The organism is Pantoea sp. LS15 (genome assembly GCF_012241585.1).
Taxonomy (GTDB): Bacteria; Pseudomonadota; Gammaproteobacteria; order Enterobacterales; family Enterobacteriaceae; genus Enterobacter.
This window is the reverse complement of the sequence record NZ_JAAVXA010000012.1, coordinates 1-113,020: the sequence shown is the minus strand read 5'-3', so window position 1 is coordinate 113,020 and position 113,020 is coordinate 1. Positions and strand designations below refer to the sequence as shown.

General features: G+C 52.6%; 117 protein-coding genes, 2 tRNA genes, 1 other RNA gene and 1 other annotated feature (1 of these 121 cut by a window edge). Of the genes, 58 read left to right on the top strand and 62 right to left on the bottom strand.

The window, feature by feature from the left end; genetic code table 11:
- The 6 genes from rsxD to gstA form a co-directional block, all read left to right on the top strand.
- Positions 1-909, top strand: the 3' portion of a protein-coding gene (gene rsxD, locus HED65_RS17095) for an electron transport complex subunit RsxD (protein ID WP_114979469.1). Its footprint begins 144 nt before the window's first position; the window shows 909 of its 1,053 coding nt (coding positions 145-1,053); its start codon lies off the left edge, out of view; it ends in the stop codon at positions 907-909.
- A gap of 10 nt (positions 910-919) precedes the next feature.
- On the top strand, positions 920-1,540 hold the full coding sequence (rsxG, locus tag HED65_RS17090) for an electron transport complex subunit RsxG (protein WP_114979468.1): 621 nt from the start codon (positions 920-922) through the stop codon (positions 1,538-1,540).
- Between the two features lie 2 nt (positions 1,541-1,542).
- Complete coding sequence (locus tag HED65_RS17085) at positions 1,543-2,229, top strand: electron transport complex subunit E (RefSeq protein WP_114979467.1); 687 nt, start codon at positions 1,543-1,545, stop codon at positions 2,227-2,229.
- Positions 2,226-2,861, top strand: a complete 636-nt coding sequence (gene nth / locus HED65_RS17080; protein WP_114979466.1) for an endonuclease III — start codon at positions 2,226-2,228, stop codon at positions 2,859-2,861. Before HED65_RS17085 ends, nth begins: the two co-directional genes overlap by 4 nt.
- A gap of 591 nt (positions 2,862-3,452) precedes the next feature.
- Positions 3,453-4,961 carry a dipeptide/tripeptide permease DtpA gene (dtpA, locus tag HED65_RS17075; protein ID WP_114979465.1) on the top strand — a complete coding sequence of 503 codons (1,509 nt, stop codon included), beginning with the start codon at positions 3,453-3,455 and terminating at the stop codon, positions 4,959-4,961.
- Between the two features lie 105 nt (positions 4,962-5,066).
- The gene (gene gstA / locus HED65_RS17070; RefSeq protein WP_114979464.1) at positions 5,067-5,672 is read left to right on the top strand and encodes a glutathione transferase GstA; all 606 of its coding nucleotides are present in this window, start codon (positions 5,067-5,069) and stop codon (positions 5,670-5,672) included.
- 90 nt (positions 5,673-5,762) lie between these two features.
- Here gstA and pdxY read toward each other — a convergent pair whose 3' ends face one another.
- The 5 genes from pdxY to anmK form a co-directional block, all read right to left on the bottom strand.
- Complete coding sequence (pdxY, locus tag HED65_RS17065; protein WP_114979497.1) at positions 5,763-6,623, bottom strand: pyridoxal kinase PdxY; 861 nt, start codon at positions 6,621-6,623, stop codon at positions 5,763-5,765.
- Positions 6,624-6,690: 67 nt separating this feature from the next.
- Positions 6,691-7,965 (bottom strand): tyrosine--tRNA ligase, encoded by a 1,275-nt coding sequence (gene tyrS / locus HED65_RS17060; RefSeq protein WP_114979463.1) that lies wholly within the window; start codon positions 7,963-7,965, stop codon positions 6,691-6,693.
- Between the two features lie 125 nt (positions 7,966-8,090).
- Entirely contained in the window at positions 8,091-8,747 is a 657-nt protein-coding gene (gene pdxH, locus HED65_RS17055) for a pyridoxamine 5'-phosphate oxidase (protein ID WP_114979496.1), read from the bottom strand.
- A 57-nt stretch (positions 8,748-8,804) separates the two neighbouring features.
- The gene (mliC, locus tag HED65_RS17050) at positions 8,805-9,128 is read right to left on the bottom strand and encodes a C-type lysozyme inhibitor (protein WP_028017302.1); all 324 of its coding nucleotides are present in this window, start codon (positions 9,126-9,128) and stop codon (positions 8,805-8,807) included.
- Between the two features lie 94 nt (positions 9,129-9,222).
- Positions 9,223-10,347 carry an anhydro-N-acetylmuramic acid kinase gene (gene anmK, locus HED65_RS17045; RefSeq protein WP_114979462.1) on the bottom strand — a complete coding sequence of 375 codons (1,125 nt, stop codon included), beginning with the start codon at positions 10,345-10,347 and terminating at the stop codon, positions 9,223-9,225.
- Between the two features lie 255 nt (positions 10,348-10,602).
- Between anmK and slyB the strand changes: the two genes are divergently transcribed.
- Positions 10,603-11,070, top strand: coding sequence for an outer membrane lipoprotein SlyB (gene slyB / locus HED65_RS17040; protein ID WP_114979461.1), 468 nt, complete (start codon positions 10,603-10,605; stop codon positions 11,068-11,070).
- Positions 11,071-11,268: 198 nt separating this feature from the next.
- The gene (locus HED65_RS17035; RefSeq protein ID WP_114979460.1) at positions 11,269-12,630 is read left to right on the top strand and encodes a sensor domain-containing diguanylate cyclase; all 1,362 of its coding nucleotides are present in this window, start codon (positions 11,269-11,271) and stop codon (positions 12,628-12,630) included.
- A gap of 34 nt (positions 12,631-12,664) precedes the next feature.
- Here the strand turns inward: HED65_RS17035 and slyA are convergent, their stop codons facing one another.
- Positions 12,665-13,105: a transcriptional regulator SlyA gene (gene slyA, locus HED65_RS17030; protein ID WP_114979459.1), complete on the bottom strand. Its 441-nt coding sequence runs from the start codon at positions 13,103-13,105 to the stop codon at positions 12,665-12,667.
- A gap of 186 nt (positions 13,106-13,291) precedes the next feature.
- Here slyA and HED65_RS17025 point away from each other — a divergent pair, with 186 nt between their 5' ends.
- From HED65_RS17025 to HED65_RS17015, 3 genes are read left to right on the top strand one after another with little or no spacing between them, the layout of a single operon-like run.
- On the top strand, positions 13,292-13,528 hold the full coding sequence (locus HED65_RS17025; protein WP_114979458.1) for a DUF1656 domain-containing protein: 237 nt from the start codon (positions 13,292-13,294) through the stop codon (positions 13,526-13,528).
- 2 nt (positions 13,529-13,530) lie between these two features.
- Positions 13,531-14,391 (top strand): efflux RND transporter periplasmic adaptor subunit, encoded by an 861-nt coding sequence (locus HED65_RS17020; protein ID WP_114979457.1) that lies wholly within the window; start codon positions 13,531-13,533, stop codon positions 14,389-14,391.
- A complete protein-coding gene (locus HED65_RS17015) occupies positions 14,391-16,424 on the top strand; it encodes an FUSC family protein (protein ID WP_114979456.1) in 2,034 nt (677 codons plus the stop codon). The genes HED65_RS17020 and HED65_RS17015 overlap by 1 nt, the downstream gene beginning before the upstream one ends.
- Here HED65_RS17015 and sodC read toward each other — a convergent pair.
- The 3 genes from sodC to HED65_RS17000 form a co-directional block, all read right to left on the bottom strand.
- Positions 16,403-16,921: a superoxide dismutase [Cu-Zn] SodC gene (gene sodC / locus HED65_RS17010; protein ID WP_114979455.1), complete on the bottom strand. Its 519-nt coding sequence runs from the start codon at positions 16,919-16,921 to the stop codon at positions 16,403-16,405. The genes HED65_RS17015 and sodC overlap by 22 nt on opposite strands.
- An 80-nt stretch (positions 16,922-17,001) precedes the next feature.
- Positions 17,002-17,898, bottom strand: a complete 897-nt coding sequence (locus tag HED65_RS17005; protein WP_114979454.1) for an aldo/keto reductase — start codon at positions 17,896-17,898, stop codon at positions 17,002-17,004.
- A gap of 48 nt (positions 17,899-17,946) precedes the next feature.
- A complete protein-coding gene (locus tag HED65_RS17000; RefSeq protein WP_168112405.1) occupies positions 17,947-18,234 on the bottom strand; it encodes a DUF1289 domain-containing protein in 288 nt (95 codons plus the stop codon).
- Between the two features lie 101 nt (positions 18,235-18,335).
- Between HED65_RS17000 and eptA the strand changes: the two genes are divergently transcribed.
- From eptA to rnt, 5 genes are all read left to right on the top strand, one after another.
- Positions 18,336-19,961, top strand: a complete 1,626-nt coding sequence (gene eptA, locus HED65_RS16995) for a phosphoethanolamine transferase EptA (RefSeq protein WP_114979453.1) — start codon at positions 18,336-18,338, stop codon at positions 19,959-19,961.
- 41 nt (positions 19,962-20,002) lie between these two features.
- Positions 20,003-20,602, top strand: a complete 600-nt coding sequence (locus tag HED65_RS16990; protein ID WP_114979452.1) for a TetR/AcrR family transcriptional regulator — start codon at positions 20,003-20,005, stop codon at positions 20,600-20,602.
- 53 nt (positions 20,603-20,655) lie between these two features.
- Entirely contained in the window at positions 20,656-21,753 is a 1,098-nt protein-coding gene (locus tag HED65_RS16985) for an alkene reductase (protein WP_114979451.1), read from the top strand.
- Positions 21,754-21,853: 100 nt separating this feature from the next.
- Positions 21,854-22,261, top strand: coding sequence for a lactoylglutathione lyase (gene gloA / locus HED65_RS16980; protein WP_114979450.1), 408 nt, complete (start codon positions 21,854-21,856; stop codon positions 22,259-22,261).
- A 95-nt stretch (positions 22,262-22,356) separates the two neighbouring features.
- Positions 22,357-23,007, top strand: coding sequence for a ribonuclease T (gene rnt, locus HED65_RS16975; RefSeq protein ID WP_049006331.1), 651 nt, complete (start codon positions 22,357-22,359; stop codon positions 23,005-23,007).
- A 44-nt stretch (positions 23,008-23,051) separates the two neighbouring features.
- On the opposite strand, the gene grxD is transcribed toward rnt, so the two are convergent.
- Positions 23,052-23,399 carry a monothiol glutaredoxin 4 gene (gene grxD / locus HED65_RS16970; protein ID WP_003832760.1) on the bottom strand — a complete coding sequence of 116 codons (348 nt, stop codon included), beginning with the start codon at positions 23,397-23,399 and terminating at the stop codon, positions 23,052-23,054.
- Positions 23,400-23,737: 338 nt separating this feature from the next.
- Between grxD and HED65_RS16965 the strand changes: the two genes are divergently transcribed.
- Together HED65_RS16965 and sodB are read left to right on the top strand one after the other, a co-directional pair.
- Entirely contained in the window at positions 23,738-24,511 is a 774-nt protein-coding gene (locus HED65_RS16965; protein WP_114979449.1) for a C40 family peptidase, read from the top strand.
- 121 nt (positions 24,512-24,632) lie between these two features.
- Complete coding sequence (gene sodB, locus HED65_RS16960) at positions 24,633-25,214, top strand: superoxide dismutase [Fe] (protein WP_114979448.1); 582 nt, start codon at positions 24,633-24,635, stop codon at positions 25,212-25,214.
- Positions 25,215-25,252: 38 nt separating this feature from the next.
- Here sodB and HED65_RS16955 read toward each other — a convergent pair whose 3' ends face one another.
- Together HED65_RS16955 and cydH are read right to left on the bottom strand one after the other, a co-directional pair.
- Positions 25,253-26,419 carry an MFS transporter gene (locus HED65_RS16955; RefSeq protein WP_114979447.1) on the bottom strand — a complete coding sequence of 389 codons (1,167 nt, stop codon included), beginning with the start codon at positions 26,417-26,419 and terminating at the stop codon, positions 25,253-25,255.
- A gap of 163 nt (positions 26,420-26,582) precedes the next feature.
- Positions 26,583-26,672, bottom strand: coding sequence for a cytochrome bd-I oxidase subunit CydH (gene cydH, locus HED65_RS16950; protein ID WP_020688313.1), 90 nt, complete (start codon positions 26,670-26,672; stop codon positions 26,583-26,585).
- 297 nt (positions 26,673-26,969) lie between these two features.
- Here cydH and purR point away from each other — a divergent pair, with 297 nt between their 5' ends.
- Positions 26,970-27,995, top strand: a complete 1,026-nt coding sequence (purR, locus tag HED65_RS16945) for an HTH-type transcriptional repressor PurR (protein WP_114979446.1) — start codon at positions 26,970-26,972, stop codon at positions 27,993-27,995.
- A gap of 17 nt (positions 27,996-28,012) precedes the next feature.
- Here purR and punR read toward each other — a convergent pair whose 3' ends face one another.
- Positions 28,013-28,924 carry a DNA-binding transcriptional activator PunR gene (gene punR / locus HED65_RS16940; RefSeq protein WP_114979445.1) on the bottom strand — a complete coding sequence of 304 codons (912 nt, stop codon included), beginning with the start codon at positions 28,922-28,924 and terminating at the stop codon, positions 28,013-28,015.
- Between the two features lie 114 nt (positions 28,925-29,038).
- Between punR and punC the strand changes: the two genes are divergently transcribed.
- Entirely contained in the window at positions 29,039-30,238 is a 1,200-nt protein-coding gene (gene punC, locus HED65_RS16935) for a purine nucleoside transporter PunC (RefSeq protein ID WP_114979444.1), read from the top strand.
- Between the two features lie 298 nt (positions 30,239-30,536).
- Entirely contained in the window at positions 30,537-31,685 is a 1,149-nt protein-coding gene (gene cfa / locus HED65_RS16930) for a cyclopropane fatty acyl phospholipid synthase (RefSeq protein ID WP_114979443.1), read from the top strand.
- Positions 31,686-31,716: 31 nt separating this feature from the next.
- Here cfa and HED65_RS16925 read toward each other — a convergent pair whose 3' ends face one another.
- Positions 31,717-32,358 carry a riboflavin synthase subunit alpha gene (locus tag HED65_RS16925; protein ID WP_114979442.1) on the bottom strand — a complete coding sequence of 214 codons (642 nt, stop codon included), beginning with the start codon at positions 32,356-32,358 and terminating at the stop codon, positions 31,717-31,719.
- Positions 32,359-32,583: 225 nt separating this feature from the next.
- On the opposite strand from HED65_RS16925, the gene mdtK reads away from it, so the two are divergent.
- The 4 genes from mdtK (at position 32,584) to HED65_RS16905 (ending at position 35,981) form a co-directional block, all read left to right on the top strand.
- Positions 32,584-33,957 (top strand): MdtK family multidrug efflux MATE transporter, encoded by a 1,374-nt coding sequence (mdtK, locus tag HED65_RS16920; RefSeq protein WP_114979441.1) that lies wholly within the window; start codon positions 32,584-32,586, stop codon positions 33,955-33,957.
- Positions 33,958-34,110: 153 nt separating this feature from the next.
- Positions 34,111-34,187 (top strand) — tRNA-Val (locus HED65_RS16915).
- A 4-nt stretch (positions 34,188-34,191) separates the two neighbouring features.
- Positions 34,192-34,268: transfer RNA gene (locus tag HED65_RS16910), tRNA-Val, on the top strand.
- Between the two features lie 117 nt (positions 34,269-34,385).
- Complete coding sequence (locus HED65_RS16905) at positions 34,386-35,981, top strand: FAD-NAD(P)-binding protein (protein WP_114979440.1); 1,596 nt, start codon at positions 34,386-34,388, stop codon at positions 35,979-35,981.
- A gap of 28 nt (positions 35,982-36,009) precedes the next feature.
- Here HED65_RS16905 and HED65_RS16900 read toward each other — a convergent pair whose 3' ends face one another.
- Both HED65_RS16900 and HED65_RS16895 read right to left on the bottom strand, forming a co-directional pair.
- Positions 36,010-36,645: a carbonic anhydrase gene (locus HED65_RS16900; RefSeq protein ID WP_028017278.1), complete on the bottom strand. Its 636-nt coding sequence runs from the start codon at positions 36,643-36,645 to the stop codon at positions 36,010-36,012.
- Positions 36,646-36,717: 72 nt separating this feature from the next.
- Entirely contained in the window at positions 36,718-37,500 is a 783-nt protein-coding gene (locus HED65_RS16895) for an MBL fold metallo-hydrolase (RefSeq protein ID WP_114979439.1), read from the bottom strand.
- A gap of 126 nt (positions 37,501-37,626) precedes the next feature.
- Between HED65_RS16895 and HED65_RS16890 the strand changes: the two genes are divergently transcribed.
- Positions 37,627-37,767: a hypothetical protein gene (locus HED65_RS16890; RefSeq protein ID WP_003857665.1), complete on the top strand. Its 141-nt coding sequence runs from the start codon at positions 37,627-37,629 to the stop codon at positions 37,765-37,767.
- Between the two features lie 34 nt (positions 37,768-37,801).
- Here the strand turns inward: HED65_RS16890 and HED65_RS16885 are convergent, their stop codons facing one another.
- The 4 genes from HED65_RS16885 to HED65_RS16870 all read right to left on the bottom strand — a co-directional run bounded on the left by HED65_RS16885 (position 37,802) and on the right by HED65_RS16870 (position 40,576).
- Positions 37,802-38,281 carry a GlcG/HbpS family heme-binding protein gene (locus HED65_RS16885; protein ID WP_114979438.1) on the bottom strand — a complete coding sequence of 160 codons (480 nt, stop codon included), beginning with the start codon at positions 38,279-38,281 and terminating at the stop codon, positions 37,802-37,804.
- 78 nt (positions 38,282-38,359) lie between these two features.
- The gene (locus tag HED65_RS16880; RefSeq protein WP_114979437.1) at positions 38,360-38,983 is read right to left on the bottom strand and encodes a response regulator transcription factor; all 624 of its coding nucleotides are present in this window, start codon (positions 38,981-38,983) and stop codon (positions 38,360-38,362) included.
- Complete coding sequence (locus HED65_RS16875) at positions 38,976-40,301, bottom strand: sensor histidine kinase (protein WP_114979436.1); 1,326 nt, start codon at positions 40,299-40,301, stop codon at positions 38,976-38,978. Before HED65_RS16875 ends, HED65_RS16880 begins: the two co-directional genes overlap by 8 nt.
- A gap of 107 nt (positions 40,302-40,408) precedes the next feature.
- Positions 40,409-40,576, bottom strand: coding sequence for a hypothetical protein (locus HED65_RS16870; RefSeq protein ID WP_168112404.1), 168 nt, complete (start codon positions 40,574-40,576; stop codon positions 40,409-40,411).
- A gap of 244 nt (positions 40,577-40,820) precedes the next feature.
- Here HED65_RS16870 and HED65_RS16865 point away from each other — a divergent pair, with 244 nt between their 5' ends.
- Genes HED65_RS16865 through HED65_RS16850 form a run of 4 tightly spaced genes read left to right on the top strand, consistent with a single transcriptional unit; the run spans position 40,821 to position 43,914 of the window.
- Positions 40,821-41,651, top strand: a complete 831-nt coding sequence (locus tag HED65_RS16865; protein ID WP_114979435.1) for an ABC transporter substrate-binding protein — start codon at positions 40,821-40,823, stop codon at positions 41,649-41,651.
- A 1-nt stretch (position 41,652) separates the two neighbouring features.
- On the top strand, positions 41,653-42,468 hold the full coding sequence (locus tag HED65_RS16860) for an amino acid ABC transporter ATP-binding protein (protein WP_114979434.1): 816 nt from the start codon (positions 41,653-41,655) through the stop codon (positions 42,466-42,468).
- Entirely contained in the window at positions 42,468-43,244 is a 777-nt protein-coding gene (locus HED65_RS16855) for an amino acid ABC transporter permease (RefSeq protein ID WP_114979433.1), read from the top strand. The genes HED65_RS16860 and HED65_RS16855 overlap by 1 nt, the downstream gene beginning before the upstream one ends.
- Complete coding sequence (locus tag HED65_RS16850; protein ID WP_114979432.1) at positions 43,228-43,914, top strand: amino acid ABC transporter permease; 687 nt, start codon at positions 43,228-43,230, stop codon at positions 43,912-43,914. The genes HED65_RS16855 and HED65_RS16850 overlap by 17 nt, the downstream gene beginning before the upstream one ends.
- On the opposite strand, the gene fumD is transcribed toward HED65_RS16850, so the two are convergent.
- The 4 genes from fumD to HED65_RS16830 all read right to left on the bottom strand — a co-directional run bounded on the left by fumD (position 43,895) and on the right by HED65_RS16830 (position 46,734).
- Positions 43,895-44,104 carry a fumarate hydratase FumD gene (gene fumD, locus HED65_RS16845; protein ID WP_008500615.1) on the bottom strand — a complete coding sequence of 70 codons (210 nt, stop codon included), beginning with the start codon at positions 44,102-44,104 and terminating at the stop codon, positions 43,895-43,897. The two genes, HED65_RS16850 and fumD, sit on opposite strands and share 20 nt — an antisense overlap.
- A gap of 110 nt (positions 44,105-44,214) precedes the next feature.
- Positions 44,215-45,027, bottom strand: coding sequence for a MetQ/NlpA family ABC transporter substrate-binding protein (locus HED65_RS16840; protein ID WP_003857677.1), 813 nt, complete (start codon positions 45,025-45,027; stop codon positions 44,215-44,217).
- 23 nt (positions 45,028-45,050) lie between these two features.
- Positions 45,051-45,719, bottom strand: a complete 669-nt coding sequence (locus HED65_RS16835; protein ID WP_049006353.1) for a methionine ABC transporter permease — start codon at positions 45,717-45,719, stop codon at positions 45,051-45,053.
- Positions 45,712-46,734 (bottom strand): methionine ABC transporter ATP-binding protein, encoded by a 1,023-nt coding sequence (locus tag HED65_RS16830; protein WP_114979431.1) that lies wholly within the window; start codon positions 46,732-46,734, stop codon positions 45,712-45,714. The genes HED65_RS16835 and HED65_RS16830 overlap by 8 nt, the downstream gene beginning before the upstream one ends.
- Positions 46,735-47,134: 400 nt before the next feature.
- On the opposite strand from HED65_RS16830, the gene HED65_RS16825 reads away from it, so the two are divergent.
- From HED65_RS16825 to lpp, 5 genes are all read left to right on the top strand, one after another.
- Entirely contained in the window at positions 47,135-48,505 is a 1,371-nt protein-coding gene (locus HED65_RS16825; RefSeq protein ID WP_114979430.1) for a pyridoxal-phosphate dependent enzyme, read from the top strand.
- An 11-nt stretch (positions 48,506-48,516) separates the two neighbouring features.
- A complete protein-coding gene (locus HED65_RS16820; RefSeq protein WP_114979429.1) occupies positions 48,517-49,662 on the top strand; it encodes a trans-sulfuration enzyme family protein in 1,146 nt (381 codons plus the stop codon).
- A gap of 175 nt (positions 49,663-49,837) precedes the next feature.
- Positions 49,838-50,032, top strand: coding sequence for a protein YnhH (ynhH, locus tag HED65_RS23040; protein WP_418721936.1), 195 nt, complete (start codon positions 49,838-49,840; stop codon positions 50,030-50,032).
- Between the two features lie 7 nt (positions 50,033-50,039).
- Positions 50,040-51,461 (top strand): pyruvate kinase PykF, encoded by a 1,422-nt coding sequence (pykF, locus tag HED65_RS16815; RefSeq protein WP_114979428.1) that lies wholly within the window; start codon positions 50,040-50,042, stop codon positions 51,459-51,461.
- Between the two features lie 309 nt (positions 51,462-51,770).
- A complete protein-coding gene (lpp, locus tag HED65_RS16810) occupies positions 51,771-52,007 on the top strand; it encodes a murein lipoprotein Lpp (RefSeq protein WP_001082307.1) in 237 nt (78 codons plus the stop codon).
- A 60-nt stretch (positions 52,008-52,067) separates the two neighbouring features.
- Here lpp and ldtE read toward each other — a convergent pair whose 3' ends face one another.
- The 9 genes from ldtE to HED65_RS16765 all read right to left on the bottom strand — a co-directional run bounded on the left by ldtE (position 52,068) and on the right by HED65_RS16765 (position 61,146).
- Positions 52,068-53,081, bottom strand: a complete 1,014-nt coding sequence (gene ldtE, locus HED65_RS16805; RefSeq protein WP_114979427.1) for a L,D-transpeptidase LdtE — start codon at positions 53,079-53,081, stop codon at positions 52,068-52,070.
- 97 nt (positions 53,082-53,178) lie between these two features.
- Positions 53,179-53,595 carry a cysteine desulfuration protein SufE gene (sufE, locus tag HED65_RS16800; RefSeq protein ID WP_114979426.1) on the bottom strand — a complete coding sequence of 139 codons (417 nt, stop codon included), beginning with the start codon at positions 53,593-53,595 and terminating at the stop codon, positions 53,179-53,181.
- A gap of 14 nt (positions 53,596-53,609) precedes the next feature.
- Complete coding sequence (sufS, locus tag HED65_RS16795) at positions 53,610-54,830, bottom strand: cysteine desulfurase SufS (protein ID WP_114979425.1); 1,221 nt, start codon at positions 54,828-54,830, stop codon at positions 53,610-53,612.
- A complete protein-coding gene (gene sufD, locus HED65_RS16790) occupies positions 54,827-56,098 on the bottom strand; it encodes a Fe-S cluster assembly protein SufD (RefSeq protein ID WP_114979424.1) in 1,272 nt (423 codons plus the stop codon). Before sufD ends, sufS begins: the two co-directional genes overlap by 4 nt.
- Positions 56,073-56,819 carry a Fe-S cluster assembly ATPase SufC gene (sufC, locus tag HED65_RS16785; protein WP_063142936.1) on the bottom strand — a complete coding sequence of 249 codons (747 nt, stop codon included), beginning with the start codon at positions 56,817-56,819 and terminating at the stop codon, positions 56,073-56,075. The genes sufD and sufC overlap by 26 nt, the downstream gene beginning before the upstream one ends.
- 9 nt (positions 56,820-56,828) lie before the next feature.
- A complete protein-coding gene (gene sufB, locus HED65_RS16780; RefSeq protein ID WP_114979423.1) occupies positions 56,829-58,319 on the bottom strand; it encodes a Fe-S cluster assembly protein SufB in 1,491 nt (496 codons plus the stop codon).
- 8 nt (positions 58,320-58,327) lie between these two features.
- The gene (sufA, locus tag HED65_RS16775; RefSeq protein ID WP_028017260.1) at positions 58,328-58,696 is read right to left on the bottom strand and encodes a Fe-S cluster assembly scaffold SufA; all 369 of its coding nucleotides are present in this window, start codon (positions 58,694-58,696) and stop codon (positions 58,328-58,330) included.
- 310 nt (positions 58,697-59,006) lie between these two features.
- Positions 59,007-59,738: a MerR family transcriptional regulator gene (locus HED65_RS16770; RefSeq protein ID WP_114979422.1), complete on the bottom strand. Its 732-nt coding sequence runs from the start codon at positions 59,736-59,738 to the stop codon at positions 59,007-59,009.
- 187 nt (positions 59,739-59,925) lie between these two features.
- Positions 59,926-61,146, bottom strand: coding sequence for a diguanylate phosphodiesterase (locus tag HED65_RS16765; protein ID WP_108090126.1), 1,221 nt, complete (start codon positions 61,144-61,146; stop codon positions 59,926-59,928).
- 342 nt (positions 61,147-61,488) lie between these two features.
- Here HED65_RS16765 and ycgZ point away from each other — a divergent pair, with 342 nt between their 5' ends.
- From ycgZ to fdhF, 4 genes are all read left to right on the top strand, one after another.
- On the top strand, positions 61,489-61,728 hold the full coding sequence (gene ycgZ, locus HED65_RS16760; protein ID WP_028017257.1) for a regulatory protein YcgZ: 240 nt from the start codon (positions 61,489-61,491) through the stop codon (positions 61,726-61,728).
- 4 nt (positions 61,729-61,732) lie between these two features.
- Positions 61,733-62,053 carry a hypothetical protein gene (locus HED65_RS16755; protein ID WP_114979421.1) on the top strand — a complete coding sequence of 107 codons (321 nt, stop codon included), beginning with the start codon at positions 61,733-61,735 and terminating at the stop codon, positions 62,051-62,053.
- 29 nt (positions 62,054-62,082) lie between these two features.
- The gene (locus HED65_RS16750; RefSeq protein WP_114979420.1) at positions 62,083-62,361 is read left to right on the top strand and encodes a biofilm/acid-resistance regulator YmgB/AriR; all 279 of its coding nucleotides are present in this window, start codon (positions 62,083-62,085) and stop codon (positions 62,359-62,361) included.
- Between the two features lie 192 nt (positions 62,362-62,553).
- Positions 62,554-64,704 carry a formate dehydrogenase subunit alpha gene (gene fdhF, locus HED65_RS16745; RefSeq protein ID WP_114979419.1) on the top strand — a complete coding sequence of 717 codons (2,151 nt, stop codon included), beginning with the start codon at positions 62,554-62,556 and terminating at the stop codon, positions 64,702-64,704.
- A 39-nt stretch (positions 64,705-64,743) separates the two neighbouring features.
- Here the strand turns inward: fdhF and HED65_RS16740 are convergent, their stop codons facing one another.
- From HED65_RS16740 to HED65_RS16715, 6 genes are all read right to left on the bottom strand, one after another.
- Positions 64,744-65,346 carry a helix-turn-helix transcriptional regulator gene (locus HED65_RS16740; protein ID WP_114979418.1) on the bottom strand — a complete coding sequence of 201 codons (603 nt, stop codon included), beginning with the start codon at positions 65,344-65,346 and terminating at the stop codon, positions 64,744-64,746.
- Between the two features lie 73 nt (positions 65,347-65,419).
- Entirely contained in the window at positions 65,420-65,932 is a 513-nt protein-coding gene (locus HED65_RS16735) for a fimbrial protein (RefSeq protein WP_114979417.1), read from the bottom strand.
- Between the two features lie 11 nt (positions 65,933-65,943).
- Positions 65,944-66,891 carry a fimbrial protein gene (locus HED65_RS16730; protein ID WP_114979416.1) on the bottom strand — a complete coding sequence of 316 codons (948 nt, stop codon included), beginning with the start codon at positions 66,889-66,891 and terminating at the stop codon, positions 65,944-65,946.
- The gene (locus tag HED65_RS16725; RefSeq protein WP_411266782.1) at positions 66,892-69,381 is read right to left on the bottom strand and encodes a fimbria/pilus outer membrane usher protein; all 2,490 of its coding nucleotides are present in this window, start codon (positions 69,379-69,381) and stop codon (positions 66,892-66,894) included.
- A gap of 96 nt (positions 69,382-69,477) precedes the next feature.
- Complete coding sequence (locus HED65_RS16720; protein WP_114979414.1) at positions 69,478-70,155, bottom strand: fimbrial biogenesis chaperone; 678 nt, start codon at positions 70,153-70,155, stop codon at positions 69,478-69,480.
- A gap of 58 nt (positions 70,156-70,213) precedes the next feature.
- Positions 70,214-70,744 carry a fimbrial protein gene (locus HED65_RS16715; RefSeq protein ID WP_114979413.1) on the bottom strand — a complete coding sequence of 177 codons (531 nt, stop codon included), beginning with the start codon at positions 70,742-70,744 and terminating at the stop codon, positions 70,214-70,216.
- Between the two features lie 436 nt (positions 70,745-71,180).
- Here HED65_RS16715 and HED65_RS16710 point away from each other — a divergent pair, with 436 nt between their 5' ends.
- Both HED65_RS16710 and HED65_RS16705 read left to right on the top strand, forming a co-directional pair.
- Positions 71,181-71,840 (top strand): winged helix-turn-helix transcriptional regulator, encoded by a 660-nt coding sequence (locus tag HED65_RS16710; protein ID WP_114979412.1) that lies wholly within the window; start codon positions 71,181-71,183, stop codon positions 71,838-71,840.
- A 66-nt stretch (positions 71,841-71,906) separates the two neighbouring features.
- Entirely contained in the window at positions 71,907-72,536 is a 630-nt protein-coding gene (locus tag HED65_RS16705; protein WP_114979411.1) for a helix-turn-helix domain-containing protein, read from the top strand.
- Between the two features lie 50 nt (positions 72,537-72,586).
- On the opposite strand, the gene HED65_RS16700 is transcribed toward HED65_RS16705, so the two are convergent.
- From HED65_RS16700 to ydiJ, 3 genes are all read right to left on the bottom strand, one after another.
- Positions 72,587-72,781, bottom strand: coding sequence for a YdiH family protein (locus HED65_RS16700; protein WP_003857766.1), 195 nt, complete (start codon positions 72,779-72,781; stop codon positions 72,587-72,589).
- An 85-nt stretch (positions 72,782-72,866) separates the two neighbouring features.
- Entirely contained in the window at positions 72,867-73,277 is a 411-nt protein-coding gene (menI, locus tag HED65_RS16695; RefSeq protein WP_114979410.1) for a 1,4-dihydroxy-2-naphthoyl-CoA hydrolase, read from the bottom strand.
- Positions 73,274-76,330 (bottom strand): D-2-hydroxyglutarate dehydrogenase YdiJ, encoded by a 3,057-nt coding sequence (ydiJ, locus tag HED65_RS16690; protein WP_114979409.1) that lies wholly within the window; start codon positions 76,328-76,330, stop codon positions 73,274-73,276. The genes menI and ydiJ overlap by 4 nt, the downstream gene beginning before the upstream one ends.
- Positions 76,331-76,529: 199 nt before the next feature.
- Between ydiJ and ydiK the strand changes: the two genes are divergently transcribed.
- Both ydiK and rprA read left to right on the top strand, forming a co-directional pair.
- Positions 76,530-77,645 (top strand): AI-2E family transporter YdiK, encoded by a 1,116-nt coding sequence (ydiK, locus tag HED65_RS16685; RefSeq protein ID WP_114979408.1) that lies wholly within the window; start codon positions 76,530-76,532, stop codon positions 77,643-77,645.
- Between the two features lie 196 nt (positions 77,646-77,841).
- Positions 77,842-77,949: antisense sRNA RprA (gene rprA, locus HED65_RS16680), an RNA gene on the top strand.
- A gap of 5 nt (positions 77,950-77,954) precedes the next feature.
- Here the strand turns inward: rprA and HED65_RS16675 are convergent.
- The 3 genes from HED65_RS16675 to ppsA form a co-directional block, all read right to left on the bottom strand.
- On the bottom strand, positions 77,955-80,330 hold the full coding sequence (locus HED65_RS16675) for a glycoside hydrolase family 3 N-terminal domain-containing protein (protein WP_114979407.1): 2,376 nt from the start codon (positions 80,328-80,330) through the stop codon (positions 77,955-77,957).
- A 3-nt stretch (positions 80,331-80,333) separates the two neighbouring features.
- Complete coding sequence (locus HED65_RS16670) at positions 80,334-81,734, bottom strand: MFS transporter (protein WP_114979406.1); 1,401 nt, start codon at positions 81,732-81,734, stop codon at positions 80,334-80,336.
- Positions 81,735-81,967: 233 nt separating this feature from the next.
- Entirely contained in the window at positions 81,968-84,346 is a 2,379-nt protein-coding gene (ppsA, locus tag HED65_RS16665; RefSeq protein ID WP_114979405.1) for a phosphoenolpyruvate synthase, read from the bottom strand.
- Positions 84,347-84,681: 335 nt separating this feature from the next.
- On the opposite strand from ppsA, the gene ppsR reads away from it, so the two are divergent.
- Together ppsR and aroH are read left to right on the top strand one after the other, a co-directional pair.
- Positions 84,682-85,515 carry a posphoenolpyruvate synthetase regulatory kinase/phosphorylase PpsR gene (gene ppsR, locus HED65_RS16660; RefSeq protein ID WP_028017244.1) on the top strand — a complete coding sequence of 278 codons (834 nt, stop codon included), beginning with the start codon at positions 84,682-84,684 and terminating at the stop codon, positions 85,513-85,515.
- Positions 85,516-85,667: 152 nt separating this feature from the next.
- Positions 85,668-86,714 (top strand): 3-deoxy-7-phosphoheptulonate synthase AroH, encoded by a 1,047-nt coding sequence (aroH, locus tag HED65_RS16655; protein WP_114979404.1) that lies wholly within the window; start codon positions 85,668-85,670, stop codon positions 86,712-86,714.
- Positions 86,715-86,734: 20 nt separating this feature from the next.
- Here the strand turns inward: aroH and HED65_RS16650 are convergent, their stop codons facing one another.
- On the bottom strand, positions 86,735-87,637 hold the full coding sequence (locus tag HED65_RS16650; protein WP_168112403.1) for a LysR family transcriptional regulator: 903 nt from the start codon (positions 87,635-87,637) through the stop codon (positions 86,735-86,737).
- A gap of 140 nt (positions 87,638-87,777) precedes the next feature.
- On the opposite strand from HED65_RS16650, the gene HED65_RS16645 reads away from it, so the two are divergent.
- From HED65_RS16645 to HED65_RS16625, 5 genes are read left to right on the top strand one after another with little or no spacing between them, the layout of a single operon-like run.
- Positions 87,778-88,485 (top strand): CoA transferase subunit A, encoded by a 708-nt coding sequence (locus HED65_RS16645; protein ID WP_114979402.1) that lies wholly within the window; start codon positions 87,778-87,780, stop codon positions 88,483-88,485.
- A gap of 2 nt (positions 88,486-88,487) precedes the next feature.
- Complete coding sequence (locus tag HED65_RS16640; protein WP_114979401.1) at positions 88,488-89,144, top strand: CoA transferase subunit B; 657 nt, start codon at positions 88,488-88,490, stop codon at positions 89,142-89,144.
- A 9-nt stretch (positions 89,145-89,153) separates the two neighbouring features.
- Positions 89,154-90,335 carry an acetyl-CoA C-acetyltransferase gene (locus HED65_RS16635; RefSeq protein ID WP_114979400.1) on the top strand — a complete coding sequence of 394 codons (1,182 nt, stop codon included), beginning with the start codon at positions 89,154-89,156 and terminating at the stop codon, positions 90,333-90,335.
- Between the two features lie 46 nt (positions 90,336-90,381).
- Positions 90,382-91,773 (top strand): GntP family permease, encoded by a 1,392-nt coding sequence (locus HED65_RS16630; protein ID WP_114979399.1) that lies wholly within the window; start codon positions 90,382-90,384, stop codon positions 91,771-91,773.
- Positions 91,774-91,783: 10 nt separating this feature from the next.
- Positions 91,784-92,554, top strand: coding sequence for a 3-hydroxybutyrate dehydrogenase (locus HED65_RS16625; RefSeq protein WP_114979398.1), 771 nt, complete (start codon positions 91,784-91,786; stop codon positions 92,552-92,554).
- A gap of 40 nt (positions 92,555-92,594) precedes the next feature.
- Here the strand turns inward: HED65_RS16625 and selO are convergent, their stop codons facing one another.
- The 14 genes from selO to thrS form a co-directional block, all read right to left on the bottom strand.
- A complete protein-coding gene (gene selO, locus HED65_RS16620; protein WP_114979397.1) occupies positions 92,595-94,037 on the bottom strand; it encodes a protein adenylyltransferase SelO in 1,443 nt (480 codons plus the stop codon).
- Between the two features lie 61 nt (positions 94,038-94,098).
- A complete protein-coding gene (locus HED65_RS16615; RefSeq protein ID WP_114979396.1) occupies positions 94,099-94,812 on the bottom strand; it encodes an EAL domain-containing protein in 714 nt (237 codons plus the stop codon).
- A 292-nt stretch (positions 94,813-95,104) separates the two neighbouring features.
- Entirely contained in the window at positions 95,105-95,569 is a 465-nt protein-coding gene (locus tag HED65_RS16610; RefSeq protein ID WP_028017229.1) for an NlpC/P60 family protein, read from the bottom strand.
- A 74-nt stretch (positions 95,570-95,643) separates the two neighbouring features.
- On the bottom strand, positions 95,644-96,399 hold the full coding sequence (btuD, locus tag HED65_RS16605; protein WP_114979395.1) for a vitamin B12 ABC transporter ATP-binding protein BtuD: 756 nt from the start codon (positions 96,397-96,399) through the stop codon (positions 95,644-95,646).
- The gene (locus HED65_RS16600; protein ID WP_114979394.1) at positions 96,399-96,950 is read right to left on the bottom strand and encodes a glutathione peroxidase; all 552 of its coding nucleotides are present in this window, start codon (positions 96,948-96,950) and stop codon (positions 96,399-96,401) included. Before HED65_RS16600 ends, btuD begins: the two co-directional genes overlap by 1 nt.
- A 33-nt stretch (positions 96,951-96,983) precedes the next feature.
- Positions 96,984-97,964, bottom strand: coding sequence for a vitamin B12 ABC transporter permease BtuC (gene btuC / locus HED65_RS16595; protein WP_114979393.1), 981 nt, complete (start codon positions 97,962-97,964; stop codon positions 96,984-96,986).
- A 103-nt stretch (positions 97,965-98,067) separates the two neighbouring features.
- Positions 98,068-98,367 carry an integration host factor subunit alpha gene (gene ihfA / locus HED65_RS16590; protein WP_003857805.1) on the bottom strand — a complete coding sequence of 100 codons (300 nt, stop codon included), beginning with the start codon at positions 98,365-98,367 and terminating at the stop codon, positions 98,068-98,070.
- Positions 98,368-98,371: 4 nt separating this feature from the next.
- Entirely contained in the window at positions 98,372-100,759 is a 2,388-nt protein-coding gene (gene pheT / locus HED65_RS16585) for a phenylalanine--tRNA ligase subunit beta (RefSeq protein WP_114979392.1), read from the bottom strand.
- Positions 100,760-100,774: 15 nt separating this feature from the next.
- On the bottom strand, positions 100,775-101,758 hold the full coding sequence (gene pheS / locus HED65_RS16580; protein WP_010426091.1) for a phenylalanine--tRNA ligase subunit alpha: 984 nt from the start codon (positions 101,756-101,758) through the stop codon (positions 100,775-100,777).
- A gap of 62 nt (positions 101,759-101,820) precedes the next feature.
- Positions 101,821-101,945, bottom strand: a sequence feature (Phe leader region).
- On the bottom strand, positions 101,896-101,940 hold the full coding sequence (pheM, locus tag HED65_RS16575) for a pheST operon leader peptide PheM (RefSeq protein WP_001386830.1): 45 nt from the start codon (positions 101,938-101,940) through the stop codon (positions 101,896-101,898). (Overlaps the previous feature by 45 nt.)
- A gap of 117 nt (positions 101,946-102,062) precedes the next feature.
- A complete protein-coding gene (gene rplT / locus HED65_RS16570; protein ID WP_000124850.1) occupies positions 102,063-102,419 on the bottom strand; it encodes a 50S ribosomal protein L20 in 357 nt (118 codons plus the stop codon).
- 50 nt (positions 102,420-102,469) lie between these two features.
- Positions 102,470-102,667, bottom strand: coding sequence for a 50S ribosomal protein L35 (gene rpmI, locus HED65_RS16565; protein WP_001124225.1), 198 nt, complete (start codon positions 102,665-102,667; stop codon positions 102,470-102,472).
- A gap of 97 nt (positions 102,668-102,764) precedes the next feature.
- The gene (gene infC, locus HED65_RS16560) at positions 102,765-103,307 is read right to left on the bottom strand and encodes a translation initiation factor IF-3 (RefSeq protein WP_023616141.1); all 543 of its coding nucleotides are present in this window, start codon (positions 103,305-103,307) and stop codon (positions 102,765-102,767) included.
- Between the two features lie 3 nt (positions 103,308-103,310).
- Complete coding sequence (gene thrS, locus HED65_RS16555; RefSeq protein ID WP_114979391.1) at positions 103,311-105,239, bottom strand: threonine--tRNA ligase; 1,929 nt, start codon at positions 105,237-105,239, stop codon at positions 103,311-103,313.
- A 216-nt stretch (positions 105,240-105,455) separates the two neighbouring features.
- Between thrS and yncL the strand changes: the two genes are divergently transcribed.
- Positions 105,456-105,656, top strand: coding sequence for a stress response membrane protein YncL (gene yncL / locus HED65_RS22935; RefSeq protein ID WP_317615653.1), 201 nt, complete (start codon positions 105,456-105,458; stop codon positions 105,654-105,656).
- Between the two features lie 98 nt (positions 105,657-105,754).
- The gene (yniD, locus tag HED65_RS16545; RefSeq protein ID WP_008500658.1) at positions 105,755-105,862 is read left to right on the top strand and encodes a small membrane protein YniD; all 108 of its coding nucleotides are present in this window, start codon (positions 105,755-105,757) and stop codon (positions 105,860-105,862) included.
- Between the two features lie 51 nt (positions 105,863-105,913).
- Here yniD and HED65_RS16540 read toward each other — a convergent pair whose 3' ends face one another.
- Entirely contained in the window at positions 105,914-106,672 is a 759-nt protein-coding gene (locus HED65_RS16540) for a DUF481 domain-containing protein (RefSeq protein ID WP_114979390.1), read from the bottom strand.
- A 295-nt stretch (positions 106,673-106,967) separates the two neighbouring features.
- On the opposite strand from HED65_RS16540, the gene pfkB reads away from it, so the two are divergent.
- The 3 genes from pfkB to HED65_RS16525 all read left to right on the top strand — a co-directional run bounded on the left by pfkB (position 106,968) and on the right by HED65_RS16525 (position 109,260).
- A complete protein-coding gene (pfkB, locus tag HED65_RS16535; RefSeq protein WP_114979389.1) occupies positions 106,968-107,900 on the top strand; it encodes a 6-phosphofructokinase II in 933 nt (310 codons plus the stop codon).
- 103 nt (positions 107,901-108,003) lie between these two features.
- Positions 108,004-108,294 (top strand): type V toxin-antitoxin system endoribonuclease antitoxin GhoS, encoded by a 291-nt coding sequence (gene ghoS / locus HED65_RS16530; protein ID WP_114979388.1) that lies wholly within the window; start codon positions 108,004-108,006, stop codon positions 108,292-108,294.
- A gap of 105 nt (positions 108,295-108,399) precedes the next feature.
- Positions 108,400-109,260: a fructosamine kinase family protein gene (locus tag HED65_RS16525; RefSeq protein WP_114979387.1), complete on the top strand. Its 861-nt coding sequence runs from the start codon at positions 108,400-108,402 to the stop codon at positions 109,258-109,260.
- Positions 109,261-109,297: 37 nt separating this feature from the next.
- Here HED65_RS16525 and HED65_RS16520 read toward each other — a convergent pair whose 3' ends face one another.
- On the bottom strand, positions 109,298-109,834 hold the full coding sequence (locus HED65_RS16520; RefSeq protein ID WP_114979386.1) for a YniB family protein: 537 nt from the start codon (positions 109,832-109,834) through the stop codon (positions 109,298-109,300).
- Between the two features lie 148 nt (positions 109,835-109,982).
- Between HED65_RS16520 and hxpB the strand changes: the two genes are divergently transcribed.
- The 3 genes from hxpB to HED65_RS16505 all read left to right on the top strand — a co-directional run bounded on the left by hxpB (position 109,983) and on the right by HED65_RS16505 (position 112,865).
- Positions 109,983-110,654 carry a hexitol phosphatase HxpB gene (hxpB, locus tag HED65_RS16515; RefSeq protein ID WP_114979385.1) on the top strand — a complete coding sequence of 224 codons (672 nt, stop codon included), beginning with the start codon at positions 109,983-109,985 and terminating at the stop codon, positions 110,652-110,654.
- A gap of 101 nt (positions 110,655-110,755) precedes the next feature.
- Entirely contained in the window at positions 110,756-111,346 is a 591-nt protein-coding gene (locus tag HED65_RS16510; RefSeq protein WP_014883483.1) for a metal-dependent hydrolase, read from the top strand.
- Between the two features lie 127 nt (positions 111,347-111,473).
- Positions 111,474-112,865 carry an L-cystine transporter gene (locus tag HED65_RS16505; RefSeq protein WP_114979384.1) on the top strand — a complete coding sequence of 464 codons (1,392 nt, stop codon included), beginning with the start codon at positions 111,474-111,476 and terminating at the stop codon, positions 112,863-112,865.
- The last annotated feature ends 155 nt before the right edge of the window (positions 112,866-113,020 follow it).

Sequence of the window (113,020 nt, the reverse complement as noted above, 5' to 3'; positions counted from 1 at the left end):
CTGGGTTGTGCCAGCGCCTTAGCCGCTGAAGCCCTGGTACTTAAACTGCGCAAGATGGCAGTTTCCCGCATTCTTGCCGACAACTCCGCGCTACTGACCGGCCTGCTGCTGGCCATCAGTATTCCACCGTTTGCCCCATGGTGGATGGTGGTACTCGGTACTGTCTTCGCAGTGATAATTGCCAAACAACTGTATGGTGGGCTCGGTCATAACCCGTTTAACCCGGCAATGATCGGCTACGTAGTGCTGCTGATCTCCTTCCCGGTACAGATGACAAGCTGGTTGCCACCGCATGACATTGCAGCAACGGTTCCGGGCTTTATGGATGCCTTGCACGTGATCTTTACCGGCCATACCGCACTCGGCGCTGATATGAACTCACTGCGTATGGGCGTGGATGGAATCAGCCAGGCGACGCCTCTCGATACGTTTAAAACATCCCTGCACGCTGGTCATAGCGTTGAGCAGATTATGAAATCAGCCATCTACAGTGGCGTACTGGCAGGCGCAGGCTGGCAGTGGGTTAACCTGGCGTATCTGCTGGGCGGTCTGTTCCTGCTGCAACAAAAAGCCATTCGCTGGCATATCCCGGTGAGCTTCCTCGTGACGCTGGCGGTTTGTGCCACGCTTGGCTGGGCGTTCTCCCCTGAGTCAATGGCCAGCCCGCAGTTGCATTTGCTCTCCGGCGCGACCATGTTAGGTGCATTCTTTATCCTGACGGATCCGGTTACCGCGTCAACGACCAACCGTGGCCGCCTGATCTTCGGTGCGCTGGCTGGGTTGCTGGTATGGTTGATCCGCAGCTTTGGTGGCTACCCGGATGGTGTGGCATTTGCCGTCTTGCTCGCCAACATCACAGTTCCGCTCATCGACTATTACACGCGTCCGCGCGTGTACGGGCATCGTTAAGGGTTTCGCCATGTTAAAAACAATGCAAAAACACGGCGTTACGCTGGCTGTCTTCGCCGCGATCCTGACAGGTCTGACGGCACTGGTGAATTCATTGACCAAAACGACTATCGAAGAACAGGCTTCGAAGCAGCAAAAAGCGCTGTTCGATCAGGTGATCCCGTCTGATTTCTACGATAATGACCTGCAGCAAAGCTGTTTCATCGTCCAGGCACCGCAGTTAGGCAAAGGCGCACATCGTGTCTTTATCGCTCGTAAAGGGGATAAACCGGTGGGCGCGGTGATGGAAGCGACAGCGCCCGATGGCTATTCCGGCGCCATTCAACTGCTCGTTGGCAGCGATTTCTCTGGCACGATACTGGGCACCCGCGTGACGCAGCATCATGAAACGCCGGGTCTTGGCGATAAAATTGAAACCCGTCTGAGCGACTGGATTTTGCATTTTGCCGGTAAAGTAATTCATGGCGAAGGAGATACTGCCTTTGCGGTGAAGAAAGATGGCGGCGAGTTCGACCAGTTTACTGGGGCGACCATCACCCCACGCGCCGTGGTGAACGCCGTAAAACGAGCCGGGCTGTATGCTGAAACGCTGCCCGCACAAATCAACAATCTTCCGGCCTGTGAGGAGTAATCATGAGCCAGGTTAAAGAGGTTATTGTCCAGGGGTTGTGGAAGAACAACTCCGCGCTGGTACAGCTTCTGGGAATGTGTCCATTGCTGGCGGTCACCTCCACCGCCACCAACGCGCTTGGTCTGGGTCTGGCGACCACACTGGTACTGACCCTAACCAACCTCTCCATCTCAGCCCTGCGCCGCTGGACGCCGTCAGAAATCCGTATTCCGATTTACGTCATGATCATTGCCTCGGTCGTGAGTATCGTCCAGATGCTGATTAACGCTTACGCATTCGGTCTGTATCAGTCGCTGGGCATCTTTATTCCGCTTATCGTCACCAACTGTATCGTGGTTGGACGCGCGGAAGCCTTCGCGGTGAAAAACAGTCCGGCCATGTCGGCGCTGGATGGTTTTTCGATTGGTATGGGTGCCACGGGAGCCATGTTTGTATTGGGCTCAATGCGTGAGATCCTCGGCAACGGTACGCTGTTTGACGGTGCAGACGCGCTGCTGGGTGGTTGGGCTAAAGTGCTGCGTATTGAAGTCTTCCACACCGATACGCCGTTTCTGCTGGCCATGCTACCGCCAGGCGCATTTATTGGCCTCGGCATGATGCTGGCGATAAAATACCTGATTGATGAGAAACGTAAGCGCCGCGCGGCAGAGCGCAGCGTCCAGGAAGGGATACCCGAGAAGGCCTCATGAATAAAGAAAAGCGCATTGCGATCCTGACTCGTCTGCGGGACGAGAACCCACACCCGACGACAGAGTTGAACTTTAACTCCCCGTTTGAGCTGCTGATCGCCGTGCTGCTCTCTGCACAAGCTACCGATGTAAGCGTCAATAAAGCCACCGCCCTGCTCTATCCTGTTGCCAATACGCCGAAGGCTATGCTGGAACTGGGTGTGGAAGGCGTGAAGTCTTATATCAAAACCATCGGTCTGTTTAACAGCAAAGCTGAGAACGTGATTAAGACCTGCCGGATCCTGCTGGAACAGCACGGTGGCGAAGTGCCGGAAGATCGCGCGGCGCTCGAGGCGTTACCTGGTGTAGGCCGAAAAACCGCGAACGTTGTGCTAAATACGGCATTTGGCTGGCCGACTATCGCTGTCGACACGCATATCTTCCGCGTATCTAACCGCACCAATTTAGCACCCGGCAAAAATGTCGAGCAGGTTGAAGAGAAACTGCTCAAGGTGGTTCCTGCCGAATTTAAGGTTGATTGCCACCATTGGCTGATTCTGCACGGGCGTTATACCTGCATTGCCCGTAAGCCTCGCTGCGGCTCCTGCATTATTGAAGATCTCTGCGAATACAAAGAAAAAGTGTATCCCTGATCAGCCAACCCCCTTACCAGGAGAAGGGCTACTAAGCGCTCTTCTTTTGGCCGTTATTTGTCCGCCTTTTACTTACCCTGCCTTGTCACTTGTTCGGCTGTTTAACGCTCAAACAGGTTAATACTTTTTTTATAGTCAAAAATTTCTATACATCTGTGATCGCGATCACCCTGATAACTTCACGTTGATTTTTTGTTGTCAAAATCAGCCTAAACCCTTTATCTGACAAGACACACCCCTCCCTCTACCGTAGATAAGACCAGCTATTTTTCAGAATCTGGGCTATATCACTGCAATAAGCGGTAGATAGCAGAACATATCGCCAAAACCCCATCATGTCGGGTCATTGCCAGTCGAAAAAACTACCTTTATTCATCGTATGAAATTTAACTCTGAATAACATTTATATAAACCGATGATTATACCACTCAAGATATATGTAACAGATTATTACAAACGTATTGCCAGATGGAGCAGGATAGTGAACATTACCCGCCGTTTCTCCTCCCAAAATAACTATAAGGCGTATGGACTACGGCCATCACGCTATGAACACCCCCGTTAATATGGGATGTAAAAAAAGAGGTATATGTGTCTACTGCAAACAATAAACCAACAGATGAAAGCGTAAGTCTTAACGCTTTTAAACAACCAAAAGCGTTCTATCTCATATTCTCTATCGAGTTATGGGAGCGTTTTGGTTATTACGGCCTGCAAGGGATCATGGCGGTTTACCTGGTAAAACAGCTGGGTATGTCCGAAGCCGATTCCATCACGCTGTTCTCCTCCTTCAGTGCTCTGGTGTACGGTCTGGTCGCAATCGGCGGCTGGCTGGGTGATAAAGTTCTCGGTACTAAACGCGTCATCATGCTGGGCGCCATTGTGCTGGCAATCGGTTATGCGCTGGTTGCATGGTCAGGCCATGATGCTGCTGTCGTGTATATGGGCATGGCGACCATCGCCGTTGGTAACGGGCTGTTCAAAGCCAACCCGTCTTCCCTGCTCTCTACCTGTTACAGCAAAGATGACCCGCGTCTGGACGGTGCATTCACCATGTACTACATGTCCGTGAACATCGGTTCCTTCTTCTCCATGCTGGCAACACCGTGGCTGGCCGCTAAATTCGGCTGGAGCGTGGCGTTCTCACTGTCTGTGGTCGGTATGCTGATCACCGTTGTCAACTTTGCCTTCTGCAAACGCTGGGTTAAAAACTACGGTTCAAAACCTGACTTCGAACCCGTACATGTGGGCAAACTGCTGGCGACCATTGTAGGTGTTGTGATCCTCGCAGGAATCGCTACCTGGCTGTTGCACAACCAGGGTATCGCGCGTGCTGTTCTGGGTGTGGTTGCACTGGGTATCGTGATTATCTTCGCGAAAGAAGCCTTCGCCATGCAGGGTGCTGCGCGTCGTAAGATGATTGTGGCGTTCATTCTGATGCTGGAAGCGATTATCTTCTTCGTACTGTACAGCCAGATGCCAACCTCTCTGAACTTCTTCGCTATTCGTAACGTTGAGCACTCCATTCTGGGTATCGCATTCGAACCGGAGCAGTATCAGGCCCTGAACCCATTCTGGATTATGATTGGCAGCCCAATTCTTGCCGCAATCTATAACAAGATGGGTGACCGTCTGCCAATGCCGCACAAGTTTGCTATCGGCATGGTACTGTGTTCCGGCGCTTTCCTGGTGCTGCCACTGGGTACTAAGTTCGCGACTGATGCAGGTATCGTTTCCGTGAACTGGCTGATCCTGAGCTATGCTCTGCAGTCTATCGGTGAACTGATGATCTCCGGTCTGGGTCTGGCGATGGTTGCACAGCTGGTGCCACAGCGTCTGATGGGCTTCATTATGGGTAGCTGGTTCCTGACCACTGCCGGTGCAGCAATCATTGCAGGTAAGATTGCGAACCTGATGGCCGTTCCGGATAACGTCACGGACCCACTGGTCTCTCTGAACGTCTACGGCACTGTATTCATGCAGATTGGTGTCGCTACAGCAGTCATCGCTGCTCTGATGCTGCTGACGGCACCGAAACTGAATCGTATGACTCAGGACGACGACAAGACCGCTAAAGCGACTAAAACCGCTACCGCGTAATATCATTGAGAAACGACATAACAGAAGCCGCTAATGCATTAGCGGCTTTTTTTTTACCCGTTCGCGCACTAACATAGCTGAAACCTCAGCAAAAAGGAGTTACCGATGAAACTGTTCTACAAACCGGGCGCGTGCTCTCTTGCTTCCCATATCACCCTGCGCGAGAGCGGCAAAGATTTCACGCTGGATGGCGTTGACCTGATGAAAAAGCGCCTGGAAAATGGCGATGACTTTTTTGCCATTAACCCGAAGGGACAAGTTCCGGCACTGCTGCTGGATGACGGTACTCTGCTGACCGAGGGCGTGGCGATTATGCAGTTCCTGGCAGACGGTGTGCCCGATCGCCAGTTACTGGCACCGGTAAGCACGGTTTCTCGCTACAAAACGCTGGAATGGTTGAACTATATTGCGACCGAGCTGCACAAAGGCTTTACGCCGCTGTTCCGTCCCGATACACCAGAAGAGTACAAACCCACCCTGCGTGCTCTTCTTGAGAAAAAGCTTCAGTACGTTAACGAATCGCTGAAAGACGAACAGTGGATTTGTGGTTCGCGTTTCACCATTGCCGATGCGTACCTGTTTACCGTACTGCGCTGGGCGCGTGCGGTTAAACTGAACCTGGAAGGGTTAGACCATATCGCATCGTATATGACACGCATGGCAGAACGCCCTGCGGTAGCTGCAGCGCTGAAAGCGGAAGGGTTGAACTAACCGAGCGGCCTGTGTTGCCGGGTGGCGCTGACGCTTACCCGGCCTACAAATTCCGCAGGCCCGTGCAAGCGTAGCGCCGCCAGGCGGTGTTTAAAGCTGAGTGGCGCTAAAATAGTGCTCCGGTTTCGCGATACGATCCTGTGCCGCAACCACCTGTAATTCATACTCCTGCATTTCTTTCGTCGCAATCATGATTTCGTACACCGCCGCCGTGACATGCTCCAGGGCATCTCGCAACGTTGCACTCTGCAGCAATTTCACCAACAGCAGACCGCTGGTCACATCCCCAACCCCTACCGGCTGACGCGGGCCAAAATCCACCAGCGGACGGCTGATATGCCAGGCATTATCTTTCGTCACCAGCAGCATCTCAAAACGGTCCTTGCTAAGCCCTGCGCGCGCGAGATGTTTCACCAGCACAATTTCTGGCCCCTGGGCTATCAGCTCGCGAGACGCGCTTACCGCCTCTTCTACGCTGTTAACGGGATGCTCACAAAGGATCTCCAGTTCGACCAGATTTGGCGCAATGATATCGCTGGCGGGCAGCGCATGGCGGACATGAAACTCTGCGACACCTGGTGCCACGATGCAGCCTTTCTCCGGATGTCCCATAACAGGGTCACAGAAGAATTTTGCCGACGGATTTGATGCTTTCACCTGACGTACGATGCCAAGGATATGCTCCCCCTGCTCCGCTGAGCCGAGATAACCGCTCAGTACGGCGTCACAACGTTTGAGCTGACCGATATCGGCAATACCTTGCACAACTTCCGTGAGGTGTGAAGGCGGCATTACGCAGCCGGTCCATTGGCCGTATTGCGTGTGGTTGGAGAACTGTACGGTATTGAGGAGCCAGACGTTGGCACCGAGGCGGCGCATTGGAAATTCCGCGGCGCTATTGCCAGCATGTCCGAAAACAACGTGGGACTGAATGGCGAGGATGTTCTTCATTTTTTTCTTACCAAACCCTGTAAAAACAAAAGGGGCGTGGTTTCCCACGCCCCCTGGCTACTTTTAATTATTTCCAGCAGACCAGACAGTAATTTTTCTTGCCGCGACGCAGCAGCGTATAGCGACCATACAGACGATCACTGTCAGTGAAGGTGTATTCCGGGTCGGACTGCTTCTCGCCATTGATGGTGATAGCGTTGGACGCGATAGTTTTACGCGCCTGACCACGGGAAGGCTGCAGCTCAGAGTCCACCAGCGCCTGCATCAGGTCAGCCCCTTTTTCCATCTCTACCATTGGCACGCCGTCCTGCGCCAACTGTTCAAAGTCCGCTTCGCTCAGATCGCTCAGGGTACCGTTGAACAGGCTTGCCGTAATACGTTTTGCCGCGGCCAGACCTTCTTCACCGTGAACCAGTTTGGTCACTTCGTCTGCCAGTACGTACTGTGCACGTGGCGCCTTACCGCTGTTCTTGTCTTCTTCTTCCAGCGCATTGATTTCTTCAATGTCCATAAAGGTGAAGAACTTCAGGAAGCGGTAAACATCGGCATCCGCCGTGTTGATCCAGAACTGGTAGAATTTGTACGGGCTGGTTTTCTTCGGATCAAGCCATACCGCGCCACCTTCGGTTTTACCGAATTTGGTCCCGTCGGCTTTAGTGATCAACGGAACAGTCAGACCAAAGACCTGGTTCTGGTGCAGACGACGGGTCAGGTCAATACCGGAGGTGATGTTACCCCACTGGTCAGAACCGCCAATCTGCAGGGAAACGCCGTGCAGTTTGTTCAGGCAGGCGAAGTCATACCCCTGCAGCAGGTTGTAAGAGAACTCGGTAAAGGAGATACCCTGATCGTCACGGTTCAGACGCTGCTTCACGGCTTCTTTGTTAATCATCTGGTTAACAGAGAAGTGCTTGCCGATGTCACGCAGGAAGGTCAGCACGTTCATGCTACCAAACCAGTCGTAGTTGTTCGCGGCAATGGCGGAGTTATCACCACAGTTGAAGTCAAGGAACGGCGCAACCTGTTTGCGGATCTTATCCACCCACTCCTGCACGGTATCTTCGGTATTCAGTTTACGCTCAGCGGCTTTAAAGCTTGGGTCACCAATCAGACCTGTCGCACCGCCAACCAGGGCTACAGGTTTATGGCCCGCCATCTGGAAGCGTTTCAGGCATAACAATGGAACAAGATGCCCCAAATGCAAGCTGTCAGCGGTGGGATCGAAGCCGCAATAGAGCGCGATCGGGCCTTGCGCCAGTCGCTCTGCTAACGCTTCCTCGTCCGTCACCTGGGCCACAAGGCCCCGCTCTTGCAATTGTTTAATCAAGTTACTGCTTGCCATCAAATTCTCCATGTATAAACGACTGCACCTTTGCCGGTACACGACTTTTCGCCTGATGCGAAAGGACCATAGAATAAAGCGCAAGCGCGGTGTGCGCTAGCGCTTAAATCAACAAATTTCGGGGATTACGGTGCCAGTCTGTCGATTTTCCAGCCGCCATTGTCGCGCTGGTATAAAAAGCGATCGTGCAGGCGATGTTCGCCCCCCTGCCAGAACTCCATCTGCTCAATCGGGATACGGAAACCGCCCCAGAAACTTGGCAGGGGGATTTCCCCCTGCTGGAACTTCTGTTTCAGCTCCAGGAATTTACTTTCCAGCACACCGCGAGCGGAAATTCGGCTCGACTGTTTTGAGACCCAGGCGCCAATCTGGCTGTCGCGCGGGCGACTGTGGAAATACTTCACCACTTCCAGCGTCGAGAGTCGTTCCGCTTTGCCTGTCACCATGACCTGACGCTCCAGCATATGCCACGGGAACAACAGGCTGATACGCGGATTGTTTTCCAGATGGTGTGCTTTGCGACTGCCCAGGTTGGTGTAGAACACCAAACCTTTCTCGTCATAATGCTTGAGTAATACGATACGCTGATACGGCTGACCGCTTTCATCGACCGTCGCGACAACCATCGCCGTCGGATCGGCCAGTTTCGCTTCACAAGCCTGTTTCAGCCAGCGTTCAAAAAGCTCGAGGGGTTCAGCGGGAAGGTCCTGGCGACGCAGGCCACCTTTGGTGTATTCACGGCGCAGATGCGCGATTTGCTGCAGTTCGTCGTTATCTGACATGGCATTAGCTGACATTGAGATTGGGTGGCGCTATTGTGCGCCGCCCCTGTAAAAATCTCAACGCTTCGGATTTTCGAGCTGACAATTGTTCAGCACGATACGGTCACGTTTGTAGACTGTGGCGCTGTCCCCTTTTGACCAGAAGACATAGATACCATCGGTATAACGTGCACCGGAGGCCGAGATGCCTTGCTTCAGGGTCAGCAATTTATTGTCGTACACAAAACTGGCTTCCTGGCGCGGGTTATTCAACTTAACGGTCAGCGGCTTTTCATCGCAACGATACTCCAGTGTATCGGTCTGCATACGCTCAACGAGCTGGTTATAGACGCTGCATCCTGACAGCAACAAAGGCGCGACAATAAGAAGGAGTTTTTTCATGGGCGTATTCCGACGACTTTCCTGGTCCTGGAGGGCATGACTGCCCTCCTGTTTTTATTCCATTCTAACGGCAATACGCGACGCTGAATTTCAGTTAACTCTGATTATGACGAGGGTTGGCCGGGAAAATGGCACCAAGGACGCTCGCCTCGCGCGCACCGGTTACCGATGGTAAATTCCCAGGCAGCCCGGCAATCGTGCGCCAGGCAAGCCAGGCAAAGGCCAGCGCTTCCATATCATCCCCACTGATGCCAGCCTCATCTGTCGTCGTGACTTCTGTCCCCGGCAGTAGCCCGGCAAGACGTGCCATCACCAGCGGATTTCGGCTTCCACCCCCACACACCAGCAGACGTTCGCATCCGCCACTGAGAAGCACCTGTTCAGATATCGACACGGCCGTTAACTCGGCAAGTGTTGCCTGGACATCCTGCGGTGCGAGTGCCGGGAATTGCGCCAGCTGGCGCTCAAGCCAGCCATAGTTGAAATATTCGCGCCCCGTGCTTTTCGGTGCCGGAAGGGCAAAATAAGGGTCGCTTAGCATGGACTGCAACAGCGGAATAATCACTTTACCCGCACTCGCCCACTCCGCGTTTTTATCATACGGCTGACCGCACTGACGCCAGATCCAGGCATCCATTAACATATTTCCCGGGCCGGTATCGTAGCCACGTACGGGCTGTCCCGGGATGAGCATCGACAGATTGGCGATACCACCAATATTGAGCACCATACGGCGTTCAGAAGGGTGCGCCAGTAAAGCCTGATGGAAAGCGGGCACCAGCGGTGCGCCCTGTCCTCCAAGCGCAATATCGCGACGACGAAAATCGCCCACCACCGTTACACCGGTCTTTGCCACAATCTGGTTGTTATCACCAATTTGCAAAGTATGCGGTGCTTCGCCACCTGGCTCATGCCAGACAGTTTGTCCGTGACACCCGATGGCAACCACATCCTGTGGACGAAGATGTTCTTTGTGCATTAACGCCTGAACCGCATCAGCAAACAGCGCTCCCAGACGTACATCGAGCTGCCCTAGCTGGGAAAGGGTGAGTTGCTGCCCCTGACAGATACTCAGAATATCCTCTTTCAGTGAAATGGGGATTGGCCAGGTCAGGCTCGCCTGCTGCGCCACCATGTTTTCGTCAATAGCGGCCAGAACGACATCTACCCCATCCAGACTGGTGCCTGACATCACACCAATGTAGCGACCCGATTTCATGCGCTTTCCTTACGTTGCGTGGGCTAAGAGTATCCACTCAACCATAAACAGCCCTGCTTTGCTATCCGGCGATAATATTTTTTAACAATGTCAGACGGGTAACACGTGCGAAGACTGTTTATGTCTCGTTAAGTCAAATTCAAGTACAATTTTCCTATTGTTAGTGCAAAGATATGAACTATGGCCCCTTATGCCATATAATTTAGCCATAACGGATGCCCTCAATTGGGCGTTTTTGGTGAACAGGAGATTCAAATGATTTTACGTGTACTGGGCGTTTCGCTGATTGGTTTAACCCTGGCTGGCTGTGTGAATGACAGTTCACTTTCTGGCGACGTTTACAGCGCTTCTGAAGCGAAACAGGTTCAGAATGTGACTTACGGTACCGTTGTTAATGCCCGTCCTGTACAAATTCAGGGTGGTGATGAAAACAACGTGATGGGCGCAATCGGTGGTGCCGTGCTGGGTGGTTTCCTGGGTAATACCGTCGGCGGTGGTACAGGCCGTTCATTGGCGACCGCAGCAGGCGCCGTTGCTGGTGGTGTAGCAGGCCAGGGCGTTCAGGGTGCGATGAACAAAAGCCAGGGCGTAGAACTGGAAATTCGTAAAGATGATGGCAGCACCATTATGGTTGTTCAGAAACAAGGTAGCACCCATTTCTCAGCAGGCCAGCGCGTTGTTCTGGCGAGCAACGGAAGCCAGGTTACCGTGTCTCCTCGTTAATTCTTTTTTGGATGTGGTCATCCGACCACATCCATTTACAAAAACATAGATTTAATAAATACTTTCACACAAATATTCACTTAACTTATTATTAATGAGTCTTGATATTGTTCCTGCGCAAAGTATTTATCACACTCATTAGTTAAACTCATCACAATTATCTTTTGGTTGCTTATTATAAATTTGTTAAAAACTTATATGCTTGTGATGAATCATTATGTGAAGAATCGTTATTTCTTGTTCTGTGTCGGCTGCGTGGTCGTCATTGCGCTATTACAGGGCTTATTTTTAGAGCTCGTCGAACGGGTTCCCACGTTTTCGCCTCTCTTATTCCCTACACTCACCATATTTTTACTGGTATTCCATCTTTTTATTGCCTGTTTTATGACAATGAAATACTGGTGTGACCGAAAAAGGTTGTATCTGGTTGCGATTGCCTTAGCCTTCGCTGGCTCGGCTATGCTGATGGTCGGTACGCTATCCAGCTTCCCTGCATGGTTAGATCTCTATCAGTTCAACGCCGTTAATTATAATGATGCCATGATCTTCTTTATGTTCCGTCATCTTTTAATGGCGGTTCTGATAATCCTTTCAGCCCTACTTTATACCATCAGAGACTACCCCCTTTCACGTGCGGTACATATTTCCATCGTTACCAGTGCGTTTATCTTTACTGTCACTATGGTGGCCCTGGCCTGGTCCTGTTCCAGCCATTCATCACTGTTATTACTGGATCTTGTCGATAATGAAACCCGGCAGTTTATGGTTCTCTGGAGCCAGGCCATTAATATTCTTCTCATTGTTCTTTGGATAGTGACGTTAGCAACACTAATGTTTATTACCCGCGTACGAAATCTTTTCTGGGTTGGCGGTAATTTTTTATGCGTCTGTTATATTGTGACGCTGACAATGCTTCTGGCTGGCGGACACGCCGAAGATATCGCCTGGTATCGTGCCCGTTTATTTGAGACAGTTGCTACGCTGCTTATTATTTTTGTTCTGCTCTATGATGTTTTCAGGTTGTATCGCGACTCACACTTAAAATATCAGCAGTCCTATCAGAACTCGATCCGCGATCCACTCACTCGCCTTTATAACCGTAGTTATTTCTATGAATCATTAAATCAGGCCCTGAGTATCGCCAAAGCCAGTCGACCTGTTTCTGTTGTCGTCAGCGACCTCGACCGCTTTAAGCGCATCAACGACAACTATGGGCATCTCCAGGGAGACAAAGTGTTGCAGTTCGTCGCTCATCTGCTGATGGATTCCGTGCGCCCACAAGATATTGCGGCCCGTATCGGTGGCGAAGAGTTTGTTCTGATGTTGGCTAACACCTCTTCAGAGGAGGCTTACAAGGTGGCTGAACGCATACGACTCAATCTGAGCGGCTTTGATAAGGCCAGCAGCGAGGGGCAGTTACCGGAACCGATCACTATCAGCATGGGAGTATTTACGGCAACCTCATCAGGGATTACCGCAGAAGAGTGCGTGGAAAGTGCCGATAAGGCAATGTACGAAGCAAAAGAGACCGGCCGTAACCGCGTAGTTATCTTTAAATGAAAAAGGCCTTGCTGTCGCAAGGCCCTGTGTAGTGTCAGTCGCGTGCCTGCAACTCATGGATGTTTTGTTCCAGGCGTCCAATAAGACTGATGAGCATTTCAAGCTCCGCCGGAGAAACACCTGAGAGGATTTCACCCCGCGTTTTGGTAATCACTGCTTCCATTTCAGTGATGATGGGAGTCGCTTTCTCTGTGAGTTTAATCCGCTTTGCGCGACGATCGCTGGCGCAGGTTTGTCTGGAGATAAGTCCCTTCTCTTCCAGTTGGTCAAGCGTACGCACCAGTGACGGCTGCTCAATACCTATCGCTTTTGCCAGTTGAATTTGCGACTGTTCAGGCGGCAGCTGATGAATGTTATGCAGCGTAACCCAATGTGTCTGTGTCAATTCCAGAGGTTTCAGGCGATGGTCAATCAGAGCACGCCAGACGCGTACCAACCTTGCCAGATCAGAACCTAATGGCGATTCCAATTTCATCTCCTTATAATTAGCTTGCTAAGTTATTATACTGATTTTAGAATAGTGTGCAGCATTTATATTGCCAAAACAAATGCAATACTGCATTCATGGAACTTAAAAGTATGACTTACACTGAATTGTGATACCTCATCATACTAAGACAAGCCATTGTGACATTCTGTTCACTGCAAAGGATTTCTACCTGTGACGTTTTTTCATCACTCAGAGGGGTTGCCCCTTCAGGACTTGATCTTCGGTGCATCAGTCTACTTTCCGCCTCTGTTTAAAGCCGTACTGGTAGGTTTTATTCTCTGGCTCATCGCACATCGTCTGCTTCGCGACTGGATGTATTCCGGCGAAATCTGGCATCCCATGTTGATGGATCTCTCCCTGTTTGCCCTCTCCGTGTGTCTGGGCCTTGCTGTCCTGGTGGTGTGGTGAATATGCCTCTGAAAACATTGAAGTACTTTTCCACGTTGTTTGTCCTTGCTCTCGCGCTGGTTGCAGGCTGGTGGCTGTGGAATTTTTATATGCAGTCCCCCTGGACGCGTGATGGCAAAATTCGCGCTGAACAGGTCAGCATTACTCCCCAGGTTTCAGGGAGTATCACGGCGCTTCTCGTTAAAGATAACCAGTACGTTAAAAAGGGAGACGTTTTATTCCGAATCGACGATACGCCGTATCACATTGCAATTTTGAATGCCCAGGCTCAACTGGCGAAAGCGCAGTCTGACTTAGCCAAAGCCAACAATGAGGCAAACCGCCGCCGACACTTATCGCAAAACTACATCTCTGCGGAAGATCTAGATACCGCGAATATCAACGTTAAGGCCATGCAGGCAAGCGTCAACGTGGCTGAGGCTACGCTGAAACAAGCCCAGTGGGAGCTGACCCAAACCGTTATTACGTCGCCTGTCGATGGCTGGGTGACCAACCTTTCAGCCCGTGTCGGTAACTATGCCACTACCGGACAGCCGGTGTTTGCGCTGGTCGACAGCCACTCCTTCTATGTCGTGGGCTATTTTGAAGAGACCAAACTTCGCCATATCCGCGAGGGTTCGCCGGCAGCCATTACCCTTTACAGTGGCTCTCGAAAGTTACAGGGTCACGTATCCAGTATTGGTCGGGCGATATACGATCAAAGCGTTGAAACGGATTCCGGCCTGGTACCGGATATTAAGCCGAACGTTCCCTGGGTGCGTCTGGCTCAACGCGTTCCGGTTCGCGTAGAGTTTGACCGTTTACCGCAGGACATCACCCTGGTATCCGGCACGACCTGTACCGTCTCCATCGGAACCCGTTAATGAAACTGCAGGTGCTCTCCTGGCGTAACACGCCGTGGATGAAAGCAACGCGCCCCCAGTGGCGCTACGCGCTGCGTAATGGCATCGCGATGTGTCTTGCGCTGACCATCGCCTATTACCTGGATCTCGATGAACCCTACTGGGCCATGACCTCTGCGGCGGTGGTGAGTTTCCCCACGGTCGGAGGTGTTATCAGTAAAAGCCTTGGTCGTATTGCAGGCAGCCTGCTGGGTGCCACTGCAGCGTTAATTATCGCAGGTCATACGCTGAATGATCCATGGCTCTTCTTGCTGAGCATGGCAGCATGGCTGGGATGCTGTACCTGGGCCTGCGCCCATTTTACCAATAACGTCGCCTATGCTTTCCAGCTGGCGGGCTATACCGCTGCCATCATTGCCTTTCCGGTGGTTAACGTACTCGATACCACCGAACTGTGGGATATCGCGCAGGCGCGCGTCTGTGAAGTGATTGTCGGTATTCTCAGCGGCGGGTTCATGATGATGATCCTGCCCAGTACGTCCGACGGCACCGCGCTCATCACCGCGCTGAAAACCATGCATGCCCGATTGCTGGAGCACGCAAGCCTGCTGTGGCAACCCGATACCAACGATGAGATCCGTCTCGCCCATGAAAAGGTTATCGGTCAGATCCTGACCATGAATCTGTTACGCATTCAGGCCTTCTGGAGTCATTACCGCTTTCGCCGTCAGAATACCCTGCTTAACTATCTGCTGCACCAGCAGCTGCGCATGACCAGTGCTATCTCCAGCCTGCGCCGGATGCTACTCAACTGGCCGACGCCACCTGAAAACACCCGCGCGGTGATTGACGTGTTGCTCGCAACCCTTGCACGCCCGGATGCGGATATCTACACCGTCGCGAAGATCATCGCTCCGCTCGCACCAGTCGATGAGTACGATTATCGTCATCGTGCCTTCTGGCAGCGTCTTAATTATTTCTGCCGGCTGTATCTGCGCAGCAGCCGCTGGATTAACGCCGTCGAGAATGCCACCCCGGTGACTGAATTCAACGTCCCGGGTAGTCCAGCGCTCGCACGCCATACAGATTATCTCGAAGCACTGTGGAGCGGTTTTCGCACCTTCTGCGCACTGATGCTGGTGGGGGCGTGGAGCATCGCCACACAGTGGGACTCCGGTACGGCAGCCCTGACGCTCGCAGCCATCAGCTGTGTGCTTTATTCCGTTGCAGCCTCACCATTTAACTCTCTTACGCTGCTGATGCGCACGCTCGTGTTGCTGTCGCTGTTCAGTTTTGTGGTGAAGTTTGGCCTGATGGTGCAGGTAAGTGACCTGTGGCAGTTCCTGCTGTTTCTGTTTCCGTTGTTAACCACCATGCAGCTTCTGAAGCTGCAAATGCCCAAACTGGCGGGTTTATGGGGACAGTTGATTGTCTTTATGGGGTCGTTTATTTCCGTGACGAATCCGCCGGTTTACGATTACGCCAGTTTTCTCAATGACAACCTGGCGAAGATCCTCGGTGTCGGGCTGGCCTGGCTGGCCTTCGCGGTGTTACGCCCCGGTTCAGATGCACGCAAGAGCCGACGGCACATCCGAGAGTTACGCCGGGGGTTTGTCGACCAGCTCAGTCGTAAACCGCATTTGAGTGAAAATGAGTATGAATCGCTGGTTTATCACCATGTCAGCCAGTTGAATAACAGCCAGGACGCACTTTCCCGCCGCTGGTTGTTGCGCTGGGGCGTAGTGCTGTTGAACTGTTCGCACGTCGTCTGGCAACTTCGCGTGTGGGAAACACGCTCTGATCCACTCTCACAGGTTCGGGATGTTTGCATCTCCCTTCTACGCGATGTCATGAGTGAACGCGGTGTTCAGCAGCGCCCCCTGGAAGCTACACTGACTGAGCTGCAGCGGATCTGCGATACCCTCGCACGGCACCATTTGCCTGCAGCCCGTGATTTGGCCTCGATCATCTGGCGCCTGCACTGCTCGCTGTCACAGCTGGAGCAAGCGCCTCCTCCGGGAACCATTGGGGATCAAATTACCCCGCAGGCATAACGCACTCCACCGCCACCAAGTGGTTTAGGCTGATCGGACATATTGTCACCGCCAACATGGATCATCAGTGCTTTACCTTTAATCTCGGCCAGCTTTTTCAGCCGCGGGGCAACGACGGGTTCCGTGGCTTTACCGTCGTTATTCACCACCAGCACAGGAAGATCGCCGAGATGCCCCATCCCGTTCGGACCTTCATGTTTACCGGAGTGTTGGGGATCAAAGTGGCCGCCCGCTGATTCCGCCGCCGAGGCTTTCCCCTCTTTCAGCGCAGGCTGACAGCTACCGTTGGCATGAACATGGAAACCATGTTCACCAGGTGGGAGCGCTTTGAGGTTGGGTGCGAACTCCAGTCCCTTGTCGGTCTCGGTTATTTTCACCGTTCCGATGGACTGCCCCACACCCTGAGAGGTGACAAGATTCATTTCCACTTCATCACTGGCCGCCTGCGCGCCTGCGCAGACAACCAGCGTGACGAGAGCCAGAACAAAACGCTTCATAAGACCTCCACGGGTTATTTTTTGCCCCTTAAGTTTATACCAGGGGCAAAGATTTCACCGGAAAGTCACTTTTTGCTGGTTTACGGTACGTCGTAGCCGAGTGCGGCTTTACGGATGCGGAACCACTGCTGACGAGTCATCTGCAGCTCTTCTGCCGCAATCGCAGAGCGTACGCGTTCAATTTTACCGGAACCAATAATTGGCAGTGGTTTTGACGGCAGGCGCAGGATCCACGCGTACACCACTTGTTCGATACTCTCAGCATTGAGCTCGCAGGCGATGGTTTCCAGTTCATTGCGCAGCGGCTGGAATTCATCGTCGTTAAACAAGCGTCCCCCTCCCAGGCACGACCACGCCATCGGGCGAATACGCAGCTGTTGTAGCTGATCAAGCGTCCCATCCAGCAGCAGCGGCTGATGAACCGGGGAGATCTCAACCTGGTTAGTGGCCAGGGTAAATGGCAGGCGCGACTGAAGCAGCGCAAACTGTGCCGGGGTAAAGTTTGAGACGCCAAAATGACGGACTTTCCCGCTCTGATGCAGATTCAGGAATGCTTCAGCCACTTCATCGGCATCCATGAGCGGATCGGGACGGTGGATTAACAGCAGGTCGATATGATCCGTCGCCAGATTGACCAGCGACTGCTCAGCACTTTTGATGATATGCGCACTGTCGGTGATGTAATGACCGAGAGCGTGCTCAGGTTTTGCCGTGGTGGCAATACCACACTTCGTGACGATCTCCATACGATCGCGCAGTGCCGGAACCAGCTTAAGCGCCTCGCCAAAAGCGGCCTCACACTGATAGCCACCATAAATATCGGCATGATCGACCGTGGTGATCCCTAAATCGAGATGCTCTTCAATAAAGCTCGCCAGCTGGAGGGGGGACATATTCCAGTCCATCAGACGCCAGTAGCCCATTACAAAACGGGAGAATTCTGGCCCCTGGGGGGAAAGGGTAATTCGCTGAACCATAACATTTTCCTCAAGGATGTAATGTCATGAGTATACGCAATTACCCGTTTAAAACAGTGAAGGTTGCTGGGGTTCTTCTGCCTCACCCGCTTTGTTTGCGCGTATTTTGCGCAAAAGTCGCTGTCGGCAAAGTCGAAGCACCTCCTGTTTTTGCGTGTCGCTAAAGTTTTGCCAGTTAAAACGTTCATCACGGGTACGCATACACCCGCGGCAATATCCGCGTTCATCCACCTGACAAATACCCCGGCACGGGCTCTGGATGGGGAAAAACTCCAGTTGCTCTGCCACACTCACCTCCACATTACCGCTATCACTTACAGTGAAGACGTTAAACATCCCGCGTGCAAGGGCTTTACCACAGATTTGTGGCATTAAGGTTTCACTAATCTTCCCTCTCTATACTCGCCCCATCATTAAAATGACAGGTTTTACACTCAATGTGGTCAATTAAAAAGTTACAGTGTAACGATATTAAATTTACTCTGGGCTGTGCACTCTTCTTTACTCTGGTGAACGGGCTATTTATACAGCGCAGTTGGGCAATTATCGCCCCTGCCCATCTTCACGACATCCTCTTTGCCGCAACCGTACCGCTGGTGCTTTTTTGCGGTTGGGTGATTGTGTTTAGCCTGCTCAATATTCCCTTTATTCGCAAGCCGCTGCTGATTGTGCTGACTATCGGCTGCGCCGCAGCAACCTATTTTATGTATACCTACGGCGCGGTTATCGATCAGAACATGATCGTGAACGTGTTCGAAACGAACTCCCAGGAAGCCACCGCCCTGGTAACACCGCAGATGATTCTGTGGCTTGTGGTTGCCGGTCTCATTCCATCCGTCGTGCTGGCACTGACCCGCATTCGTACCGGGAAATGGTGGTATACCCTGTTGATGCGTGTTGCCGCGATGCTCGGTGCCCTGATGGTGATTATCCTCATCGCCGCCGTATTTTATAAAGATTACGCGTCGCTGTTTCGCAATAACAAAAGCATTGTCAAAATGGTCACTCCGGCGAACTATGTCAGTGCCGTGGTGAAGTACAGCAAAATGCGCTGGTTTGCAGGCGATCAAACGCTGGTGCGGATTGGTGAAGATGCACACAAGGGTCCATTGATTTCAGGCCAGAAAAAGAAAACCGTTCTGGTGCTTGTCGTCGGCGAAGCGTCCCGCGCGGCGAACTACTCCCTGAATGGTTACACGCGTGAAACGAACCCGGAACTGAAAAAGCAGGATGTGATTAACTTCCCGCAAGCCTCTTCATGTGGTACCGAAACTGCCGTTTCCGTCCCCTGCATGTTCTCCGGCATGACACGCAGCAAATACGATGCTGACCTGGCTCACCACCAGGAAGGGCTGCTTGACGTGCTCAACCATGCGGGTGTCAATCTTCTTTGGCGCGACAACGATGGCGGCTGTAAAGGCGCCTGCGATCGCATTCCGCATACCGACATGACGCAGTGGAAACTGGATCAGTTCTGCAAAGACAAATCCTGTATCGACGACGTGAATTTCTATGGTCTGGACAACGTGCTGGATGGCCTGAAGCAAGATACTGTTCTGGTTATTCACCTGATGGGCAGTCACGGTCCCGCGTACTATCGCCGATATCCGGATAATTTCCGTAAATTCACCCCAACCTGCGACACCAACGAAATCCAGGATTGCGATCATCAGGCGCTGATAAACACCTATGACAACACCATCCTGTATACCGACAGCGTAGTCAGTAAGACAATTGATACGCTGAAGGCGCGACAGGCAAGCATGAACACTGCGCTGATTTACCTCTCAGATCACGGTGAGTCGCTGGGTGAAAGCGGTATCTATCTGCACGGTACACCGTACATGCTGGCACCGGAACAGCAAACGCACATTCCGTTTATGTTCTGGTTATCTCCGGACTATGCGAAAAACTTTGGCATCAACGAACAGTGTTTACGTGATCATGCTGCAAAAAATGCGGTTTCTCAGGACAATTTGTTCTCGACTGTACTGGGTATGATGGATGTGAAATCAAAGGTTTATCAGCAGCAACTGGATATTCTGAACACGTGTCGTCAATAAACTCGCTTGCATTAGACCGAACGGTCTATTAGAGTGCGGCCATGAGCAGAAATACTGAACACGATACCCGCGAACATTTACTGGCGACCGGCGAGCAACTTTGCATGCATCGCGGGTTCACTGGTATGGGTCTGAGCGAGCTATTAAAAACCGCTGAGGTACCGAAAGGGTCGTTTTACCACTACTTCCGGTCCAAAGAGGCATTTGGCGTCGCAATGCTGGAGCGTCATTATGCTGGTTATCACCAGCGTCTGGCGTCTCACTTTGCATCGGGTAAAGGTAACTATCGCGATCGTGTTCTGAACTACTATCAGGAAACGCTGAACCAGTTCTGCCAGCAGGGCATTATCAGCGGTTGTCTGACGGTAAAACTTTCTGCTGAAGTGTGCGATCTCTCCGAAGACATGCGCACGGCAATGGATAAAGGTGCCAGCGGTGTTATCGCCCTGCTGGCTCAGGCACTGGAGAAAGGCCGCGATGAAAAAACGCTGGCGTTTCCCGGTGAACCTTTAACTCAGGCGCAGGTTTTATACGCCCTCTGGTTGGGCGCTAATCTGCAGGCCAAGATTTCGCGCAGTGCCGTGCCGCTGGAAAGCGCGCTGGCACATGTGAAAAACAGCATTACTACGCCTGGCGTTTAACAGGCGTTTTTATTTACCTTATTACTAGTCGACTGGTCTACTCAGGAGTCTTTATGTCAGCTGAAAAATTATTTACCCCATTGAAAGTGGGCGCTGTTACTGCCCCAAATCGTGTATTCATGGCTCCGCTGACTCGTCTGCGCAGCATTGAGCCAGGTGATATCCCAACCCCACTGATGGGTGAATATTATCGTCAGCGCGCCAGCTCTGGCCTGATCATCACTGAAGCCACGCAGATTTCTGCTCAGGCTAAGGGTTACGCAGGTGCACCAGGTCTGCATAGCCCGGAGCAGATCGCCGCATGGCAGAAAATTACCGCAGGTGTTCACGCTGAAGAGGGTCGTATTGCGGTCCAGCTTTGGCACACCGGTCGTATCTCTCACAACAGCATTCAGCCTGGCGGTCAGGCACCGGTTTCCGCTTCCGCCCTGAGCGCGAATACCCGTACCTCTCTGCGCGATGAAAATGGTCACGCAATCCGCGTTGATACCTCTATGCCACGCGCGCTTGAGCTGGACGAGATCCCGGGTATTGTTAACGACTTCCGCCAGGCCGTAGCCAATGCGCGCGAAGCCGGATTTGACCTGATTGAGCTGCACTCCGCTCATGGCTACCTGCTGCACCAGTTCCTGTCACCGTCATCTAACCATCGTACTGACCAGTATGGCGGCAGCGTCGAAAACCGTGCCCGTCTGGTACTGGAAGTGGTTGACGCTGTATGCCAGGAGTGGAGCCCGGAGCGTATCGGCATCCGCGTCTCTCCGATTGGCTCTTTCCAGAACGTCGACAACGGCCCGAACGAAGAAGCGGACGCGCTCTATCTGATTGAAGAGCTGGCGAAACGTGGTATTGCTTATCTGCACATGTCCGAGCCAGACTGGGCCGGTGGTCAACCTTACACCGACACTTTCCGTCAGAAAGTGCGCGAGCGTTTCCACGGCGTGATCATCGGTGCGGGAGCCTATACTCCTGAGAAAGCCGAAGACCTGATCAATAAAGGCCTGATCGACGCCGTCGCGTTTGGCCGCGACTACATCGCCAACCCGGATCTGGTTGCCCGTCTGCAGCAGAAAGCGGCGCTGAACCCACAGCGTCCGGAAAGCTTCTACGGCGGTGGTGCAGAAGGCTACACCGACTACCCTTCTCTGTAATCCCTCCATTGAGCATTGATAGCGGCGACAATTCGCCGCTATACTAAAACATCGTTTCTGTTCAAAAACATATTCTATTCCATAGGTTAATGAGGAAATTATGCGCCTACTTCACACCATGCTGCGCGTTGGCGATCTGCAACGTTCTATTGATTTCTACACTAACGTACTGGGTATGAAACTGCTGCGCACCAGTGAAAACCCGGAATATAAATACTCACTGGCATTTGTGGGTTATGGCCCGGAAACGGATGAAGCGGTCATTGAGCTGACTTACAACTGGGGCGTAGACAGCTATGAGCTGGGTACAGCATACGGCCATATCGCGCTGGAAGTAGATAACGCTGCCGAAGCATGTGAACGCATTCGCCGCAACGGTGGTAACGTGACGCGTGAAGCGGGCCCGGTCAAAGGTGGCACAACCGTGATTGCGTTTGTTGAAGATCCTGACGGCTATAAAATCGAGCTGATTGAAGCTAAAGATGCCGGTCGCGGTCTGGGTAACTGATCCCTCAGGGCGCAATATGCGCCCGTAGTTTTACTGCATACCCTTCCAAAATTTGCCATAATGCGCTCTGCTTTTTCCCCATGTAAGAGACCCTGATGTCCGATAACGCTCAATTTAGCGGTCTGTGCGACCGTTTTCGTGGTTTTTATCCCGTTGTCATTGATGTAGAAACAGCCGGATTTAACGCTAAAACCGATGCGCTGCTTGAAATCGCCGCCATCACGCTGAAAATGGATGAACAGGGCTGGCTTACACCGGACACTACGCTGCATTTCCACGTTGATCCTTTTGAAGGGGCAAACTTACAGCCGGAAGCACTGGCGTTTAACGGTATCGACCCGCATAACCCGCTACGTGGTGCAGTCAGTGAATATGATGCGCTGCACGCCATTTTTAAGATGGTGCGTAAAGGCATGAAAGAGAGCAACTGCAGCCGCGCGATCATGGTGGCCCATAACGCCACGTTCGATCACAGCTTTACCATGGCCGCCGCAGAGCGTGCCTCGCTCAAACGAAATCCTTTCCACCCTTTTGTCACCTTCGATACCGCCGCCCTGAGTGGCCTGGCGCTGGGACAAACAGTGTTATCAAAGGCCTGTATCACGGCAGGTATTGAGTTTGACGGTACGCAGGCACACTCTGCCCTGTATGACACGGAGCGCACCGCAGAACTGTTCTGTGAGATTGTTAACCGCTGGAAACGTCTGGGCGGCTGGCCGCTGCCGATGGGTGACAGCGAAGAGTAAAAAAAAGCGACCTGAAGAGGTCGCTTTTTTATTTCTGCAGAATGTTACTCTGCGTCCGGCTCTTCAGTTTTGTACTTAGCCGCCGTCTCTTTGATCAGCTGCTGCAATTCACCGCGCTGATACATCTCAATCAGGATATCGCAACCGCCAACCAGTTCGCCGTCTACCCACAGCTGTGGGAAAGTCGGCCAGTTAGCGTACTTAGGCAGCTCAGCGCGGATGTCCGGGTTTTGCAGGATATCAACGTAAGCAAAACGCTCACCACAGGCAGACAGTGCCTGAACTGCTTGCGCGGAGAAGCCGCAGCTTGGCAGCTTCGGAGAACCTTTCATATACAGCAGAATCGGGTTTTCAGCGATCTGGCGCTGGATTTTTTCAATAGTGGTGCTCATGTCTTGCTTCCTTTAACTTCTGTTACGGCATTAGTCTGACATTGTAGCGGTTCAGACTGGCATCGGAAAATAACATTTTTGTCACGTTTATTTATTTTACCGCGAGTCATGAAAAGTTGCATTGCAAATGGTGTTTAACCCTGCTGCGGTCAGGGTTTTGCTTAGGGAATGAACAAATATGCGACAGAACGATGAATTTTTTTGCACTTGCTAACGAAACACGATTGTAGATTGAAAAATGCTATTAACTTCTCGGGTTTTTATGGATTAGAATCGACGGGCTTTGTAAATCATACGCAGGTGCTATAGATGACCTGCATTTATCAGGGGACTGCCCAGTGGCGCGGATAAATAAAATCTCGATCACGCTCTGTGCTTTACTGTTTACATCACTCACTTTCACGCCAGTGGCAAACGCCTCTCAGCAGGCGCGGCATTCTGCTGTGCAAAAGAACCATCTGGTGAAAGCCACAGAACGTAAGAAAAAAACCACCAGTAAGAACGACAAGAAAAAAACAACTGCTCAGACTAAACAAACCACTTCCAGCAAGACCAAAACAAAATCTTCCCGCACTGCTCACACATCCAAAAGTAAAGCCTCGCAGACTGCCGCCAACCTCGTGACTGAAAAATGCATCACTCGTAAAGGACATAAAGCGAAATGTACGAAGGTCACCAAACTCGCAGAAGTGCATAAAGTTCGCGTCCAGAAAGCGCAAAAGACGGCGATGAACAAATTGATGGGGCAGATTGGTAAACCTTATCACTGGGGTGGAAGCTCCCCGCGTACCGGTTTTGACTGCAGCGGCCTCGTCTATTACGCGTATAAAGATCTGGTGAAGTTCCGCATTCCACGCACCGCCAATGAAATGTACCACCTGCGCGATGCTTCTCCGGTTGACCGTGGCGAGCTGGAAAACGGCGATCTGGTCTTCTTCCGCACACAAGGGCGCGGCACAGCTGACCACGTCGGTGTCTATGTTGGTAACGGGAAATTCATTCAGTCACCACGCAGCGGCCAGGATATTCAGATCACCTCGCTGAGTGAAGACTACTGGGTTCGTCACTATGTCGGCGCGCGTCGCGTCATGACACCTAAAACCATTCGCTAATCCCTGCCCTGCCGCATCGCGGCAGGGTAAGTTCCTCTTTTGCATACCCTTTCAATTTGCTATTCTCTCCTCGTTGTCTGTGTGGTTATTGGCAACACAAAATACAATAAGGAGAGAAGCAATGTCGTTCGAATTACCTGCACTACCGTATGCAAAAGACGCCCTGGCACCGCATATTTCTGCGGAAACCCTGGAATATCATTACGGCAAACATCATCAGACCTACGTCACCAACCTGAATAATCTGATCAAAGGCACCGATTTTGAAGGCAAAACGCTGGAAGAGATCGTCCGCAGTTCAGAGGGGGGTGTATTTAACAACGCTGCTCAGGTGTGGAACCACACTTTCTACTGGCACTGCCTGGCACCGAATGCTGGCGGCGAACCGACCGGTGAACTGGCTACCGCGATTAACGCCGCATTTGGCAGTTTCGCTGATTTCAAAGCGAAATTTACCGATGCAGCTATCAAGAACTTCGGTTCTGGCTGGACGTGGCTGGTAAAAGAAGCCGATGGCAAACTGGCTATCGTTTCCACCTCTAATGCGGGTACCCCACTGACCACCAGCGCTAAGCCGCTGATGACCGTGGACGTTTGGGAACACGCTTACTACATTGATTACCGTAACGCGCGTCCGAACTACCTGGAGCACTTCTGGGCACTGGTTAACTGGGAGTTTGTGGCGAAGAACTTCGCCGCATAAGAGACACGCAGAAGGGTTCGCCCTTCTGCGTTTTTTGCTTATTCAGCAGCGCAGGCTGTTTCTGGCTGCTTACGACCGGACATCATCACTAACAGCAGACCGAGCGCGGCAATAATCGCCCCCATAACCGGCACAAAACTGTATCCCAGCCCTCCAGAAATAACCGCGCCACCGGCGGCTGCACCGAGCGCATTACCGAGATTGAACGCGCCAATATTCACTGAAGACGAAAGACCCGGTGCCTCATGGGCGACACGCATCACGCGCATCTGTAGCGGTGGAACCACAGCAAAGGTGGCTGCTCCCCAGACGACCATCGCAATGGCTGCTCCGAACTCATTACGTGCCAGCCACGGAATAGCAATCATGATGACAATCAGCAGGGTTAAGAAGCCCTTCAACGTCCCGCTTACGGAACGGTCGGCAAATTTCCCACCCAGATAGTTACCAATCGAGAAGCCCACGCCAATCAGCACCAGCATCGCAGTGATAAAGATCGGTGTCGCGTGAGTGATGTCGTGAAGCACGGGAGAAATGTAGGTATAGAGGGTAAACATCGCCCCTGCCCCCAACACGGTAGTCAGCAGCGCCGAGAGCACCTGCGGGCGTACCAGCACAGATAACTCTTTACGCACGTCAGGACGTTCCCCCGCACTGCCTTTCGGCAGGGAGAAGAACAGTGCCACCATCGCGATCACACCCAGCCCGGCAGTCGCCAGGAAGGACATACGCCAGCCAATCACTTCCCCCAGCCACGTCGCGGCAGGTACGCCGCCAATGTTGGCAATGGTTAGCCCCATAAACATGGTGGCCACGGCACTCGCCTGCTTGTGTTTTGGCACCACGCTTGCTGCAACAACCGACCCCAATCCAAAGAACGCGCCGTGGTTAAGGCTGGTCAGAATGCGTGACAACATCAGGGTGGTGTAGTCCGGCGAAATGGCGGAAAGCACATTGCCCAGAGTGAAAATCGCCATCAGGAAAATCAGCGCATTGCGGCGCGCGCGGTGCGAAAGCAGAAGCGTCATCAGCGGTGCCCCAACCATCACGCCAATAGCGTAGGCGCTGATTAACATCCCTGCGGCAGGGATCGAGACATCCACGCCTCTGGCAATAACTGGCAGTAAACCCATTGGGGAGAATTCAGTGGTGCCAATCCCAAAAGCGCCAATCGCCAGGGCCAGCAGGGGAAAATTGATTTTCATACGTCAACTCCGGATGCCGTGTCATGTGGTGACACAGAACAAAGAAGCGGAAAGCATGACATCAATCACAAAAAATGAGAAGTTAACAAAATAGCAAAAGATTTTTGCCAGAGAAGTAACAATCCGGGGAATCGGGAGGGAGAAGACTCTCCCTCCGCGTAAATCAGTGCAGTGCGGCCGTCAGACCCGCTGCGACAATCAAAGCCAGCACAATAACGGTGGTGAACAGCGAAAACTTCAGATCGGAACTCATCAATTTTTCTCCTTTTAATCCCCCCACGAAAAGTGAGCTTGCTCATTTTTGCACAATTTACGTCAAAAATCTTCCTGGATTTAAACGGATAACCACTTTACCTCTTCCCCTTTTCATCAAGATAGGACAAAATTCCACGCTAAATTTATTAGCGTACCGGCCATTGACCCCCTCCTGACGTCCTGTGTCGTTTTCCCGGCGTGTCGCAATTCAAAATTGCGTGATAAGGGTGAGAGAAGGCAAACGTTTACCTTCAAGTTTTTCAGGAGTTTAGGATATGGTCTGGAGTGACATTTAATGGCAACAATTAAAGATGTAGCAAAACGCGCAAACGTTTCCACTACAACCGTATCACATGTAATTAACAAGACCCGTTTTGTGGCGGAAGAGACGCGCAATGCCGTCTGGGCAGCCATCAAAGAGCTGCACTATTCGCCAAGTGCGGTTGCGCGAAGCCTCAAGGTTAATCACACCAAGTCTATTGGTTTGCTGGCGACCAGCAGTGAAGCGGCCTATTTTGCCGAGATTATTGAGGCAGTAGAAAAAAACTGCTTCCAGAAAGGCTATACCCTGATTCTGGGCAACGCGTGGAACAGCATTGAAAAACAGCGAGCTTACCTGTCGATGATGGCTCAAAAGCGTGTTGATGGTCTGCTGGTGATGTGTTCCGAGTATCCGGAATCTGTGCTGTCGATGCTGGAAGAGTATCGCCATATCCCAATGGTGGTGATGGACTGGGGTGAAGCCCGCGCGGACTTCACCGATTCCGTGATCGATAACGCCTTTGAAGGCGGTTATATGGCGGGTCGTTACCTGATTGAACGCGGTCACCGCGAGATCGGCGTGATCCCGGGTCCACTGGAGCGCAACACCGGTGCAGGTCGTCTGGCTGGGTTTATGAAAGCGATGGAAGAAGCGTTGATCACCGTGCCGGAAAACTGGATCGTGCAGGGCGACTTTGAACCGGAGTCGGGCTACCGCGCTATGCAGCAGATCGTCTCCCAGCAGCACCGTCCGACCGCCGTTTTCTGCGGGGGCGACATCATGGCAATGGGTGCCCTCTGTGCGGCCGATGAGCTGGGTCTGCGTGTACCGCAGGATATTTCTGTGATCGGGTATGACAACGTGCGTAATGCGCGCTTCTTTACGCCGGCATTAACGACCATCCACCAGCCGAAAGATTCACTGGGTGAAACCGCCTTCAATATGCTGATGGACAGGATCGTCAACAAACGTGAAGAGTCGCAGTCCATTGAAGTTCACCCGCGTCTTATTGAACGCCGCTCTGTTGCCGATGGTCCGTTCCGCGACTATCGCCGGTAATCTCTTAACGGGGCCAGTTAACCTGGCTCCCGTAACCACTCCCGGTTTAGCGTTTCGCTGTCTCCCAGATAATCCAGTAACCAGGCCATCGCAGGTGAGACATCATTTTGCTGCCAGGTGAGGCAGCAGGCCGCATCCGGGAATGGGTTCTCCAGTGTCAGTTCAACCCATTCTCCGGCATCAATTCGCGGCCGCGCAAAATGAACGGGTACCATCGCGACACACAAACCAGCACTGAGACACGTCGCCGACGATTCCCAGTCGGGGGCAACCACCCGCCGCTGGTTGTCCAGAAGCCAGGTGATACGCTTGGGTAATGAACGGGACGTATCCTCCAGTACCAGCGACGGCCAGTTGCGTAGCGTATCGTCGCTCAATGGTCCTTCCAGAGTCGCCAGCGGATGATCACTTGCCACCACGCATTTCCAGCTCAGCATTCCCATATCACGAAAAGCGTACCGACCCCCGACAGGGATCGCCTGCGTGGCACCAATGGCCATCTCCGCCCTTCCGTCCGCCAGAGCATCCCAGACACCGTTGAACACCTCCTGTGACACCCGCAATTCGACGTCAGAAAAATGACGATAGAAATCGACAATCATTTGCCGGGTACGCTCGGGTTTGACGATATTATCCACCGCGATGGAAAGATGCCCCCGCCAGCCGTTAGCGATCTGTTGACACTGTTCGCGGGTGATCTGCATTTTTTTGATAACAGAACGCCCTTCTTTCAAAAACCACGCGCCAGCGGGCGTTAATTCCACATCCCTATGTCGCCGTTCAAACAGCGGAACCGCCAGCCACTCCTCCAGCTGACGCACCGTGTAGCTGATAGCTGAAGGGACGCGGTGTAACTCCTGCGCCGCTCCACTGAAGCTGCCGTTACGCGCGACAGCATCGACTACTTCAAGAGAATAATCTGACCACATTTTCTGCCTGCAAAAAATTTGAATGCAACCACCAAATATTAGCGTTTCACAAGCCGCTTTGCACTCCCTACACTCAGCGCCAATGTATACCTGCCTCCTCAGGAGAATAAAACAATGCAACCCAGGAATGGTTTTTTAGTCTGGCTCGGCGGCTTAAGCGTGCTGGGCTTTTTGGCCACTGATATGTACCTGCCGGCTTTCGCCGCTATGCAGGAAGATTTGCAAACCCCAGCCGCGGCCATCAGCGCCAGCCTGAGTTTGTTCCTCGCCGGTTTCGCCTTCGCGCAGCTACTTTGGGGGCCGCTATCAGATCGTTTTGGCCGTAAACCGGTTCTGTTACTGGGCCTGGGCATTTTTGCCGCCAGCTGCCTGGGTATGTTATGGGTACGCGATGCGACCTGGTTGCTGGTGCTGCGCTTTGTGCAGGCCGTCGGCGTCTGTGCGGCAGCGGTGACCTGGCAGGCCCTTGTTACTGACTACTACCCAGCCAACCGCACCAACCGGATTTTCGCCACCATTATGCCGCTGGTAGGGCTTTCACCTGCCCTCGCCCCGCTCCTGGGCAGCTGGATCCTGGTGCATTTCGAGTGGCAGGCTATCTTTGCCACGTTGTTTGCCATCACACTGGTACTCATGCTGCCGGCATTCGCGCTCAAACCTGCGCATAAAAAAGAAGCGCATGCGGATGCAAAGCCCATTACCTTTACCTCGTTGCTGAGTGCCAAAGCGTATCGCGGTAATGTCCTGATTTATGCCGCCTGCTCGGCGAGCTTCTTCGCATGGCTGACCGGTTCGCCATTTATTCTGCACGATATGGGGTACAGCCCGGCGGCGATTGGCCTGAGCTACGTTCCGCAAACCATCGCATTCCTGGTGGGCGGGTACGGCTGTCGTGCGGCACTGCAGAAATGGGAAGGTCAGCAGATGCTGCCGTGGCTGCTGGTGCTGTATGCATTGAGCGTTATCGGGACATGGGCTGTTGGTTTTATCCCGGGCACCGGTCTGGTAGAAATTTTAATGCCATTCTGCGTGATGGCCGTCGTTAACGGGGCAATCTACCCTATCGTTGTGGCGCAAGCATTACGTCCGTTCCCACAGGCGACGGGTCGCGCGGCTGCGCTGCAGAACACCCTGCAGTTGGGTCTGTGCTTCCTGGCAAGTCTGGTGGTCTCTGCGCTGATTGCCACACCGCTCCTGACCACCACCACCGTGATGCTGGTGACTGTTGTGCTGGCCTTTGTGGGCTACCGTATGCAGGCTGCCGCACAGCGTGAGCTGAGTGACAGCACCCCGGTTGAAACGTCGCATGCGTAATCGCGCCGGAAATTATGTTAACTTCCAGTGATTAGGTTGCTAAGAATTTTTTATTGAATCACCAAATTTTGAGGCCTATACTAAATTTGGTTCGATTAAATACGATAAATATTAAGTGTTAACGGGAGCCGGAGTGCTCCCGTTTTACCATGGAAGGCATTTCGGCAAGGGTTATCTCCCTTCCTCTGTTCTACGTCGGATATTAGCCTCGCGGTATTTACCGTGAGATTTCTCACAAACCAAAAAAAGCGTCTACGCTGTTTGAAGGTTCTGATCACATCAGGGTGATGGAGAAGCTATGAGTTCATCGTGTATAGAAGAAGTCAGCGTTCCGGACGATAACTGGTCCCGGATCGTCAGTGAACTGTTGGGTCGAGCAGGCATCACTATCAATGGATCGTCACCAGCTGATCCCCAGGTTAAACATCCCGACTTTTTTAAACGCGTGTTGCGGGAGGGATCGTTAGGTCTGGGAGAAAGCTATATGGATGGCTGGTGGGAGTGCGAACGGCTGGATATCTTCTTCTCCAGCGTGTTGCGCGCCGGTCTGGAAAATCAACTCCCCCGCAATCTGAAGGACACACTGCGCGTCGCCTCAGCCCGGCTGTTTAATCTGCAAAGTAAAAAACGCGCATGGATCGTCGGCAAAGAGCATTACGATCTCGGCAACGACCTGTTCAACCGTATGCTTGACCCCTTCATGCAATATTCCTGCGCTTACTGGAAAGAGGCTTCGACACTGGAAGAGGCTCAACAGGCTAAGCTGCATCTGATTAGCGAGAAACTGAAGTTAGAACCCGGAATGCGCGTTCTGGATATCGGCTGCGGCTGGGGTGGGCTGGCCTGGTTTATGGCGAAGCACTACGGCGTCAGCGTGGTGGGTGTCACTATTTCCGCTGAGCAGCAAAAGATGGCGCGGGAACGCTGCCAGGATCTTGATGTGGATATCCGGCTACAGGATTACCGTGATCTGAACGAACAGTTTGACCGTATCGTTTCCGTGGGCATGTTCGAGCACGTGGGGCCGAAAAACTACGACACCTACTTTGACGTGGTGGATCGTAATTTGAAACCTGACGGCATCTTCCTGCTGCACACCATCGGCTCTAAGCGGACCGATAACAACGTTGACCCGTGGATCAACAAATACATCTTTCCGAATGGCTGTTTACCGTCCGTTCGCCAGATTGCCAACGCCAGTGAACCCCATTTCGTGATGGAAGACTGGCATAACTTCGGTGCGGATTACGACACCACGTTGATGGCATGGCATGCTCGTTTTCAGGAAGCCTGGCCTGAGATTGCGGACAACTATTCTGAACGATTCAAGCGGATGTTTAGCTATTATCTGAATGCCTGCGCGGGGGCGTTTCGCGCGCGGGATATTCAGCTCTGGCAGGTGGTATTCAGCCGGGGCATTGAACACGGTTTGCGTGTCGCCCGCTAAAAAAATAACCCCGGTTACCCGGGGTTATTTTTTATTCTTCTTCTGCTGTTTTAATTATTGCGGCTTCTTTTGCCGCAAGCACACGCTCAACGGTATCCACCACCGCCTGAGTTTGCGGATCGATTTCGATATTTACGCGATGCCCCAGTTTTTTCGCCCCCAGCGTGGTGCGCTGCAACGTTTCAGGAATTAAATGCACACAAAAACGCGTAGGTGTCACTTCCCCGACAGTCAGACTAATCCCATCAATACCAATAAACCCTTTGTACAGGATGTATTTCATTAATGAAGGATCCTGCATTTTAAACCAGATTTGACGGTTATTTTCCGAGGTCACAATTTTCGCCACTTCGGCAGTGGTCATGATGTGCCCCGACATCAGATGCCCGCCAATCTCATCGCTGAACTTCGCTGCCCGTTCTACGTTGACGGTATCCCCAACCGCCAACTCACCCAGATTGGTGATACGCAGCGTCTCTTTCATTAAATCAAAGCTGATCTGGTTGCCGTTAATTTCGGTAACTGTCAGGCAGCAGCCGTTGTGGGCAATCGAGGCACCGGTTTCGATGCCATCAAGCATATATTCCGGCAGCTCAACAACATGAGTTCGGAAATTAGGTTTTTCATCAATGGACACCACTTTGGCGGTACCCTGCACAATACCAGTAAACATGCTTACAACTCCTGTTTTTTCCGGACGGTGGTGACACCGTTTAATCCCATCACAATAACAGTTGGAAAAACAGGTTGCCAGCGGAGCGCATTTTCTGGCGATTTTTTCACTAGATAAATAGCTAAAGCCCGCTACAATAGCTGGCACCCCCCTGCATTTTCTTCTTGCTGCCAGTTACGGCGGCTTTTTTAGTCTCTCAAATAACAACAAAATAAAGGTGTTCACGTGCAGAAGTACATGAATGAAGCGCGCCAGTTATTGGCACTGGCTATACCAGTGATCATCGCGCAAGTGGCCCAGACCGCAATGGGATTTGTGGATACGGTAATGGCGGGCGGCTACAGCGCCACCGATATGGCGGCTGTTGCTATCGGCACGTCAATCTGGCTACCGGCTATCCTGTTCGGCCACGGTCTGCTGCTCGCGCTCACGCCTGTTATCGCTCAACTCAATGGTTCCGGGCGACGTGATCGCATTGCCCACCAGGTCCGCCAGGGTTTCTGGCTGGCTGGGTTTGTCTCTGTGCTGATCATGCTGGTGCTCTGGAACGCGGGTCATATCATTCGCGCCATGCATAACATTGACCCGGCACTGGCTGACAAGGCAGTGGGTTATCTGCGCGCCCTTCTCTGGGGCACCCCAGGCTACCTCTTTTTCCAGGTGGCGCGTAACCAGTGTGAAGGTCTGGCGAAAACCAAGCCCGGGATGGTGATGGGCTTTATTGGTTTGCTGGTCAATATTCCGGTTAACTATGTCTTTATTTACGGTCATTTCGGAATGCCAGAACTGGGTGGCGTCGGCTGTGGTGTCGCGACGGCAGCCGTTTACTGGGTGATGTTCTTCTCAATGATCGCCTTTGTAAAACGCGCCCGTTCCATGCGCGATATTCGCAACGAGAACAGATTTAGTACACCTGACTGGAGCATTATGACGCGTCTGGTACAGCTAGGTTTGCCGATTGCCCTCGCGCTGTTCTTTGAGGTGACGCTTTTCGCCGTGGTCGCCCTGCTGGTCTCCCCGCTGGGCATTGTGAACGTGGCCGGGCACCAGATTGCGCTGAACTTTAGCTCGCTAATGTTCGTCCTGCCTTTGTCGCTGGCGGCGTCAGTGACTATCCGTGTCGGCTTCCGTCTGGGGCAAGGTTCGACGCTAGACGCACAAACAGCCGCGCGAACCGGGCTGGGTGTCGGTGTTTGCATGGCCGTCTGTACAGCGCTCTTTACCATCACGCTACGCGAGCAAATTGCCCTGCTCTACAATGACAACCCCGAAGTCGTGGCCCTGGCGTCGCATCTGATGCTGCTGGCTGCGGTATACCAGATATCTGATTCCATTCAGGTCATTGGCAGCGGTGTGTTGCGTGGATATAAAGACACGCGTTCCATCTTCTTTATCACCTTCATCGCCTACTGGGTGTTGGGTCTGCCGTGTGGTTACATTCTGGCCCTGACCGATCTGGTGGTTGACCGCATGGGGCCGGCCGGATTCTGGATGGGCTTTATCATCGGTCTGACCTCTGCGGCAATTATGATGATGATGCGCATGCGCTTCCTGCAACGTCAGCCATCAACGGTCATTTTGCAACGCGCTGCGCGTTAAATACGCAGTAGCCGCCAGCTGGCGGCTACTTTCTCTTCACTTTGCGCGGTAATACAGCAATCGCGTGAAATCAGAGAGAAAAATGCATTTTCCCTCTTGCCTCATTGGTGCTGTGCCGCTAATATTCGTCCCCGTTGTCACCGACAACACGTTGCGTTCATAGCTCAGTTGGTTAGAGCACCACCTTGACATGGTGGGGGTCGTTGGTTCGAGTCCAATTGAACGCACCATTCTGCGTCCGTAGCTCAGTTGGTTAGAGCACCACCTTGACATGGTGGGGGTCGGTGGTTCGAGTCCACTCGGACGCACCATTTCAGTCCTGAAATGGTGCAAATCCTCTTCTGCTTTCCTGAACTTTCCTAATTCCGCATTTTCATCACTGTTCTCCTGCTACGCTTTTCTCATGGAAAAAAAGAGGAAAACCGTCGATGAAGAAAATCGCCATTATCGGTTCCGGCCCAACAGGGATTTATACCTTTTACGCGCTTCTTAAAAACCCTCACCCGCTTTCGGTTTCGGTCTTTGAACAAGCTGATGAAGCGGGTGTTGGCATGCCCTACAACGACGACGATAACACTCGTCTGATGCTGGCGAACATCGCAAGCATTGAAATTCCTCCGCTATTTATGACCTATCACGACTGGCTTAAGGGCCAGAGCGAAGCCTATCTGGCACGCTTTAAGGTGGATAAATCCCGTTTGCATGACCGGCAATTTCTGCCCCGGATCCTGCTGGGCGAGTATTTCCGTGACAGCTTTCTTTCAATCGTAAAAGAGGCTAAAGATCGCGGATTTCAGGTTGATATCCATGAATCCGCCCAGGTCACCGACATCGTACCCACAAATGACGGTGTCACACTTTCAGTCAACGACAACACTTTCTCTGAACGCTTCGACCTTGCGGTTATCGCCACCGGTCACGTCTGGCCAGAGGACGACGAAGCCTCTCGCACGTACTTCCCAAGCCCGTGGTCCGGTTTGATAGGCGCCAAAATTCCGCCCTGCCACGTCGGTATCATGGGAACATCATTAAGCGGTCTGGACGCGGTCATGGCGGTGGTAATGCAGCACGGCACGTTTCGCGACGACAAATTCATCCTGGATACAAGCAGCGACGCGTTAAAGATTGTCCTGATGTCCCGAACAGGCATTCTGCCTGAAGCCGATTTTTACTGCCCTATCCCATACGAACCATTGTCAGTTTTGACTGAGCCCGCGGTTGAGCGCGAAATTGCCAAAGGTCCGGATGCCCTGCTTGATCGCATTTTTACCCTGATGGTGAAAGAGCTTGAACTTGCTGACCCGGCGTGGTGTGAGAAAGTTGCTCTGCATAAGCAGACGGCAGACAGCATGCGTGATGCCTGGTTTGAAGATCGTAAACGGCACGATCCATTCACCTGGGCAGAAGAAAATCTCGATGAGGTTGAACGCAACAAACGCGACAGGCGCACCATGGCCTGGCGCTACACCGTGCTCCGGCTGCATGAAGTGGTTCAGGCGATCGTGCCACATCTCGACGAACGTGACAGTAAACGCTTCAGACAAGGTCTGGCTCGGGTCTTTATTGACAACTATGCGGCCATCCCTCCACAGTCGATCCGCAGGCTACTCGCACTTCGCGAAGCTGACGTTATTAGCGTGGCAGCCCTCGGTGACGATTACACGCTTGATGTTGGCAGCGATCAGACAATGATCACCACAAAAGAGACCGTTCACCGTTTCGACGTTTTTATTGATGCACGTGGACAAAAGCCGCTCAAAACGAAAGATCTGCCCTTCCCGACGCTGCGCAAACAGCTGGAGGCAACAGGCGAAGAGATCCCCGAGATTAGCGAGGATTACACCTTAAAAGCACCTGAAACCGTTCGCGGACGCATCGCCTTCGGCGCGATACCGTGGCTGATGCATGATCATCCCTTCGTTCAGGGGCTGGCGGAGTGTGCAGAGATTGCAGAGGCGATGGCGAAAGCGGCAGAAAAACCCGCGTCGGGGTTACGGCGGAAATTACCGTATAGTGAGGACTGACAGGGCGTCCATGCCCTGCTGTAATAGATTACTCGAAATACACTTCCGGGTTTTCAGACAGCGACACGAACGTTTTCGTCGCTTTATCCAGCGCACGAATTTCGCCACTTTCAATGTCATACACCCAGCCGTGCAGTCGGATAGAGTTGTTACGCAGGCCCACTGCCACGGAGGGATGGGTCTTAATGTTGCTCAGCTGCGCAAATACGTTTTCCTGTACCATCGCGTTGACTTTATCGATCGGCTTATCCCAGGTTTTCTTCTCAACCACCGCTTTTGCCGCATCGGAATAACGCAACCAGTGAGAAACAGCAGGCATCGGCTCCAGGTTTGCGTTATCAGCAATCGCCTTCATCGCCCCACAGTTGGAGTGACCGCAGATCACGATATCTGTCACACCCAACGCCACAACAGCGTATTCAATGGTCGCGGAAACACCGCCAGGCTCTGGCCCGAATGGCGGTACAATGTTGCCAGCATTACGAATGACAAAGAGTTGTCCCGGCTCTTGCTGGGTAACCAGTTCCGGGACCAGGCGGCTGTCGGAGCAGGAGATGAACAGCGCTTTGGGATTCTGGCTGGACGCTAAACTGCGAAAGAGTTCTTTACGTTGCGGGAAAATCTCTTTTTGAAAGCTGAGAAAACCTTCAATGATATGTTGCATAGCAATTTCTCTTTTATCTGTTTTAGTTTAGGTATGATCGAGATCACACTCGTAAAGTTTACCCATCGTGGTTTACTTCAGACAAGCAATATATTTCTGGCCCGACCGCTGAACAATCTCGTCCGCGAAGGCCTGGATGTTCTGCCCTTCGAACGCACCGTACAGACGTGCAAACGTTCTGCCTTCCAGATGACTCACGACCGACGCTACGGTCCGGGCTGGCAGCGGAAGATAATTCGGGTAACTCCACATAAACGAGACAGCGTCTTTACCCGGCGTGACCTGCAGAATATCGCCCACCAGTAATACTCCTTCACCTTCCTGCCAGTGCAGCACTGTCCCGCCAGCAAAATGGCCGCCAAGGCGCAGCAATGTGACTGATGGGAAAATCTCCAGCGCATCACCGTGCCAGAAGCGAATTGCCGGGCTGTCGCGCATGACCCATTCACTGTCGCTGGCGTGCAGATACAGCGGTGCATCAAACGCCGCAGCCCATTCCTGCATCGTGGTGTAATAGTGCGGGTGTGAAATCGCAATCGCGCTGATGCCGCCGAGTGCAGTGATGAGTGTTTTGGTTGCCGGGTCGAGATTAGCGATACAGTCCCAGAGAATATTGCCATGCGGGGTACGCAGGAGCAGGGCCCGCTGGTTGATAGCAAATGCGGGCACCGTCTTGATACTGAACAATTGCGGCTCCAGTTGCTGCCATTTGTTGCTATGCGTGGCGGTTACGGTGTCGAAATCTGTCCATACCTGGCCCGTGACGGGCACGTACTGGCGTTCATCCTCGCAAATCGGGCATCTGTCCGGCTGTGCATCATAGGCAGTTCCGCAGGTTTTACAGAGTGTAATCATGTGCTCTCCTCAGCGATAAAGCACTGAGTATGGCAGGGATTATCCTTATGTGCTGCGAGGTACATTGCTGGCTTTTTTTGCCCTATACTGTGCCAGTATCAAAAAACTGAACAGAGCAGGTGCCACATGGAAATTGATCTCGATAACTTAGTCTTTAACGGGCTGGATGAAGCCGAAGAGCGTAATGCGGAACGTCTGGACGATGCAGACAAAAAAGCGCAGGCGATTGTCGCCGATGACGACTGCGGCGATGCCTGCAAGATCTGATAAAAAAGCACCGGTTTTCCGGTGCTTTTTTATATTACTTTTTGAGCCCGTCAATAGCAGCCTGAGCGCAGGCTTCATCAAGATGACCGCCCGGTGCGCCACCGATACCAATCGCCCCAATAACCTCATCGCCCTCTTTCACCGGCAAGCCACCCGCCAGCAGCAGGAACCCCGGGATGTCTCTCATGTTCTGCGCGCCCGCATTGCTCTGCGCCGCTTCCATCACTTTGCCTGACGCATTCTTTGCGCTAAGCGCCGTATAGGCTTTCATTTCACTGGCTTTAACCGTGTGTGGACCGGCATTGTCCGTGCGCTGCACCGCTTTTACCACGCCCGCGCGGTCAACAACGGTGACCGTCACCTGGTAATTTTTTGCCGTACACGCCTGAATGGCGGATGTCGCCAGCGCATTCGCCTGCGCCAGTGAGAGATTTTTTTGATTCAATGTATCGGCCTGCGCCGCCAGACTCAGACTACCCGCGGCCAGTGCCGCAACCATCATTACTTTTTTCATCGCACTTCCTCGAGTGTTAGGGGACGTTGCAGAGATTACCCCGACGCGCGATGAAACATAATTCGGTTGAATACGCACTCAACCTGGTAGTTTTACGGATTGCAATTTGTCGTATTCCCGGATTGCCTGGACCAGGCTGCTGACGCCGAGCCTGGTAAACGCCGATGCGCGGTGCGCTTCTACCGTACGCGGCGAGAGGTTCAGCCGTGCAGCCACCTCTTTATTGCTGAGCCCTTTCATCAACTCACCCAGAACCTCATGCTCACGTGCAGTCAACTGCGCGAAACGCGCCGCGATCCTGGAGGTTTCCTGCCAGCCGGAATAACGACGCTGGCTTTCTTCGAAGGCTAACCCCACCGTCTCTATAAGCTTATCGGCATCCAGCGGCTTGGTGAAAAACTCAAACACACCGTTTCGAAAAGCCCGACGGCAGGCATCAACGGTACCGTGTCCGGTCATGATAATCACCGGCAGCAGAGGCCAGGGCCATTCGCCCTCCTCAAGCCAGGTGAGCCCGCCCTTGCCGGGCATCCGCATATCTAGCAACATACAGCCCACCAGCGCCGTACCCCGTGCATGGGCAGCAATAAAGGCATCGACACTGTCAAACGTCTTTACCGGCCACCCCATACCTGAAAGCAGAAAAGCCATTGACTCTCTGATGGATTCATCATCATCAATCAGCCAGATTGTCTTATCCATCCGTCGCCTCCTTTCCGTGCGCCAGTTGTAATCTGATCTGCGCCCCACCCTGCGGCGCATTACCCAGCGTAATCGATCCATTCATACGCGTCATTAATGACTCCGTTAAGGTCATCCCCAGACCGATACCCACTTCTCTGCCGCTGTAAAACGGCATAAAGGCATGCTGTAACGCCTCCTGGCTAAAGCCAGGGCCACCGTCTGTGATGGTGATCTGGACGCCACTCTCGGTTGTTTGACTCTCAATTTTTACCCAACCGGGAGTATCAAACTGCTGAGCCTGAATCGCATTGCTGAGCACGTTATGCAGCACCTGCTCCAGCCAGAGACGGTCTGCCAGTACCGTTGTGGCACCAGGGGCAAACGCATGACTGACCGTAATATGTTCGGCCTTGCGCTCGTGCTCAAGCAGGTTCACCACCTGCTGCCAGCAGTGCACAAGATCGGTTTCACGCAGGATCACCTTCTCCTGTACAACATGTTCACGAAAACGGGTCAGCAAGGCGCTAATACGCTGCATTTGCGTCAGTGCAGCCGCCAGCGCCTGCGACACCGCCTGCCCGTTATCCTGTTGTAGCTGGCGCTGAGCGCCCTGGATCCACGTCTGCGCGGCGGTGAGCGGCTGGTTGATCTCGTGCACAATCCCAGCAGTGATTTCCCCCAGGGTATTGAGCCTGGCGTGTTGATAATAGAGCGCTCTTTGCTCGGCATCTTTACGCGCTTTACGCTGCCAGAGCACCACGCTCGCCAGCGCAATCACGATCCCCCATCCAATAAAGAGTAAGGGGTAAATAAGCCCATTGACGCCGAACCAGTCTGGCTGTGAATCGGCCTCCAGCGTAAAGGGTTGAGTATGCTGCGGGAAGGTGCGTTGCCAGTGCCAGAAGGCACCAGATATTTGCTGGTCTCCGTTCGGCATAAAACGGATCCCGAGATGGGTAAAGGGATGATGTGCAGTCAGGATTGGACCAAGGTCTACCAGTACGCGGATTTGGCGCCAGGGATTGTACAGCCAGTACTGGACTTCATTGGCAGGCTCAACCCGGGGGGCATCAAGCGCTCTTCCCGTCGTTTTTTCCAGGGCAAGAAGCTGGGGGAATTTTTTGCGGAGAGTGACGATATCTTCATCGCCATTCAAAAGCGGCAGTACGGATTCATTTTGCGTCAGTACCGCGCTTAATTCAGAGAAGAGCGCCGCGAACTCACGATCGCGCTCCCAGAACTGACGGCGGATTTGTTCGGCATAGAGCAACACGCCGCTGATAAGGCAGACTATCGTCCAGATAATAATGCCGCGCTTGATAAAGGGGTTCTTCATTCCGTTAACTGAGCTGACTCAACCATCTGTCGACATTAACAGCTATCCGTCGTCAGAACAAAATCCAGCACAGCTCATTCCAGTATATTTCGCGTGTGCGGCGCAGTTCAGCGTGACGTTTTATCATGGAACCACTCCGGGTCGATGTTGGCAACGTCTACGCCATACAGGCTGGCGACAGGCAGTATTGACTCAAGAACACGTTGCGCGCTGTGCTCCGCATTCACTGGTCGGGTCGCAAAAAACCGCCGTAACGTGCTGATCCATTTTTTCATCGTCTGCCCCTCTCTCACCGTATTTTCCTTAAGTTAAACACCCAAACTCCATGCAGGTGAAATACCAATATCAGCTGTCGATGTGCAGGATCTGCAAATAGCACCCTGTATTTTTACCTGCCAGTAACACTCTGTTCACTAATGCTTTTTTGCTAAAAGCAAAGCACGATTTCTTATTTGGCGATAGCTTTCACTTATGGGAGCGTAACGGGGTAAAACAAAAACAACGGGATGATTTATTACTATGGCAGCAAACATGAACGGATTTAAAAAACGGACACTGGCACTGGGGTTACTGGCTGCTGGTAGTCTGCTCTCAGCACAGGCACAGGCCGATCAGCTGGCGGATATTAAAGCCGCAGGTGTAGTGAAAGTGGCCACATTTGATGCCAACCCACCGTTTGGCTCTATTGATGCAAAGACACATGAGATTGTGGGATACGACGTGGACTTCGCCAAAGCGCTGGCAAAAGCACTTGGCGTGAAGCTGGAGCTGGTCGCCACCAACCCGGCCAACCGTATTCCGCTGCTTCAGTCTGGTAAGGCGGATCTGATTGTGGCGGATATCACCATCACGCCAGAGCGCGCGCAGGTTGTTGATTTCTCCCTCCCCTATTTCGTGACCGGGCAGCAGTTCCTGGTACCGGCAAAGTCCGCCGATAAGCTGGATAACTATAGCCGGGCGCGCATTGGCGCGGTCAAAGGAACCACGGGCGAACAGGCGCTGCACCAGCGATTCCCGCAGTCCCGCGTGCTCTCTTATGACGATATTCCGCTGGCGTTGACGGCACTGCGCAATGGCAACGTGCAGGCAATCACCCAGGACAGCACCATTCTGGCCGGTCTGCTGGCGCAGGCACCGGATAAAGCCAACTTCAAAATCCTGCCCGATCTGCTGAGCAAAGAAGAGATTGGCGTTGGGGTGAAGAAAGGTGAAACAGCGCTGCTGAAAGCCGTCAACGACGAGCTGCTTAATCTTGAGAAGAACGGTCAGGCAGCAAAAATATATGATGTCTGGTTTGGCCCAAATACGCCTGCTCCACAGCCTCGTGCCTTTAAAATAGAAGCCCAGTAATATGCTCTCAGGTTTATTCTCACACTCCGCGGCCAGTGCCGCGGATTTTTCACATCTGGAACAGGCCAGCGTCGAGTTTCGTCATGTAGACAAACGCTACGGTGACCATCAGGTATTAAACGACATTAACCTCACCATCCCCCCCGGTGAAGTGGTTGCCATCCTCGGCCCTTCGGGTTCCGGTAAATCCACCCTGATTCGTCTCATCAACCAGCTTGAAACCCTGAGCGGCGGAGAGATCCTGGTCGACAACAAGCCGACCGGTAAGCTTTCTGGTACCGGGCTGCGTCAACTGCGAAGTCGCGTGGGGTTTGTGTTTCAGCAATTCAATCTTTACGCTCATCTCACCGCCAGCCAGAATATCACTCTGGCGCTGGAGCAGGTTCACGGCTGGAAGCCGCAGCCAGCCCAGGAGCGCGCGCTGTCCCTGCTGGAGAAAGTCGGGATGCTGGAAAAAGCTCACCATTTCCCGGCAGAGCTTTCCGGTGGTCAACAGCAGCGCGTGGCGATCGCGCGCGCTCTGGCCTCTTCGCCGCAAATTATTCTCTTCGACGAACCGACGTCGGCACTCGATCCTGAGATGATAGGCGAAGTGCTGTTTGTGATGAAAACCCTCGCCCACAGTGGGATCACCATGATTGTCGTGACCCACGAGATGCAGTTTGCCCGGGAAATTGCCGACCGGATTGTCTTTATCGACGGCGGGCAAATTCTCGAGATCGCGCCGCCGACGCAGTTTTTCAGTCACCCCTCGCATCCGCGCGCCCGACGGTTCCTGCAAAAGGTGCTCAACCCACTGCATCAGGAGCATCTGTAATGCCCGCGCTCGACTGGCAGGGGGTACTGACCGGACAGCCTCTGCAGTGGATACTCTCCGGATCCCTCACCACCCTGTGGGTCACGCTTGCCGGGGTGATGCTGGCCAGCCTGCTGGCGTTGCTTTTAATGCTCCTGCGCCTTTCCGGCGGACGCCTCGGAAACGTGGTCGTCAGTAGCTGGGTGTCGCTGTTTCGAAATACGCCGCTGCTGGTGCAACTGCTGTTCTGGTATTTTGCCGCCTGGAACGGGCTACCTCAGGTATTTCGCGACGCGGTGAATGCGGATCACAGCTGGTCTATTCTGCCCGGCGAAGTCTGGTGGTTTACCCCCGAGTTTTTATGTTCGGCCTGGGGATTGGGCGTCTTTACTTCGGCGTTTTTAATCGAAGAGGTGGAATCGGGGTTACGTTCTGTCCCTGCCGGACAGCGGGAGGCCGCGCTGGCACAGGGGTTCTCTTCGTGGCGTTTGTTTCGTCACATTCTTCTGCCGCAGGGACTGGCCAACGCCTGGCAACCCGTTGTGGGGCAGTACCTTAATTTGATGAAGCTCTCCTCGCTCGCCAGCGGGATTGGCTTTGCCGAACTCACCTATCAGGTCAGGCAGATTGAAAGCTACAACGCGCATGCGCTGGAAGCCTTTACCCTCGGAACCGCACTGTATCTGCTGACCGGTCTGGTTATGGGAATGGTGCTGGTTCGCATCGGACCTGAAGCAAAACGTAAACGCCCAAACGTCGCCACCTCAGGGAGTGAAAAACATGATTGCCGGATTTAATGTCATCACTGATAACGTCGTTTATCTGCTGTGGGGACGCGCGGCAAGCGGTGAACCGGGTGGCATATTGCTCTCGTTAATGATGGCGGCTGGAGCCGCCATCATCGCTCTGCCCGGCGGGGTTGCTCTCGCGTGTCTTGCCTGGCGCTTTACCGGGCTCGTACGCAAACTGCTTTTTTTGTGGGCAGAATTGATCCGCGGTATCCCACTCATCTTTGTGATTTTCTGGATGTGGTATCTGCTGCCGCTCATTACCGGGGGCGATCTGCCGGGGGCACTTACCGTCACGCTGGCGCTGGCCTGGTTTACGGCGGCAACCGTGATGCACTCAGTACTGGCCGGGCTTAATGCGTTACCCTCCGGGCAATATGAGGCCGCACTGTCTCAGGGATTCAGCACGCAGCAAACGTTGTTGCGTGTGCTGCTACCGCAGGCACTGAGGAATATTCTGCCGTCGCTGGTGGGAATTTTTATCAGTCTGCTGAAGGATACGTCGCTGGCGTTTATCGTGAACGTACCGGAACTGACCACTGTGGCGGGACAGGTCAACAACCGGGTGCAAATCTACCCGGCGGCCATTTTTATCTTCACGGGTGTGGTTTATTACCTGCTCTGCTGCTCGCTGGAGCAGCTTGCGAAACGCTGGCGTATTACCCGGCCAGCGCTTTAACCACCGTTTCCATCGCTTCGGTTGTCAATTCACTGCGTTTAACGCGCTGGTTCGCCAGCGCGGTACGCAGTACTCCGGCAATGACAATATGCTTTGGCTCCTGCCCTAAATCGCGCATCTCAAGTACCACCTTCCCGACCACCCGGCACATCTCCTGATACAGCGCTTCATCTTTAGTCACGTTACCCATCGTCATCACTCCATTGCCTTTTAAACGTTGAGCTTAAATGATTCTCCTGCCGGATACAAAAAAGAAGCCCGGCGAGGAACTCGTCGGGCTTCATCTGTAAAATCAGTAAATTAGTTATTTACTGGAATGACTGCGCCTTTGTACTTAGTACGGATCCAGTCCTGAATCTCTTTCGAGTGCAGCACGTTCACCAGCGCGACGATATCTTTCTTCTTCTCGTCACCACGATGGACGGTAATGATGTTGGCGTACGGGTTGTTTTCACCGCTCTCAACCGCAATCGGGTCGTGAACCGGATCCAGACCGGCATCAATCGCGTAGTTGGCGTTGATCACCACCGCGGCACCTTCATCGTTGTTGTACATCTGCGGCAGCAGAGAGGCTTCAACGTTAGGGGTGAACTGCAGCTTTTTCGGGTTTTCCACGATGTCGCTGATGCGCGCGGTCACTTTGTCGATGCCCGGTTTCAGCTTGATCACACCCTCTTTCTCGAAGATGGAGAGAATTCGGCCCTCTTCAGAAACAGCATCACGCATGATGATCTTGCCGCCTTCAGGCAGGTCTTTCAGCGACTTGTATTTCTTTGAGTAGATACCAATAGGCTCAATGTGGATTGCGCCTGCACTGACAAAATCATAATCCTTATCGCCCGCGTGATCTTTGAGCACGCTGTTCAGATAAGGGATGTGCTGAAAATAGTTCGCGTCGATATCATGACCCGCCAGCGCGGTGTTGGGCAGAATGTAGTCCTGGAACGGTTTAATCTCCAGATCGATCCCCTGCTTAGCCAGAATCGGTTTTGCCTGCTCCAGAATTTCAGCGTGTGGCGTGTTGGATGCGCCCACGGTCAGGGTATCTGCCCACGAGGCAAAGCTCAGGGCACTCAGGGTTGCTGCGGCGATCAGTGTCAGTGTCTTTTTCATGATGTGGTTCCTGTGTGTATTTATTAGCGTTTATCTAACAGTGAAGTAATGATGTCGCCGCAGAACTGGATGATGAAAACGATGATTAAAATGGTCACCGTTGCCACCAGCGTGACGTCACCATGGTTGCGCTGGAATCCTTCCAGATAAGCCAGATTTCCCAAACCACCGGCGCCAATCACCCCCGCCATCGCGCTGTAACTCACCAGTGCAATCAGCGTCACCGTAATACCTGATACCAGTGCAGGTGATGATTCCGGCAGTAAAACCCGAAACACTAACGTGCTCAGTCGTGCGCCCATCGAGCGGGTTGCTTCGATGACGCCTTTGTCCACTTCACGCAGGGCGATCTCCACCAGGCGCGCGTAGAAAGGTGCGGCACCCACGATCAACGCCGGCAATGCCGCGTTAGCGCCGAGAATGGTGCCAACAATGGTCTTGGTGAACGGGATCAGCAGCACAATCAAAATGATGAACGGAATAGAACGGAACACGTTCACCACAATCGAAATGACGCTATACACCGTGCGATTGTGGAACAACCCACCGCGTGCGGTTAAAAACAGCGCCAGCCCCAGCACGATGCCCAGCACAAACGTCGCCACGCCTGAAAGCGCCGTCATGTACAGCGTCTCCAGCGTCGCCGCCCAGAGCTGATCCCATTTGAGATGCGGAAAGAGATTCTCAGCCATGTTTAATCACCTCGCCTTCAATATCGCTGTGCTGCAGGTCGGCGAGGATATTGTTCAGTTGTTCGTCAGATGCCACCACGTGCACCCAGAGCTGGCCAAACACGCCGTGGGCGGTTTGCGTCATTTTCCCGTGCAGAATGTTAAACGGCAGGCCGTAGCGCAGAGTCAGTTCGCCCACGATCGGCTTATGCGTGCTATGGCCGGTAAACGTCAGTTTGATGACCGTGCCTTCAAGTTCATTGGCCAGCTCGCTATTAAAGGTTTCCTCCTCCGCGTACTGACTCACCTGACGGACAAACTGCTGCGTAATGGGCTGTTGCGGATGGGTAAAGACGCTCAGTACATCCCCTTCTTCCACCACTTTACCGTTCTCCATCACCGCCACACGGTCGCAGATTTTGCGCACCACATGCATCTCGTGGGTGATCAACACGATGGTCAGTTTGAAACGACGGTTAATATCTAACAGCAAATCGAGGATCTGATCGGTGGTCTGCGGGTCGAGCGCTGACGTGGCTTCATCACAGAGCAGCACGTCAGGGCTGTTCGCCAGTGCGCGCGCAATGCCGACACGTTGTTTCTGCCCGCCGCTTAACTGCGACGGGTAGGCATTCTCACGCCCTTTCAGCCCAACGAGTTCGACAAGCTCGGCCACGCGGGCTTTGATTTTCGCTTTTGGCACGCCAGCAATTTGCATTGAAAACGCGATGTTTTCTGAAACCGTGCGCGACCACAGCAGGTTGAAATGCTGGAACACCATACTGATTTTCAGGCGCGCCTGGCGCAGTGCTTCACCACTGGCGGCAGAAATGTTCTGCCCATTGATGGTGACACTTCCGGTGCTGGGTTTTTCCAGACCGTTCAGCAGACGTATCAGCGTGCTTTTCCCGGCTCCACTGTAACCAATAATTCCGTAAATCTGTCCCTGCTCTACCGTCAAATTGACATCATCAACGGCAGTCAGTGCCACCTTTCCGTTGTCAAAAATCTTCGAAATATTACTCAGTACAATCATTCTTATTCGTTATCCGTTCCGCGCATGGCAGTTTAGAAGTATGGATGTCCAAATGAGTGTAAACAGGCGTTATCAGCTTTTAAATGAACAAAAAGGCATGTGTTATAACTTCGGGGAATAAACAGCGAGTTTGCCGGGCGGGAAGCATTTAGACCAATTTCAGCAATGATTATCTGCCAGATGCATATCTGCTGGGAGTCCCCCTTAAAAATCGGTCATTTTTGCAGCATTTTTCACTGATATAGCCATCCTCACATCCAGAGCACTTTACGTCTTGCTGTCCTGACTTCCAAAAATGGCATTTATATTCTTTTCTGTTCTAAAGAGCAGTGAATGGTTCTTTATTGAGAAAATTTCACCGCCCTATCATCCCGTCATGACATCCAGAAAGGAAAACATCATGACGATTTATCACTCCGTTACCGAACTGATTGGTCGTACCCCGCTGATCCAGCTGCATAAGCTTGATACTGGTTCCTGCTCGCTGTTCCTGAAGCTGGAAAACCAGAATCCGGGCGGTTCTATTAAGGATCGCGTGGCGCTGTCGATGATTAACGAAGCGGAGCGTACCGGCCAGCTGCAGCCGGGCGGCACGATTATTGAGGCGACAGCAGGGAATACCGGTCTCGGGTTGGCCCTGATTGCCGCCCAGAAAGGCTACTCGCTGATCCTGGTGGTACCGGACAAAATGAGCCGCGAGAAGATTTTCCACCTGCGCGCGCTGGGTGCCCAGGTAGTACTGACCCGCTCCGACGTTAATAAGGGCCATCCCGCCTACTACCAGGATTACGCCCGACGTCTGGCTAACGAGATCCCCGGCGCGTTTTACATCGACCAGTTCAATAACGACGCCAACCCGCTGGCGCACCGCACCACCACGGCACCGGAACTGTATGAGCAGTTGGACGGCAAGATCGACGCTATCGTCGTGGGCGTGGGTTCAGGCGGGACGCTGGGCGGTCTGCAGGCCTGGTTCGCCGAGCACTCTCCGCAGACGGAGTTTGTGCTGGCAGACCCGGCAGGATCCGTTCTGGCAGACCAGGTAGAAACCGGGAAATATCACGATGCCGGCTCCTGGCTGGTTGAGGGGATTGGCGAAGACTTTATTCCGCCACTGGCCCACATTGAAGGCGTGAATCGCGCCTGGCGCATCACCGACCGGGAAGCCTTCACAACCGCGCGTAAACTGCTAAAAACGGAAGGCATTCTGGCGGGCTCCTCCAGCGGCACACTGCTGGCGGCGGCGCTGAAATATTGCCAGGCGCAGACCACGCCAAAACGCGTGGTGACCTTCGCCTGCGACAGCGGCAATAAATATCTCTCGAAGATGTTCAACGATGACTGGATGCGTCAGCAAGGCCTGATCACGCGCCCGCAGGCCGGCGATCTCTCCGACTACATCGCCCTGCGCCACGATGAAGGTGCTACCGTCACCGCCGCCCCGGACGACACGCTTGCCACCGTACTGGCACGCATGCGTCTGTATGACATCTCCCAGTTGCCGGTACTGGAGAACGGCAAGGTCGTCGGCATTATCGACGAATGGGATCTCCTGCGGAATATCGGCGGCGATGGCGATCGCTTTGCGCTTCCCGTAACTGAAGCCATGACCCGTCAGGTGGAGTTCCTCGATAAACACGCTCCAGAGAGCGACCTGAATGCCATTTTCGACCGCGGTCTGGTGGCCGTGATCAATGATAACGACCGTTTTCTCGGTCTGATTACGCGCAGCGACGTTCTGACCGCCTGGCGCAACCGCCTTCAGCAATAAAGGAATAAAAGATGAAAAACCTGGCAACCCTGAGCGTACACAGCGGCGAGTTTAACGATCAACATGGCGCAGTTATGCCACCGATTTACGCCACATCGACGTTTGCGCAACCGTCTCCCGGGGAACATACCGGCTATGAATATTCCCGGAGCGGTAACCCAACCCGCCATGCGCTGGAAACCACCATCGCCGATCTGGAAGGTGGTACGCGCGGCTACGCGTTTGCATCCGGTCTGGCGGCCATCTCCACGGTGCTCGAACTGCTGGATAAAGACAGCCATATTGTCGCCATTGATGACGTTTACGGTGGGACCTACCGCCTGATTGAAAATGTGCGCAAGCGCAGTACCGGGTTGCAGGTCAGTTGGGTTAAACCTGATGACTTAGCCGGGCTTGATGCCGCCATTCGCCCGGATACACGTATGATCTGGGTCGAAACGCCAACCAACCCACTGCTTAAGCTGGCGGACCTGGCGGCCATTGCAGCTATCGCCCGTCGTCATAACGTCATCAGCGTGGCGGATAACACCTTCGCGTCGCCGGTGATCCACCGTCCGCTGGAATCGGGTTTCGATATTGTGGTGCACTCCGCCACCAAATACCTTAACGGCCACTCTGATGTCGTCGCCGGACTGGCGGTGGTAGGAGATAACCAGGCGCTGGCGGACAAACTTGGCTACCTGCAAAACGCGGTCGGTGGCGTACTGGATCCGTTCAGCAGTTTCCTGACGCTGCGCGGTATTCGCACGCTAGCTTTGAGGGTAGAAAAGCACAGCACCAACGCGCTGGCGATTGCGCAATGGCTGGAGCAACATCCGCAGGTTGAAAAAGTGTTCTATCCTGGTCTGGAATCGCACCCACAATATTCGCTTGCCCGCACGCAGATGGCGCTGCCCGGCGGAATGATTTCTGTTGTGGTAAAAGGCGATGCGCAACGTGCAGCAGAAGTAATTCGCAACCTGAAGTTATTCACCCTTGCGGAAAGCCTTGGCGGCGTTGAGAGCCTTGTGAGCCAGCCTTACAGCATGACGCACGCCTCTATTCCGCTGGAGCAACGCCTGGCAAATGGCATTGTGCCACAGCTGATCCGTCTGTCAGTGGGAATTGAAGATCCAAAAGACCTGATTGCCGACCTCAGCCAGGCGCTGCAAAAATAAGCAAAATGCGGCAGGTTAATCCCCTGCCGCCATAAGTTGTCATTATGGCTTAACGCCTTGATAACAATATTATGTGAAACTGCACAGATTATTTCTGAAACACCGTTTCCATTTTCCTTTTAGCTAAAAATCAGCGTATAATGCGCGCCTAATCCCTGGTGAATGGTTTCAGCGCTTGGAATACAAAAAACAACGTACAACTTCTCCTCTCCTTCGTTGGGCTGTCACTCAGGCACACTTTCTTCTGCACGCTCATTTGATGTCTCCTATCCTTAGTGCGTGTCATATACTCTTTTGCAACACAGGTTTGACTCCGCGGCGGTGCGCCCCCGGAGCGAGATTTCCATATCCTTCCCAACTTAAAGACTAAGACTGTCATGAAAAAGACGAAAATTGTTTGTACTATCGGCCCGAAAACCGAATCTGAAGAGATGCTGAGCAAAATGCTGGATGCCGGCATGAACGTGATGCGTCTGAACTTCTCCCATGGTGACTACGCAGAACACGGACAGCGTATCCAGAACTTGCGCAACGTGATGAGCAAGACCGGTAAAAAAGCCGCGATCCTGCTGGATACCAAAGGTCCTGAAATCCGCACCATCAAACTGGAAGGCGGTAACGATGTCTCTCTGAAAGCGGGCCAGACTTTCACCTTCACTACTGATAAATCCGTTGTCGGCAACAGCGAAATCGTTGCTGTGACCTATGAAGGCTTCACCAGCGACCTGTCCGTCGGTAACACCGTACTGGTAGACGATGGTCTGATCGGTATGGAAGTCACTGCTATCGAAGGTAACAAAGTTATCTGTAAAGTGCTGAACAACGGCGACCTGGGTGAAAACAAAGGCGTTAACCTGCCAGGCGTTTCCATCGCGCTGCCAGCACTGGCTGAAAAAGACAAACAAGACCTGATCTTCGGTTGCGAACAAGGCGTTGACTTCGTTGCTGCCTCTTTCATCCGCAAACGTTCCGACGTGGTTGAAATCCGTGAGCACCTGAAAGCACACGGCGGCGAGAAGATCCAGATCATCTCCAAAATTGAAAACCAGGAAGGCCTGAACAACTTCGACGAAATCCTCGAAGCCTCTGACGGCATCATGGTTGCACGTGGCGACCTGGGCGTTGAAATCCCGGTTGAAGAAGTAATCTTCGCGCAGAAGATGATGATCGAGAAATGTGTTCGCGCGCGTAAAGTGGTTATCACTGCAACGCAGATGCTGGACTCCATGATCAAAAACCCACGCCCAACCCGCGCAGAAGCAGGCGACGTGGCAAACGCCATCCTCGACGGTACTGATGCGGTTATGCTGTCTGGCGAATCCGCGAAAGGTAAATATCCGCTGGAAGCAGTGTCCATCATGGCCACCATCTGCGAACGTACCGACCGTGTGATGAAAAGCCGTCTGGATTACAACAACGACAGCCGTAAACTGCGCATCACTGAAGCGGTGTGCCGTGGTGCAGTTGAAACTGCAGAGAAACTGGAAGCGCCACTGATCGTGGTTGCCACCCAGGGCGGTAAATCTGCTCGCGCTGTGCGTAAATACTTCCCGGATGCGACCATCCTGGCACTGACCACCAACGAAACCACTGCTCGTCAGCTGGTACTGAGCAAAGGTGTTGTGCCTCACCTGGTGAAAGAAATTGCCTCTACCGATGATTTCTATCGTCTGGGTAAAGAAGTGGCTCTGGAACTGGTTGATCGTGGTCTGGCGCAGAAAGGTGACGTTGTGGTCATGGTTTCTGGTGCACTGGTACCAAGCGGAACCACCAATACAGCATCTGTTCACGTGCTGTAATAATTCCCGAACGAATTAATTTTGATAAAAAGCGCCCGCCGGGCGCTTTTTTTATTCCTGGCATTAGCCAAAGTCATTCAAAATGCAAATCGGGTTTTTCTATTTAATTGCGAATTATCTAAGATGAATCCGATGATAAATGCCTTTTTTTACATAGATTTTTGCCCGAAAAGGGCTGATTCGATGCTTCTTTGAGCGAACGATCAAAAATAGGGGTATTCCCATCAAAAAAATATTCTCAACCCAAAAAACTTTGTGTAATACTTGTAACGCTACATGGAGATTAACTCAATCTAGAGGGTATTAATAATGAATCGTACTAAACTGGTACTGGGCGCGGTAATCCTGGGTTCTACTCTGCTGGCTGGTTGCTCCAGCAACGCTAAAATCGATCAGCTGTCTTCTGACGTTCAGACTCTGAACGCTAAAGTTGACCAGCTGAGCAACGACGTGAACGCAATGCGTTCCGACGTTCAGGCTGCTAAAGACGACGCAGCTCGCGCTAACCAGCGTCTGGACAACCAGGCTACTAAATACCGTAAGTAATAGTACCTGTTAATAAAATGGCGCACATTGTGCGCCATTTTTTTTGCCTGCATCAAACAGCTACTGCGTCACCTTCTCCCCTTCATCTTCCGCTACTGCAGCAGACGCCTGACTGTTCTGCACCGACAACACGTTATTACTGGCTGATGGCGCGCTACCCGACGATACAACAACCGGGATCCCGGCACGGCGTGATAGGGCCTTATTGATAAGCGCTTTATCACTTCCCGCCTGAGAAACAAACGTCGCAAAGTCTGCGGAATGCGTGATTGGCGATACCTGCGGATTTTCGCCCTCAACCTGCGCCAGCGGACGGTGGACTTCAATATAGCGTTTACCATCGGGCTCGACGGAAAACTTCACGGGCTCATTGATAATCTGTACCCGCGTGCCAACTCGCACCTGTTCGAACAGAGCTTTAATGTCCGGGGCGTTCATCCGCATGCAGCCAGAGCTGACCCTCAGGCCGACGCTGTCCGGCGCGCTGGTGCCGTGGATCAAGTATTCCCCATTACCCACGCCTAAACGCAGTGCAAAGCGTCCTAGCGGGTTATTTGGTCCGGCGGGTACAACCGGAGGCAATTTAATCCCCTGCTCCAGAGAGCGTGCTCTGATGCCCGGTGTTGGTGTCCAGGTGGGATTAGGGATTTTCTGGCTCACACGCGTAGTCGTGACCGGTGTTTCCAGCCCCAGTTGTCCGATGCCGAGTGGAAAGACCTGAACCCTGTTTTCACCCGGTGGGAAGTAGTAGAGACGAAGTTCAGCAAGGTTAACCACAATACCCTCACGCGGCGTATCCGGGAGTAGCATCTGCGACGGGATAGTAATAACCGTTCCCGGAGCAGGGTTCACCGGCGCAATGGTATTATTTGCTTCAAGGATGACCTGGGCTGCAGTGTTAAACCGGCGGGCAATGGTCTGCAGTTTATTATCCCCTTCCTGTATCGTGTAAGTTTGATTTTGCCCAATCAGACGACTGCCTGCGGGCGGCAACGGGTAATCCATCGCACGAGCCGAATGAAGAGCACCGAGCGAACCAAGAAGTAATAGAGTTATTAGAGACGCGCGCTTCATGCTGAGATTCCTTATTCACTGACAGAACGCCAGAAAGCTGAAAAACCAGCGAGGCGGGAACCACCTCGCGAAACAGAATGAATGCTGTTTTGTAAGTCTAGCTAAGGATTGCAGCTTTAGCGCGAATGGCGCGAATCATCGCTTCGAGTCCCTGGGAACGGGAGGGGGTGAGGTGTTGAGTCAGGGCCATTTTTTCAAACCATGGGCGGACATCAAACGCAACAATGTCCTGCGCCGACATCTGGTGATAAAGAATAAACACCACGGCGATAAGCCCTTTCACAATTGCCGCATCACTGTCGCCGTGCAACTGGATTGTGCCGTCGCGAGATTGCTCCATCACAATCCATACCTGGCTCTGGCAACCCTGAATAGTATTCTCCGGGTTATGCGCCTCTTCACTGAGCGGGGGTAAACGCTGTCCCAGCTCAATAATATAGAGATACTTCTCTTCCCAGTTCGCGCAACGCCCGAAGTTACGCAGCAATTTATCTTTGTCCGGCAACTCTGCCATATTTCGCCTCTCCGTTAGCCCAGTAACTGGTGAATACGTTTTAACCCTGCCACCAGTCTGTCGACCTCTTCCATTGTGTTGTACATCACCAGCGAAGCGCGACACATTGCCGGCACCTGGTAAAACGCCATCAGCGGCATGGCGCAGTGGTGTCCTGTACGGACCGCCACGCCGTAATTATCAAGGAAACTGCCCACATCATAGGCGTGGTGTTTCCCGAGATTAAACGCGATCACCCCTTGCCGGTCAGCAGGGCCGTACAGGGTCAGACCTGGCACGCTGGCAAGTTCCGCAAGCGCGTAATGCATCAGCAACTGCTCATACTCCTGAATGGCATCAAGACCCATCGCCGAGACATAAGAAACCGCTGCCCCCAACCCGATAATCCCGCCAGTGTTAGGTGTCCCCGCCTCAAAACGCCACGGCGCGCGGGCGTAAGTAGTCCCTTCCGACAGACTGACGGTGGCGATCATCGACCCGCCCCCTTCCCACGGCGGCATCGCCTGCAGGATGTCCTCTTTAACATACAACACGCCAATCCCCGTCGGGCCGTACAGCTTATGCCCGGAGAAGACGTAGAAATCACAGTCCAGCGCCTGAACATCAACCGCGTGGTGCATTACCGCCTGAGCACCGTCAATCAGCACCTTCGCGCCGGCCTGATGGGCTTTCTCGACAATCTCTGCGACCGGGTTTTCCGTACCCAGCACGTTGGAGACCTGAGTTACCGCCACCAGCCGGGTTTTATCGTCGAGCAGTGCGTCAAACTGCTCAAGCTGCAGCGTCCCGTCTTCATTCAACGGAATGACCCGCAATTGCGCACCTACACGCTCACAGAGCATCTGCCACGGTACAATATTAGCGTGGTGCTCCATCTGGGTGATGATGATGTTGTCACCTGCGTGAACCTGCGCGTTGCCCCAGCTGTTGGCGACAAGGTTGATCCCCTCCGTGGTACCCCGCACAAACACCAGCTCTTCCGGCGACCGTGCATTGAGAAAGGCGGCTATTTGCGTACGGACATTCTCCATGCGTTGAGTTGCTTCCGCACTCAGCGTATGGATCCCCCGATGCACGGCGGCGTAGCCGTGACGGTAGAACTCGGCTTCCGCATCCACCACCTGATTCGGCTTCTGCGCGCTGGCCGCACTGTCCAGGTAGGCCAGAGGAAGACCGTTCACTTCACGGGTCAGAACCGGAAAATCTGCCCGCACTTTCTCTACGGGAAAACTCATACTTCGCCTCCAGGCAGACGCTGACCAATACGGCCCAGCACCTGCTGTTTTAACAGGCCATCGTGCAACGCTTCCGTCAGTTCGGCGGCAAACGCATAGATAATCATTTTCTGCGCCGCCTGCTGGTCGATGCCGCGGGAACGCAGGTAGAACATCTGCTCATCATCAATCCGCCCAACTGTCGCACCATGGCTGCATTTCACGTCGTCGGCATAGATCTCCAGTTGCGGCTTGGTATCCACTTCCGCCAGTCGTCCCAGCAGCAGATTGTTGTTAGTCATCTGCCCGTCAGTTTTAATCGCGTGTTGTGCCACATTAATCAGGCCATTAAACACCGCACGTCCTTTGTCGCTGACAATGGTTTTGTGCAACTGGCGGCTGTTGCAGTAGCCTTTGTTGTGTTCAAGCCAGGTGCGCGTGTCGCACACTTCCGATTTGACCGGCATCGCCAGGCTGTTGATGCGCAGCGTGGTGTTTTCACCGTTAAGCTGTGTGCTGGTGTTATGGCGCAGCACGGCGCCCCCGAGCAGAAAACTGTGGCTGTAGGCTGCGGCATCCTGACCGAGTAAAATATCGTTATGGGCGAAGTGGTGACTCTGCGCATTCTCAAACGCCAGCTTGATATGGTGAAGCTGGGCATTGGCGGCAACGTTCATCGTCAGACGTGATCCGGTAAAGTGTCGGGTATCGTTGAGGCTGACGTAGTGCTCAATCACCGTAGCTTCCGCCCCCTCAGCCAGTTCAAGATGATGGCGGTAGTGAGCCGTGTTGATCTCATCACCGTCCAGCCCCTGGGTGATATGCATCAGCAACAGCGGTTTGGCCGGACGCTGGTTACGCTTCACATGAATATGCGTCACAGACTGCGCCAGACTTTCGGTGAGATGCAGAAACACTTCCGGCTGAACTGCTGTCGCCAGGCTCTGGCGATCGTCGTTAATCTCGATGCCGAACCCGCTCTCCTGCGTGTCATCACTCAGTTCCGGACGGAACTGACCATCGACAAACACCAGACGCACGGCATCCACGCTTAGTGCCAGCGCATCGCGCTGCACCGGAGTGATATCCGCCAGACGAGTGACAAACTCACCGTTCATCAGGCCATCAAGCGGGGTGTATTTCCAGTTCTCATGCTTGCGAGAAGGCAGACCGAGACGCAGCATCTGCTGTAAATGCTGCTGCGCCTGCTCAGAGCGTGTCTCTCCCTGGGCTTCAAACAGCCTGTGCCACTGCTGGAGTGCATTACTGCTGTTCGGTAAGCCAGCCATAACCCTGCTCCTCCAGTTGTTTAACCAGCGTAAAATCACCCGATTTCACAATGCGCCCCTGGTAAAGCACGTGGACGTAGTCCGGCTTGATGTAGTCGAGAATACGCTGATAGTGGGTGACGATAATGAACGAACGCTTACCATCGCGCAGGGAGTTAACGCCGTCAGCGACAATCTTCAGGGCGTCAATATCCAGACCGGAGTCAGTCTCATCCAGAATGCACAGCTCAGGCTCCAGAACCGCCATCTGCAGGATGTCATTGCGCTTTTTCTCCCCCCCAGAGAAACCAACGTTAACCGAGCGGGTGAGCAGATCTTCCGGCATTTTCAGCAGCTTGATCTTCTCTTCCATCAGGTCCTGGAAATCAAAGCGATCCAGCGCCTCCAGACCGCGATACTTGCGCACCGCATTCAGCGCCGTCTGCAGGAAGAACTGATTACTGACGCCAGGGATTTCTACCGGGTACTGGAAGGCCATAAAGATGCCCTCTCCTGCACGATCTTCCGGGGACATTTCCAGCAGATCTTTGCCGTTAAATTCGACCGATCCATTGGTCACCTCGTAATCTTCGCGTCCGGCCAGCGTCGCTGAAAGCGTACTTTTCCCGGAACCATTTGGCCCCATGATGGCGTGAACTTCACCCGGTTTGACGTCAAAATTGAGGCCACGCAGGATCGCTTTATCTTCCACGCTAACCTGTAAATCTTTAATACGTAACATGTGCTTTCCTTAACCGACGCTGTGTTCAAGACTAATGGCGAGGAGTTTCTGAGCTTCAACGGCAAATTCCAGAGGCAGTTCAGAGAACACGTCCTTACAGAAGCCGTTCACAATCATCGAAATAGCATCCTCTTCGCTGATCCCGCGTTGCAGGCAGTAGAAGAGCTGATCTTCCCCAATACGCGACGTCGTCGCCTCGTGCTCAAGCTGGGCGGTATTGTTACGGCACTCAACGTACGGGAAGGTATGCGCGCCGCAGTCCGCGCCAATCAACATCGAGTCACACTGGGTAAAGTTGCGCGCATTGGTGGCCGTCGGCATGATTTTCACCAGGCCACGATAGCTGTTCTGGCTGTGTCCGGCGGAGATGCCTTTCGAGATGATGGTCGACCGGGTATTTTTCCCGATGTGGATCATCTTGGTCCCGGTATCGGCCTGCTGATGGCCACTGGTCAGCGCCACCGAGTAAAACTCACCGATGGAGTTATCCCCACGCAAAATGCAGCTCGGGTATTTCCAGGTGATAGCCGAGCCCGTTTCTGACTGGGTCCACGACATCTTGCTGTTTTCACCTTCGCACAGCGCACGCTTGGTCACGAAGTTCAGGATGCCACCGGTATTGCCGTCGCCCGGGAACCAGTTTTGCACCGTCGAGTATTTCACCTCGGCATCTTTATGGATGATGACCTCCACTACCGCCGCGTGTAGCTGGTAGCTGTCTCGCACAGGGGCGGAACACCCTTCAATGTAGCTGACGTAGCTGCCCTCATCGGCTACCAGAATGGTCCGCTCAAACTGGCCAGTTTTTTCGGCGTTGATGCGGAAATAAGTCGAGAGTTCCATCGGACAGCGCACACCTTTCGGCACATAGATAAAGGTGCCATCAGAGGCGACCGCCGCGTTGAGCGCCGCAAAGAAGTTGTCGTTAGAGGGCACCACAGTGCCAATGTACTTTTTCACCAGATCCGGGTGCTCGTGAATGGCTTCACCGAAGGAGCAGAAAATGATCCCCTGCTCTGCCAGCTTTTCACGGTAGGTGGTTGCCACTGAGACGGAGTCAAAAATGGCGTCCACCGCCACCTCTTTCCCCTCACGTACGGGCACGCCCAGTTGGTTGAAGGCTTCTTCCACCTCTTTGCTGAGGAAGCTGTTTTCAGCGCCAGTCTGCTGTACGGCACCAGGCTGGGAGGCACAGGTATCATCGCAACTGCCGCAGGAGGGTGCGGAGTAGTAGCTGTAGTCCTGATAATTCAGCTTGTCATAATGCGCTTTCAGCCAGTGCGGCTCTTCCATCTCCAGCCACGCGCGGTATGCGCTCAGGCGAAACTCCAGCATCCACTCGGGTTCATTACGTTTGGCCGAAATCGCCCGAACGACATCTTCGTTGATGCCTTTCGCCAGTTCATCGGTCTGCAACTGGGTAAAGAACCCCTCTTTATAGTTGAGGTGTCCCCCGCTCCAGGTATTTACTTCACTCGTTGCTTCAGTATTACGAGACATAGTTCCGCCTATACCCCAAAGCTTTCGCCGCAGCCGCATTCGTTCTGGGCTTTCGGGTTGTGAAATTTGAATAACTGATTTAAACCTTCCCGTACGTAGTCCACTTCTGTACCGTCGATAAACGGCATGGCTTGCAGGGCAACGTACAGTTTTGCGCCGTCGGTTTCGAAGACCAGATCATCTTTCTCGGGTTCTGTGACAGTGTCGAGCACGTATCCGAAGCCCGCGCAGCCAGTCTGTTTGACACCCAAACGCACACCGAGGATCTCAGGTTTTTTCGCGACCAGCTCGTGAATATGTGCCGCCGCCGCTGGCGTGAGCGTTAAACCGCGCCAGGTAAAATCGGCAGGATTGAAGGTTTCTGAATGCAGTTCCATAGGTCCACCTCATCTGATTAGCCATCAGGGCATAACACCATGTTAGTGATAACGATTATCACTTCAACCCTCTGACAGCAGGGGCATTCGGCTAAACCGCCCTTTTTGGCTACTTTTATTAAGCATAGACCCTGTCAGGGGATGCGTGGGGGATGGATTTAATTGTTCAATGCTTTGATAAATAATGGATTATTCGTGCAGAAAAACAGGGCAGAGAGGAAATGTAAAATATGCATCGGAAATGCCTATTTTTAAGATAGACGATGCCCGGAAAGCGACACCGATAAAAAAAGGCCTTCAGGGCCTCTGATTATCCGTGATGAAATGTGACAGAGAAACCCTGTTCCCGCCAGTGATCGAGTTGTTCCTGCTGACGAGGTGTTGGCGATTTCCCCGTCCAGACGAAGATTTTTTGCCCCGGGAAAAGCTCCGGACGTGGTGAGTCAATAGGTTCCGCCAGCACATCAATATGCCAGCCTTTCTGCGTTAAGCGTGCGGCCTCAAGCCACAGATGGGTACGGTCGTCGCATTCCCAACCAATAAGCAACGCGTCTTTGCCCGCTTTCTTACGCGACTCTGTCAGGCTTGCAATCGCGAATTCAATCAGAACACCGTCAAGCAGGCTCGCCATATGACGCACTGTATTCTGGTCCTGATTCATCCGCTGGCGGACGGGAGAGATAATATTATCAATGAGCGCATCCAGCGCGTGATCGCGGCGGAATTCACCTATTTTGGCACGCAGTTTTGCCGGACTGGCGTAACGCAAAACGGTCATCATCTCTTCCTGGAATGAAACCCAGTTACCTGGAGTCAACACGTCCTTATTTTCCAGTAAGGCTTTTACTTTTCCGACCGAGACGCCGCTTTTCATCAGGCGCTTGATCTCTTCAATACGCAGGATATCTTCATCGTCAAACTGACGATGACCCCCTTCGCTGCGCTGCGGCTTCAACAATCCATAACGGCGCTGCCAGGCACGCAGCGTAACGGGGTTGATACCGCATAGTTCGGCCACTTCGCCGATACTGTAATAGGCCATTAACTCCCTCACGCACAGTACTTCCATACCCAACTACACCAACCTTATCAGATTGTACAAACCATTTGTATAACTAAGACCTCGTTTTAAGCAGGTGATTGCGTTACAAGCCATTTACCTGTTAATACATTGTTGTATAAATTTTATCGTTCGTACAGTCACGTCAATCGAACTGTGTACAACTTTTTCAGAACTCGGACTTTTTCTCTGGCCACGCAATAGCCGGAATTCCGCCATGCCGGGGGCTGGCAAAAAGGTGTCCCTGAAACTGAGAAATTCCCGCAGATTCCAGCCACATCCACTCTTCCGCCTTCTCCACGCCGACCGCGCAGAACTGAATTTCAAGGGAGGTACAGCACTTGATAATCGCCTGAATAATAGCCTGTCGGGGACCGCTTTTGTGAACGTTCGCGACCAGATCGCGATTAATCTTAATTCTGTCCGGCTGGAACTGTGCCAGTAACTGTAACCCTGCAAAACCGGCACCAAAGTGATCGATCGTTACACTGATACCCGCACTTTTTAACTGTCTGACCGAATGGGTAAATTCCTCAAAACGGGAAATGGCTTCGCTCTCCGTAAACTCCACCACAATTTGCTCGGGCACAAAGCCATTTGCATCAATCGTGGTGAGCAGGAAGTCCACGGCATTCGGAACATTAACCAGCGTCATAGGTAGCAGGTTGAGGGATAATGTCTGATCCTGTAGCCCCAGCGCACTGGCCATTGAGAGCGCAACTTGCTTGCTGTGCAAATCAGATGCGTACACGTCGTCACGTGGGCGATTGGCGAAGTACACACCCGGTGAATCCCCGGAAGGCGTGCGGAGAAGCGCCTCCCAGGAGACGACCTGCTGCATGAACGGATCCACGATGGGTTGAAATGCAAAGCTGCAGTCCGCCCCTTTTGCCACCACCTCAGGTTGTGCGGATAACGGTGTTTCTTCGGGGATAAAATCCCATGAATCCGCAGGAGGCAATTCAAAATAGTTGGCTTTCTCCGTAGCCTCGACAAAGGTGCGGAAAAATTGCAGGGGACGGTCATTGTATGTCAACTGATAACGTGTAGTGCCTTTGTTGAGCACCTGCTGAAGTACCTCTTCCCTGTCGAACTGGCGCAAATCAAACAGCTCCATGCCCACGTTACCAAAACGTCGGGTCGGCCCGTGATCACGCATCAACTCCACCACGTTATGGTGGCGTGCGTCCTTACAGATCTGCTCATAGATTGACGAAACGTGTTCCACTGGCCCTTCGAGCAATTGAAAAAAATGTGTGCCGTTAAACAGCAAGATCCCCGTGACATTGGATTGCCGATTTTTACTATTTGCAGCAGCGACCATTTTTTCCAGCGCTTTCACTGGAACGTCCTCGCAGATATGACTGCGGTAAATGATGGTTGTAAGCATGCTATTCCTGGGGGGGGTTAGGGTTATGACCACAAAAACATGTGGATAAGGATCTGTTATAGCACATTAATTGCCTGACAAATAATTTACATCTCAATCATTTACGCCATTTAATGACTCCATTTTCTGCTCTGTACAACTTAACCGTGCAGCTCTGATTTGTACAATATATCCTGTAAAGATACCGTTTCACAATACACTCATAACATACTGAATCTAAATAATTTAATAAATAACATTACAAATAACTTCTAAATCTGTACATTTTTTATGTACAGATTTAGAAATTGTGTATACCTTAAATGTAACGTTACTGATTACGAATTTTTACAGGAGTGAAACATGCAACAGAACGGTTATGTCGCAGATTCGGCAGCAGCGATTGCACAGTACTTCGAAAAAGCCGCACTTCCTACTCAGCAGGAGACATTGGGCCAGGTCGTGGTTGAAATTCTTAGCGACGGGCGAAACCTCAATCGTAAATCGCTCTGTACCAAACTGTTAAGCCGCCTCGAAAGGGCCGATGGCCCGGAAGAGGAACAACATTATCACATGCTGCTTGGTCTGCTCTTCGAGCGGTAATGCCATGAACAGCAGTGACGCAGATCGTCTGATAGACCAGCTTATCGGTGAAGCCGTTCTTTCTCTTCTGAAAGAGCGAGGGCCAGTGACGACCGAAGGTTTGCTACAGCGTCTGCGAGTGATGGAAGTGCATGAACAGGATCCCTGGCGGCGGGAGACACTCGCGGAGCTTATTGCTGAGATCAGCTCAAACAGCAACGCCTTTATACGTCGCAGAACCGCGCAAGGACGGACGAACAGAGAGGGATCTCTCAACGAGAACAGAAACAATGTTGTGCCGTTATTTGGAAATGGAAAACCATCCGATCCCCAAAAAATACATTGACTGTCATTCAACAGCTACGGTGAGAACAAATGAGACAAAATATTCAGCTTCAACCCGAATACCATTCTGCTTTTCTGGAAAGTGCGCTGTCGGAATATTTCCGTCACGCAGGCGATCGTTTTGCTGAAGAGTCCGCTGTTTTTTCTACTGCAGTACGCTGTGTTCTGGCCTCCGAAGGGCATCTGTCCAATAAAGCGATCATTCTCTGGCTTATTCAGACGCTGGAAGCGACCAGCGACGTCGTTCAGGCAGATGTCATTCGTAAGACTCTGGAGATCGTAGTGGGTTACACGATGGACGATCTTTAATCACTCTCCCCTCAACGACGACTAACGTGTCATCGTCAAAACTGACGACAGGTCTGACGATGACACGTTCCTTCTATGAATAACTCCCTGTAAAACAAGCATAGTAAACCTGGCATAGTTCCTGCTAATCACTGTTTACGGGGCTGGGTTTCCCAGTCAACTTTGCTTCATTTCTTAACAGGTCTGTTATTGATGAAAAAGATCGCCAGCGTCTGCCCCTACTGCGGTGCAGGCTGTAAATTAAACCTTGTCGTTGAAAATAACCGTATTATCCGTGCCGAAGCGGCAGAGGGCGTCACTAACCAGGGCACCCTGTGTCTGAAAGGATTTTACGGCTGGGATTTCCTCAACGACACCCGTCTCCTCACCCCACGTCTGACCCAACCGATGATCCGTTACCACAAAGGAGAGGGATTTACTCCCGTCACCTGGGAAGAGGCAATCCGCTATACAGCCCACAAACTCAGTAGCATTAAAGAACAGTACGGCCCCCGGTCGATCATGACCACCGGCTCCTCTCGTGGTACCGGGAATGAAACCAACTATGTGATGCAGAAATTTGCCCGTGCGGTGCTGAACACCAACAACGTCGACTGTTGCGCACGCGTCTGTCACGGCCCTTCCGTTGCTGGCTTACAGGAAACGTTGGGCAATGGTGCGATGAGTAACTCCATCAACGACATCGAAAATTCAAAATGTCTGCTGGTTTTTGGCTATAACTGCGCAGACTCTCATCCTATCGTCGCCAGACGTGTGCTGAAGGCCCGGGAAAACGGCGCGAAAATCATCGTCTGCGATCCACGTCGCATTGAAACCGCGCGCATTGCCGACCAGCATCTGCAACTGAAAAACGGCAGTAATATGGCGCTGGTTAACGCCTTTGGTTATGTGCTGCTGGAAGAGGAACTCTACGACAAAAACTACGTTGCGCGTTTTACAGAAGGGCTTGAGGCCTATCGTCAGACGGTAAAAGACTATGCGCCAGAGAATGTCGAACAGCTCACCGGCATTCCCGCCCGCGATGTTCGCCAGGCAATGCGTACTTTTGCGGCGGCACCTTCAGCCACCGTGATGTGGGGTATGGGTGTGACGCAGTTTGGTCAGGCAGTCGATGTGGTCAAAGGGCTTTCCAGCCTGGCACTGCTGACCGGCAACCTTGGACGACCTGCCGTTGGCGTTGGCCCCGTACGCGGGCAAAACAACGTACAGGGTGCCTGCGATATGGGGGTTCTGCCAAATATGTTCCCGGGTTACCAGGACGTCACGGACCCGGCAATCAGGCAGAAGTTCGCTGATGCGTGGGGGATTGACGTCAATAAAATGGACGATCGTGTCGGAACACGCATAACTGAAGTGCCACACCTTGCACTGGAAGGTAAGGTCAAAGCCTATTACATCATGGGAGAAGATCCGCTTCAGACCGAGGCCGATCTCGGGCTGGTTCGCAGCGGTTTTGAGGCCCTCGACTTTGTAGTGGTGCAGGACATCTTTATGACCAAAACAGCAGAAGTGGCGGATGTTCTTCTGCCCGCCACCTCCTGGGGCGAACACGGCGGCGTCTTTACCTGTGCCGACAGGGGGTTCCAGCGTTTTGGCAAAGCCATCGAGGCCAGCGGTAACGTGAAGCGCGACTGGGAGATCATCAGCCTGCTCGCAAGCGAAATGGGCTACCCGATGCATTACGAATCTAACCAGCAGATCTGGGACGAGATGCGTGAGTTGTGTCCTCTCTTCTTCGGCGTGACGTATGAAAAAATGGGCGAGATGGGCCATGTGCAGTGGCCGTGCCCGACGCTGGATCATCCGGGAACGCCGTATCTGTACAAAGACAATCAGTTCGACACCCCAAGCGGTAAGGGGCAGCTCTTTGCCGCACCGTGGCGCGCGCCGGCGGAAACCCCGGATGCGGATTTCCCGCTGGTGCTCTGTACGGTACGCGAGGTGGGACACTACTCCTGCCGCTCCATGACCGGGAACTGCGCCGCGCTGCAAAGCCTGGCCGACGAGCCAGGCCGGGTGCAAATGAACCCTGCCGATGCAGCTAAACTTGGCATTACAGACGGGCAACTGGTCTGGGTGCGTTCGCGTCGTGGTAAAGTGATTACCCGCACCAACATTAGCGAGCGTATCAACGCCGGGGCGGTCTATATGACCTATCAGTGGTGGATTGGTGCCTGTAACGAACTGACGCAGGATAACCTCGATCCCATCTCCAAAACGCCGGAGACGAAATATTGTGCGGTACAACTGGAAGCCATTGAAGACCAGCGCTGGGCTGAGGACTTTGCGGCTACCGCGTATCAAACAATGAAAATGCGGTTGATTAGCGCAGTGAACGTCTGAGGAAATGCCGGGTGGTTAGCCACCCGGCAATATAATTGTTCATGCTGAACTATTTTCTGCCAGTCTGTGTAGAAGTGATATGAGTTCATAATCATTTCTAATATCGAATTTTTGCATAATCATATATTTATGGGTAAACACTGTCTTCTCGCTAATGTTCAATACCTGTGCAATCTGTGTAAAAGAAAGTCCCTTATATAATTCCATCATAATTCGAATCTGCTGAGACGAGAGTTTTTTATGATGGCAGTCTAAACAAGAGTTTTGATTCCATAAATAACCAGGTTGCATTGTCTTATACCAGGCGATAAAAAGGTTTTCTCTTACCGTAGCAAGCGAGGCTCGTCGTGAGATAAGAATAATACCCGATAAACATGACAGTGTTGTCTTATTGCGAAATTCATCATCAATCAGACCTATCACGATGCTTTTCTTACGTGACCGTAACACTGGAATACAGGTAAACATCTCACCTGCGCACAACGAGAGCACGATAATATCCGCAACACTGACGCTGTCATATGTGAACTGGTTCGTAAACTGAACCTGTTCTCTGAACCCATGCTGAAATAAATCAGCGAGGATGACCTGCAACCCATATTGAAACAGCACATCAGAATCTTTAATAATAATATTCAACATAACTTATTCCGCTGTAAAAATGGGGCGCCTTTGATAATCAACTCTTACATTGTTTTTCAAAATGTCTGACTACTTAATTGTATTGCATAGTCATGATGACGGCGGCATTGATACTTCCAGGCGTCGCGCCGCCTGAAACAGATTTGACCCACGCATTCATAGCTATCGTTGCCGTCCTGTCTGCCGCAATATTTTGCGCCACACTGGAGCCTGTTCCCTTAAGGGTATCGGTTTCTACGTCGCTCATGGCGACAGCAATGTTCGTGGCAGAGCCGCTGTTCATGTAGTAGTCTGCACCCGCAACCGGGTCAGGGTTTCCATTGAACGTAACAGTAACGCGACGAGTCCCCAACGGACAATTGCTGAACAGCAGGCTGAATGAAACCGGATCAGATGTTGACCCCGGCGTTACCATATTTGATGCCTGAATATTGCCAAGGTTAATACCCAGGCTCGAATTTCCACCATTAAAGACACAGGGAGATGCCACAATATTTCCCGTCACACCAATATTAACAACATCGGCGGAAAAAACCTCGCCACTGGCTAAGGCAAGAAAAAGTATTATTTTGTTCAACGTGTTCATTAACTTACCTGCTACTGATAGGTCAAATTAAGTGTGGCGGAGGCATTGGCCGAGCCCGATTCAACATTCGTTAGCGTTTGATAATAACGAGCGGTTAACGGGAGCGTTTCTTGCCCCCCCGCAGATTGCTTCAATAAAAGACGACTATTCATGACCAGTGGCGCGCCGTTATATAACAGCTGTACACCTACACCTTTTGCCGTACCGGTATTCCCCTGTCCCGTTAAGGCCATAACACTGGTATTTGCACTATCCGGATTCTGTATTCCGCTTAGCGAGACATTGATGTTGGCTCCGGCGCTGCAGTTTAGCCCGAGATTTTGTGTATTTTGTGCACCTGCTGGCGTCGTCCCCACACCACCATTGAATGCTGAAGCAGGTACATCACCAATAGCAAATGTCATCTGAGGTGTGTTAATCGTGCATGCAAGCGAATTAATGGTGCCACTGGTAAGCTGAGTCGGCAGTCCGTCGCGGTAAACACCATCACTTCCCTGAATTGTCACCACACCTATCACACCAGGCGCTAAAGCACCTGACGACACAGGGCCGGTAACAACCAACTCAATTCGACCGCCATACCAGTCCACGTATGATGTCTGCGCATTATAAGAAAACGTATTACTCGGGTTTTCAAAATAAGCATTCGAAGAAAACCGAATACCGATGCCGCTGATATTTGTATTGTAAACATGATTTCCGTAGTTACTGAGCGTGGCATTATTATATCGCATGCTAAAACCCAGCATTAATGGGTTCGTGCATCCTGTCAAATAAGAACCTGTTGTTGTCGCTGCACCGGAAAAAATTACCGTTCCGACAGGCGCATCCCGTTGCACATTAATTGTTCCCACCGATAAAGTTGAAAGCTGCGGCACTATTGTTGTACATGTTCCGGCCCAGGAAATGTTCACTCCGGAAAGTAAGCCAAACAGTAAAAAAAGAGTTATCGATCTCATCTAACGTTCCTGTCGACAAAGGGCGCTAACCTCAGTTATGCCGTTGTAAGATTCGTGCTTCGGAAGGCTGAAATCAGCCCGGCAACGCTGACTGGATTGATTCCCCCAGATTGCGATAACCGTCCCCTGCTCGCTCATACCGGTTAAATAGACCTGACCCCGATCCCCCACAATAACACTGCGGTTATCTTCACCAATGAGAGTGACCACTGCACCGAACGGAACATAATGGTCGTTATCCGTTAACGTGATTAACACCCTTCGCCCAATCCGGGAAACATAGCTGGCTTTCACCACCGCGCCGCGTGTTGGTGTTACCGTACGTGTATTAATTTCCAGTTCCACATCATCAGGCATATTTTCCGGATTGAGTGTGAGATCGTTTTTTCGATACACGGCCAGGTTGCTGACCACCGTATATCCCCGATAATCCGTTCGCACGCCAGATTGATTTCGAATATCAACACCGTGCGCACCAGGTGCTTTAATCAGCGCATTGGTTTCCCCCAGGGGTTGAGAAAATGTGATGCCATCGGCGTGCGCGATAATTCCCCCTTGTAACCCGTAATTAAAGCGCTCGCTGCTCTTGTCGTAGCCATAGCCCGCCATCACCTCAGCGTAGGTACCTTTATAGTCTCCGTTCATGTTGCCGGTGTACCCTGTCCCATTTGTTCCGTACCCTTGTTGTACGTTCCAGTTCAGGGCTCGGTTTTCGAGAGCCACGCCATTCATACCGATGTTATGCGTGGTACCGTTATTTCTGCTGGTGTTCAGGTTATAGTTGGCCCACGTCTGCGGCAGAAATTTATCCAGCGGCACGTTGACGTTAAATGCCAATAGCTGGTCCCGGTCATAGGTTTTGCTGCTATCACTTCCGTAGGCCGCTGAACTCGCATTTTTGCTGTACGTCCAGGTTACGCCGTAGCTGATGTTGTGCCAGTAGTTGCTATATCCGATGCTCCAGGAATCCATCGACTTACCAGAATTCCAGTAATTTTCACGTACCGCACTTAAGGTCAGAGAACCCAGACTCCCTCCCAGCGTCTGACTCATGGTCAACTCCATTCGATTACGTCGTCTGTCCTGCAGGGCACTGCTGTCCCCGTAAGAGTCCAGTACTTCCTGCATCCCGTAGTAACCGCGGGTTGAATAGCGGTATCCCGCAATCGAAAAGTTCGTACCGGTATCGACAACATTCTTGCTGTATCGCGCGCGCAAGGACTGCCCCTCTGTTTTTGCCGTTTTATCCGGCGTGGACCAGCCCTGGGTGATATCTGCCGAGAGAGCCCCTAAATCCCCCATGTTTTTACCCATCCCAAAGGCAATCGCCTGATACTGACTCGACGCCTGCAACCCGCCGTAGAGAGTGAGACCATGCGGGAGGCCATAAATAGCGGTGAGTTGCCCGAAAGGGGTTTTCTCGACGCTACTGTTAAAGGAACGATACTGCCCCCCGGTGAGGGCATATTTCAGACGCCCCTCCCGCTGCAGTACTGGCAATGAGGCATACGGTAGCGTGAAATGTTGTTCACTACCGTCGGCCTCTTTGATCGTCACATCGAGATCGCCTGCGCCTCCGGTTGGGTACATATCCGCGATCTCAAAGGTGCCAGGGGCAACGTAGGTCTGGTAGATCTGATAGCCATTCTGGCGCACCACTACCTGCGCATGAGTGCGGGCAATACCACGCACCACAGGTGCATATCCCTTCAGAGAATCTGGCAGCATGTCATCATCCGATGCCAACTGCGCCCCGCGAAAAGGAATACTGTCGAACACGTCAGCTGACGTGGAACTGTCCCCGATAGTGAGTTGCCCTTTCAGCGGAATCACGGCCCGTTGCACATAAGAATAAACGGTGTCCCATTTATTCTGACCTGAGTCATCCCGGGACCAGGTGGTGTAATTTCGAAACCTCCACGGCCCGATGTTGATCCCGGGGCGCAGGTTGGCATATTGGCTATCACTATTAGCCCCCTCACGCCATCTCGCCCATGTGTTTGCTCCACTAAAGCTGTAATTGAGCATGGCGGCATTAATGCCCTCGTCCCACATTTCCGGTGGCACATAACCACGCGCCGGAAGATCAATGGCGGACTGAGGAATACTGATAACCAGGCGCTGTGCACCAAACTGAAAATCCGTACTGGCCTGCGGAATAGCCTGAAGCATGGCACATTCACTTTTTGCTGAGGCAAGCAGAGGGAAAAGTGCCGTTTTCACGCCCCACCGTTTTAATTGTTCTATGCTCAGGCAGGGTTGCAATACATTATTACCACTTTCGGTCTTCACTGTTGCAAAGGTAATATCCCGTGTTTCCATAAACTGATCATCAAGAATAATGTCAACATGGTATGTTCCCGAAGCCTGAGTTCCGGATTCAAAGGCAGATAAATCTGCCTTTCCCATTCCGGGGTTATCCAGCTCAACCAGTTCAGTATTAAACGTTTCATTTGCATAAAGCGCTGACGATGAACCCGTAAATACCATGGTAATAAATATCACCAGGCAGACACAGCGAGCTTCATTATGTTGAACAATCATTGAAAGTAACCAGATTAATTCGGGTATTACCTGTTGTAAAAATTACAAACTGGCCTGATGCAACACACCAGGACTGCCATAGTCATTGATAACTTTAAAGGTGACCGTATTACCACCAGCCCCGTCCGGTAGCTGAAACCGGGTGGAAGCACCGGGTAATACATACGACACATCTTCAAGTTTTCTTCCACCTACGGAAATTTCATTGAAATTGATAATATAGCGCGTTGGATTCCTGACCTGAATTTCATTCCCGGCTCGTTGCCAGGATAATTTATTGGCTTGTTCCTCTGGTGTTGACGCGCGAAGTCCCTCAGGACGATAAATCAATTTTATGCGCGTTTTCACAGCAATTTGTAAAGAGTTCATCTGCTTCGTGGCAGAGGGAATCGCTTTGATATTTAGCCAGAACAAACTCTCCTGTTCCTGAGAGAGCGAACCGGTCATGACAATTCGTTCAATATTTTTCAGTCCGCCATCCAGGCGATAAAGCGGTGGTGTAATGATAAAAGGTGCTTTACCAGAAACTCCTTCAGGTGTATCAATCCAGGATTGTATTAAAAAAGGGGTACTATCAGGATTTTCTATGCTCACTGAAGCTTCTTTCTTCGTACCGTCAAAAATAATACGTGTACCGCCAATAATGACTCCGGCATTAGCTATTGAAAACGTCAGCGGTAACAGTGCCACGATCAACCCGGTTGTTTTGATAATATGCATTTTATATCTCACCACACAAAGGGGCCGGGACAGCCCCATACTGAGTACTGCGAAGGGATTAGTTATAAATCACAGAAAAGTTGGCAACTGAGTTAGCCGGACCCGCGGTTACAGCTGCCGCAGTTGAAATATACTGCGCGTAGAAATTTAACGTGTTATCGGCAGTACTGCTCAGCACATAGTTATAGCTATTGCTGCCGTGCAGTGGCAGATCCGCTTTATCCGCTGTCATCAGGTTGATCGCCACCCCCGTCGCCGCGCCTGCAACCGAGGAGTCAATCGCCAGAAGGCTGGCATTGGTTGCATCTGGTGTGCCATCAAAACGTACTTTGGCGTTAGTGACTGTAACCGGGCAGTTTTTCAAAATAATATTGAACTGTGTCGCCGCAGTTTTTGCCCCCGTGGTTGGAAACTCAGTTTTATAATAATCCCCCAATACCACGACCTGATTCTGTGATGCCACATCAACATCGCAGGCAGAATCCAGAATATTGCCGTTAAAGTTAACAGTACCCGCGGCAGCCAAAGCATGTGTCATTGTAAAAGCTGAACTTACCGCCAACATTGCTGTAATCATTTTATTTTTCATAATACTATACCTGCATCACTTTATTTATTACTGACATTCAGACAACAGCACATAAATTGTGCCCTTCCCTGATTTTTATTCACCGTCGGAAAACGACGGTATATAACATTCACTGTACTGGGTGCTATACATTTCTTAGCCCCTTATGACAAATCAAAATTTATACAACTCTTTTTCAGCAGACAATAAATTTTGAGGTCTATCTGTAGATTCTGATTTAACAAAAAACAAACAAACCACTCAGGCAAATCCTAAAGCACAAATTTTCAGTCTATTTTTAGACCGCGAACATATAACATTTAATTTCATATAGTTATGACGCAACATCTACTGCGTCTATTATTAGACCTCTTAGTCACATTCCCTGAAGTGCTTTTTTTTAAGATAATTCTTTAAGTTAATCAAAAAACCTGCATTAGTTGAGGCGAGGTAAGCAATGAACACACGACTTTCAGCAATAACAAGTGAGGGAAAAAACGCAGTAATAAAATTAAAACCTCTAAGGCATATAGAAAAATTAATCGAAAACATGCTTCCTGATGCAGAAAAAATCATTCTTTCAAAAGGTGAGGTCGTACAATATTATCGCAATGACTCTCGTCAATGCTTCTTGCTGACTCATGGCAGCGTTGCACTGCACCGGCGGGGAGACGGCATTATTTTAAATTCCGAGTCAGCACCTTTCATTCTCGGTGTCAGTAGCCAATTTTCGTCAGAGCACCTCTATGTCAGGGCACTGGAAACCTCTAAAATGGCCAGTGTTTCGCTGGATTGTTTTAACCACGTGGTTGCCCGGCAAAATCTGTGGGAGCACTTTTCTCACCTGCTAATCTATACCGCATCCAGGGTTTATGAACATTGCGCCCAGATCTCGCAGATGTCAGCCTATGACATCATCCGCTTTCAGCTTGTTGAGTTGATGCAAGAACCGGAAGCTGTGCGGCTGAACATCACTGCCGCCGCCTATATAAAAAGTCGAACCTATCTTTCGAGAAGTGGGATCATGCGAATACTGGCAGAACTGCGTACCGGAAAGTACATCACGATGGAAAGAGGCGTGCTGATTGATATTCGCCATTTACCGCGTAAATACTGATCCCAGAAGTGCCAGCGTTCAGGAGTAACGCTATAATCAGAAAGTTGATTCTTTCGGGTTTGGGTTATGTCCACCACAGAAAAACCACATCGTGGTTCTCCTTATGCGCAAGAGCTTATTACGCACTTACAACCCTGGTCTACCATACGTAATACCGGTCGAGGCGAGCACCTGGATCTTATGATCAATGGCCGGGGAATCTGTTATTTGATTCTGGAAGGTACCGTGGCAATTTATCGACGAAGCGACAACTTGATGCTTTCCACGGCAAAAAGTCCGGCGGTTTTTGGTGTGGCTAACCTTAATGACCTTTTTTTTGACGACTACCTGAAAACAGTTAGCCCCTGCACCATTGGCACGTTGTCCACAGAACAGCTCAATACCATTATTCAGGAAAAGGCATTGTGGGGTCTGTTATCCAACCATCTGATGTTTATGTACAGCCGGCTCTATAACACCATCATGACAAAGGGTGCGCCTACAGCGTATGAGATGATTCGCCAGCAGCTTTTTCTGTTGATGAATGAAGACGATACTTATCGCCTGGGAATAACCGCCGAACGCTACATTCGTGATAAAACCCAGCTTTCCCGCAGTGGTGTGATGCGCATTCTTGCCGACCTGAAAACAGGCGGATTTATCGAAATAGAAGAAGGCAGGCTCATTAGAATCAATAAACTCCCCGCCAGATACTGAATTCCGGGTACAAAAAAGGCCGCAATCGCGGCCTTTTCATTTACATACACTCAATGGACGTGAACGCCCAACCGCCAGGCAAAGTAGATCTCTTCTTTCAGTTCATTCGAAGAGAGCGCCAGCAAATCTGTAAATTCCAGCTCAAGCTGTTTCAGCTTTTTCAGATACTGCGCCGGAGACAGGTTGCTCTTATCGCGACGTAAATATTCAATTGCCAGCTGTGTTGGGGTTATTTCAGTATCCATGATGTCCTCGCTTATGTACAAAACCTGACCACTATATCACAACGCAGTGGCTAACTTTTGACCAAAGGCAAAACATCTGAAAACTTTACACAACCGCTGTCGTTAGACGCGACGAGCAGCACAACCGATCCTGCTCATCGACAATATCAATTTGCCACACCTGATGGCGGCTTCCGGCATGCAGCGCGCGGCAAACACCGCGCACACGACCGCTACGCACCGAGCGAATATGGTTAGCATTCACCTCCAGCCCGACGACCTTCTGCTCCCCTTCGGTACAGAGATACCCTGCCACTGAGCCCAGCGTTTCAGCCAGCACGACAGATGCGCCGCCGTGCAATAAACCAAACGGCTGATGAGTACGGTGATCGACAGGCATTGTTGCCTCGATCTCATCGTCGCCAATGCGGGTGAACTGGATGTCCAGCAGCCCCACCATATTCCCCTCGCCCATGGCGTTGAGCGCCTGCAGCGTCACGGCACGTTTCCAGATCATCCAATTATCTCCAGTAAAGCCTGCAATGGGTGGCGTACCCCGTTACCTTCTACTCGTTTCACCTGGCTGCGACAGGAGTAGCCCGTCGCCAGGCAGCGGTTTCGCGGCAAACGCTGCATCGCCTGATGCCAGGACAACTCGTAGATACCGAGCGAGTTCGCGTGATTTTTCACTTCGTGTCCGTAGGTTCCAGCCATACCGCAGCAGCCCACATTGACGCTCTCCAGCTTCGCGCCGAATCGGGCAAAGACAGAGGCCCACTGGGCAGGGGCACCCGGCAGCGCGGTGACTTCCGTGCAGTGACCGAACAGATACCACGGTTCACCGCTGACATCCTGAACAGCCTTATCCTCCAGGGCCATCGGCAGCCACTCGTGCACCAGCATGACGTGGAAATCACCACGTTTATCGCCCAGCGTCTGCTTGTATTCATCGCGATAGCACAGCACCAGCGCCGGATCGACGCCAACCATCGGTATACCCAGTTGCGCCACTCGGTTTAAGAAATCAGAGGTTTTCTGCGCGGTCTTCGCAAAGCGCGTCAGGAAACCTTTAATGTGCTGCGCCTTACCGTTCGGAGAGAACGGCAGAACCACTGGCTGATAACCCAGCTTCTCTGACAAGCGGATGAAATCCGCGACCACTTGCGCATCGTAGTAACTGGTGAATGGATCCTGCACCACCAGCACCACATTCGCTTTTTGCTCAGGGGTTAACGCCTCAAGCTGTTCAAGGGTCATGTTCGCTGAGCGGTGCCCGACAAGCTGCCGTTGCAGCGACGGTACCGACAGCAGCGGCAGATCGACCATTCCGATATGTTTTTCGGAGAGCTTGCGCACCAGTGGTTGATTAATAAAGAAGTTAAAGGTCTTTGGCGCACGCGCCATCAGCGGCGCATAACTTTCAACTGTCGCCACCAGATGGTCACGTACCGGACGCAGGTATCGGGTGTGATAAAGCTGCAGAAAACGCGAACGGAACTCCGGCACATCTATCTTAATCGGGCATTGGGTTGAGCAGGCTTTGCAGGCCAGACAGCCAGACATCGCCTCTTTCACCTCATGGGAGAAATCATACTCGCCCTTGCTGGCATGCCAGCTGTTGCGGGTACGTTCAATCAGCGAACGCAGGCTGGCACGTTTTTCCGGTAGCTCCTGCTCAAGCTTGAGCGGATCAACCCCACGGTCGGCCAGCAGACGCAGCCATTCGCGAACCAGCGTCGCGCGCCCTTTCGGAGAATGGATACGGTTACTGGTGATTTTCATCGACGGACACATCGGGCTTTTCGCATCGAAGTTAAAGCACAGGCCGTTGCCGTTGCACTCCATCGCGCCGCGCCATGAGGAGCGGACCGCGATTGGGATCTGTCGGTCATAGGTGCCGCGTTTAACGGCATCCACCCGCAGCATCGGCGCATCAACACCTTCAGGCGGACAGATTTTCCCCGGATTGAGACGGTTATCCGGGTCAAAAGCCGCTTTAACTTTGCGCAACTCCGCATAGAGTTGCTCGCCGAAAAATGCCGGACTGTACTCAGCGCGGAAGCCTTTACCGTGCTCGCCCCACAGCAGGCCGCCATATTTCGCGGTTAACGCAACGACGTCATCGGAGATCTGTTTCATCAGGATCTCCTGCTGCGGGTCGCACATATCCAGTGCCGGCCGTACATGCAACACCCCGGCATCCACATGGCCAAACATGCCATAGCTCAGCCCATGGCTATCCAGAAGGGCGCGAAACTCAACGATATAATCCGCCAGATGTTCAGGCGGAACACAAGTGTCTTCAGCAAACGGAATGGGTTTAGCCGCCCCTTTCGCGTTGCCAAGTAGCCCCACGGCTTTTTTACGCATCGCGTAGATGCGTTCAATGCCGGCCAGATCATTACAGAGCTGCCAGCCAATTACCCCACCTTCACCCTGCGCTATCAGTTCATCCAGACGCTGACAGAGTGTCGTCACCTGGTTTTCAATAAGCGCCGCATCATCGCCGGCAAATTCAACGATATTAAGGCCAAGCATTTCTTTATCTGGCACATCGGTAATCAGCTCACTGACGGAGTGCCAGACGATATCTTCCCGGGCCAGGTTCAACACTTTGGAGTCGACGGTTTCTACCGACAGCGCTTGTGCTTCAACCATAAAAGGTGCATTACGCAGCGCAGAGTCGAAAGAGTCATATTTGACGTTCACCAGGCGACGTACCTTCGGCAACCGGGTGATATCCAGCCGCGCCTCGGTAATAAACGCCAGCGTACCCTCGGAGCCGGTCAGTATGCGGGTTAAATCAAACTGGGTCAGATCATCGTTAAACACATGACGCAGATCGTACCCGGTCAGGAAGCGGTTCAGTTTGGGGAATTTATCGAGGATCAACTGACGGTTTTCGCGGCAGCGCTCTAGCACGGTACGATAAATGCGCCCGCTTGCGGTATTGTCTTTGCCCAGCGTCTCCGCCAGTGCAACCGGCATAGGCTGGGTATCGAGGATATCGCCACCCAGCAGGACCGCACGTACACCCATGACATGATCGGACGTTTTGCCGTACACCAGCGAGCCCTGACCGGAGGCATCCGTGTTGATCATCCCACCCAGGGTCGCGCGGTTGCTGGTGGATAGCTCAGGGGCAAAAAAGTAGCCGTACGGCTTGAGATACTGATTCAACTGATCTTTGATAACGCCTGCCTCGACCCGCACCCACCCCTCTTCAGGGTTGATCTCAATAATGCGGTTCATATAGCGGGACATATCAACAATGATGCCCTGGTTCAGCGCCTGACCATTGGTTCCGGTGCCACCGCCACGCGGGGTAAAGACCAGTGAAGCAAAACGCTCCTGCGTTGCCAGCCGGGCGATAAGCGCGACATCGGCCGTTGAACGAGGGAAAACAACAGCATCGGGAAGAAGCTGGTAGATACTGTTATCAGTCGCCATCGTCAGCTTGTCGGCATAGTTCGTGGCGGTATCACCTGTAAAACCCTGTTGCTCCAGTGCCTGCAAAAAATTAAGCACCAGCTGAACGACGCCAGGTGCCTGAGAAATCTGTGGGATCATGACTGTCGACCCTAATTAGAGTAATTTGAAATCGTTTGCGTTGTGTCTGGAAAGTTTTATCACATTTTTTTCTTATGTGCTTCGTAGAATTACGGGCAAAATCCGCCTGTCAAAAATCGCCGAAATCACTAATGATTAGAGAGACGCGGTTTTCCGTTCCCGCCAGCCACGCTGGTGTTCATTAAAGGAAGTTTCAAATATGGTCAATCTTCGCCAGCCCAGGGATGTTGCGCAAGTCTTGCTGTCGGTGCTGTTCCTGGCTCTCATGATTATTGCGTGTCTGTGGATTGTTCAACCCTTTATTCTCGGCTTCGCCTGGGCTGCGACCGTTGTCGTTGCCACGTGGCCTTTACTGTTGCGTTTGCAGAAACTGCTGTTTGGCCGCCGCGGGTTAGCCGTGCTGGTTATGACACTCTTGTTGTTCCTGCTGTTTATTATTCCCATTGCTTTACTGGTGAATAGCCTGGTGGATTCCAGTGGTCCGATAATTCGAGCCATTACCAGTGGTGACCTGACGTTACCGGATCTCGCCTGGCTAAACAGTATTCCCGTGGTGGGTGCCAAACTCTATAGCGGCTGGCATAGCCTGCTGGAGATGGGCGGCAGCGCGTTGATGGCGAAAGTGCGTCCTTATATTGGTACCACCACCACCTGGTTTGTGGGACAGGCGGCGCATATCGGTCGCTTTATGATGCACTGTACCCTGATGCTCGTCTTCAGTGCCCTGCTCTACTGGCGTGGTGAGCAAGTTGCTTTGGGTGTTCGTCATTTTGCTACCCGTCTGGCGGGCAAACGGGGTGACGCTGCGGTACTGCTGGCTGCACAGGCAGTGCGCGCTGTTGCGCTTGGCGTTGTGGTAACGGCGCTGGTGCAGGCGATACTGGGTGGTATCGGTCTGGCAATTTCCGGCGTGCCGTACGCTACCGTCTTTACCGTTGTGATGTTGATGACCTGTCTTGCGCAACTGGGACCGTTGCTGGTACTGGTCCCCAGCATCATCTGGCTTTACTGGACAGGTGATACCACGTGGGGAACGGTTCTGCTGGTGTGGAGCTGCGTGGTTGGCACGATGGACAACGTCATTCGTCCAATACTCATCCGCATGGGTGCTGACCTGCCGCTGATCCTGATCCTCTCGGGCGTTATTGGTGGATTGATTGCCTTTGGCATGATTGGCCTGTTTATTGGCCCTGTGCTTCTCGCCGTGACATGGCGTCTGTTCTCCGCCTGGGTGCATGAAGTGCCGCCACCGGGTACTGACCCGGACCTCATCCTGAATGAGCTGGAAGAGCTGGAAGATAAGAACAGTCAATAACCGCAGTGCCGGGTAAGTTATGCTTACCCGGCACCTTTAATACTTAAGCAATGCTAAACAATTTATTCATTAAGCACTGGTCAGACCCACCTTCCCTGCACTAAATCTGCTGCTAACCTCAAGAAATCTTTACGTCTCTTTAACTATTGAGACGAATCTGATCGACGCTAAATAACACAATGCCTAGTATTAGCACACGGTTATAAATCAACACCTTGGTTTATAAGCATGGAAATCCCCTGAGTGAAACAACGAATTGCTGTGTGTAGTCTTTGCCCATCTCCCACGATGGGCTTTTTTTTGTCCTGACTACGCGCGCTTAACCTGACAGCTACTGAGCATCCGCCACTCCGCAGGCAGCACCCGCGTTTCACCTGTCACATGAACCGTCACCACCTCGCGGATATCCGTCGACGATGCGCCAATTTGCAGTTCAAACTCACCCGGCTCAACAATGCGTTTTCCGTCCCGACGGGTGAAGTTGAACATCTCAACTGGCAGCATAAAGGTGAGCGTGGCGGTTTCGCCCGGCGAGAGCGTGACGCGCTGGAATGCCTTCAGCTCCTGAAGTAGCCGTACCTGCGTGGCAACCTTATCCCTGACGTAAACCTGCACCACCTCGCTGCCACTGCGTTCTCCGACATTGGTGATGTCCACACTCAGTGCTACCTCACCGTCGACCGGCACGTGGGATCCGGTCACATGCGCCGTTCCCCAGTTAAACTGCGTCCAGCCAAGGCCGAAACCAAACGGATAACGAGACCCGAAATGGAACGCAAACGGTGTACCGCCGCTTTTGAGCTTGTGATTGTAGTAATACGGCATTGCCCCGGCACTTTTCGGTACACTCAACACCAGACGCCCTTGCGGTTCCGCACGCCCTGTCAGTACGTCCGCAATCGCCCAGCCCCCTTCCTGCCCTGGAGCCCAGGCCATCATGAACGCCGCTACTTTGTCTTCCAGTCCCTGAAGGTTGTATGGTCGCCCTCCGGTCATCACGACAATCACCGGTTTGCCGGTGGCTACCAGCGCCTCCAGAAGTTGCTGCTGCACACCCGGCAGATTCAGAGAATCGGTATCAGACCCTTCCCCTACCGTGCCGCTCTGGAACAATCCGGCGAGGTCGCCAACGCAAGCCACTACCACATCACTCTCTTGCGCAACGTTCACAGCCTCGGGGATCAAATCAGTACATTGAGAAACCGGCGACTGCTGCATCGGTTTACCGCCGCTGTCGCCCGGGAAGACTGGCGCACCGGCCATCCGTTTTTCGATGATGTGACACCCTTTGGCGTAGCGAACCTGCGAGGCACCGAGATAATGCTCCAGCGCCGCACGCGGGGTCGTGACCTGCGAGGTCTCTTCCACCATATCGCTGATGATCAAATGCACCGGGAAACTGTAGCCGCTGAGCAACGCCAGCGGGTCGTCTGCTGTCGGCCCCACCACCGCCACGCGGGGTTTACCACCCAGAGGCAAAATGCCGTTATTCTCAAGCAGTGTCAGCGAACGGGTCGCCACATCCCGCGCGACCTGGCGGGTGACATCATTCTGCAGATCAATGCCATGTTCATCGGCATACGGTTTTTCAAACAGACCCAGACGGAATTTTTCAGTCAGTAAGCGGCCCACGATTTCATCGACTTTGGCCATGGAGATCAGTCCACGCTCAACGGCTTCTGCCAGATGGCGCGCGCAGTCGTCTTTCGGCAGTTCGATATCAAGCCCGGCGTTGAAGGCCAGTGCGGCAGATTCTGTCGCATCATGTGAGACGCCATGATGCTGATGCAGAAGGCTTACACCACCGTAATCCGCCACGATTATCCCGTCGAATCCCCACTGTTCGCGCAACACAGTAGTGAGCAGGAAGTGGTCGCTGTGGCCAGGTTGATTATCAATATCGTGGTAGGCTGGCATCACGGAACCGGCATTAGCCAGCTTCACCGCCATTTCAAACGGTAACAGGAAGGTATCATTAAGCTCGCTAAAGCCAAGATGTACCGGCGCATGGTTGCGTGCACCTTCGCTGAACGAGTGACCCACATAATGTTTCAGGGTCGCCAGCAGATCGCGTTTATCGCCCTGTAAGCCTTTCACGTAGGCAGTGGCCATCACGCCCACCAGCCAGGGATCTTCGCCAAAGGTCTCTTCAGTACGCCCCCAACGGACATCGCGAGAGACATCCAGCACCGGCGCCAGCCCCTGCTGGCAGCCCACAGACCGCGCCTCTTTGCCAATCTTTTCTGCTGCTCGCTGCACCAGGTCCGGGTCCCAGGTTGATCCGTAATTCAGCGACGACGGGAACAGCGTGGCCTCTTTGCACAACAACCCCACCAGACACTCCTCATGGAACAGCGCCGGAATGCCGAGACGCGTCTCTTCCATCATCATCCGCTGCAGGCGGTTAGCGGCGCGCACGCCGGTTTGTGCATCAACAATATGGGTACCCAGCGGACGCGTGATCTGCCCGACGCCCAGTTTTAGCCGTTCACTGAGCGAAGCCTGTTCACTCACCCCGGAGAATTCGTCACTCAGATCGCTGCGCTCACGATGGTTACCGTTTTCATCGAGGATCAACCAGTATGCATGCATCTGAGCGAACTTCTCTTCCGGGGTCATACGTGCCAGTAAGTCGGCGACGCGCTCGTGCACGGGACGTCCCGCGTCCTTATAGATAGCTGTCATGTTTTACTCCTGTATTGCGGAAGGGGTTGCCGGGCTGAGTTGCCCCGGGTCAGGTCTCATCTCACGTTTGCTGGCCAGCTCCCGGGCAATGGAATCCACCAGCCGGCTGTTAAGTTTGTAAATAGCAAGAAGCGCAACCATGCAGAGGAACAACGCGCAAGGGATAAGGGTGAACAGTGCATTAATGGTAGAGAGAACGTGCGGTGCCTGAGTTGCCTGTCCCGGGGCGTAATCCACCATGCCCAGCACCCAGCCAACAACCGCCCCGCCCAGTGCCAGGCCAGATTTGATGGCAAACAGCGCAGTAGAGAAGACCAGACCATCCAGGCGACGTCCGCTGCGGTGCTCTTCGTAGTCGACCACATCGGAGAACATAGTCCACTGGAGCGGCGTGGTGAGGTTTTGCACAAAGCTAAAGACAATATTGAGACCAAAGATCAGCCAGACCTGCGAAGGGGGAAGGAAGAAAATCAGCGCGCCGAAGATGACGAAGGAAATAATCGTCCACTGGTAGGCCCGGACGCGGTCAAATTTGCCCAACAGCCGTTCGGATAATAATGCGCCGCTTAAGGAGGCCACCATCCCGGAAACAATAAAGGCAAAAACCAGCTCCGGACGCAGCAGCACATAGTTGACGTAATACATGGTGGCGGAACCGCGCGTCACCACCGCCGTTAACAGCAAAATATTAAACACGAACACAATACGCCACTGGCTGTTTCCGGCCAGCAGTTTTAAATCGGTGAGCATGGAGCCGGAGGTATCATTGCGCGGAGAATAACGCTCGCGAGTCATCAGGAAGCAGCAGAAGAACAGCACAATCCCGAGTAACCCCATCAGGCTCATGGCATAGAAATAGCCTTTCTGCACATTGCCCTGTCCTAACAATGAGACCAGCGGCAGGGCAATAACCGTGACAATCAACCCACCGATAAACGACAGGCCAAAACGCCATGACTGCAGAGAGTGACGCTCGCGCGGATCCAACGTCAGCGCGCCGGGCATGGCGCAGTAAGGTACGTTAATCGCGGAATAAATCAGGCTTAAGATCGCGTAGGTCACGCAGGCATACGCAATTTTCGCCGTAGGTCCCACGTCCGGAACATAGAAGGTGATGAGGCAGCTCACGCCAAACGGAATGGCGAACCACAGCAACCAGGGACGGAAACGACCATGACGCGTTTGCGTACGGTCGACCAGTGCACCAATGCACGGGTCAACAAACGCATCGACCACGCGTACCACTAAAAACATGGTGCCCATAATCGCGGCGGGCAACCCAAAAACGTCCGTATAGAAATAAGCAAGAAATAACGTTGCCGTTTGCCAGACCAGCGCACTGGCCATATCGCCTAAGCCGTAACCTATTTTATCTTTGGTACGCAATACAGAGGAAAGTGTCATTGTTATTTGCCTTTTTATCAGGTTAAAACGTATTTCAACCAGTTGCGCATCTTCGTAAGGGAAATGCGCAGTAAGGCTCAAGTATTAGCAACGGTTTGCGCGCTAACAATTGTCTAAATTAACAGACAAATTATGATATTTGGTTTTTTACTTTATTTGTGATGGGGAGCAAATAAGAGGGGAAATAAAAAAGGCGAGGAATAATCTCCTCGCCTTTTCGGGTTATGGTGGTGTTACTTGTTCAGTTCTGCCAGGCTCAGCCAGGTTTGCACCACGGTGTCCGGGTTCAGGGACAGACTATCAATCCCCTCTTCCATCAGCCATGCGGCAAAGTCTTCATGGTCGGATGGGCCCTGACCACAAATCCCAACGTATTTACCCTGTTTCTTCGCCGCACGAATGGACATCGACAGCAGCGCTTTCACCGCCTCGTTACGCTCATCGAACAGCTCAGAAACCACACCGGAGTCACGATCCAGACCCAGCGTCAGCTGTGTCATGTCGTTCGAGCCGATTGAGAAACCGTCGAAGTGTTCCAGGAACTGCTCGGCCAGCAGGGCGTTGGACGGGATTTCACACATCATGATGATCTTCAGCCCGTTCTCGCCGCGCTTCAGCCCCTGACGCGCCAGCTCGTCCACAACGGCTTTCGCCTGATCCACAGTACGCACAAACGGGATCATGATTTCGACGTTGGTCAGTCCCATGTCGTTGCGCACGCGTTTCACCGCTTCACACTCCAGTGCGAAGCAGTCGCGGAAGCTGTCGGACACGTAACGTCCAGCCCCACGGAAGCCCAGCATTGGGTTCTCTTCTTCCGGCTCATAGCGCTCGCCGCCCACCAGGTTGGCGTATTCGTTAGACTTAAAGTCAGACAGACGCACAATCACGCGTTTCGGGTAGAAGGCGGCACCCAGGGTGGCAATCCCTTCGGTCAGACGGCCGACGTAGAACTCTTTCGGTGAGTCGTAGCCTTTCATCATCTCGCGGATTTCGTTCTGCAGTTTCGGGTCCTGATCATCAAACTCCAGCAGTGCACGCGGGTGAACGCCGATCATACGGTTGATGATAAATTCGAGACGCGCCAGGCCCACACCTTCGTTCGGCAGGCAGGCGAAGTCAAACGCGCGGTCCGGGTTACCAACGTTCATCATGATCTTCAGCGGCAGGTCCGGCATGGTTTCAACACTGGAACTTTTCACGCTGAAGTCGAGGATATCGGCATACACGTAGCCGGTATCGCCTTCGGCGCAGGAGACAGTCACATTCTGTCCGTCTTTCATGCGCTCAGTGGCATCACCGCAACCGACAACCGCAGGAATACCCAGTTCGCGGGCAATGATCGCCGCGTGACAGGTACGACCGCCACGGTTTGTAACAATAGCCGCGGCTTTCTTCATGATCGGTTCCCAGTCCGGGTCGGTCATGTCAGTCACCAGCACGTCGCCTGGCTCAATACGGTTCATCTCGCTGATGTCGTGGATCACTTTGACCGGACCAGCACCGATGCGGTGACCGATAGCACGACCTTCCGCAACGATTTTACCCTGCGCGTGCAGCGTATAACGCTCCATGACCTGACCGCGAGAGCGGACGGTTTCCGGACGCGCCTGGACGATAAACAGCTTGCCGGTGTTCCCGTCTTTCGCCCATTCGATATCCATTGGACGACCGTAGTGTTTTTCAATCTGTACCGCCTGCTTCGCCAGTTCCTGAACTTCAGCATCGGTCAGGGAGAAGCGGTCACGCTGCTCCTGCGGTACATCTTCAATCTTAACCTGCTTGCCATGCTCCTGGGTTGGGGCATAGATCATGCGGATTTTTTTCGAGCCCATGGTGCGGCGCACCACCGCCGGGCGGCCAGCAGCCAGCGTTGGTTTGTGGACATAGAATTCATCAGGGTTGACCGCCCCCTGAACCACCATCTCACCCAGCCCCCACGCGGAGGTGATAAACACCACCTGGTCGAAGCCGGATTCAGTATCAATGGAGAACATCACGCCGGATGAGCCCACGTCCGAGCGCACCATGCGCTGAACACCTGCAGAAAGTGCTACGCCGCGATGGTCATAGCCCTGGTGCACGCGATAGGAGATGGCACGGTCGTTGAACAGGGAAGCAAACACGTGCTTCACCGCCACCAGCACGGCATCGTATCCCTGCACGTTCAGGAAGGTTTCCTGCTGCCCGGCAAACGAGGCGTCTGGCATATCTTCTGCGGTTGCAGAAGAACGCACGGCAAAGGAGGCCTGCGCATCGTCAGCAGAGAGCTGGTTGTACGCATCGTGAATGGCTTTTTCCAGTTCCGGCTGGAAAGGTGTGTCGATAATCCACTGGCGGATTTGTGACCCGGCTTTGGCAAGCTCGGTAACGTCATCAATATCCGTTTTATCCAGCAGGTCGTAAATGCGCTGGTTCACGCCGCTCTGGTCTAAAAACAGGTTAAACGCATCGGCAGTTGTGGCAAACCCGTTTGGTACGGAGACACCCATACCCGACAGATTTGTAATCATTTCACCCAGGGAGGCATTTTTGCCCCCAACTCTGTCTACATCATTCATGCCGAGTTGGTTATACCAAAGCACCAGCGGTGACGAGCCATTGTTGGACATCGAAACAATCCTTTTGTGATATTTGATCGGAGTAAGTAACACCTGACTACGTATTTATAGTGGCATATTTATTAGCGCTAAAAAAACGGTGAATCGTGTAAGCAATTTAAATTTTCAACTTTTCGGATACTTTCCCATCACCCGCGAACCCGATGATTCCTATATATTCAGCCAGAAACCACAAAAATAAAGTCGCTATTTGAAAAATGAAATCCACTTTTCAGGAAAATCAAAAACACTGTTTCATTTATAATTAAGATAAGTTCTTTGCTGTGTAATTTACTTTTTTAATTTATGCTTTCAGACAATTAGGTATGATATTCAGGGTGAGTAAAATGGATAATGCTGTCGATCGCCACGTTTTTTATATTTCTGATGGTACGGCGATCACCGCCGAGGTGCTGGGCCATGCGGTGATGTCGCAGTTTCCCGTTTCGATTAACAGCATCACGCTGCCGTTTGTCGAAAATGAGAGCCGCGCCAAAGCGGTGAAGGACCAGATTGATGCCATCTACCAGCAGACCGGCGTCCGCCCGCTGGTGTTCTACTCGATCGTGATCCCCGAGATTCGCTCCATCATTCTGCAAAGTGAAGGCTTCTGTCAGGATATCGTCCAGGCGCTGGTGGCTCCGCTGCAAAGCGAGCTTAAGCTTGACCCGACCCCGATCGCTCACCGTACTCACGGGCTAAACCCTGGCAATCTGACCAAGTATGATGCGCGTATTGCTGCCATTGATTACACCCTGGCACATGACGACGGTATCTCGCTGCGTAATCTTGACCAGGCGCAGGTGATCCTGCTTGGCGTGTCGCGCTGCGGCAAAACGCCAACCAGCCTCTATCTGGCGATGCAGTTTGGTATTCGTGCCGCAAACTACCCCTTTATTGCTGACGACATGGATAACCTGGTGCTGCCTGCCGCCCTTAAGCCTCTGCAACATAAATTGTTCGGTCTGACGATCAACCCGGAACGTCTGGCAGCGATCCGCGAAGAACGCCGCGAGAACAGCCGGTATGCCTCAATGCGTCAGTGTCGAATGGAAGTTTCCGAAGTGGAAGCGCTGTACCGTAAGAACCAGATCCCATGGCTGAACAGTACTAACTATTCGGTCGAAGAGATTGCCACCAAAATTCTCGATATTATGGGACTTAATCGTCGTATGTACTAATATGCTAGTACATTAGCTCAGATTCAGGTATCATCACCCACAACCACGGGGCAGTGTCGCCCCGAACTTGAAATCAGCAGGGATTGGTTTAAGGTGATGCCCATCACTTCCCGGTAGTCTGCCGATGAAGCAAAAATTTTCTGAGACATTCCATGAATAAAACCGACGAACTCCGCACTGCGCGCATCGACAGCCTGGTTACCCCGGCTGAACTGGCGCTGCGGCATCCTGTTTCCGCCACCGTTGCGGAACATGTCACGGCTTCCCGCCGACGCATTGAAAAAATCCTGAATGGTGAAGACAAACGTCTTCTAGTGGTGATTGGGCCTTGTTCCATCCACGATCTGGATGCTGCAATGGATTACGCCAAACGACTTCAGGGGCTGCGGGACAAATACCAGCATCGCCTTGAGATCGTGATGCGAACCTACTTTGAAAAACCGCGTACCGTGGTGGGCTGGAAAGGCCTGATTTCCGATCCTGACCTGAACGGTAGCTACCGTGTGAACCACGGTATTGAGCTGGCGCGCAAACTGCTCCTGCAGGTCAACGAACTGGGCGTACCAACGGCGACCGAATTTCTCGATATGGTGACCGGGCAGTTTATCGCCGATCTCATCAGTTGGGGCGCAATTGGCGCACGTACCACCGAAAGCCAAATCCACCGAGAGATGGCCTCCGCCCTCTCCTGTCCGGTCGGCTTTAAAAACGGGACGGATGGCAACACCCGTATCGCGGTAGATGCGATCCGTGCTGCCCGTGCCAGCCACATGTTCCTGTCGCCGGATAAGAGCGGTCACATGACCATCTACCAGACTAGCGGTAACCCGTACGGGCATATCATTATGCGTGGTGGGAAGAAACCCAACTATCACGCGGAAGATATTGCGGCCGCCTGTGAAACGCTGGCAGAGTTCGACCTCCCGGAACATCTGGTCGTGGATTTCAGCCACGGTAACTGTCAGAAACAGCATCGCCGCCAGTTAGATGTGTGCGATGAAATTTGTCAGCAGATCCGCAGCGGCTCAACCGCTATCGCGGGGATTATGGCCGAAAGTTTCATCAAAGAAGGCACGCAGAAGATTGTTGCCGGACAGCAGATGGTGTACGGACAGTCGATCACCGACCCGTGCCTGAGCTGGGAAGACAGCGAACTGCTGCTGGATAAACTGGCTGCGGCGGTGGATACGCGCTTCTGACGTCGTTCAAATCAGCCTTTTCATCCCACCTGGCCAGGCTGATAAAAATCCTTCAGTGTTTCCAGCAGGGCACGCGCCGCTTTTGAAAGCTGCGTGTGCCCTGGATGGATCACGCCAATGCATTTTTCAATACGCGGGTTATCCAGTGAAATACAGACCGCTCCTAACGCGGCCATCTGCGTTTCGCACAATGCCGGAACAGCGCTGCCGCCCAGTCCACTGGCGACCATCCGCCCTACCGTCACCAGTTGATGGCTCTCCAGCGCCACATCCAGTTTTCTGCCGCTTCGGGCCAGCTCCTCTTCCAGCATCAGACGTACCGCTGAGGGCCGCTGCAGAGTGATGAAATCCAGCGCCAGCAGCTCTTCCCATGACAAGCGTTTTTTACTGGCCAGAGAGGAATCTTTCGGCACAATAGCAACAAATCTGTCGAGACCCAGTGGCGTAAACAGCAGGTTATGCGTGGGTGCTGGTTCAAACGCGATCCCCATCTCCACTCGCCCTTCCCGAACCATCTCAATCACATGTTCGTTGATGACATCATGCACGGTAACGTTGATCCCGGCGTGGCGATCGCGAAAAGCTTTCAGTACCTCCGGTAAGACATTCGCGGCAAACGACGGCATGGCCGCGACCGAGATTTTGCCACGTTGTAGCGTAAAACATTGATGCATCGCCTCTTCGACGTTATCCCAGTCGGCAAGCAGTTGCCGCGCCATAGGTAAAAACGTCTCACCTTCCTGCGTCAGTGCCACTTTACGCGTGCTCCGCTGCAGCAGCGGCCCTCCCAGCGCATCCTCAAGACCTTTAATCGTCAGGCTCAGTGCCGGCTGGGAGAGATTTAACCGTTCGCTGGCGTGCGCGAAATTCAGAGTGTGAGCTACCGCTAAAAACGCACGTAACTGTTTGACACTCATTCTCATTTTTTATCCTGTTAACTAATTGAAAAATTTTAGTTAACAGGAAATTAATAAAAAAACCAAATGAGTGGGTCACAAATTCAAAATTAACAAATGAGTCACCGCCCCTAATGATACCGGCGCGGACAACGGGAGAGATAACGATGGCGGGACTGGATAAACGCGTCAGTAGCTATGCGCAGGCGCTGGAAGGGCTGACGAACGGGATGACATTGCTGGCAGGCGGTTTCGGCTTGTGCGGGATCCCTGAGAACCTGATTGCAGAAGTCAGACGCCGTCAGGTGAACGATCTGACGGTGGTTTCAAACAACTGCGGCGTGGATGGTTTCGGCCTCGGAATACTGCTTGAGACGCGGCAGGTACGCAAGGTGGTGGCGTCTTACGTCGGTGAGAACGCATTGTTTGAGCAACAGGTATTGAGCGGTGAGCTGGAGATTGAACTCACCCCTCAGGGGACGCTGGCAGAAAAAGTACGCGCGGGTGGAGCCGGTATTCCGGCATTTTACACCGCCACCGGCTATGGCACTCCCGTGGCGGCAGGCAAAGAAATTCGCCAGTTTGCAGGTAAACACTACGTCCTCGAAGAGGCCATTACGGGTGATTTCGCGCTCATCAAAGGCTGGAAAGCGGACTGGTACGGCAACGTTATCTATCGCCATACCGCGCAAAACTTTAATCCGCTGATGGCCACGGCGGGCCGGATAACCGTAGTGGAGGTGGAAGAAATTGTGCCACCAGGTGAACTGCCTCCGTCTGCCATTCACACCCCGGGAATTTACGTCGACAGGCTGATTGTCGGCCAGTTTGAAAAACGCATTGAACAGCGCACGCTGCGCGCGGAAGGAGTCTGACAATGTTGACCCGTGAACAGATGGCAATGCGCGTCGCTCGCGAGTTGCGCGACGGTTACTACGTCAACCTGGGGATCGGCATCCCTACTCTGGTGGCGAACTACATTCCGCCGGGAATGGATGTGATGCTTCAGTCGGAAAACGGTCTGTTGGGAATGGGGGAATTTCCGGATGAGCGTACCCTCGACGCCGACATGATTAACGCCGGTAAACAGACGGTGACCGCACGGATCGGTGCTGCCATTTTCGACTCGGCTCAGTCATTCGCCATGATCCGTGGCGGTCATGTCGATCTGACCGTATTGGGTGCGTTTGAAGTGGATGTCGAAGGGAATATCGCCTCATGGATGATCCCCGGGAAGATGGTGAAAGGGATGGGGGGAGCAATGGATCTCGTTGCCGGGGCACAGAACATCATAGTGGTGATGACTCACGCCTCAAAAAGTGGTGAATCAAAACTACTCCCCCGCTGCACGTTGCCTCTCACGGGCGTGGGCTGCATCCGTCGGGTCTTAACCGACCTCGCGTTGCTGGAGATCAAGGACGGCACGTTCATTCTTAGGGAATACGCTCCGGGGGTGAGTATCGACGAGATCGTGGCGAAAACAGCCGGGAAAATAACAGTGGCGGACGACGTTCGCGAGATGCGCTTCAACTGAGGACTCAACATGAAAAACGTCATGATTGTCGGGGCAGCGCGAACCCCTGTGGGTGGTTTTCGCGGTTCGCTCGCCTCCCTTTCTGCAGTTGAACTGGGTGCAGTAGCGGTACAACACCTGCTTGCGACCAGCGGTTTGCATGCAGATCAAATCGACGAGTTACTCTTCGGTCAGGTGCTAACGGCAGGTTGTGGACAAAACCCCGCGCGCCAGACGGCAATCCGCGCCGGGTTACCTGTCAAAACCCCCGCCACCACGGTCAATCTGGTGTGTGGTGCGGGCTTAAAAGCGGTGCAACTGGCCGCGCAGGCGATCCGCTGTGGTGATGCCGACGTGGTTATCGCGGGCGGTCAGGAGAGCATGAGCAACGCGCCTTATCTGCTGGACGGTGCGCGCTCAGGATTGCGTTTTGGTCATACGGGCCTGCAGGACAGCATGATTACCGACGGGCTATGGGATGCGTTCAATGATTACCACATGGGGATCACCGCAGAAAACATCGCCCGACAGTACGGCATTTCGCGCGAGCAGCAGGACGTCTTTGCCGCCCGCTCGCAGCAAAAAGCTGCATCCGCGGTTGAAGCCGGTCGATTCGACGCCGAGATAGTGCCAGTGACGGTGAAACAGGGTAAAAAGCCGCCCCTGATTGTCAGCCGTGATGAACAGCCCCGGCCGGGAACCTCCGCAGAACAACTCGCGCAACTGCGTCCCGCGTTTTTACACGAGGAAGGCACGGTCACGGCGGGTAATGCCTCAACGCTCAATGATGGTGCCGCCGCGGTGCTGTTGATGAGCGAGGAAAAAGCGCGGGAAAGTGGTTTGCCGATCCTGGGTCGCATCGTGAGTTACGCCGTGACGGGCGTCGACCCGTCTGTGATGGGCATCGGTCCGGTCAGCGCCTGTCAGACGGCACTGGCGCGGGCTGGCTGGACGCTCGATGACGTGGATCTCATTGAAGCCAATGAAGCCTTTGCTGCGCAAGCGCTGGCGGTGGGCAAGCTGCTCGGCTGGGATGAGCGCAAGGTGAATGTTAATGGTGGCGCGATTGCGCTGGGTCATCCGATTGGCGCATCCGGCTGCCGCATTCTCGTCACGCTGCTGTACGAAATGCAGCGTCAGGGGGCTAAAAAAGGACTCGTCACCCTGTGCGTAGGCGGTGGACAAGGTATCGCTTTGACCGTCGAGCGTTAAACATCTCGTTGGTACCCGAATATAACAATGATAGTGAGGAGTCGTAATGAGTGTGTTAATTGCCCTGGCGGCACTGGCATTGCTGATGCTGGCGGCCTATCGCGGATATAGTGTTATTTTGTTTGCGCCGATTGCGGCGCTGGGTGCAGTGTTGCTGACCGACCCGGGGGCTGTCGGCCCGACGTTTACCGGTCTGTTTATGGAAAAAATGGTGGGCTTCGTCAAGCTCTACTTCCCGGTGTTTCTGCTGGGTGCCGTTTTTGGCAAGCTGATTGAGCTCTCCGGTTTTTCACGCTCGATCGTCGCCTCCGCCATTCGGATCCTCGGTCGTCGCCACGCGATACCGGTCATCGTCCTGGTGTGTGCGCTGTTAACCTATGGCGGTGTTTCGCTGTTTGTGGTGGCATTTGCGGTCTATCCGTTTGCCGCCGAACTGTTCCGCCAGAGTGGCATCCCCAAACGGCTGATCCCAGCCACCGTGGCGCTGGGGGCATTTTCGTTTACCATGGACGCCCTGCCCGGCACGCCTCAAATCCAGAACATTATCCCCACCAGCTTCTTTGGTACTAACGCCTGGGCCGCGCCGTGGCTTGGGGTGATCGGTTCCCTGTTTATTATCTGTTTTGGTCTGCTCTGGCTGGAGCGTCAGCGCCGTAAAGCACTCAATAACAATGAAGGTTACGGCTCGGATCTCAAAAATGAACCAGAAACGCCGGACAACATAAACCTGCCGCATCCGCTGATTGCTATCTCCCCTTTGCTGCTGGTGGGTATCCTCAACCTGCTGTTTACCCGCTGGATCCCAGGCTGGTACGGTACGAGCCATGAGCTTACCCTGCCAGGTCTGGCGAAACCGATTGTGACCGAGGTGAGTAAGATCACCGCCATCTGGGCCGTGGAGGCGGCGCTGATCTCTGGCATCATGCTGGTGTTGATTTTTGGTTTTCGCAATATCCGCGGGCGTCTGGCTGAAGGCAGCCGGACGGCGGTCAGCGGCGCTATTCTGGCAGCGATGAATACTGCCTCAGAATATGGTTTCGGGGCCGTTATTGCTGCACTGCCTGGTTTTCTGGTGCTGTCCAAAGGGCTGGCTGCGATCCCAAACCCGCTGTTAAACGAAGCGATCAGCGTGACCGTCCTCGCCGGGATCACCGGTTCCGCCTCCGGGGGAATGAGCATTGCACTCGCGGCAATGTCTGACACGTTTATTGCCGCCGCGCATGCCGCCAATATTCCTCTGGAAGTCCTGCACCGCGTGGCCTCAATGGCAAGCGGTGGTATGGATACGCTTCCCCATAATGGCGCGGTGATTACCTTGCTGGCTATCACCGGCCTGAGTCATCGTCAGGCCTACGGCGGTATTTTCGCCATCACCCTCATAAAAAGTCTGGCAGTACTTTTTGTCATTGCCGTGTTCTATCTGACCGGTATTGTTTAAGGAGATTAATATGAATCTGAAGGGTAAAACCGCTCTGGTGACCGGTTCGACAAGCGGCATTGGTCTGGGGATCGCCCGCATACTGGCGAAGGCCGGGGCGCAGCTGATCCTCAACGGTTTCGGCGACAGCGAATCAGCAAGAGAAGAGATTACGCGCCTTGGCAAAAAACCGGGCTACCACGATGCGGATCTGCGTGACGTGCTGCAAATTGAAGCGATGATGCGCTACGCAACGACCCAGTTTGGCGGTGTGGATATTCTTGTCAACAACGCCGGAATACAGTATGTGGCCCCGGTTGAGGCATTCCCGGTAGAGAAATGGAACGACATTATCGCACTGAATCTCTCTTCCGTGTTTCACACCAGCCGGCTGGCACTGCCTGCCATGCGTGAGAAAAACTGGGGCCGCATCATTAACATTGCCTCCGTTCATGGGTTGGTCGCGTCAAAAGAAAAGTCAGCCTATGTCGCCGCCAAGCATGGCGTAGTGGGCTTTACGAAATCCCTGGCGCTCGAAACCGCCCGCACGGGGATTACCGCCAATACGATCTGCCCGGGCTGGGTACTGACACCTCTGGTACAACAGCAAATCGACAAACGCATTGCCAATGGCGTCGCACCTGACCAGGCTCGAGACCAGCTTCTGGCGGAAAAACAGCCTTCAGGCGAGTTTGTCACCCCGGAACAGTTGGGAGAACTGGCGCTGTTTTTGTGCAGCGACAGTGCCGTAAATGTCCGGGGCGTCGCATGGAACATGGATGGAGGCTGGGTCGCACAGTGACGGGTAAGCCGGGTAAGCGTCGCTTCACCCGGCAAAAAAACTAACTTGAGCAGCTTACCTCCAGCCGCTTGCCCCAGTCAGGCGGGCGGCTGACGTAATCGTCATTCCTGTCGGCAAACGGCGTGCGTAACGCCATGTGCAAACGGTGTAACTCGTCGTACTCACCCTGCTCTGCCTGCTCAATCGCCCGTTGGGCCAGCCAGTTGCGTAACACCATCGCCGGGTTCGCCGCGTTCATCTGCGCGTGTCGGGTGGTATCGTCAACCTGCTCTTGCTGCAACCGCGTGCGGTACCGGGTAAACCAGTCGTCAAACGCCTGCCTGTCGATACACTCGTCCCGCAACGGTGAGGCTGCACTGTGCTGCTCCGTCTGGCCCAGCATCCGGAAAGTACGGGTGTAATCACTGCCTTCACGCGCCATCAGGGCAAACAGGTCATTAAGGATCTCGTTATCCCCCCGTTCCTGGGTCATCAGCCCCAGCTTGTTGCGCATCAACATGCCGTATTCACGCAGCAAAATATCCTGATAGCTGTCGAGCGTGTCATTCAGGGCATCAACGTCGATAAACGGTGACAGCGTTTGCGCAAGACGTTGCAGGTTCCACAATCCAACCGCAGGCTGATTGTCAAAGCTGTAACGCCCCTGATAATCGGAGTGATTACAGATATATCCCGGCTGATAATCATCCAGGAACCCAAACGGACCGTAATCAAAGGTTAGCCCCAGGAGCGACATGTTGTCCGTATTCATGACGCCGTGGGCGAATCCTACCGTTTGCCAGCGCGCGATCATTGATGCAGTACGGGCAATCACATCCCGGAACCAGAGAACGTATTTATCATCTTCATCCTGCAAATGTGGCCAGTGGTGACCGATAGCGTAGTCTGCGAGCTGACGCACCTTTTCTGTCTCGCGGCGATAGTAAAAGTGCTCAAAATGGCCAAAGCGCAAATGGCTTTGCGCAATGCGCATTAGCATCGCCCCTTTTTCCATCGTTTCACGTGTAACCGGCGTGTCACTGGTGACAATCGACAGCGCGCGAGTGGTCGGGATCCCCAGGGCATGCATCGCTTCGGATGCCAGGCATTCACGAATCGTTGAACGTAATACGGCACGCCCATCGCCCATCCGCGAGTAAGGTGTAAGACCTGCGCCTTTCAGGTGCCAGTCAACCGTCTCACCGTTGGAAAGCTGCTGTTCGCCAAGCAGGATCCCCCTGCCGTCGCCCAGTTGCCCCGCCCAGACGCCAAACTGGTGTCCACTATAGACCTGGGCCAGGGGTTGCATGCCTGCGAGCAGTGTTTCGCCCCCCCAGACGCCAGCGCCGTCTGAAGGCTGAAACATGGCAGGCGGGATCGCCAGCTCCTCTGCCAGCTGGTCGTTGTGCCAGATAAGACGAGAATTTTGTAAAGGTGTTGGTTTGAGTGCGGTGTAAAAACCAGGCAACTCGTCATGCCAGTGAGCAGTAAAAGACAGGGTCATAAGTCCTCCTGCTTTTAGTGTAGAGGGTTTACCCGCTCTTAAACACGGGCGAAAGCAAGGGTTATCGCTGAACCAGTGTGGTGACGTGCTCTGCACTGACCGCTGGCCAGAGCGCACCCTGCATGGCACCGACGTTAAAGGACAAGACGCGTTGCAACAGGTTGTGATCGTCGATGCCGGATAAGATGACAGACTGGCAATGTGGCGTTATTTGCCAGAGGATTGCGCGCATAAAAGGTTCAAAAGAAAGCTCCGATGCACGCTGCTGAATGAACCCTTTGTCGAAAATGACCCGTTTAAATAATCCATCATAGACCGCTTTGAGGGATGCGGCACCAGCACCAAAGTTTGCCAGAACCATCGGGAAATGGATCGCCATTCTCGCCAACTGGAGATCGTCCTTTCCGTTATTTAAACCTGGATAGTTCTCATTAACAGTAAACTCAAGAAACGGATAACGCTCGAGGATTGAAACAACGTTCCCATTGCTTAATAAAAACTCAACAATAACTGGTGTAATATTGATCCATGCAATTAACTGATGCTGAATAAAAAACAGTTTGCAGGAATCAATCAATTGCAGTTTTTCGTTAAACAACGCTAACTCTTCTGTCGCTGAAAGACGAGGGATAACGAGGTCTGTGGGGATCCTTACATCAGTGCCAACGCCAGTAAAGTTAACCAGAACGTCTAAACCTTTAAGCTCACCTGCACTATTACGGGCAGGCAGGAGCAACAGTTCAGACTGGTAAGCATTATCTAGCGTAATTATCATTGCACTCGCCCCGCATTAAAGATGAGAGAGGACATCCTGGAGCAATTGCCGACACAATTCCACTGTCTTGATTTTAATAAGATTAATTTCATTAGTTCCGTATTAATTTTCAGATTTATCCCTGAATCTAAAATAATCTTATCCTGGTTACCGAGTAATAGCCAGTTTTAGATAAAACAGACGCATGTGGGTTTAGCTAATTTTGAGCAAATTTAACTTTAATCATCTTATTTGCGAAAAAACGGCATGATTTATTCGCTACCATGCCGTCATAAAGATAGGTCCAGGCGGACTAAATACGTCGCGCTTGCCAGAAGTTTTTACGCCAGTAAACATTATCGAGAGAAGATCGCATCACTCCGCGGCTGGTCGAGGCATGAATAAACTGGTTGTCAGTATCATAAATACCAACATGAAGACCGCTTTCACCCGACCCGGTTTTGAAAAAGACCAGGTCTCCAGGCAAAAGCTCATCTTTATCAATTTCAGTCCCTATTTCTGCCTGCTTGCGCGTTTCGCGCGGAAGTTGTAAGTCAAACTTATCGCGGAACGTCATCAGGACAAAACCGGAACAATCCACACCGCCACGGCTCATACCGCCGTAGCGATAAGGCGTACCGCGCCAGTTGCTCAGCTGATCGTTGAGACTGGCAATGACGGTAATTGAATCTGAAAGCCGTGGGTTAGGCGGCGGCGCACGATGGCTACTGCATCCCGCGAGAAATAACGCTGCCATCAGGAGAAACCAGAATCGCATTTTCAGACGAATCCTCTGCTTTTTTTGTTCTTTTCGTAATTTAGCGTGCAACTGTGCTAACAGGCAAGAAACGGTTACTCCTGCCCGGTAGAAATCAGCATCTTATGTCCCTCTATATCCAACCTGCGGAACGACATATTGTACGCAAGAGCAAGATTTGGCGGCGTAAGAACCTGATCCCGCGTCCCGCTGGCAATCATCTTTCCGCGCGACAGCAACCACACCCGGTGGGCATGCCGCAGGGTATGGTTGAGGTCATGGCTACTCATCACGATGGCGATACCCTTTCGGCTCAGGTTACTTAACAGCGAATCCAGTGCTGTCTGCTGCGCCACATCCAGACCGCTCATCGGCTCATCCAGAAGTAACATCCGCCCATGAGGATTACCTGCCGGGTGAATCTGAATAATGACCGCTGCCAGACGCACCCGCTGCCATTCTCCGCCGGAAAGCTGGCTGGCATGCCGGGACAGTTTATCTTCCAGCCCCAGGGCCGCAGCCACTTCGGTCAGCAGTGTCGTATGTTGTTTGTCGTGCAAATGCAGCATCAGATAATGCCAGACAGGCATCGCAAAAGGTGGCATTTGTTGCTGCACAAGGTAACTGCGCCGGTGCGCCAGCGAGACCGGCGACCAGTCGGTAAGGGCATGTTCCAGCAGCGATATCTGCCCTTGCCCGGAAGTTAGCCCCGCCATACGAGCCAACAGCGTACTCTTCCCTGCGCCGTTGGGTCCGACAAGATGCAGGATCTCTCCCGCATTGAGGGCACCGGTTATCGGCCCCAGACGTCCCTTCTCAGCAACGTCCGTGAGCTGCATCAGCAACGACATTATTTCGCCAGCGCCAGCTTGATAGACTCCGTGACAATCGGATCTTCAGGCGTCATATCCGGTGAAAAACGCTGAACCACCTGACCGTCGCGACCAATCAGGAATTTTTCGAAGTTCCACAGAATGTCATCCGGGTAGAGCGGTGCCCGACCTTTGCTGGCCATACGCTCATAAAAGCCACTTCCTTCCGGTGCAACGGCCTTCGGCGCAGCAGCAATCAGCTTCGCATACAGCGGATGGCGATCTTCGCCGTTGACATCAATTTTGCTAAACAGGGGGAACGTCACACCGTAGGTCATACTACAAAACGTTTTGATCTCTTCTGCGCTGCCCGGCTCCTGGCCCAGGAACTGGTTGCAGGGGAAACCCAGCACGGTGAAACCGTCTTTCTCCCACGCTTTCTGAATATTTTCCAGCTGCTCGTACTGTGGCGTTAAGCCACATTTGGATGCCACGTTGACGATCAGCAACACATTGCCTTTGTAGCCTTCCAGCGTGGTGTCATCGCCATCAATGGTGGTCACTTCAGTTTTCAGGATATCTGACTGCATAGCATTCCCTCAGGTTGTTTTACGGATCGCGATTTAACGTCCAGCTTTTAATAGTAGCCAGATAAATACCGGCGCGCCCAGCGTAGCGGTCACTACACCAATAGGCAGTTCCGCGGCCGTCAGTGCGAGCCTGGCGATGATATCGGCCACCAGCAGTGTTACCGCCCCGGCGACTGCCGAGGCCGGAAGTAAGGTTCGATGGTCGGTGAGGCCGCACAGGCGAAGCATATGCGGGATAACCAACCCGATAAAACCAATCGCCCCCGCCAGCGCCACGCTGACCCCCACCAGCCAGCCAATGGCAATAACCAGCACATTACGCCAGAACGCCATTGGCATACCGAGCTGGCGAGCGGATGTTTCACCCAGCGCGAGCATATTGAGTGGTTGTGCCTGCATGGTCGCCCACAATATGACCGGGATCAGAAGGACCATCAGCCAGCCCTGGTGCCAGTCCACGCCCCCAAAACCGCCCATCATCCAGTACATCAGTTGCCGCAGGTCAAAAGAAGTCGAGAAGTAGACCGCCCAGGTCATCAGTGCGCTACAGATGATGCCCAGTGCCACCCCGGCAAGCAGCAGACGGCTTGTCGATAAGTGCCGTCTGGCGAAACGAAGGAGAATGAGTGTTATCAGCAATGCACCAATGATGGCACTCAGGCTGATACTCCAGCCGGAGAGTGCTCCCCCGCCGAGCATGACAGCCGCAATCAGCCCTACGCCTGCACCGTTCGATACGCCGAGTAGCCCGGGTTCCGCCAGCGGGTTATCGAACAATGCCTGCATAATGGTGCCGCAGAGTGCCAGCGCGGCACCCACCAGGATCACCGCCACGGTGCGCGGCAGACGAATTTGCCAGATGAAGATCTGCCCGTCAGGGTCCAGCCAGCTTTCAGGCCCTATCCACCTGTCGCCCGCGCACAGACTTATGCCGGCGGTGACAATGAGCAGCAGCACCAGCAAAAACAGGCGACGTTTATCGGAACGGTGCTGGCGATAGGCGTAATCAAGCATGTGTACAGTTTTTTTGACGTGAGATGTAATTGATTTTACGGCGGGTTTGCCAAAGAGCGCAAAGAAAAAAGGCCGCGTGAGCGGCCTTTTTAGTTAGTTCATATTACTCTGCTTTGGGCGTTGCGTTTTCGACACGGCTCTTTAACTTCTGGCCGGGTCTGAAGGTCACCACGCGGCGGGCTGTAATGGGAATATCTTCCCCCGTCTTCGGGTTACGGCCCGGACGTTGGTTTTTGTCTCGCAAATCAAAATTGCCAAAACCGGAGAGTTTTACCTGCTCACCATTTTCCAGAGCACGACGGATCTCTTCGAAAAACAGCTCTACCAGCTCTTTGGCATCCCGTTTGCTAAGCCCAAGCTTATCAAACAGATATTCTGACATTTCAGCTTTTGTAAGCGCCATAGGTTCAATCCCTCAATGATGCCTGGAATCGCTCTTTTAATGCCTCTACACATTTGGCGACGGTAGCGGCAATCTCCTCTTCTTCGAGTGTACGGCTGGTATCCTGAAGGATAAGGCTGATAGCAAGGCTCTTGAAACCTTCTGCTACGCCCTTGCCGCGGTACACGTCAAATAAGTTTACGCCAACTACCTGATTTACGCCAACTTTCTTACATTCGGCCAAAATATCTGCTGCGGGCACATTTTCCGCGACCACAACCGCGATATCACGGCGGTTCGCCGGGAAGCGTGACACGTCCTGCGCCTGAGGAATGACGCGGTCTGCAACCGGGTTCCACTCCAGCTCGAACACGATGGTACGGCCATTCAGATCCAGTTTACGCTCCAGCTCAGGGTGAACAACACCAATGAAACCAACACGTTTGCCGTCTAAATAAATGGCTGCACTTTGCCCCGGATGCAGTGCCGGAATGGCTTCTGCACGGAATTCAATTTCAGATAATTTACCGGTCAGATCGAGAATTGCTTCCAGATCGCCCTTCATATCGTAGAAATCAACCGTCCCTTTCGCCAGATCCCAATGCTCTTCATAGCGGTTACCGCTGATAGCACCAGCCAGCATAAGATCCTGACGGATGCCTAAATTTGCCTGATTATCCGGTACAAAGCGCAAACCGCTTTCGAAAATTCGCACACGGTTTTGCTGACGATTCTGGTTGTAAACAATCGTACCCAGCAGCCCCGTCCACAGAGACAGACGCATCGCGGACATTTCGCTGGAGATCGGGCTTGGCAGGATCAGCGCTTCCTGGCCAGGATGGATCAACTGCTGCAGTTTCGGATCAACAAAGCTGTAGGTGATCACTTCCTGGTAACCTTTGTCATTGAGCATGGTTTTCACACGCTTCAGGGACAGGTCAGCTTCACGGTGGGTGCCCATCACCAGACCCGCCTGTACAGGCTCATCAGGGATGTTGTTGTAGCCGTATACGCGAGCCACTTCTTCCACCAGGTCTTCTTCGATCTCCATGTCGAAACGCCATGATGGCGCAACGGCCTTCCATTCGTCCTGACCTTCGGTGACTTCACAGCCCAGGCGCTTCAGAATGTCGGTGACCTGAGCGTCGGCAACGTGGTGACCAATCAAACGATCCAGCTTGCTGCGACGCAGAGTGATGGTTGCGCGTTTTGGCAGAGTGGCTTCGTTTGTCACATCAATAACCGGGCCAGCTTCGCCGCCACAGATATCGATCAGCAGGCGTGTTGCACGCTCCATGGCTTTGTATTGCAATGCCGGGTCAACGCCACGCTCATAACGATGAGAAGCGTCGGTGTGCAGGCCATGACGGCGCGCACGGCCCGTGATGGACAGCGGGCTGAAGAAGGCGCATTCAAGCAGCACGTTCTGCGTTTCGTCATTCACACCGGAATGTTCGCCACCAAAGATGCCGCCCATCGCCAGCGCTTTACCCTGATCAGCAATCACCAGGGTATCAGCGTTCAGTTTTGCTTCGCTACCGTCCAGCAGAACCAGGGTTTCACCCTCTTTCGCCATACGCACAACAATTCCACCTTCGATACGATCTTTATCGAACGCGTGCATTGGCTGGCCAAGCTCCAGCAGAACGTAGTTAGTGACGTCAACAACCGCATCAATGGAACGAATCCCACAGCGACGCAGTTTCTCTTTCATCCATAGTGGGGTTGGCGCTTTAACGTTAATGCCTTTCACGACACGCCCAAGGTAACGTGGGCACGCGTCGGCGGCTTCAACCTGAATCGGCAGAGTGTCGGTAATGGTTGCAGCAACTGGCGTTATGTCTGGAACGTTCAGCTCAACCTGGTTCAGCACCGCAACGTCGCGCGCTACGCCGATGATGCCTAAGCAATCAGCACGGTTTGGCGTGACGCTGATTTCGATGGTGTTGTCATCGAGTTTCAGGTATTCACGGATATCAGTACCGATTGGCGCATCCAGCGGCAGCTCAATGATACCGTTGTGATCGTCGGAAATACCCAGCTCGGAGAACGAACACAGCATGCCTTCAGACGGCTCACCGCGCAGCTTAGCCGCTTTAATTTTGAAATCGCCCGGCAGTACCGCACCAACAGTTGCCACAGCAACTTTCAGCCCCTGACGGCAGTTTGGCGCACCGCAGACGATATCCAGCAGGCGATCGCCGCCCACGTTCACTTTCGTCACGCGCAGTTTGTCTGCATTAGGATGCTGGCCGCACTCAACCACTTCACCTACGACCACGCCATTAAAGGCACCCGCAACCGGCTCAACGCCGTCAACTTCCAGGCCTGCCATGGTGATCTGGTTAGAAAGCGCTTCGCTGTCCAGCGTGGTGTTCACCCATTCGCGTAACCACAGTTCACTGAATTTCATTGTTCTGTCCTGCCCTTATTTAAACTGTTTGAGGAAACGCAGATCGTTTTCGAAGAATGCACGCAGATCGGTCACGCCGTAACGCAACATGGTCAAACGCTCCATGCCCATACCGAACGCAAAGCCGGAGTAAACTTCCGGATCGATACCTACGTTGCGCAGTACGTTTGGATGCACCATGCCGCAACCCAGCACTTCCAGCCACTTGCCGTTTTTACCCATCACGTCAACTTCCGCAGACGGTTCAGTGAACGGGAAGTAGGACGGACGGAAACGAACCTGCAGATCTTCTTCAAAGAAGTTATTCAGGAAATCGTGCAGCGTGCCTTTCAGGTTGGTGAAGCTGATGTTTTTATCAACAATCAGACCTTCCATCTGGTGGAACATTGGCGTGTGGGTCTGATCGTAGTCGTTACGATATACACGGCCCGGCGCGATAATACGGATTGGCGGTTCTTGATCCTTCATGGTACGGATCTGAACGCCGGAAGTCTGGGTGCGCAGCAGACGCGTGGCGTCGAACCAGAAAGTGTCGTGGTCAGCGCGTGCCGGATGATGGCCAGGAATGTTCAGGGCATCGAAGTTGTGATAATCATCTTCAATTTCCGGGCCAGTCGCCACGGTAAAGCCGAGCTCACCGAAGAAACTTTCAATACGATCAATGGTACGTGTAACCGGGTGCAGGCCACCATTTTCGATACGGCGACCCGGCAGAGAAACGTCAATAGTCTCTGCGGCCAGACGTGCGTTCAGCACTGCACTTTCCAGCTCAGCTTTACGAGCATTCAGCGCCTGCTGCACCTGCTCTTTGGCTTCGTTAATTACCGCACCCGCTGCCGGGCGTTCTTCTGGCGGCAGTTCACGCAGGGTTGTCATTTGAAGGGTCAGGTGCCCTTTCTTACCAAGATATTCGACGCGGACATTGTCTAACGCGGCAACATCTGAGGCCTGATTAATGGCGGCTGTTGCACTGGCAACCAGCTCTGCGAGATGTGACATGATTTTCCTCATTATGTCGGTGCAGACACCGATTTGGTGGAGTTATTCTCTCAAATTCAGGCACAAAAAAAGCCTCCATCGGGAGGCTTATCTGGCGCTGTTTTTCGTTTCATCTTTCACGCGCTAGCCTCCTGAATTCAGGTGCTAAAGTAAAAGAAGAAGCGGAAAATAGCAGCATTCATGCTTGCGTTACCTTGTGTGGTAAAAACCGTTAAGACCTTATTGAAAAGGTTGCACCGGTAAAAGTCAATCTTCTGATGGTGTTAAATGAAAAGAGGGAGCTAAGCCCCCTCTCTCAACTGGCTTATGCCAGTGCTGCTTTCGCTTTTTCGACCAGAGCGGTGAACGCTACTTTGTCGAATACTGCGATGTCAGCCAGGATCTTACGGTCGATTTCAACAGAGGCTTTTTTCAGGCCGTTGATGAATTTGCTGTAAGAAATACCGTTCTGACGTGCTGCTGCGTTGATACGCGCAATCCACAGTTGACGGAACTGACGCTTACGTTGACGACGGTCACGGTAAGCGTACTGACCTGCTTTGATAACAGCCTGGAAGGCAACGCGGTATACGCGTGAACGCGCACCGTAGTAGCCTTTAGCTTGTTTCAAAATTTTCTTGTGACGTGCACGTGCAATTACACCACGTTTTACGCGAGCCATGTGTGCTCTCCTGTATCTATTCTAAGTTAAAAAAGTTAAACGTTAACGACTTATGCGTACGGCAGGCACGCGATTACCAGGCCCAGATCGCCTTTAGAAACCATGGCTTTTGGACGCAGGTGACGTTTACGCTTGGTAGCTTTCTTAGTCAGAATGTGACGCAGGTTAGCGTGCTTGTGCTTAAAACCACCTTTACCGGTTTTTTTGAAGCGCTTAGCAGCACCGCGTACGGTCTTAATTTTTGGCATCTTAATAACTTCCACTTCGCATTGTTAAATAAACGAAACATAGGCGAACAAAACCTATGAAACCCGAAGGCTCCACAGATTTTGCTGCTTGAAGGCCTTACTGTTTCTTCTTAGGAGCGAGCACCATGATCATCTGGCGGCCTTCGATCTTCGTAGGGAAGGATTCGACTACTGCCAGTTCACTCAGATCGTCACGGACGCGGTTAAGCACTTCCATACCAATCTGTTGGTGGGCCATCTCACGACCGCGGAAACGCAGCGTGATCTTGGCCTTATCGCCATCTTCCAGAAAGCGAATCAGGCTGCGGAGTTTTACCTGATAATCGCCATCGTCGGTACCAGGACGGAATTTGATTTCCTTAACCTGGATAACTTTTTGCTTTTTCTTCTGTTCCTTAGAAGACTTACTCTTTTCATAAAGGAACTTGCCGTAGTCCATGATACGACAAACTGGCGGTTCGGCGTTAGGGCTGATTTCAACTAAATCTACTCCAGCTTCTTCAGCCTTTTCGATTGCTTCTCTCAGACTCACAATCCCCAGCTGCTCGCCTTCCAGACCTGTTAAGCGAACTTCCTGGGCGCGAATCTCGCCATTGATACGATTCGGACGTGCCGTTTGAACTCGTTTTCCGCCTTTAATACCTTATTCCTCCAGTTGTTGAAGACTGCGGCTGCGAATCTCTTGTTGCAGCTTCTCAATCACTTCACTTACGTCCAGGCTGCCCAGGTCTTTACCACGGCGGGTGCGAACGGCAACTTTGCCTGCTTCCACCTCTTTATCACCACAGACCAACATATACGGGACACGACGTAAAGTGTGCTCGCGGATTTTAAAGCCAATCTTCTCATTTCTCAAGTCTGCTTTTACGCGAATGCCCGCATTTTGTAGTTTCTGCGTCAATTCTTTAACGTAATCCGCCTGAGAATCGGTAATGTTCATCACCACGACCTGCACTGGCGCAAGCCAGGTTGGGAAGAAGCCAGCGAACTCTTCAGTCAGGATGCCGATGAAGCGCTCCAGAGAACCGAGAATTGCACGGTGAATCATTACCGGAACCTGACGCTCGTTGTCTTCGCCAACATAAGAGGCGCTTAAACGCTGCGGCAGGGAGAAGTCCAGCTGTACAGTACCGCACTGCCATGCGCGATCGAGGCAGTCATACAGGGTAAATTCAATTTTCGGACCGTAGAATGCACCCTCGCCCAGTTGGTATTCGAACGGAATTCCGTTCTCTTCCAGCGCCACGGCGAGATCCGCTTCTGCGCGATCCCAGGTCTCATCGCTGCCGATACGTTTTTCCGGACGCGTTGAGAGTTTGACCACGATCTTCTCGAAGCCAAAGGTGCTGTACATATCGTAGACCATACGAATACAGGCGTTAACTTCGTCACGTACCTGATCTTCCGTACAGAAGATATGCGCATCATCCTGAGTAAAGCCACGAACACGCATCAGACCATGCAGCGCACCTGATGGCTCGTTACGGTGACAGCTACCGAACTCTGCCATACGCAGCGGCAGGTCGCGGTAGGATTTCAGACCCTGGTTGAAGATCTGAACGTGTCCCGGGCAGTTCATTGGCTTGATGCAGTATTCACGGTTCTCGGAAGAGGTAGTGAACATCGCATCTTTGTAGTTGTCCCAGTGGCCGGTTTTTTCCCACAGCACACGGTCCATCATGAACGGGCCTTTTACTTCCTGGTACTGGTACTCTTTCAGCTTGGAACGAACGAAGGTTTCCAGTTCACGGAAAATGGTCCAGCCGTCGTTGTGCCAGAACACCATACCCGGCGCTTCTTCCTGCATGTGGTACAGGTCAAGTTGCTTACCAATTTTACGGTGGTCACGCTTCGCGGCTTCTTCCAGACGCTGCAGATATGCATTCAGCGCTTTTTTATCGGCCCAAGCGGTCCCATAGATACGCTGCAACATCTTGTTGTTGCTGTCGCCGCGCCAGTAGGCGCCTGCGATCTTCATCAGCTTGAAGTGATGACAGAAGCGCATATTCGGCACGTGCGGTCCACGACACATGTCGACGTATTCTTCGTGATGGTACAAGCCAGGCTTGTCATCATGGGAGATGTTTTCATCAAGAATAGAGACTTTATAGTTCTCGCCACGCTTCACGAAGGTTTCACGCGCTTCGTGCCAGCTGACTTTCTTCTTGATGACGTCATAGTTCGTTTCGGCGAGCTCGTGCATACGTTTTTCGAGCGCGTCGATATCTTCCTGAGTCAGGGTGTGATCAAGGTCAACGTCGTAGTAAAAACCGTTGTCGATAACCGGACCGATCGCCATTTTAGTATTTGGCCACAGCTGTTTGATGGCATGACCTAACAGGTGTGCGCAGGAGTGGCGAATGATCTCCAGACCTTCTTCGTCTTTCGCTGTAATGATGGCAAGCGTTGCATCATTTTCGATCAGATCGGAAGCATCAACCAGTTCACCGTTAACACGGCCAGCGATGGTCGCTTTCGCGAGTCCAGGGCCGATGTCCAGAGCAACATCCATTGGGCTAACAGCGTGGTCGTAATGGCGTTGGCTGCCATCAGGAAGAGTAATTACAGGCATTTTATATCCTTATTTGCAGTGATGCCCCACACATAAGAGCATATACAAAGAAAATAATCGTGATTTGACAATAGATTACGACACCATCTGACCAACAATCGTCAAATTGGTTCGTCATCATTCACCCGCAGAAAAATCAGATAACGTCCGATTTACGGCAAGCCTTGCAATGTTAACACTAACAAAAGGGAGATTGCACCCTCTGCTGGCAGATTGATGTGCTGGCACTTTCGCATGAATTTGCAGGTTGCATACCCCTGGTGCTCGCATTCCAGAGATGCTGGGCTACTCTTGAACAGGTCATTAAACCCAAAGGTGCATACCATGAACGTATCCAGTAGAACGGTTGTGATATTGAACATCCTTTCAGCCACAGGTTTATTGTTAATTCTCGCCGAACGATTCCACTGGTTCTGAGCCTCACCTAAGCGGGTATAACCTAATCGCTCCCTGCGACGGGGCATTTTTCTGCCCTGTTTGATAGACTGTGCATATTAAGGAACAAGGATTAGGTTATGCCAACAAAACGATTTGCCGTAAAACACTGGAAAATGGTGCTGGTGCTGATAGCCATCTGCGGCGCTATGCTGTTGTTACGTTGGGCGGCAATGATCTGGGGGTAAATGCGGATGACACTTCAAAAACGGGCCGATATTTTTATCGGCCCGTTCTTATTACATTTTATAACCCAGGGAAACCGTGGTTCTGCGGTCGGTATGATCCGGCGCAGTTTCTGGCGGTGAAGAGTTCCAGGTCACGTTGTAGGCCACTTTCAATCCAAAGTGTTCGTTGATAGCCACGTTCAGCGCTGTCTCAGAGTTCAGCGTCGTATCGTCGGCACCATATACAGAAACGCCTTCGGTAAATTTGGTGTTGTCAGTCATCTGCCAGGCATAGGTACCGGAAGCGTAACCGAGCGGTTGGGTTTTGGTATCGCCATCGGTGTACTCGTCATAACGTACACCAGGACCGAATTCAAAACGGAAGCTATGTACCGGGCCATTCAGGAACTGACGACCATAACCCGCGGTGAACACATCACGCTGACGATAACCGTTGTAACGGTCAGTCAACCAGCTTGCCTGACCAAACAGGTAGTCATAATCAGTCATGTTGTAACGGCTACGTCCGCCCACCGCATATTTCTCGGAAGAGCGTTCATCATTAGCGGAGGTGTTGCTGGCATTTCCCCACAGAGACCAGGCGGTGGTGTTACCGTACCAGGTGAGCGTACTGTCCGCTGTCAGAGAGGAGCTTTTCGTGTTACCGGATTGTGCCAGGTACCCAGCGTTCAGGTTACCTTCAAACGGTTTTTTCGCGGTGGTGGGATCGTCCATGACAGTAAAAACGGTATCATCGGCGCTCGCGTTCATTGCCACAAACACGCCACCCGCCAGCATCAGTGCAGCGGGTACTGTCTTCAAAAGCTTCATTTTATTAAGGAGTCCGTACAACAAAAAAAGAGACCACACGGTCCCGGAATCTTTCTTGAGGATCAATGACAAGGCGTCCAGAGAAAGGTAACAAATTATAAAAAGCCGCAAATAACATAGCAATGTTTTCTTATTTCATTTTTTGAATAAGAACGATCTCAAATTGCGTTTTATTTTATATATCCCGCAACTGTTTTTTCATCCGTATTCATATTTAAAATCATACTGTTATTTACATTGCCTTCCTGATAAATGGTGCCAGACTAATAGGAACCCATGCTAAAAGGAGGTAATGATGGTTGCTATCTACACTCTGACGCTCTCCCCTTCCCTTGATTCCGCCACCCTGACGCCCCAGATTTACCCGGAAGGTAAATTGCGTTGCACGGCCCCGGTCTTTGAGCCAGGCGGCGGCGGTATCAACGTGGCGCGTGCTATTACACACCTCGGCGGTAAAGCGACAGCAATATTCCCCGCAGGGGGGGCCACCGGAGAACACCTGGTCTCTCTGCTGGCAGATGAACATGTTGCCGTAGAGACAGTCGCTGCCAAAGACTGGACACGACAAAACCTGCATGTACACGTGGAATCAAGCGATGAGCAGTACCGTTTTGTCATGCCTGGCGCTAAACTCAGTGATGATGAATTTCGTCAACTGGAAGAGAAAGTGCTGGCAATAGAAAGCGGTGCACTGCTGGTAGTAAGCGGCAGCCTGCCACCCGGCGTGAGCACGGAAAAATTAACCGCGCTCATTCAGGCTGCACAGCAACGCGGGATCCGCTGCATTGTCGACAGCAGCGGCGACGCTCTGCAGGCTGCATTAGTGCCAGGCAATCTTGAGCTGGTTAAGCCCAACCAGAAAGAGTTAAGTGCACTCGTGAACCGGGAACTGACACAACCAGATGATGTTCGCACTGCCGCACAGGAGCTGGTGCGCAGTGGTAAAGCGCGACGCGTTGTGGTCTCCCTTGGTCCTCAGGGGGCACTGGCAGTCGATGAAACGTCGTCCGTTCAGGTTGTCCCGCCACCGATGAAAAGTCAGAGCACTGTAGGCGCTGGCGACAGTATGGTAGGTGCAATGACACTGAAACTGGCACAGGGCGCGTCACTGCTGGAAATGACACGCTACGGTGTGGCGGCGGGGAGTGCTGCAACCATCAACCAGGGCACGCGTCTCTGTTCACTGGCCGATACGCAAAAAATCGTTGATTACCTGTCACGCAATTAACACCTGTTCCCCTTCTTTATGAAGGGGAATTTCACGTCGTAGTCGCCAAACACTGACTATCGACTATGCTAAGAAAACTTCCATGATAACAATGAGGTGAATTATGAGCAGTGGTGACATCACCCGCTACGTCGTTACCATCAATCTTCATGAAGCATCGCTCACCGAACTGAATGAGCTCAACAACACCTTCACACGGGCTAATTTTCTGCTCACGCTCGCGGATGACGAGGGCAATATTCATGATTTAGGCACCCTGACATTTGGTCTGATCAGCGCGCTGAGTGAAGAAGAAGTTCAGGCGCTGGCCGCCAGTCTGGCGGAAAGTGTGACCGACAAGCCTGCCGAAATTGAGGTGGATTCCTGGCAAAACTGGCAGAAAAAGAAACAATAAGTGCCCTGCATGAATTTAAACCGCTCAGGTGTGCGTTAGTTCGTATTTTTTTACCGCGTTTATGCACTAACTTTATGATCTGGCAGACAACATGGGAGAAACAACATGTGGCAGGCTATCAGTCATCTTTTAAGTGAGCAACTGGGTGAAGGTGAAATTGAACTGCGTAACGAACTGCCAGGCGGAGAGATCCACGCCGCGTGGCATTTACGCTACGCAGGACGCGATCTTTTCGTTAAATGCGATGAGCGGGAGCTACTTCCGATCTTTACCGCCGAAGCTGACCAACTGGAACTGTTGTCGCGCAGTAAAACGGTGACTGTCCCCCAGGTTCTGGCCGTGGGGAGTGATCGCGACTACAGCTTTCTGGTCATGGAATATCTCTCTGCCCGTCCGTTAGATGCCCATAATGCTTTCATTCTCGGCCAACAGTTAGCACGCCTGCATCAATGGAGCGACCAGCCGCAATTTGGTCTCGATTTTGACAACGATCTATCCACTACCCCGCAACCTAATGCCTGGCAGCGTCGCTGGTCGACGTTTTTTGCTGAGCAACGCATTGGCTGGCAACTTGAGCTGGCCGCAGAAAAAGGGCTGGAATTTGGCAATATTGATGCCATCGTCGAGCACGTTCAGCAGCGTCTGGCATCTCACCAGCCTCAGCCTTCTCTGCTACACGGCGATCTGTGGTCAAATAATTGCGCACTAGGCCCCAACGGCCCTTATATCTTTGACCCGGCCTGCTACTGGGGTGACAGAGAGTGCGATCTGGCAATGCTGCCGCTGCATCCGGAACAGCCACCGCAAATATACGATGGGTACCAGTCGGTTTCGCCCCTGCCGCCCGGTTTCCTCGATCGCCAGCCGGTGTATCAGCTTTATACGTTGATGAACCGTGCCATCCTGTTCGGTGGAGAACACCTGGTCAACGCACAGCGGGCCCTTGAACGCATACTTGCCGCGTGAAGACAGATAAGGGTGGCTCTCGCGCCACCCTTATCTGTTACAGAAAACCGAGCACTGAGAAGAAGAAGTACCCCGCCACAATGATGATCACCGGGAGGATATAGAGCGGGAAAATTTGCAGAAAAATGGTGTGACGCGGCACAACAATGCGGGATTCAATCTGCTCCCGGCTCATTCCTTCCGGGCCTTTGGCCTGCTCCAGAATTAACTGGTCCTCAACTCCTTCGCGTAGAAAGCGCGTCTGACGGCTCATTCGTGCGCCAGAGGCCTGCAATGCGAGGGCGATAAAGATCAGTGCGTAAATGACCCAAAAGCCGATATTCAGTTGCTGGTGAAAATCCGGGGTGGGTGAGTTAAACCAGAAGACATTCAAGAATGGCGTATTAAAACGAATCATATCAATCATGACATGCGCAAAATCAAGCATTACCGCATTAATACCCGGCTGTTTTTCGCTGTGATCGTACATAAATTTCAGTACAGAGATCAGCGTAGAAATGACTGCTGGAATAAAAATCACCCAGCCAGCAATACGTTTTAAGACCGCGATGCGTCCAGCTTGTTGATACGTCATCAGTTCCTCTTCATATAGACGCGTTATTTGTGCCTAAGTCTACCTGCTGGTCATCAATTTCGCCCGATCTTTAAAGGCAATATGCTAAATTGCAGGTTGTGCTTAGCACTTATCGTCTGTCGAACACCCTGGATAAGGAGACGTTGTGATGTCGACACCGCGCCAAATTCTTGCCGCAATTTTTGACATGGATGGATTACTGATCGATTCCGAACCGTTGTGGGATCGCGCCGAACTGGACGTCATCGCCAGCCTTGGCGTGGATATCAGCCGCCGTAATGAACTTCCTGATACGCTTGGCCTGCGCATTGATATGGTCGTCGATCTGTGGTTTGCCCAACAACCGTGGGTTGGCCCGGGTCGTGACGAAGTGACCGCACGCATTATCAGCCGCGCCATCTCGCTGGTAGAAGAGAACAAGCCACTACTGCCTGGCGTTCGTGAAGCCGTCGCACTGTGTAAAGCTCAGGGGTTGAAAGTCGGTCTGGCCTCTGCTTCACCGCTGCATATGCTGGAAAAAGTGCTCATCATGTTTGAACTGCGCGACAGTTTCGACGCGCTGGCATCAGCGGAAAAATTGCCTTACAGCAAACCGCACCCGCAGGTCTATCTGGACTGTGCCGCTAAGCTGGGTCTTGATCCGCTCAACTGCGTTGCGCTGGAAGACTCCGTAAACGGTATGGTGGCGTCGAAAGCCGCACGTATGCGCTCCATTGTGGTGCCTGCTGAAGAAACCCGCCACGATCCCCGGTTTGCCCTTGCCGATGTGAAGCTCACTTCACTGGTCGGGTTGACGACGCATCATCTGCAGGGCGGTTAATGCCTGCGTTGAGTTTGTGACAAACAGTTACACCGTCACCTCTTCCGCCTACTGTATAAAAACCCTATACTGTATGAATTGACAGTTTTGTGGGTTTTATCATGACGGCGGAAGGCCACCTGCTTTTTTCTATTGCGTGCGCAGTATTTGCCAAAAACGCTGAACTTACCCCCGTGCTGGCACAGGGGGACTGGTGGCATATTGTCCCTTCCGCCGTATTGACCTGTTTGCTGCCCGACATAGACCACCCCAAATCCTTCCTTGGGCAACGCCTGAAGTGGGTCTCGAAACCCATCGCCCGCGCATTTGGCCACCGGGGGTTTACTCACAGCCTGCTGGCCGTGTTTGGCCTGCTGACGCTCTTCTACTTAAAAGTGCCCGAAAGCTGGATTGTCCCTGCGGATGCCATCCAGGGGATGGTGCTGGGCTATTTAAGCCATATTCTCGCCGATATGCTGACGCCTGCGGGCGTGCCGCTGCTTTGGCCATGCCGCTGGCGTTTTCGTTTTCCCATCCTTGCACCGCAGAAAGGTAACCAGCTTGAGCGCGTATTGTGCATGGCGCTGTTTGCCTATGCTGTCTGGATGCCGCAAACATTGCCCGAAAACAGTGCAGTCCGCTGGTCTTCCCAGATGATTAATTCGCTGCAATTTCAGTTCAATCGTTTTATTCATCATCAAATCGAACAGTAAACAGACAAAATTACCGCATTTGTCATAACCCATTCCATTTGGATATAAGCGCTACATCACACTTCTGCTAACCTTCCGCCAACAGGATCGGTAAAAACCGACCCCATAATAAATCAGGAGAACGGGGATGAATTTTCCACTCATCGCGAACGTCATTGTGTTCGTTGTATTGCTATTGCTTCTCGCGCAGGCGCGCCACAAACAGTGGAGTCTGGCGAAAAAAGTACTGGTTGGTCTGGTCATGGGTGTTGTATTTGGTCTGGCATTACAGGCGATTTATGGCTCCGACAACCCAGTTCTGAAAGATTCCATTCAGTGGTTCAACATTGTCGGTAACGGCTATGTCCAGCTGCTGCAGATGATCGTTATGCCACTGGTGTTTGCCTCTATTCTGAGTGCCGTTGCCCGCCTGCATAACGCGACCCAACTGGGTAAAATCAGCTTCCTGACCATTGGTACGCTGCTGTTTACCACGCTGATTGCAGCGCTGGTTGGTGTACTGGTCACCAACCTGTTCGGCCTGACTGCCGAAGGGCTGGTTCAGGGAACGGCTGAAACAGCGCGTCTGACCGCGATTCAAACTAACTACGTGGGGAAAGTAGCTGATCTCACCGTGCCGCAAATGGTGCTCTCCTTCATTCCGAAGAACCCGTTTGCTGACCTGACCGGTGCCAACCCAACTTCCATCATCAGCGTGGTCATTTTCGCCGCGTTCCTGGGTGTGGCGGCACTTAAACTGCTGAAAGACGATGCACCAAAAGGTGAACGCGTGCTGACCGCTATCGATACCCTGCAAAGCTGGGTGATGAAGCTGGTTCGTCTGGTAATGCAGTTAACCCCTTATGGCGTTCTGGCACTGATGACCAAAGTGGTTGCTGGCTCTAACCTGCAGGACATCATCAAGCTGGGTAGTTTTGTGATTGCCTCATACCTGGGTCTGGGCATTATGTTTGTGGTGCACGGTATCCTGCTGGGTGTGAACGGCGTTAGCCCGCTGAAATACTTCCGTAAAGTCTGGCCGGTACTGACCTTTGCCTTCACCAGCCGTTCCAGCGCTGCGTCTATTCCGCTGAACGTTGAAGCACAGACCCGCCGTCTGGGCGTGCCAGAGTCTATCGCCAGCTTCTCAGCCTCTTTTGGTGCCACCATCGGTCAGAACGGTTGTGCGGGTCTCTACCCGGCGATGCTGGCGGTGATGGTTGCGCCAACCGTGGGTATCAATCCACTTGATCCAGTCTGGATTGCTACACTGGTTGGTATTGTGACCGTAAGTTCCGCAGGTGTTGCGGGTGTTGGTGGTGGCGCAACCTTCGCCGCGCTGATTGTGCTGCCTGCACTGGGACTGCCGGTAACGCTGGTCGCGCTGCTGATCTCCGTTGAACCGCTGATCGACATGGGCCGTACTGCGCTGAACGTAAGCGGCTCAATGACAGCCGGTACGCTAACCAGCCAGTGGCTGAAGCAGACTGACAAAGCGATTCTGGAAAGTGAAGACGACGTCGAACTGGCGCACCGTTAAACACTGACAAATAAAAAAACCGCCTGATTGAAGTGAACCCCGAAAGTTGGACATCCAATGATTAGGGGTTTTGCGTTTCAATGGGCAGAAAAAAATATTCATCTGAATTCAAGCAGAAAGTTGTTCTCCACTATCTGAACAGTGGTGACGGTGCA

Excerpts from the sequence above, each read along its gene's own strand:
- rsxG (WP_114979468.1), top strand. The coding sequence starts at position 920 with ATGTTAAAAACAATGCAAAAACACGGCGTTACGCTGGCTGTCTTCGCC.
- HED65_RS17085 (WP_114979467.1), top strand. The coding sequence starts at position 1,543 with ATGAGCCAGGTTAAAGAGGTTATTGTCCAGGGGTTGTGGAAGAACAAC.
- nth (WP_114979466.1), top strand. The coding sequence starts at position 2,226 with ATGAATAAAGAAAAGCGCATTGCGATCCTGACTCGTCTGCGGGACGAG.
- gstA (WP_114979464.1), top strand. The coding sequence starts at position 5,067 with ATGAAACTGTTCTACAAACCGGGCGCGTGCTCTCTTGCTTCCCATATC.
- pdxY (WP_114979497.1), bottom strand. The coding sequence starts at position 6,623 with ATGAAGAACATCCTCGCCATTCAGTCCCACGTTGTTTTCGGACATGCT.
- tyrS (WP_114979463.1), bottom strand. The coding sequence starts at position 7,965 with ATGGCAAGCAGTAACTTGATTAAACAATTGCAAGAGCGGGGCCTTGTG.
- pdxH (WP_114979496.1), bottom strand. The coding sequence starts at position 8,747 with ATGTCAGATAACGACGAACTGCAGCAAATCGCGCATCTGCGCCGTGAA.
- mliC (WP_028017302.1), bottom strand. The coding sequence starts at position 9,128 with ATGAAAAAACTCCTTCTTATTGTCGCGCCTTTGTTGCTGTCAGGATGC.
- anmK (WP_114979462.1), bottom strand. The coding sequence starts at position 10,347 with ATGAAATCGGGTCGCTACATTGGTGTGATGTCAGGCACCAGTCTGGAT.
- slyB (WP_114979461.1), top strand. The coding sequence starts at position 10,603 with ATGATTTTACGTGTACTGGGCGTTTCGCTGATTGGTTTAACCCTGGCT.
- HED65_RS17035 (WP_114979460.1), top strand. The coding sequence starts at position 11,269 with ATGCTTGTGATGAATCATTATGTGAAGAATCGTTATTTCTTGTTCTGT.
- slyA (WP_114979459.1), bottom strand. The coding sequence starts at position 13,105 with ATGAAATTGGAATCGCCATTAGGTTCTGATCTGGCAAGGTTGGTACGC.
- HED65_RS17020 (WP_114979457.1), top strand. The coding sequence starts at position 13,531 with ATGCCTCTGAAAACATTGAAGTACTTTTCCACGTTGTTTGTCCTTGCT.
- HED65_RS17015 (WP_114979456.1), top strand. The coding sequence starts at position 14,391 with ATGAAACTGCAGGTGCTCTCCTGGCGTAACACGCCGTGGATGAAAGCA.
- sodC (WP_114979455.1), bottom strand. The coding sequence starts at position 16,921 with ATGAAGCGTTTTGTTCTGGCTCTCGTCACGCTGGTTGTCTGCGCAGGC.
- HED65_RS17005 (WP_114979454.1), bottom strand. The coding sequence starts at position 17,898 with ATGGTTCAGCGAATTACCCTTTCCCCCCAGGGGCCAGAATTCTCCCGT.
- HED65_RS17000 (WP_168112405.1), bottom strand. The coding sequence starts at position 18,234 with ATGTTTAACGTCTTCACTGTAAGTGATAGCGGTAATGTGGAGGTGAGT.
- eptA (WP_114979453.1), top strand. The coding sequence starts at position 18,336 with ATGTGGTCAATTAAAAAGTTACAGTGTAACGATATTAAATTTACTCTG.
- HED65_RS16990 (WP_114979452.1), top strand. The coding sequence starts at position 20,003 with ATGAGCAGAAATACTGAACACGATACCCGCGAACATTTACTGGCGACC.
- HED65_RS16985 (WP_114979451.1), top strand. The coding sequence starts at position 20,656 with ATGTCAGCTGAAAAATTATTTACCCCATTGAAAGTGGGCGCTGTTACT.
- gloA (WP_114979450.1), top strand. The coding sequence starts at position 21,854 with ATGCGCCTACTTCACACCATGCTGCGCGTTGGCGATCTGCAACGTTCT.
- rnt (WP_049006331.1), top strand. The coding sequence starts at position 22,357 with ATGTCCGATAACGCTCAATTTAGCGGTCTGTGCGACCGTTTTCGTGGT.
- grxD (WP_003832760.1), bottom strand. The coding sequence starts at position 23,399 with ATGAGCACCACTATTGAAAAAATCCAGCGCCAGATCGCTGAAAACCCG.
- sodB (WP_114979448.1), top strand. The coding sequence starts at position 24,633 with ATGTCGTTCGAATTACCTGCACTACCGTATGCAAAAGACGCCCTGGCA.
- HED65_RS16955 (WP_114979447.1), bottom strand. The coding sequence starts at position 26,419 with ATGAAAATCAATTTTCCCCTGCTGGCCCTGGCGATTGGCGCTTTTGGG.
- cydH (WP_020688313.1), bottom strand. The coding sequence starts at position 26,672 with ATGAGTTCCGATCTGAAGTTTTCGCTGTTCACCACCGTTATTGTGCTG.
- purR (WP_114979446.1), top strand. The coding sequence starts at position 26,970 with ATGGCAACAATTAAAGATGTAGCAAAACGCGCAAACGTTTCCACTACA.
- punR (WP_114979445.1), bottom strand. The coding sequence starts at position 28,924 with ATGTGGTCAGATTATTCTCTTGAAGTAGTCGATGCTGTCGCGCGTAAC.
- punC (WP_114979444.1), top strand. The coding sequence starts at position 29,039 with ATGCAACCCAGGAATGGTTTTTTAGTCTGGCTCGGCGGCTTAAGCGTG.
- cfa (WP_114979443.1), top strand. The coding sequence starts at position 30,537 with ATGAGTTCATCGTGTATAGAAGAAGTCAGCGTTCCGGACGATAACTGG.
- HED65_RS16925 (WP_114979442.1), bottom strand. The coding sequence starts at position 32,358 with ATGTTTACTGGTATTGTGCAGGGTACCGCCAAAGTGGTGTCCATTGAT.
- HED65_RS16905 (WP_114979440.1), top strand. The coding sequence starts at position 34,386 with ATGAAGAAAATCGCCATTATCGGTTCCGGCCCAACAGGGATTTATACC.
- HED65_RS16900 (WP_028017278.1), bottom strand. The coding sequence starts at position 36,645 with ATGCAACATATCATTGAAGGTTTTCTCAGCTTTCAAAAAGAGATTTTC.
- HED65_RS16895 (WP_114979439.1), bottom strand. The coding sequence starts at position 37,500 with ATGATTACACTCTGTAAAACCTGCGGAACTGCCTATGATGCACAGCCG.
- HED65_RS16890 (WP_003857665.1), top strand. The coding sequence starts at position 37,627 with ATGGAAATTGATCTCGATAACTTAGTCTTTAACGGGCTGGATGAAGCC.
- HED65_RS16885 (WP_114979438.1), bottom strand. The coding sequence starts at position 38,281 with ATGAAAAAAGTAATGATGGTTGCGGCACTGGCCGCGGGTAGTCTGAGT.
- HED65_RS16880 (WP_114979437.1), bottom strand. The coding sequence starts at position 38,983 with ATGGATAAGACAATCTGGCTGATTGATGATGATGAATCCATCAGAGAG.
- HED65_RS16875 (WP_114979436.1), bottom strand. The coding sequence starts at position 40,301 with ATGAAGAACCCCTTTATCAAGCGCGGCATTATTATCTGGACGATAGTC.
- HED65_RS16870 (WP_168112404.1), bottom strand. The coding sequence starts at position 40,576 with ATGAAAAAATGGATCAGCACGTTACGGCGGTTTTTTGCGACCCGACCA.
- HED65_RS16865 (WP_114979435.1), top strand. The coding sequence starts at position 40,821 with ATGGCAGCAAACATGAACGGATTTAAAAAACGGACACTGGCACTGGGG.
- HED65_RS16860 (WP_114979434.1), top strand. The coding sequence starts at position 41,653 with ATGCTCTCAGGTTTATTCTCACACTCCGCGGCCAGTGCCGCGGATTTT.
- HED65_RS16855 (WP_114979433.1), top strand. The coding sequence starts at position 42,468 with ATGCCCGCGCTCGACTGGCAGGGGGTACTGACCGGACAGCCTCTGCAG.
- HED65_RS16850 (WP_114979432.1), top strand. The coding sequence starts at position 43,228 with ATGATTGCCGGATTTAATGTCATCACTGATAACGTCGTTTATCTGCTG.
- fumD (WP_008500615.1), bottom strand. The coding sequence starts at position 44,104 with ATGGGTAACGTGACTAAAGATGAAGCGCTGTATCAGGAGATGTGCCGG.
- HED65_RS16840 (WP_003857677.1), bottom strand. The coding sequence starts at position 45,027 with ATGAAAAAGACACTGACACTGATCGCCGCAGCAACCCTGAGTGCCCTG.
- HED65_RS16835 (WP_049006353.1), bottom strand. The coding sequence starts at position 45,719 with ATGGCTGAGAATCTCTTTCCGCATCTCAAATGGGATCAGCTCTGGGCG.
- HED65_RS16830 (WP_114979431.1), bottom strand. The coding sequence starts at position 46,734 with ATGATTGTACTGAGTAATATTTCGAAGATTTTTGACAACGGAAAGGTG.
- HED65_RS16825 (WP_114979430.1), top strand. The coding sequence starts at position 47,135 with ATGACGATTTATCACTCCGTTACCGAACTGATTGGTCGTACCCCGCTG.
- HED65_RS16820 (WP_114979429.1), top strand. The coding sequence starts at position 48,517 with ATGAAAAACCTGGCAACCCTGAGCGTACACAGCGGCGAGTTTAACGAT.
- pykF (WP_114979428.1), top strand. The coding sequence starts at position 50,040 with ATGAAAAAGACGAAAATTGTTTGTACTATCGGCCCGAAAACCGAATCT.
- lpp (WP_001082307.1), top strand. The coding sequence starts at position 51,771 with ATGAATCGTACTAAACTGGTACTGGGCGCGGTAATCCTGGGTTCTACT.
- ldtE (WP_114979427.1), bottom strand. The coding sequence starts at position 53,081 with ATGAAGCGCGCGTCTCTAATAACTCTATTACTTCTTGGTTCGCTCGGT.
- sufE (WP_114979426.1), bottom strand. The coding sequence starts at position 53,595 with ATGGCAGAGTTGCCGGACAAAGATAAATTGCTGCGTAACTTCGGGCGT.
- sufS (WP_114979425.1), bottom strand. The coding sequence starts at position 54,830 with ATGAGTTTTCCCGTAGAGAAAGTGCGGGCAGATTTTCCGGTTCTGACC.
- sufD (WP_114979424.1), bottom strand. The coding sequence starts at position 56,098 with ATGGCTGGCTTACCGAACAGCAGTAATGCACTCCAGCAGTGGCACAGG.
- sufC (WP_063142936.1), bottom strand. The coding sequence starts at position 56,819 with ATGTTACGTATTAAAGATTTACAGGTTAGCGTGGAAGATAAAGCGATC.
- sufB (WP_114979423.1), bottom strand. The coding sequence starts at position 58,319 with ATGTCTCGTAATACTGAAGCAACGAGTGAAGTAAATACCTGGAGCGGG.
- sufA (WP_028017260.1), bottom strand. The coding sequence starts at position 58,696 with ATGGAACTGCATTCAGAAACCTTCAATCCTGCCGATTTTACCTGGCGC.
- HED65_RS16770 (WP_114979422.1), bottom strand. The coding sequence starts at position 59,738 with ATGGCCTATTACAGTATCGGCGAAGTGGCCGAACTATGCGGTATCAAC.
- HED65_RS16765 (WP_108090126.1), bottom strand. The coding sequence starts at position 61,146 with ATGCTTACAACCATCATTTACCGCAGTCATATCTGCGAGGACGTTCCA.
- ycgZ (WP_028017257.1), top strand. The coding sequence starts at position 61,489 with ATGCAACAGAACGGTTATGTCGCAGATTCGGCAGCAGCGATTGCACAG.
- HED65_RS16755 (WP_114979421.1), top strand. The coding sequence starts at position 61,733 with ATGAACAGCAGTGACGCAGATCGTCTGATAGACCAGCTTATCGGTGAA.
- HED65_RS16750 (WP_114979420.1), top strand. The coding sequence starts at position 62,083 with ATGAGACAAAATATTCAGCTTCAACCCGAATACCATTCTGCTTTTCTG.
- fdhF (WP_114979419.1), top strand. The coding sequence starts at position 62,554 with ATGAAAAAGATCGCCAGCGTCTGCCCCTACTGCGGTGCAGGCTGTAAA.
- HED65_RS16740 (WP_114979418.1), bottom strand. The coding sequence starts at position 65,346 with ATGTTGAATATTATTATTAAAGATTCTGATGTGCTGTTTCAATATGGG.
- HED65_RS16735 (WP_114979417.1), bottom strand. The coding sequence starts at position 65,932 with ATGAACACGTTGAACAAAATAATACTTTTTCTTGCCTTAGCCAGTGGC.
- HED65_RS16730 (WP_114979416.1), bottom strand. The coding sequence starts at position 66,891 with ATGAGATCGATAACTCTTTTTTTACTGTTTGGCTTACTTTCCGGAGTG.
- HED65_RS16725 (WP_411266782.1), bottom strand. The coding sequence starts at position 69,381 with ATGGTATTTACGGGTTCATCGTCAGCGCTTTATGCAAATGAAACGTTT.
- HED65_RS16720 (WP_114979414.1), bottom strand. The coding sequence starts at position 70,155 with ATGCATATTATCAAAACAACCGGGTTGATCGTGGCACTGTTACCGCTG.
- HED65_RS16715 (WP_114979413.1), bottom strand. The coding sequence starts at position 70,744 with ATGAAAAATAAAATGATTACAGCAATGTTGGCGGTAAGTTCAGCTTTT.
- HED65_RS16710 (WP_114979412.1), top strand. The coding sequence starts at position 71,181 with ATGAACACACGACTTTCAGCAATAACAAGTGAGGGAAAAAACGCAGTA.
- HED65_RS16705 (WP_114979411.1), top strand. The coding sequence starts at position 71,907 with ATGTCCACCACAGAAAAACCACATCGTGGTTCTCCTTATGCGCAAGAG.
- HED65_RS16700 (WP_003857766.1), bottom strand. The coding sequence starts at position 72,781 with ATGGATACTGAAATAACCCCAACACAGCTGGCAATTGAATATTTACGT.
- menI (WP_114979410.1), bottom strand. The coding sequence starts at position 73,277 with ATGATCTGGAAACGTGCCGTGACGCTGCAGGCGCTCAACGCCATGGGC.
- ydiJ (WP_114979409.1), bottom strand. The coding sequence starts at position 76,330 with ATGATCCCACAGATTTCTCAGGCACCTGGCGTCGTTCAGCTGGTGCTT.
- ydiK (WP_114979408.1), top strand. The coding sequence starts at position 76,530 with ATGGTCAATCTTCGCCAGCCCAGGGATGTTGCGCAAGTCTTGCTGTCG.
- HED65_RS16675 (WP_114979407.1), bottom strand. The coding sequence starts at position 80,330 with ATGACAGCTATCTATAAGGACGCGGGACGTCCCGTGCACGAGCGCGTC.
- HED65_RS16670 (WP_114979406.1), bottom strand. The coding sequence starts at position 81,734 with ATGACACTTTCCTCTGTATTGCGTACCAAAGATAAAATAGGTTACGGC.
- ppsA (WP_114979405.1), bottom strand. The coding sequence starts at position 84,346 with ATGTCCAACAATGGCTCGTCACCGCTGGTGCTTTGGTATAACCAACTC.
- ppsR (WP_028017244.1), top strand. The coding sequence starts at position 84,682 with ATGGATAATGCTGTCGATCGCCACGTTTTTTATATTTCTGATGGTACG.
- aroH (WP_114979404.1), top strand. The coding sequence starts at position 85,668 with ATGAATAAAACCGACGAACTCCGCACTGCGCGCATCGACAGCCTGGTT.
- HED65_RS16650 (WP_168112403.1), bottom strand. The coding sequence starts at position 87,637 with ATGAGAATGAGTGTCAAACAGTTACGTGCGTTTTTAGCGGTAGCTCAC.
- HED65_RS16645 (WP_114979402.1), top strand. The coding sequence starts at position 87,778 with ATGGCGGGACTGGATAAACGCGTCAGTAGCTATGCGCAGGCGCTGGAA.
- HED65_RS16640 (WP_114979401.1), top strand. The coding sequence starts at position 88,488 with ATGTTGACCCGTGAACAGATGGCAATGCGCGTCGCTCGCGAGTTGCGC.
- HED65_RS16635 (WP_114979400.1), top strand. The coding sequence starts at position 89,154 with ATGAAAAACGTCATGATTGTCGGGGCAGCGCGAACCCCTGTGGGTGGT.
- HED65_RS16630 (WP_114979399.1), top strand. The coding sequence starts at position 90,382 with ATGAGTGTGTTAATTGCCCTGGCGGCACTGGCATTGCTGATGCTGGCG.
- HED65_RS16625 (WP_114979398.1), top strand. The coding sequence starts at position 91,784 with ATGAATCTGAAGGGTAAAACCGCTCTGGTGACCGGTTCGACAAGCGGC.
- selO (WP_114979397.1), bottom strand. The coding sequence starts at position 94,037 with ATGACCCTGTCTTTTACTGCTCACTGGCATGACGAGTTGCCTGGTTTT.
- HED65_RS16615 (WP_114979396.1), bottom strand. The coding sequence starts at position 94,812 with ATGATAATTACGCTAGATAATGCTTACCAGTCTGAACTGTTGCTCCTG.
- HED65_RS16610 (WP_028017229.1), bottom strand. The coding sequence starts at position 95,569 with ATGCGATTCTGGTTTCTCCTGATGGCAGCGTTATTTCTCGCGGGATGC.
- btuD (WP_114979395.1), bottom strand. The coding sequence starts at position 96,399 with ATGTCGTTGCTGATGCAGCTCACGGACGTTGCTGAGAAGGGACGTCTG.
- HED65_RS16600 (WP_114979394.1), bottom strand. The coding sequence starts at position 96,950 with ATGCAGTCAGATATCCTGAAAACTGAAGTGACCACCATTGATGGCGAT.
- btuC (WP_114979393.1), bottom strand. The coding sequence starts at position 97,964 with ATGCTTGATTACGCCTATCGCCAGCACCGTTCCGATAAACGTCGCCTG.
- ihfA (WP_003857805.1), bottom strand. The coding sequence starts at position 98,367 with ATGGCGCTTACAAAAGCTGAAATGTCAGAATATCTGTTTGATAAGCTT.
- pheT (WP_114979392.1), bottom strand. The coding sequence starts at position 100,759 with ATGAAATTCAGTGAACTGTGGTTACGCGAATGGGTGAACACCACGCTG.
- pheS (WP_010426091.1), bottom strand. The coding sequence starts at position 101,758 with ATGTCACATCTCGCAGAGCTGGTTGCCAGTGCAACAGCCGCCATTAAT.
- rplT (WP_000124850.1), bottom strand. The coding sequence starts at position 102,419 with ATGGCTCGCGTAAAACGTGGTGTAATTGCACGTGCACGTCACAAGAAA.
- rpmI (WP_001124225.1), bottom strand. The coding sequence starts at position 102,667 with ATGCCAAAAATTAAGACCGTACGCGGTGCTGCTAAGCGCTTCAAAAAA.
- thrS (WP_114979391.1), bottom strand. The coding sequence starts at position 105,239 with ATGCCTGTAATTACTCTTCCTGATGGCAGCCAACGCCATTACGACCAC.
- yncL (WP_317615653.1), top strand. The coding sequence starts at position 105,456 with ATGTGCTGGCACTTTCGCATGAATTTGCAGGTTGCATACCCCTGGTGC.
- yniD (WP_008500658.1), top strand. The coding sequence starts at position 105,755 with ATGCCAACAAAACGATTTGCCGTAAAACACTGGAAAATGGTGCTGGTG.
- HED65_RS16540 (WP_114979390.1), bottom strand. The coding sequence starts at position 106,672 with ATGAAGCTTTTGAAGACAGTACCCGCTGCACTGATGCTGGCGGGTGGC.
- pfkB (WP_114979389.1), top strand. The coding sequence starts at position 106,968 with ATGGTTGCTATCTACACTCTGACGCTCTCCCCTTCCCTTGATTCCGCC.
- ghoS (WP_114979388.1), top strand. The coding sequence starts at position 108,004 with ATGAGCAGTGGTGACATCACCCGCTACGTCGTTACCATCAATCTTCAT.
- HED65_RS16525 (WP_114979387.1), top strand. The coding sequence starts at position 108,400 with ATGTGGCAGGCTATCAGTCATCTTTTAAGTGAGCAACTGGGTGAAGGT.
- HED65_RS16520 (WP_114979386.1), bottom strand. The coding sequence starts at position 109,834 with ATGACGTATCAACAAGCTGGACGCATCGCGGTCTTAAAACGTATTGCT.
- hxpB (WP_114979385.1), top strand. The coding sequence starts at position 109,983 with ATGTCGACACCGCGCCAAATTCTTGCCGCAATTTTTGACATGGATGGA.
- HED65_RS16510 (WP_014883483.1), top strand. The coding sequence starts at position 110,756 with ATGACGGCGGAAGGCCACCTGCTTTTTTCTATTGCGTGCGCAGTATTT.
- HED65_RS16505 (WP_114979384.1), top strand. The coding sequence starts at position 111,474 with ATGAATTTTCCACTCATCGCGAACGTCATTGTGTTCGTTGTATTGCTA.